The sequence below is a fragment of the Serratia marcescens genome, from assembly GCF_006715005.1.
Classification (GTDB): Bacteria; Pseudomonadota; Gammaproteobacteria; order Enterobacterales; family Enterobacteriaceae; genus Serratia; species Serratia montpellierensis.
This window is the reverse complement of sequence record NZ_VFMJ01000001.1, coordinates 4,203,468-4,318,810: the sequence shown is the minus strand read 5'-3', so window position 1 is coordinate 4,318,810 and position 115,343 is coordinate 4,203,468. Positions and strand designations below refer to the sequence as shown.

Annotated in this window: 94 protein-coding genes, 1 tRNA gene, 3 rRNA genes and 1 riboswitch (2 of these 99 cut by a window edge); of the genes, 81 read left to right on the top strand and 17 right to left on the bottom strand. The window is 58.3% G+C overall.

Going from position 1 to position 115,343, the window contains the following annotated elements; translation table 11 throughout:
• The 5 genes from rpoB to FHU12_RS20960 form a co-directional block, all read left to right on the top strand.
• Positions 1-1,783: the 3' portion of a DNA-directed RNA polymerase subunit beta gene (rpoB, locus tag FHU12_RS20980; protein WP_025304938.1), read on the top strand. The gene continues 2,246 nt to the left of window position 1, outside the view; the window shows 1,783 of its 4,029 coding nt (coding positions 2,247-4,029); its start codon lies beyond the left edge, outside the window; it ends in the stop codon at positions 1,781-1,783.
• Positions 1,784-1,901: 118 nt separating this feature from the next.
• Positions 1,902-6,125: a DNA-directed RNA polymerase subunit beta' gene (gene rpoC, locus FHU12_RS20975; protein WP_025304939.1), complete on the top strand. Its 4,224-nt coding sequence runs from the start codon at positions 1,902-1,904 to the stop codon at positions 6,123-6,125.
• Between the two features lie 168 nt (positions 6,126-6,293).
• A complete protein-coding gene (locus tag FHU12_RS20970; protein ID WP_141971606.1) occupies positions 6,294-6,740 on the top strand; it encodes a GNAT family N-acetyltransferase in 447 nt (148 codons plus the stop codon).
• Positions 6,740-7,204, top strand: coding sequence for a putative pterin-binding protein (locus tag FHU12_RS20965; protein WP_141971604.1), 465 nt, complete (start codon positions 6,740-6,742; stop codon positions 7,202-7,204). The genes FHU12_RS20970 and FHU12_RS20965 overlap by 1 nt, the downstream gene beginning before the upstream one ends.
• Position 7,205: 1 nt before the next feature.
• Positions 7,206-8,480, top strand: coding sequence for a sensor histidine kinase (locus FHU12_RS20960; protein WP_141971602.1), 1,275 nt, complete (start codon positions 7,206-7,208; stop codon positions 8,478-8,480).
• Here the strand turns inward: FHU12_RS20960 and FHU12_RS20955 are convergent.
• From FHU12_RS20955 to FHU12_RS20920, 8 genes are all read right to left on the bottom strand, one after another.
• Positions 8,466-9,245, bottom strand: coding sequence for a helix-turn-helix domain-containing protein (locus FHU12_RS20955; RefSeq protein WP_141971600.1), 780 nt, complete (start codon positions 9,243-9,245; stop codon positions 8,466-8,468). The genes FHU12_RS20960 and FHU12_RS20955 overlap by 15 nt on opposite strands.
• 742 nt (positions 9,246-9,987) lie before the next feature.
• Positions 9,988-11,121: a 2-iminoacetate synthase ThiH gene (gene thiH, locus FHU12_RS20950; protein ID WP_049202135.1), complete on the bottom strand. Its 1,134-nt coding sequence runs from the start codon at positions 11,119-11,121 to the stop codon at positions 9,988-9,990.
• Entirely contained in the window at positions 11,121-11,900 is a 780-nt protein-coding gene (locus FHU12_RS20945) for a thiazole synthase (protein WP_141971599.1), read from the bottom strand. Before FHU12_RS20945 ends, thiH begins: the two co-directional genes overlap by 1 nt.
• Before the next feature lies 1 nt (position 11,901).
• Positions 11,902-12,102: a sulfur carrier protein ThiS gene (gene thiS, locus FHU12_RS20940; protein ID WP_141971597.1), complete on the bottom strand. Its 201-nt coding sequence runs from the start codon at positions 12,100-12,102 to the stop codon at positions 11,902-11,904.
• Positions 12,099-12,848, bottom strand: coding sequence for a HesA/MoeB/ThiF family protein (locus FHU12_RS20935; protein WP_141971596.1), 750 nt, complete (start codon positions 12,846-12,848; stop codon positions 12,099-12,101). Before FHU12_RS20935 ends, thiS begins: the two co-directional genes overlap by 4 nt.
• Entirely contained in the window at positions 12,841-13,491 is a 651-nt protein-coding gene (thiE, locus tag FHU12_RS20930) for a thiamine phosphate synthase (RefSeq protein ID WP_141971594.1), read from the bottom strand. The genes FHU12_RS20935 and thiE overlap by 8 nt, the downstream gene beginning before the upstream one ends.
• A complete protein-coding gene (thiC, locus tag FHU12_RS20925) occupies positions 13,484-15,433 on the bottom strand; it encodes a phosphomethylpyrimidine synthase ThiC (protein ID WP_141971592.1) in 1,950 nt (649 codons plus the stop codon). The genes thiE and thiC overlap by 8 nt, the downstream gene beginning before the upstream one ends.
• A gap of 114 nt (positions 15,434-15,547) precedes the next feature.
• Positions 15,548-15,672, bottom strand: a riboswitch (TPP riboswitch).
• Positions 15,673-15,711: 39 nt separating this feature from the next.
• Positions 15,712-16,215 (bottom strand): Rsd/AlgQ family anti-sigma factor, encoded by a 504-nt coding sequence (locus tag FHU12_RS20920; RefSeq protein ID WP_048232444.1) that lies wholly within the window; start codon positions 16,213-16,215, stop codon positions 15,712-15,714.
• A 101-nt stretch (positions 16,216-16,316) separates the two neighbouring features.
• Between FHU12_RS20920 and nudC the strand changes: the two genes are divergently transcribed.
• The 6 genes from nudC to FHU12_RS20890 all read left to right on the top strand — a co-directional run bounded on the left by nudC (position 16,317) and on the right by FHU12_RS20890 (position 20,692).
• Positions 16,317-17,084, top strand: a complete 768-nt coding sequence (gene nudC / locus FHU12_RS20915; protein ID WP_025304948.1) for an NAD(+) diphosphatase — start codon at positions 16,317-16,319, stop codon at positions 17,082-17,084.
• 38 nt (positions 17,085-17,122) lie between these two features.
• Positions 17,123-18,187 (top strand): uroporphyrinogen decarboxylase, encoded by a 1,065-nt coding sequence (gene hemE / locus FHU12_RS20910; RefSeq protein ID WP_033636735.1) that lies wholly within the window; start codon positions 17,123-17,125, stop codon positions 18,185-18,187.
• Between the two features lie 9 nt (positions 18,188-18,196).
• Positions 18,197-18,859 carry a deoxyribonuclease V gene (gene nfi / locus FHU12_RS20905; protein WP_141971590.1) on the top strand — a complete coding sequence of 221 codons (663 nt, stop codon included), beginning with the start codon at positions 18,197-18,199 and terminating at the stop codon, positions 18,857-18,859.
• Positions 18,860-18,931: 72 nt separating this feature from the next.
• A complete protein-coding gene (locus FHU12_RS20900; RefSeq protein ID WP_025160203.1) occupies positions 18,932-19,522 on the top strand; it encodes a YjaG family protein in 591 nt (196 codons plus the stop codon).
• A 189-nt stretch (positions 19,523-19,711) separates the two neighbouring features.
• Positions 19,712-19,984, top strand: a complete 273-nt coding sequence (gene hupA, locus FHU12_RS20895; protein ID WP_004929874.1) for a nucleoid-associated protein HU-alpha — start codon at positions 19,712-19,714, stop codon at positions 19,982-19,984.
• Positions 19,985-20,020: 36 nt separating this feature from the next.
• On the top strand, positions 20,021-20,692 hold the full coding sequence (locus FHU12_RS20890) for a DUF1481 domain-containing protein (RefSeq protein ID WP_141971588.1): 672 nt from the start codon (positions 20,021-20,023) through the stop codon (positions 20,690-20,692).
• A 49-nt stretch (positions 20,693-20,741) separates the two neighbouring features.
• On the opposite strand, the gene purD is transcribed toward FHU12_RS20890, so the two are convergent.
• Complete coding sequence (purD, locus tag FHU12_RS20885; RefSeq protein WP_141971586.1) at positions 20,742-22,025, bottom strand: phosphoribosylamine--glycine ligase; 1,284 nt, start codon at positions 22,023-22,025, stop codon at positions 20,742-20,744.
• A 47-nt stretch (positions 22,026-22,072) separates the two neighbouring features.
• Positions 22,073-23,662 carry a bifunctional phosphoribosylaminoimidazolecarboxamide formyltransferase/IMP cyclohydrolase gene (gene purH / locus FHU12_RS20880; protein WP_141971584.1) on the bottom strand — a complete coding sequence of 530 codons (1,590 nt, stop codon included), beginning with the start codon at positions 23,660-23,662 and terminating at the stop codon, positions 22,073-22,075.
• A 637-nt stretch (positions 23,663-24,299) separates the two neighbouring features.
• On the opposite strand from purH, the gene FHU12_RS20875 reads away from it, so the two are divergent.
• From FHU12_RS20875 to rrf, 4 genes are all read left to right on the top strand, one after another.
• A 16S ribosomal RNA gene (locus FHU12_RS20875) occupies positions 24,300-25,841 on the top strand.
• Positions 25,842-26,047: 206 nt separating this feature from the next.
• A tRNA-Glu gene (locus tag FHU12_RS20870) sits at positions 26,048-26,123 on the top strand.
• Between the two features lie 234 nt (positions 26,124-26,357).
• A 23S ribosomal RNA gene (locus tag FHU12_RS20865) occupies positions 26,358-29,265 on the top strand.
• Between the two features lie 99 nt (positions 29,266-29,364).
• A 5S ribosomal RNA gene (gene rrf, locus FHU12_RS20860) occupies positions 29,365-29,480 on the top strand.
• The 16S, 23S and 5S rRNA genes sit together here with 1 tRNA gene alongside, the layout of an rRNA operon.
• 178 nt (positions 29,481-29,658) lie before the next feature.
• Here rrf and actP read toward each other — a convergent pair.
• The 3 genes from actP to acs all read right to left on the bottom strand — a co-directional run bounded on the left by actP (position 29,659) and on the right by acs (position 33,669).
• On the bottom strand, positions 29,659-31,311 hold the full coding sequence (gene actP, locus FHU12_RS20855) for a cation/acetate symporter ActP (RefSeq protein WP_060433926.1): 1,653 nt from the start codon (positions 31,309-31,311) through the stop codon (positions 29,659-29,661).
• Positions 31,308-31,619, bottom strand: a complete 312-nt coding sequence (locus FHU12_RS20850; RefSeq protein ID WP_004930047.1) for a DUF485 domain-containing protein — start codon at positions 31,617-31,619, stop codon at positions 31,308-31,310. The genes actP and FHU12_RS20850 overlap by 4 nt, the downstream gene beginning before the upstream one ends.
• A 91-nt stretch (positions 31,620-31,710) precedes the next feature.
• Complete coding sequence (acs, locus tag FHU12_RS20845) at positions 31,711-33,669, bottom strand: acetate--CoA ligase (RefSeq protein ID WP_141971582.1); 1,959 nt, start codon at positions 33,667-33,669, stop codon at positions 31,711-31,713.
• 902 nt (positions 33,670-34,571) lie between these two features.
• Between acs and gltP the strand changes: the two genes are divergently transcribed.
• Positions 34,572-35,888 (top strand): glutamate/aspartate:proton symporter GltP, encoded by a 1,317-nt coding sequence (gene gltP, locus FHU12_RS20840; RefSeq protein ID WP_063988404.1) that lies wholly within the window; start codon positions 34,572-34,574, stop codon positions 35,886-35,888.
• A gap of 274 nt (positions 35,889-36,162) precedes the next feature.
• Entirely contained in the window at positions 36,163-37,506 is a 1,344-nt protein-coding gene (locus tag FHU12_RS20835; RefSeq protein WP_141971580.1) for a condensation domain-containing protein, read from the top strand.
• Between the two features lie 42 nt (positions 37,507-37,548).
• On the opposite strand, the gene FHU12_RS20830 is transcribed toward FHU12_RS20835, so the two are convergent.
• Positions 37,549-40,644 (bottom strand): amino acid adenylation domain-containing protein, encoded by a 3,096-nt coding sequence (locus tag FHU12_RS20830; protein ID WP_141971578.1) that lies wholly within the window; start codon positions 40,642-40,644, stop codon positions 37,549-37,551.
• 64 nt (positions 40,645-40,708) lie between these two features.
• A complete protein-coding gene (locus FHU12_RS20825) occupies positions 40,709-42,319 on the bottom strand; it encodes a condensation domain-containing protein (protein WP_141971576.1) in 1,611 nt (536 codons plus the stop codon).
• A gap of 535 nt (positions 42,320-42,854) precedes the next feature.
• Between FHU12_RS20825 and FHU12_RS20820 the strand changes: the two genes are divergently transcribed.
• The 3 genes from FHU12_RS20820 to FHU12_RS20810 all read left to right on the top strand — a co-directional run bounded on the left by FHU12_RS20820 (position 42,855) and on the right by FHU12_RS20810 (position 49,215).
• A complete protein-coding gene (locus tag FHU12_RS20820) occupies positions 42,855-44,948 on the top strand; it encodes a TonB-dependent receptor (RefSeq protein ID WP_141971574.1) in 2,094 nt (697 codons plus the stop codon).
• Between the two features lie 77 nt (positions 44,949-45,025).
• On the top strand, positions 45,026-47,935 hold the full coding sequence (locus FHU12_RS20815; protein ID WP_141971572.1) for a condensation domain-containing protein: 2,910 nt from the start codon (positions 45,026-45,028) through the stop codon (positions 47,933-47,935).
• Between the two features lie 47 nt (positions 47,936-47,982).
• A complete protein-coding gene (locus FHU12_RS20810) occupies positions 47,983-49,215 on the top strand; it encodes a YncE family protein (protein WP_025304962.1) in 1,233 nt (410 codons plus the stop codon).
• Positions 49,216-49,273: 58 nt separating this feature from the next.
• On the opposite strand, the gene FHU12_RS20805 is transcribed toward FHU12_RS20810, so the two are convergent.
• Positions 49,274-51,556, bottom strand: a complete 2,283-nt coding sequence (locus tag FHU12_RS20805) for a TonB-dependent siderophore receptor (RefSeq protein ID WP_141971570.1) — start codon at positions 51,554-51,556, stop codon at positions 49,274-49,276.
• 284 nt (positions 51,557-51,840) lie between these two features.
• On the opposite strand from FHU12_RS20805, the gene fes reads away from it, so the two are divergent.
• The 11 genes from fes to FHU12_RS20750 all read left to right on the top strand — a co-directional run bounded on the left by fes (position 51,841) and on the right by FHU12_RS20750 (position 66,131).
• A complete protein-coding gene (fes, locus tag FHU12_RS20800; protein ID WP_141971567.1) occupies positions 51,841-53,220 on the top strand; it encodes an enterochelin esterase in 1,380 nt (459 codons plus the stop codon).
• A complete protein-coding gene (locus tag FHU12_RS20795) occupies positions 53,195-53,401 on the top strand; it encodes an MbtH family protein (protein ID WP_048325765.1) in 207 nt (68 codons plus the stop codon). The genes fes and FHU12_RS20795 overlap by 26 nt, the downstream gene beginning before the upstream one ends.
• Before the next feature lie 32 nt (positions 53,402-53,433).
• On the top strand, positions 53,434-57,378 hold the full coding sequence (locus FHU12_RS20790) for an enterobactin synthase subunit F (protein ID WP_141971565.1): 3,945 nt from the start codon (positions 53,434-53,436) through the stop codon (positions 57,376-57,378).
• 176 nt (positions 57,379-57,554) lie between these two features.
• Positions 57,555-58,811 (top strand): enterobactin transporter EntS, encoded by a 1,257-nt coding sequence (gene entS, locus FHU12_RS20785; protein WP_033649954.1) that lies wholly within the window; start codon positions 57,555-57,557, stop codon positions 58,809-58,811.
• Between the two features lie 212 nt (positions 58,812-59,023).
• Positions 59,024-60,229, top strand: a complete 1,206-nt coding sequence (locus tag FHU12_RS20780) for an isochorismate synthase (protein WP_141971563.1) — start codon at positions 59,024-59,026, stop codon at positions 60,227-60,229.
• A 7-nt stretch (positions 60,230-60,236) separates the two neighbouring features.
• The gene (locus FHU12_RS20775) at positions 60,237-61,865 is read left to right on the top strand and encodes a (2,3-dihydroxybenzoyl)adenylate synthase (RefSeq protein WP_141971561.1); all 1,629 of its coding nucleotides are present in this window, start codon (positions 60,237-60,239) and stop codon (positions 61,863-61,865) included.
• Positions 61,866-61,868: 3 nt separating this feature from the next.
• On the top strand, positions 61,869-62,729 hold the full coding sequence (locus FHU12_RS20770) for an isochorismatase (RefSeq protein ID WP_004930014.1): 861 nt from the start codon (positions 61,869-61,871) through the stop codon (positions 62,727-62,729).
• A gap of 61 nt (positions 62,730-62,790) precedes the next feature.
• A complete protein-coding gene (gene yncE, locus FHU12_RS20765; RefSeq protein ID WP_060433936.1) occupies positions 62,791-63,855 on the top strand; it encodes a 7-bladed beta-propeller protein YncE in 1,065 nt (354 codons plus the stop codon).
• Positions 63,856-63,976: 121 nt separating this feature from the next.
• Complete coding sequence (locus tag FHU12_RS20760) at positions 63,977-64,597, top strand: DUF2238 domain-containing protein (RefSeq protein ID WP_141971559.1); 621 nt, start codon at positions 63,977-63,979, stop codon at positions 64,595-64,597.
• A 327-nt stretch (positions 64,598-64,924) separates the two neighbouring features.
• Positions 64,925-65,659, top strand: a complete 735-nt coding sequence (locus FHU12_RS20755; protein ID WP_260440753.1) for a winged helix-turn-helix domain-containing protein — start codon at positions 64,925-64,927, stop codon at positions 65,657-65,659.
• Complete coding sequence (locus FHU12_RS20750) at positions 65,640-66,131, top strand: FidL-like protein (RefSeq protein ID WP_141971556.1); 492 nt, start codon at positions 65,640-65,642, stop codon at positions 66,129-66,131. The genes FHU12_RS20755 and FHU12_RS20750 overlap by 20 nt, the downstream gene beginning before the upstream one ends.
• Before the next feature lie 83 nt (positions 66,132-66,214).
• On the opposite strand, the gene FHU12_RS20745 is transcribed toward FHU12_RS20750, so the two are convergent.
• Positions 66,215-66,958: a winged helix-turn-helix domain-containing protein gene (locus FHU12_RS20745; RefSeq protein ID WP_141971554.1), complete on the bottom strand. Its 744-nt coding sequence runs from the start codon at positions 66,956-66,958 to the stop codon at positions 66,215-66,217.
• Positions 66,959-67,382: 424 nt separating this feature from the next.
• Between FHU12_RS20745 and FHU12_RS20740 the strand changes: the two genes are divergently transcribed.
• From FHU12_RS20740 to FHU12_RS27470, 50 genes are all read left to right on the top strand, one after another.
• Positions 67,383-67,943, top strand: coding sequence for a fimbrial protein (locus FHU12_RS20740; RefSeq protein WP_141971552.1), 561 nt, complete (start codon positions 67,383-67,385; stop codon positions 67,941-67,943).
• A gap of 85 nt (positions 67,944-68,028) precedes the next feature.
• On the top strand, positions 68,029-68,574 hold the full coding sequence (locus tag FHU12_RS20735) for a fimbrial protein (RefSeq protein WP_141971550.1): 546 nt from the start codon (positions 68,029-68,031) through the stop codon (positions 68,572-68,574).
• 29 nt (positions 68,575-68,603) lie between these two features.
• Complete coding sequence (locus FHU12_RS20730) at positions 68,604-71,159, top strand: outer membrane usher protein (RefSeq protein WP_141971548.1); 2,556 nt, start codon at positions 68,604-68,606, stop codon at positions 71,157-71,159.
• A 30-nt stretch (positions 71,160-71,189) separates the two neighbouring features.
• Positions 71,190-71,939 carry a fimbria/pilus periplasmic chaperone gene (locus tag FHU12_RS20725; RefSeq protein WP_141971546.1) on the top strand — a complete coding sequence of 250 codons (750 nt, stop codon included), beginning with the start codon at positions 71,190-71,192 and terminating at the stop codon, positions 71,937-71,939.
• A 47-nt stretch (positions 71,940-71,986) separates the two neighbouring features.
• Complete coding sequence (locus FHU12_RS20720) at positions 71,987-72,601, top strand: fimbrial protein (protein WP_141971544.1); 615 nt, start codon at positions 71,987-71,989, stop codon at positions 72,599-72,601.
• Positions 72,594-73,184 carry a fimbrial protein gene (locus FHU12_RS20715; protein ID WP_141971542.1) on the top strand — a complete coding sequence of 197 codons (591 nt, stop codon included), beginning with the start codon at positions 72,594-72,596 and terminating at the stop codon, positions 73,182-73,184. The genes FHU12_RS20720 and FHU12_RS20715 overlap by 8 nt, the downstream gene beginning before the upstream one ends.
• 10 nt (positions 73,185-73,194) lie before the next feature.
• Positions 73,195-73,707, top strand: coding sequence for a fimbrial protein (locus FHU12_RS20710; protein WP_185742335.1), 513 nt, complete (start codon positions 73,195-73,197; stop codon positions 73,705-73,707).
• 169 nt (positions 73,708-73,876) lie between these two features.
• The gene (locus FHU12_RS20705; protein ID WP_141971538.1) at positions 73,877-74,689 is read left to right on the top strand and encodes an MrpH family fimbial adhesin; all 813 of its coding nucleotides are present in this window, start codon (positions 73,877-73,879) and stop codon (positions 74,687-74,689) included.
• Between the two features lie 250 nt (positions 74,690-74,939).
• A complete protein-coding gene (locus FHU12_RS20700) occupies positions 74,940-75,356 on the top strand; it encodes a hypothetical protein (protein WP_260440752.1) in 417 nt (138 codons plus the stop codon).
• Positions 75,263-75,475: a helix-turn-helix domain-containing protein gene (locus tag FHU12_RS27475; RefSeq protein ID WP_311770113.1), complete on the top strand. Its 213-nt coding sequence runs from the start codon at positions 75,263-75,265 to the stop codon at positions 75,473-75,475. Before FHU12_RS20700 ends, FHU12_RS27475 begins: the two co-directional genes overlap by 94 nt.
• A gap of 137 nt (positions 75,476-75,612) precedes the next feature.
• Positions 75,613-75,897, top strand: a complete 285-nt coding sequence (locus FHU12_RS20695; protein WP_141971536.1) for a hypothetical protein — start codon at positions 75,613-75,615, stop codon at positions 75,895-75,897.
• A gap of 1,074 nt (positions 75,898-76,971) precedes the next feature.
• On the top strand, positions 76,972-77,889 hold the full coding sequence (locus FHU12_RS20685; protein ID WP_141971534.1) for a ParA family protein: 918 nt from the start codon (positions 76,972-76,974) through the stop codon (positions 77,887-77,889).
• Complete coding sequence (locus FHU12_RS20680) at positions 77,886-78,551, top strand: hypothetical protein (RefSeq protein WP_141971532.1); 666 nt, start codon at positions 77,886-77,888, stop codon at positions 78,549-78,551. Before FHU12_RS20685 ends, FHU12_RS20680 begins: the two co-directional genes overlap by 4 nt.
• Positions 78,544-79,893 (top strand): SPI-7-type island replicative DNA helicase, encoded by a 1,350-nt coding sequence (gene dnaB-PI / locus FHU12_RS20675; RefSeq protein ID WP_141971530.1) that lies wholly within the window; start codon positions 78,544-78,546, stop codon positions 79,891-79,893. The genes FHU12_RS20680 and dnaB-PI overlap by 8 nt, the downstream gene beginning before the upstream one ends.
• A 2-nt stretch (positions 79,894-79,895) precedes the next feature.
• On the top strand, positions 79,896-81,632 hold the full coding sequence (locus tag FHU12_RS20670) for a ParB family protein (RefSeq protein WP_141971528.1): 1,737 nt from the start codon (positions 79,896-79,898) through the stop codon (positions 81,630-81,632).
• Positions 81,632-82,354, top strand: a complete 723-nt coding sequence (locus FHU12_RS20665; protein WP_141971526.1) for a DUF2786 domain-containing protein — start codon at positions 81,632-81,634, stop codon at positions 82,352-82,354. Before FHU12_RS20670 ends, FHU12_RS20665 begins: the two co-directional genes overlap by 1 nt.
• Positions 82,355-82,558: 204 nt before the next feature.
• Positions 82,559-83,188 (top strand): DUF2857 domain-containing protein, encoded by a 630-nt coding sequence (locus FHU12_RS20660; RefSeq protein ID WP_141971524.1) that lies wholly within the window; start codon positions 82,559-82,561, stop codon positions 83,186-83,188.
• Positions 83,185-83,448 carry a ParE family toxin-like protein gene (locus FHU12_RS20655; RefSeq protein ID WP_043143926.1) on the top strand — a complete coding sequence of 88 codons (264 nt, stop codon included), beginning with the start codon at positions 83,185-83,187 and terminating at the stop codon, positions 83,446-83,448. The genes FHU12_RS20660 and FHU12_RS20655 overlap by 4 nt, the downstream gene beginning before the upstream one ends.
• A 113-nt stretch (positions 83,449-83,561) precedes the next feature.
• Entirely contained in the window at positions 83,562-84,836 is a 1,275-nt protein-coding gene (locus FHU12_RS20650) for an STY4528 family pathogenicity island replication protein (protein ID WP_141971522.1), read from the top strand.
• A gap of 7 nt (positions 84,837-84,843) precedes the next feature.
• Positions 84,844-85,038, top strand: coding sequence for a hypothetical protein (locus FHU12_RS20645; protein ID WP_141971520.1), 195 nt, complete (start codon positions 84,844-84,846; stop codon positions 85,036-85,038).
• A 19-nt stretch (positions 85,039-85,057) separates the two neighbouring features.
• Positions 85,058-85,801 (top strand): PFL_4669 family integrating conjugative element protein, encoded by a 744-nt coding sequence (locus tag FHU12_RS20640; RefSeq protein ID WP_141971518.1) that lies wholly within the window; start codon positions 85,058-85,060, stop codon positions 85,799-85,801.
• Positions 85,798-86,370, top strand: coding sequence for a hypothetical protein (locus FHU12_RS20635; protein ID WP_141971516.1), 573 nt, complete (start codon positions 85,798-85,800; stop codon positions 86,368-86,370). Before FHU12_RS20640 ends, FHU12_RS20635 begins: the two co-directional genes overlap by 4 nt.
• Positions 86,371-86,383: 13 nt before the next feature.
• Positions 86,384-88,423 (top strand): DNA topoisomerase III, encoded by a 2,040-nt coding sequence (locus FHU12_RS20630; RefSeq protein ID WP_141971514.1) that lies wholly within the window; start codon positions 86,384-86,386, stop codon positions 88,421-88,423.
• A gap of 674 nt (positions 88,424-89,097) precedes the next feature.
• Positions 89,098-89,565, top strand: a complete 468-nt coding sequence (locus FHU12_RS20625) for an STY4534 family ICE replication protein (protein WP_141971512.1) — start codon at positions 89,098-89,100, stop codon at positions 89,563-89,565.
• Positions 89,566-89,637: 72 nt separating this feature from the next.
• Positions 89,638-90,123, top strand: coding sequence for a single-stranded DNA-binding protein (locus FHU12_RS20620; protein WP_141971510.1), 486 nt, complete (start codon positions 89,638-89,640; stop codon positions 90,121-90,123).
• A 78-nt stretch (positions 90,124-90,201) separates the two neighbouring features.
• The gene (locus tag FHU12_RS20615) at positions 90,202-90,642 is read left to right on the top strand and encodes a DUF29 domain-containing protein (protein WP_141971508.1); all 441 of its coding nucleotides are present in this window, start codon (positions 90,202-90,204) and stop codon (positions 90,640-90,642) included.
• A gap of 145 nt (positions 90,643-90,787) precedes the next feature.
• On the top strand, positions 90,788-91,432 hold the full coding sequence (pilL2, locus tag FHU12_RS20610; protein WP_141971506.1) for a PFGI-1 class ICE element type IV pilus protein PilL2: 645 nt from the start codon (positions 90,788-90,790) through the stop codon (positions 91,430-91,432).
• Positions 91,429-92,172, top strand: coding sequence for a hypothetical protein (locus FHU12_RS20605; RefSeq protein ID WP_141971504.1), 744 nt, complete (start codon positions 91,429-91,431; stop codon positions 92,170-92,172). Before pilL2 ends, FHU12_RS20605 begins: the two co-directional genes overlap by 4 nt.
• Positions 92,173-92,182: 10 nt before the next feature.
• Positions 92,183-92,893 carry a TIGR03759 family integrating conjugative element protein gene (locus FHU12_RS20600; RefSeq protein WP_141972622.1) on the top strand — a complete coding sequence of 237 codons (711 nt, stop codon included), beginning with the start codon at positions 92,183-92,185 and terminating at the stop codon, positions 92,891-92,893.
• A complete protein-coding gene (locus FHU12_RS20595) occupies positions 92,872-93,564 on the top strand; it encodes a transglycosylase SLT domain-containing protein (RefSeq protein WP_099818058.1) in 693 nt (230 codons plus the stop codon). The genes FHU12_RS20600 and FHU12_RS20595 overlap by 22 nt, the downstream gene beginning before the upstream one ends.
• Positions 93,565-93,566: 2 nt before the next feature.
• On the top strand, positions 93,567-94,091 hold the full coding sequence (locus tag FHU12_RS20590) for an integrating conjugative element protein (protein WP_141971502.1): 525 nt from the start codon (positions 93,567-93,569) through the stop codon (positions 94,089-94,091).
• A complete protein-coding gene (locus FHU12_RS20585; protein WP_141971500.1) occupies positions 94,088-94,714 on the top strand; it encodes a restriction endonuclease in 627 nt (208 codons plus the stop codon). The genes FHU12_RS20590 and FHU12_RS20585 overlap by 4 nt, the downstream gene beginning before the upstream one ends.
• The gene (traD, locus tag FHU12_RS20580; protein WP_141971498.1) at positions 94,707-96,800 is read left to right on the top strand and encodes a type IV conjugative transfer system coupling protein TraD; all 2,094 of its coding nucleotides are present in this window, start codon (positions 94,707-94,709) and stop codon (positions 96,798-96,800) included. The genes FHU12_RS20585 and traD overlap by 8 nt, the downstream gene beginning before the upstream one ends.
• Positions 96,801-97,559 (top strand): TIGR03747 family integrating conjugative element membrane protein, encoded by a 759-nt coding sequence (locus tag FHU12_RS20575; RefSeq protein WP_141971496.1) that lies wholly within the window; start codon positions 96,801-96,803, stop codon positions 97,557-97,559.
• Between the two features lie 481 nt (positions 97,560-98,040).
• Positions 98,041-98,394 carry a hypothetical protein gene (locus tag FHU12_RS20570; protein WP_141971494.1) on the top strand — a complete coding sequence of 118 codons (354 nt, stop codon included), beginning with the start codon at positions 98,041-98,043 and terminating at the stop codon, positions 98,392-98,394.
• A 108-nt stretch (positions 98,395-98,502) separates the two neighbouring features.
• On the top strand, positions 98,503-98,835 hold the full coding sequence (locus tag FHU12_RS20565) for a hypothetical protein (protein ID WP_141971492.1): 333 nt from the start codon (positions 98,503-98,505) through the stop codon (positions 98,833-98,835).
• A gap of 345 nt (positions 98,836-99,180) precedes the next feature.
• Positions 99,181-99,510 carry an integrative conjugative element protein, RAQPRD family gene (locus tag FHU12_RS20560; protein ID WP_141971490.1) on the top strand — a complete coding sequence of 110 codons (330 nt, stop codon included), beginning with the start codon at positions 99,181-99,183 and terminating at the stop codon, positions 99,508-99,510.
• Positions 99,510-99,752, top strand: a complete 243-nt coding sequence (locus FHU12_RS20555) for a TIGR03758 family integrating conjugative element protein (protein ID WP_141971488.1) — start codon at positions 99,510-99,512, stop codon at positions 99,750-99,752. The genes FHU12_RS20560 and FHU12_RS20555 overlap by 1 nt, the downstream gene beginning before the upstream one ends.
• A gap of 63 nt (positions 99,753-99,815) precedes the next feature.
• Entirely contained in the window at positions 99,816-100,181 is a 366-nt protein-coding gene (locus FHU12_RS20550; protein WP_141971486.1) for a TIGR03745 family integrating conjugative element membrane protein, read from the top strand.
• 11 nt (positions 100,182-100,192) lie between these two features.
• Positions 100,193-100,558 (top strand): TIGR03750 family conjugal transfer protein, encoded by a 366-nt coding sequence (locus tag FHU12_RS20545; RefSeq protein ID WP_086580534.1) that lies wholly within the window; start codon positions 100,193-100,195, stop codon positions 100,556-100,558.
• Positions 100,555-101,226, top strand: a complete 672-nt coding sequence (locus tag FHU12_RS20540) for a PFL_4703 family integrating conjugative element protein (protein ID WP_141971484.1) — start codon at positions 100,555-100,557, stop codon at positions 101,224-101,226. The genes FHU12_RS20545 and FHU12_RS20540 overlap by 4 nt, the downstream gene beginning before the upstream one ends.
• On the top strand, positions 101,223-102,128 hold the full coding sequence (locus tag FHU12_RS20535) for a TIGR03749 family integrating conjugative element protein (protein ID WP_141971482.1): 906 nt from the start codon (positions 101,223-101,225) through the stop codon (positions 102,126-102,128). Before FHU12_RS20540 ends, FHU12_RS20535 begins: the two co-directional genes overlap by 4 nt.
• The gene (locus tag FHU12_RS20530) at positions 102,121-103,617 is read left to right on the top strand and encodes a TIGR03752 family integrating conjugative element protein (protein WP_141971480.1); all 1,497 of its coding nucleotides are present in this window, start codon (positions 102,121-102,123) and stop codon (positions 103,615-103,617) included. The genes FHU12_RS20535 and FHU12_RS20530 overlap by 8 nt, the downstream gene beginning before the upstream one ends.
• Before the next feature lie 149 nt (positions 103,618-103,766).
• A complete protein-coding gene (locus FHU12_RS20525; protein ID WP_089181312.1) occupies positions 103,767-104,192 on the top strand; it encodes a TIGR03751 family conjugal transfer lipoprotein in 426 nt (141 codons plus the stop codon).
• On the top strand, positions 104,192-107,047 hold the full coding sequence (locus FHU12_RS20520; RefSeq protein WP_141971479.1) for a conjugative transfer ATPase: 2,856 nt from the start codon (positions 104,192-104,194) through the stop codon (positions 107,045-107,047). The genes FHU12_RS20525 and FHU12_RS20520 overlap by 1 nt, the downstream gene beginning before the upstream one ends.
• Positions 107,044-107,448: an acetyltransferase gene (locus FHU12_RS20515; RefSeq protein ID WP_141971477.1), complete on the top strand. Its 405-nt coding sequence runs from the start codon at positions 107,044-107,046 to the stop codon at positions 107,446-107,448. The genes FHU12_RS20520 and FHU12_RS20515 overlap by 4 nt, the downstream gene beginning before the upstream one ends.
• A 102-nt stretch (positions 107,449-107,550) precedes the next feature.
• Positions 107,551-107,853, top strand: coding sequence for a hypothetical protein (locus FHU12_RS20510; protein ID WP_141971476.1), 303 nt, complete (start codon positions 107,551-107,553; stop codon positions 107,851-107,853).
• Between the two features lie 9 nt (positions 107,854-107,862).
• The gene (locus FHU12_RS20505) at positions 107,863-108,231 is read left to right on the top strand and encodes a hypothetical protein (RefSeq protein WP_141971474.1); all 369 of its coding nucleotides are present in this window, start codon (positions 107,863-107,865) and stop codon (positions 108,229-108,231) included.
• 251 nt (positions 108,232-108,482) lie between these two features.
• The gene (locus tag FHU12_RS20500; RefSeq protein ID WP_141971473.1) at positions 108,483-110,213 is read left to right on the top strand and encodes a ShlB/FhaC/HecB family hemolysin secretion/activation protein; all 1,731 of its coding nucleotides are present in this window, start codon (positions 108,483-108,485) and stop codon (positions 110,211-110,213) included.
• A 101-nt stretch (positions 110,214-110,314) separates the two neighbouring features.
• Positions 110,315-115,343 carry the beginning of a hemagglutinin repeat-containing protein gene (locus FHU12_RS27470; protein WP_141971471.1) on the top strand. It continues 6,056 nt past the right edge of the window, so the window shows 5,029 of its 11,085 coding nt (coding positions 1-5,029); it begins with the start codon at positions 110,315-110,317; its stop codon lies off the right edge, out of view.

The following is a 115,343-nucleotide window of genomic DNA, read 5'->3' as shown; positions in this document are numbered from 1 at the left end:
TATTTACAACCTGACCAAGTACACCCGTTCTAACCAGAACACCTGCATCAACCAGATGCCGTGTGTGAGTCTGGGTGAGCCAATCGAGCGCGGCGACGTGCTGGCGGATGGCCCATCGACAGACCTGGGCGAACTGGCACTGGGCCAGAACATGCGCGTAGCGTTCATGCCTTGGAACGGCTACAACTTCGAAGACTCCATCTTGGTCTCCGAGCGCGTGGTGCAGGAAGATCGCTTCACCACCATCCACATCCAGGAACTGGCGTGCGTGTCTCGCGATACCAAGCTGGGGCCTGAAGAGATCACCGCCGACATCCCTAACGTGGGTGAAGCTGCGCTCTCCAAGCTGGATGAATCCGGTATCGTGTATATCGGTGCTGAAGTGACCGGCGGTGACATCCTGGTCGGTAAGGTAACGCCTAAAGGCGAAACCCAGCTGACGCCGGAAGAGAAACTGCTGCGTGCGATCTTCGGTGAGAAAGCGTCTGACGTTAAAGACTCTTCTCTGCGTGTGCCGAACGGCGTTTCCGGTACGGTTATCGACGTGCAGGTCTTCACCCGCGATGGCGTGGAAAAAGACAAGCGCGCGTTGGAAATCGAAGAGATGCAGCTGAAGCAGGCGAAGAAAGACCTGACGGAAGAACTGCAGATCCTGGAAGCCGGCCTGTTTGCACGTATCCACGCGGTGCTGGTTGCCGGTGGCATCGAAGCCGACAAGCTGAGCAAGCTGCCGCGCGATCGCTGGCTGGAACTGGGCCTGACCGACGAAGAGAAGCAAAACCAGCTGGAACAGCTGGCCGAGCAGTACGACGAACTGAAATCCGACTTCGAGAAGAAGCTGGAAGCCAAGCGTCGTAAGATCACTCAGGGCGACGATCTGGCGCCGGGCGTGCTGAAAATCGTCAAGGTTTATCTGGCCGTTAAACGTCAGATCCAACCGGGTGACAAGATGGCGGGCCGCCACGGTAACAAGGGTGTTATCTCCAAGATCAACCCGATCGAAGATATGCCTTACGATGAAAACGGCACGCCGGTAGACATCGTACTGAACCCGCTGGGCGTACCATCACGTATGAACATCGGTCAGATCCTGGAAACCCACCTGGGTATGGCTGCGAAAGGCATCGGTGAGAAAATCAACCAGATGCTGAAGCAGCAGCAGGAAGTGGCCAAGCTGCGTGAGTTCATCCAGAAGGCCTACGATCTGGGCGACGACGTTTGCCAGAAAGTTGACCTGAACACCTTCAGCGACGACGAAGTGCTGCGTCTGGCAGAGAACCTGAAAAAAGGTATGCCGATCGCAACGCCGGTGTTTGACGGTGCGAAAGAGACTGAAATCAAGAAGCTGCTGGAAATGGGTGGTATCCCGACCTCCGGTCAGATCACGCTGTTCGATGGCCGTACCGGTGAGCAATTCGAGCGCCAGGTTACTGTCGGCTATATGTACATGCTGAAACTGAACCACTTGGTTGACGATAAAATGCACGCCCGTTCAACCGGCTCTTACAGCTTGGTTACTCAGCAACCTCTGGGTGGTAAAGCGCAGTTCGGTGGTCAACGCTTCGGTGAGATGGAAGTGTGGGCACTGGAAGCATACGGCGCGGCTTATACCCTGCAGGAAATGCTCACCGTTAAGTCGGATGACGTTAACGGCCGTACCAAGATGTACAAAAACATCGTGGATGGCGACCACCGGATGGAGCCAGGCATGCCGGAATCCTTCAACGTATTGTTGAAAGAAATCCGCTCGCTCGGCATCAACATCGAACTGGAAGACGAGTAATCGTCATTCCGGCTCAGGCTCCCCGCCTAAGGGAGCCTGAGGGTGGTTGTTCAGGTCACACGGGTACCTACTGCGGTTGTGGGTACCCAACAGGTTTAACTCCGACAGGAGCCAATCCGTGAAAGACTTATTGAAGTTTCTGAAAGCGCAAACTAAGACCGAAGAGTTTGATGCGATCAAGATTGCTCTGGCCTCGCCAGACATGATCCGTTCGTGGTCGTTCGGTGAAGTTAAGAAGCCGGAAACCATTAACTACCGTACGTTCAAACCAGAACGTGACGGCCTTTTCTGCGCCCGTATCTTCGGGCCGGTAAAAGATTACGAGTGCCTGTGCGGTAAGTACAAGCGCTTGAAACACCGCGGCGTGATCTGTGAGAAGTGCGGCGTTGAAGTGACCCAGACCAAAGTGCGTCGTGAGCGCATGGGCCACATCGAGCTGGCTTCGCCGACCGCGCACATCTGGTTCCTGAAATCGCTGCCATCCCGCATCGGTTTGCTGCTGGATATGCCGCTGCGTGATATCGAACGCGTACTGTACTTCGAATCCTATGTGGTGGTCGAAGGCGGTATGACCAACCTCGAGCGTCGTCAGATCCTGACCGAAGAGCAGTATCTGGACGCGCTGGAAGAGTTCGGTGACGAATTCGACGCCAAGATGGGTGCGGAAGCTATTCAGGCCCTGTTGAAAAACATGGATCTGGAAGCCGAGTGCGAGCAGCTGCGTGAAGAGCTGAACGAAACCAACTCCGAAACCAAGCGCAAGAAGCTGACCAAGCGTATCAAGCTGCTGGAAGCGTTCGTACAGTCTGGTAACAAGCCAGAGTGGATGATCCTGACCGTGCTGCCGGTACTGCCGCCGGATCTGCGCCCGCTGGTTCCGCTGGATGGCGGTCGTTTCGCGACCTCGGATCTGAACGATCTGTATCGCCGCGTGATCAACCGTAACAACCGTCTGAAACGCCTGCTGGATCTGGCTGCGCCTGACATCATCGTGCGCAACGAAAAGCGTATGCTGCAAGAAGCGGTAGACGCCCTGCTGGATAACGGCCGTCGCGGTCGTGCCATCACCGGTTCCAACAAACGTCCTCTGAAATCTTTGGCCGACATGATCAAAGGTAAGCAGGGTCGTTTCCGTCAGAACCTGCTCGGTAAACGCGTTGACTACTCCGGCCGTTCCGTCATCACCGTAGGTCCATACCTGCGTCTGCATCAGTGCGGTCTGCCTAAAAAGATGGCGCTGGAGCTGTTCAAACCGTTCATCTACGGCAAGTTGGAGCTGCGTGGCCTGGCCACCACCATCAAAGCCGCCAAGAAAATGGTTGAGCGTGAAGAAGCCGTTGTTTGGGATATCCTGGACGAAGTGATCCGCGAACACCCGGTACTGCTGAACCGTGCACCAACCCTGCACCGTTTGGGTATCCAGGCGTTTGAACCGGTTCTGATCGAAGGTAAAGCGATCCAGCTGCACCCGCTGGTTTGTGCGGCCTATAACGCCGACTTCGATGGTGACCAGATGGCTGTTCACGTGCCGCTGACGCTGGAAGCCCAGCTGGAAGCGCGTGCGCTGATGATGTCTACCAACAACATCCTGTCCCCAGCGAACGGCGAGCCAATCATCGTTCCTTCTCAGGACGTTGTACTGGGTCTGTACTACATGACCCGCGACTGTGTTAACGCCAAGGGCGAAGGCATGGTGCTGAACGGTTCCAAAGAAGCTGAGCGTGTTTACCGCGCCGGCCTGGCGTCTCTGCATGCGCGCGTTAAAGTGCGTATCACCGAAGACGTCAAAAACGCCGAAGGCGAATGGACTTCTCAGACCAGCATCATCGACACCACCATCGGCCGCGCCATCCTGTGGATGATCGTACCGAAAGGTCTGCCGTACTCGATCGTTAACCAGCCTTTGGGCAAGAAAGCGATCTCCAAGATGCTGAACACCTGTTACCGCATCCTGGGCCTGAAGCCGACCGTTATCTTTGCTGACCAGATCATGTACACCGGTTTTGCTTACGCAGCCCGTTCAGGCGCTTCCGTAGGTATCGACGACATGGTTATCCCGGCCAAGAAAGCGGAGATCATCGAAGAAGCGGAAACCGAAGTTGCCGAGATCCAGGAGCAGTTCCAGTCTGGTCTGGTTACCGCCGGCGAACGCTACAACAAAGTGATCGATATCTGGGCTGCAGCGAACGAACGCGTTGCGAAAGCGATGATGGAAAACCTGTCGGTAGAAGACGTGGTTAACCGTGACGGCGAAGTGGAACAGCAAGTTTCCTTCAACAGCATCTTTATGATGGCCGACTCCGGTGCGCGTGGTTCCGCCGCTCAGATTCGTCAGCTGGCCGGTATGCGTGGCCTGATGGCGAAGCCGGACGGCTCCATCATCGAAACGCCAATCACCGCGAACTTCCGTGAAGGTCTGAACGTACTCCAGTACTTCATCTCCACCCACGGTGCTCGTAAAGGTCTGGCGGATACCGCACTGAAAACCGCGAACTCCGGTTATCTGACCCGTCGTCTGGTTGACGTGGCGCAGGATCTGGTTGTGACCGAAGACGACTGTGGCACCCACGACGGCATCCTGATGACTCCGGTTATCGAAGGTGGCGACGTGAAAGAGCCGCTGCGTGAACGCGTTCTGGGCCGTGTGACGGCAGAAGACGTCCTCAAGCCGGGTACGGCGGACATTCTGGTGCCACGCAACACCCTGCTGAACGAGAAGGCGTGTGACCTGTTGGAAGAGAATTCTGTCGACAGCGTTAAAGTCCGTTCCGTGGTGAGCTGTGAAACCGACTTTGGTGTGTGTGCAAACTGCTACGGTCGCGACCTGGCACGTGGCCACATCATCAACAAAGGTGAAGCCATCGGCGTTATCGCGGCACAGTCCATCGGTGAGCCGGGTACACAGCTGACGATGCGTACGTTCCACATCGGTGGTGCGGCATCTCGTGCGGCTGCTGAATCCAGCATCCAGGTGAAAAACAAGGGTAGCCTCAAGCTGAGCAACGTGAAGTTCGTTATGAACGCCGCGGGCAAGCTGGTGATCACCTCGCGTAACACCGAACTGAAACTGATCGACGAATTCGGCCGTACCAAAGAAAGCTACAAGGTGCCTTACGGCGCCGTGATGGGCAAAGGCGACGGTGAAGAAGTTAACGGCGGCGAAACCGTTGCTAACTGGGATCCGCACACCATGCCGGTCATCAGTGAAGTCAGCGGCTTCATTCGCTTCGCGGATATGGTTGACGGCCAGACCATTACTCGCCAGACCGACGAACTGACCGGTTTGTCTTCTCTGGTCGTACTGGACAGCGCAGAGCGTACCGGTAGCGGTAAAGACCTGCGTCCGGCACTGAAAATCGTTGACGCTCAGGGCGAAGACGTATTGATCCCAGGTACTGATATGCCTGCTCAATACTTCCTGCCGGGCAAAGCGATCGTTCAGCTGGAAGACGGCATTCAGATCGGTGCGGGTGATACCCTGGCGCGTATTCCTCAGGAATCCGGCGGTACCAAGGATATTACCGGTGGTCTGCCGCGCGTTGCCGACCTGTTCGAAGCACGTCGTCCGAAAGAGCCGGCAATCCTGGCTGAAATCAGCGGGATTATCTCGTTCGGTAAAGAGACCAAGGGCAAACGTCGCCTGGTGATCTCTCCGCTGGACGGCAGCGACGCTTACGAAGAGATGATTCCGAAATGGCGTCAGCTCAACGTGTTCGAAGGCGAAGTGGTGGAACGTGGTGACGTCGTTTCCGACGGCCCAGAGTCTCCGCACGACATTCTGCGTCTGCGTGGCGTGCATGCGGTTACCCGCTACATCACCAACGAAGTGCAGGAAGTTTACCGTCTGCAAGGCGTTAAGATTAACGATAAGCACATCGAAGTTATCGTTCGTCAGATGCTGCGTAAAGGCACCATCGTTAGCGCTGGTGGCTCCGAATTCCTGGAAGGCGAGCAGGCTGAAGTGTCTCGCGTCAAGATTGCCAACCGTCAGCTGGAAGCTGAAGGTAAAATCGCGGCAACCTTCTCGCGCGATCTGCTGGGTATCACCAAGGCTTCCTTGGCGACCGAGTCCTTCATCTCCGCTGCATCGTTCCAGGAAACGACGCGCGTTCTGACCGAAGCTGCCGTAGCCGGCAAGCGTGATGAACTGCGTGGCCTGAAAGAGAACGTTATCGTGGGCCGTCTGATCCCAGCCGGTACCGGTTACGCTTATCATCAGGATCGTATGCGTCGCCGTGCTCAGGGTGAAGCGCCGGTTGTTCCGCAAGTCAGCGCGGAAGAAGCGACGGCTAACCTGGCCGAGCTGCTCAACGCAGGCCTGGGCGGCAGCGACGACGAGTAATCGTCATCAGCGCCGCGGGCTCGGTACGCCGGGCCCATCGCCAGATAAACCGCCCCTTCGGGGGCGGTTTTTTTTCGCCTCGTGCCGGGTTAAGACAAACTTTGCTACTATGTTTACAGCAGAAATTGACCGGTGCTTTTTATCTGACAACCAAGGACAGTGCAAAACATGGACAGCCTCATTACCTTCGAAAAACTGACGGCGCAACACCTGCCTTACCTGTATGAGATCCGCTTTTCCGTTGAAGAAAACCTGTTGCACCCGCATCAGATCCAGTATCTGCAGCGCAAACAGGCGCTGGAGGACATCAACCAGGGGGGCGGCTGGATCTGCAAGTATGGCGACGACTATGCCGGCGTTGGCTTCGGGTTATTCATCCCTGAACCGCTGATCGGCGGCCTGTTCGTGAAGCCGGAATACCAGTCGAAGGGGATCGGCTCCGCCTTACTGGCACGGGTCACTCACTGGATGTTTGAGCACGGCGCCGAAGCGATCCACTTAACCACCGATCCCGGCTCCAAAGCCGAAGGATTTTATCAACATCACGGCTGGGCCGTGGTCGGGCAGGATGAGTTCGGCCAGGCCGAACTGGTGAAACGCAAAGAGGGTGAATAATGACAGTCAAAGGATTGATGACGTTACTGCTGCTTTCGCTGTTCAGCGCACCGCTGTATGCGGCCGTTGACTATTTTTACCTGAAACCGCTCGACGGTGAGAAGATCAAAATCACCCGGCAGATGCTGGAGGCGATGCCGCCGCATACGATTAGAACCTCGACCAATTTCACCCCGGAAGATACGTTCACCGGCGTTGAGTTTGCGGAGCTGGTGAAAACCTATCATCTGAAAGGCCAGTCGGTGCGCGCTTTCGCCTGGGACGATTACTCTTACTCGATGCCGATTGACGAGATGATTAAATACCGTGTGATCGTCGCCTATCAGCGCGGTGGCAAGCCGATCGACGTTGGGGAGCTGGGGCCGTTCGCCATTATTTATCCGCGCGATGGCTACGCCGAGCTGAATAACCTGGATGTGAATGCGAAAACTGTCTGGCAAGTTAAACGGTTGGAGCTGAAATAAGATGAGCAAAAAACTGATCGGTACTCTTATCGCGTTGGTTGCCATCTTCTCTTTATTAATTTTGTTGATTGCCATTAACTTCGGCGGCGTAAAAGAGCGCTACAAACAAATCGAGCCGAATCTGGACAACTACTCGGTGGCCGAGATCCTTTTTCTGGCGTTTGAAAGGACCAAAACCGCGCTGCTGCTCAGTGAAAACAACGACTACGACGCCTTCCTGATCAAAAAGAAAATCTTCTACTCGAAGATTCAGATCCTGGAAAGTCGTTCGACCTTCAGCGACTCTTTTTATTACGACGACGAGTTCATCAAGAATGTTGCGCTGCTGAAGCAGCAGTACCGCACGTTGGACGGTCTCTCCGCCGGCTTACTGGTGGGGCAGAAAAACAAGGCGGACATTCTCTCTTATATGGATGATATCGAGGGTACGCTGGTTGATATTCAGGAAATTATTTATCGGATACAGATTAAAAACTTTACCGAAGTGAAAGGCATCATCCAGGACAACTCGAGTAAAGCCGAGATGTTCGCCATCTTTTCGCTGATTTTAGTGTTCCTGATGATGTTTCTGGTGCTGAGAAATGCCGTCTCGCTGAAAGAGATCATCAAGAACAAGAACATCTTTATCTCTTCCATCTACCACGAGATCGCCGGCTCGACCCAGGCCATCGTCATTGCTGCGGATATCATGGAGCACGAGCTGGCGCAGGAAGAGTTGAAAAAAGAAGCCCGCCTGATCTCCTATCACGGTAATAAGATCGCCGAACAAACGCGCGAAGTGATGGATTATTCACGGCTTGAGATGGGCGAAGTTAAAATCAACATTTCCACCTTCCGGCTGAATGAGGTGGTGGACGATGCCGTAACCGGCATCGGCGCCGGGCGCGGCAATCGCCTCGTGATTCACCGTTCGTCTTATGCCGGCCTGATCGGTTCCGATAAATACAAGCTCTACCGAATATTGGCCAACCTGCTCAGCAACGCGGACAAATTTACCCACCGGGGCGTGGTTGCCCTCAATGTGAAGGTATGCCACGGCAACCTGTATTTGCGGGTAAAAGACACCGGCATCGGGTTTAACGTCGATAACCTGGATCGGTTATATAAGGCGTTCAACCAGGGGGTGGAAAGGGAGACTCGGCAGGGATTGGGGCTGGGGCTGACCATTATCAAAAATTACGTCACGACGATGAAAGGCACCATCAAAGCCAAATCCGTCGAAGGGGTTGGCTCGTCGTTTTTGATCCGTGTCCCGGTCAAACTAATTAAAGAATAGGTTCGACAGCAGCAGCGAGGAGATAATCAGCGGCTTGGTCGGTTTTTCCACCAGGTGCACGTCATAGTGCAGGATCATATCGCCGATGTTTTTCTCGTAGTGATTCAGTTGGCCGGTCAGAATAATGATGCGGGCGTGGGGATCGAGAGCGTCTTTAATTTTCTTCACGACGCGTTCGGAGGTCTCGCCGAAGTCCAACAACCAGTCCAGGATAAACGCCTCAAAGGACTGCTGTTCCAGCGCGGCCAGCATGGCGTCCGCCGTCTGAAAGGTCTCAGTTTCGATGCCGTATCGGCTGGCAATCTTTTTCAACAGTTCGAGAATATCGCCGTCATTATCCAGGATCGCGATGCGTGGGGCCGGTAGAAAGTCTATCTTGTTGACTTTGTACAGCGGAGCATCGGCGGCATGTTCCCGATTGGTGTTGATGATGAAAAGATCGTCTTTTTTGTAGGCGTAGGTTTCGTCGTTGTCCGCTTGCGTGACCGGGCACTCGTCGACCTCAATGTTGCAGCGCTTGTGAATGCTGTTCATGATAAAGACGCTGTTATGCGTCCTTTGGCCGGCAAAAGGCTCGTTGAAATACTGGAAAACCTTTTTGACTTCATCGAGGGTGATGCCTCTCTTGCCATCCAGTTTCTGTTTGGCGCTGTTGTACTGAAGGTTCAGTATGTTGGCCATCGTGGAGGCATGCTTTCTGTCGCCAACTCCTTTCAGAGTGAGCAACGCGCTGATTGCATCGATGTAATTTGGCGTTTTCTTCATGACAACCTTGGCTTTTTTTGATGTTGACCGCGAGCGTTGAAAAACCTGCGCGAGAACCCGTGCTGGATTATAGATGATGCCCCGGAGGTTGCGGCGATATCAGTTTGATTTTCCTTGGCAAACTCAGAACACACTCGATACTAAATAAAAAAACACTCAAAAGACATTCACATTTAACCGTTTATGTGGTTAATTAGCGCACATACTGTGTGATTCGCGTCCTGGGGGGGTGCCAGTCTCACAAAATAAACCGCCTGCTCTTGTCCGTAAGCAGGGAGCAGGCGGCAAAAAGATCCGCGGCCAACACCAGGGCCATTGGCAGCACCGGGGATGACCATTCGAAACTCTCTTCGTCGCTGTACCTTCTTTTTTTCCTCTTTCCCCACTTTTCTGCCACAACAGCGTCTATGAATATCACCCCCGAGTCTGCGCTGAACGCCGCTATGCTCTCATTCTGCCTATCACCTTCGCTGACAAGGCAACCTGTCCGTACGCCCTTACAGGCCGCTATACGCCATATGCGCGTTGCCGCGGACGAGGGCCCGGTGTCGCGCAGGAGCATCTCCGGCGCGATCGGGGATGGGATAAGGCGGGGCCATCGAGAGGGAGACGGCCCCGGCCGGCGCCGGGTTTGGCGGTCGGCTAGGTCACTATAGCCGGCGGGCCTGTCGGCGCCAGCGCCACCGTTCGGCATTGCGCGGCCGTTCCAGCGTTTTCTTCGCACGGCGGTAAACGTTGCCGCTTATTGCGCGCTGCGTCCCAGATAATCGTCCCAGTCTTTCCACACTGGCTGCAGCCCGGCATTGCTGATGGCCTCGGCGACCTGCTGCGGCGTGCGGCCGTCGTGCGGCTCGAACTGTTCCAACTCCGGCGGTACGTCGTCGGCATAGCCGCCGGGCTGCGTCTTGGATCCGGCGCTGACGCTGTTGATCGCCACCGGGATCATATGATCGCGGAAGTACGGCGACTCACGCGTAGACAGCGACAGCTCAACGTCCGGCGCGAACAGCCGGAAGGCGCAGATCAGCTGCACCAACTGAGGCTCGCTCATGATCGACGCCGGTTCAATGCCGCCGGCGCAGGGGCGCAGACGCGGAAACGAGATCGAGTAGCGGCTCTGCCAGTAGGTTTGCTGCAGGTAGAACAGATGTTCCGCCAGCAGGTAACAGTCGGTGCGCCAGCTGTTGGACAGGCCGATCAACGCGCCGAGGCCGATCTTGTCGATCCCGGCGCGCCCCAGGCGATCCGGCGTGGCCAGACGCCAATGGAAATCCTGCTTCTGGCCGCGCAGATGGTGCTGCAGATAGGTAGCCGGGTGGTAGGTTTCCTGATAGACCAGCACGCCGTCCAGGCCCAGCGCTTTCAGTTCGGCGTACTCGTCCTGCGCCAGCGGCTGCACTTCCATCATCAGCGAACTGAAGTGCCGGCGGATCGCCGGAATGTGCTGACGGAAATAGTCCATGCCGACCTTGGTCTGATGTTCGCCGGTGACCAGCAACAGATGTTCGAACCCCAGAGCCTTGATGGCTTCGCACTCGCGTGCGATCTCCGCCGCATCGAGCGTTTTGCGCTTGATGCGGTTACTCATAGAAAAGCCGCAGTAGGTGCAGTCGTTGGCGCACAGGTTAGAGAGGTACAGCGGCACATAGAAGCTGACGACGTTGCCGAACCGCTGACGGGTCAGCTGCTGCGCGCGCTGCGCCAGCGGTTCCAGATACGGCGCGGCGGCGGGGGAGATCAGCGCCATAAAGTCGTCACGCGTCAGCTTGTCGGCGTTCAACGCGCGCTCCACGTCGCGTGCGGTTTTGCCGTTGATGCGCAGCGTAATGTCGTCCCAGTCCAGCTGTTGCCAGCGGCTACTGAAATCGTCGGCCATCACTGTGCCTCCTCTGGCTGGCTGAGGAAGGCGGTCAGCGGGCTGGATGCGGCTGCATTGCGCTGACTGGCGCCCAATCCGGCGCTGCGCGCCAGCTCGCCGGCTTCCAGCGCCTGGCGGAACGCCTGCGCCATTTGCACCGGATCGCGCGCCACGGCGATGGCGGTATTCACCAGCACCGCGTCGGCGCCCAGCTCCATCGCTTCCAGCGCGTGGCTTGGCGCGCCGATGCCGGCGTCGACCACCACCGGCACCTTGGCCTGCTCGATGATGATCTCGAGGAAGTCACGGGTGCGCAGACCGCGGTTGGAGCCGATAGGCGCGCCGAGCGGCATCACCGCCGCACAGCCCACCTCTTCCAGCCGTTTGCACAGCACCGGATCGGCACCGCAGTAGGGCAGTACCACAAAACCGTCTTTCACCAGCGTTTCCGCCGCCTTCAGCGTTTCTATCGGATCCGGCAGCAGGTATTTCACATCGGGATGGATCTCCAGCTTCACCCAGTGGGTGCCGAGCGCTTCACGCGCCAGCCGGGCGGCGAACACCGCCTCGGCGGCCGTTTTGGCGCCGGAGGTGTTGGGCAACAGCCGGGCGCCCAACTGTTGCAGCGGTGCCAAAATGGCGTCGTTGCCGCCGCGCAGATCGACGCGCTTCATGGCCATGGTCACCAGCTGTGAGCCGGAGGCCGCCAGCGCCTCCAGCATCAACGCCGGGGTGGCGAACTTGCCGGTGCCGGTGAACAGACGCGAGGTAAAAGTGGTATCGGCGATTTTCAGCATGTCAGCCTCCGGCGATCGCTTGAAACAGCAGGATGTCATCGCCGTCCTGCACCTGATGGTCGGCCCAGTCGGCGCGCGGGATGATGATTTGGTTGATCGCCAGCGCGGTGCCCGGCTGGTGGCGCTCCAGCTGGGTTAGCAGGGCGGCGACGCTAAGCGGCTGCGCCAGCTCCAGCGGTTGATCGTTTAAACGGATTTTCATGCCGTGCCTCCGCATACCGGGCAGGCACGGGCCTGGCTCAGTTGCAGCGTGCTCCAGCTTTGCTGCTTGCCGTCGAACAGCCGCAGCTTACCGCTAAGGGAGGAAGGCATGCCGGCCAGCATTTTGATGGCTTCCAGCGCTTGCAGGGTGCCGATCACGCCGACCACCGGGCCGAGCACCCCGGCGGTGCGGCAGTTGCGCTGCGGCTCTTCCTGATCCGGGTACAGGCAGGCGTAGCAGCCGTGCGCATAGGGCGGCTCGAGCACCAGCAGCTGGCCGCTGAAACCGACCGCGCTGCCGCTGATCAGCGGCTTGGCGGCGGCGATGCAGGCGGCATTGACCTCATGGCGGGTCGCCATATTGTCGCAGCAGTCCAGCACCAGATCGGCGCGGGCGACCGCGTCGCGCAGCGCTTGCCCCTGCAGCCGCTGCGCCAGCGGGATGGATTCCACCAACGGGTTCAGCGCCTGCAGGTGGCGTTGCGCCAGCGCCGCCTTACCGCTGGCGGTATCGGCGCTACGGTAGAGGATTTGCCGCTGCAGGTTGGTGACGTGCAGCTGGTCGTCGTCGGCCAGCAGCAGCGTGCCGACGCCGGCGGCGGCCAGATACAGTGAAGCCGGGGAGCCGAGCCCGCCTAAACCGACGATCAGCACCGTGGCGCGCTTGAGCCTCTCCTGGCCTTCCGGGCCGACGTCCTCCAGCAGCAGCTGGCGGCTGTAGCGCAGGAATTCCTGATCGTTAAGCATCGCTCGGCTCCTCGCCTTCGATCAGCCGCAGCAGCTCGGCCGTCGCCGCGCGCCAATCCGGCGCTTGGGTGATGGCGCTGACCACCGCCACGCTGCCGACGCCGCACGCCAGCACCGCCGGTACGCGATCGATACTGATCCCGCCGATCGCCACCGTCGGGTAATCCGCCAAATCGGCGATGTGGCGTTTCAACTCCGTCAGCCCCTGCGGCGCAGAAGGCATGTCTTTGGTCTGGGTGGGGAAGATGTGCCCCAGCGCGATGTAGGACGGTTTCACCGCCAGCGCGCGCGCCAGCTCGGCGTCGTCATGGGTGGACACGCCCAGCCGCAGCCCGGCGCGGTGAATGGCCGCCAGATCGGTGGTATCGAGATCTTCCTGGCCCAGATGCACGCCGTAGGCGCCGTGCTTGATCGCCAGCCGCCAGTAGTCGTTGATGAACAGCCGTGCCTGATAGCGCTGGCCCAGCGCGATGGCGGCAGCGATATCCTCTTCGACCTGCTCGTCAGGCAGATCCTTGATGCGCAGCTGGATCGTGGTGACGCCGGCCTCCAGCAGGCGAGCGATCCATTCCACGCTGTCGACGACCGGGTAAAGCCCCAGCTTGTGGGGCGTAGCCGGGAAGGGGGTCGTGATATCAGTCATTGCTTGTCTCCTCTTGCAGGGTGCCGGCGCCGGCGCTGTGATACAGCTCGCTGCCGCGGGCGCGGAACTCGGCGGACATTTTCTCCATGCCGGTCAGCTGCACTTCTATCGGTTTGGCGGCCTCCTGGGCGGCGGCGTAGTCGCGCACCTCCTGCGAAATCTTCATCGAGCAGAATTTCGGCCCGCACATCGAGCAGAAGTGGGCGACCTTGCCGGATTCCTGCGGCAGGGTTTCGTCGTGATAGGCGCGCGCGGTGGCCGGATCGAGCGCCAGATTGAACTGATCTTCCCAGCGGAATTCGAAACGTGCCTTGGACATGGCGTTATCGCGGATCTGCGCGCCCGGATGGCCCTTGGCCAGATCGGCGGCGTGAGCGGCGATCTTGTAGGTGATCAGGCCCTGCTTGACGTCCTCTTTGTTCGGCAGGCCGAGGTGCTCTTTCGGCGTGACGTAACACAGCATGGCGCAGCCGAACCAGCCGATCATTGCCGCGCCGATGCCGGAGGTGAAATGGTCATAGCCCGGTGCGATATCGGTGGTCAGCGGGCCGAGAGTGTAGAACGGCGCTTCGTGGCAGTGTTCCAGCTCTTCGGTCATGTTGCGGCGGATCATCTGCATCGGCACGTGGCCCGGGCCTTCGATCATCACCTGCACGTCGTATTCCCAGGCAATTTTGGTCAGCTCGCCCAGCGTATGCAGTTCGGCGAACTGGGCTTCGTCGTTGGCGTCCTGAATCGAGCCGGGGCGCAGGCCGTCGCCGAGCGACAGCGAAACGTCGTAGGCGGCGCAGATCTCGCAGATTTCACGGAAATGCTGATAGAGGAAGTTTTCCTGATGGTGCGACAGACACCATTTGGCCATGATCGAGCCACCGCGTGACACGATGCCGGTCAGGCGTTTGGCGGTCATCGGCACGTAGCGCAGCAGCACGCCGGCGTGGATGGTGAAGTAGTCGACCCCTTGCTCCGCCTGTTCCAGCAGCGTATCGCGGAACATCTCCCAGGTGAGGTTTTCCGCCACGCCGTTGACCTTCTCCAGCGCCTGGTAGATCGGCACGGTGCCGATGGGCACCGGGCTGTTGCGCAGGATCCACTCGCGGGTTTCGTGAATATAGCGGCCGGTGGATAGATCCATCACGGTGTCCGCGCCCCAGCGGGTGGACCACACCAGCTTCTCCACCTCTTCTTCGATCGACGACGTGACCGCCGAGTTGCCGATATTGGCGTTCACCTTCACCAGGAAATTGCGGCCGATGATCATCGGCTCCGCCTCCGGATGGTTGATGTTGGCGGGAATGATGGCGCGGCCGGCGGCCACTTCCTGACGCACGAACTCCGGCGTGATGTTGTCCGGCAGGTTGGCGCCCCAGCCCTGGCCCGGATGCTGGTGGCGCAGCACCTCGCCGCGAATGCGTTCGCGCCCCATATTTTCACGGATGGCGATGAACTCCATCTCTGGGGTGACGATACCGGCGCGGGCGTAGTGCAGCTGGGTCACGCGCTGGCCCGGCAGCGCTTTGCGCGGCAGCGGCAGATGCTCGAAGCGCAGGTGATCCAGCCCCTCGTCCGCCAGCCGCTGTTGGGTGAAGCCGGAGCTGGCGCCGCTTAGGGTGGTGGTATCGCCGCGCGCGTCGATCCAGCCTGCGCGCAGCTTGGCCAGGCCGGCGTGCACGTCGAGCTTGGCCTGCGGATCGCCGTAGGGGCCGGCGGTGTCATACACCGGGATCGCCTCGTTGGGTTCATACTGTGGGTGGTCTTTGCTGCCGCCGAGCAGGGTCGGGCTGAGCTGAATTTCGCGCATCGGCACCTGGATATCGCTGCGCGAGCCCTGGAGATAGATGCGACGTGAGTTCGGGAAAGCCATGCCTTGCAGGGTGTCGATAAACTGCTGAGCGGCTTCGCGTTGCGCTTTACGGGCGCGCGGTGGATTAACATTAGACATAGCAAGTTCCTACCAGTGTGTTGGATTGGGAAAGTTGCTTGTCTGGAGCTCGGAGGGAGTAATGATGGTGGCCGATAAGGCAGGGCACCCGCAAGGGGAAGGCCGTGCCTGTGGCGATAGATTACTCTTGTTCCCTTCGCGGGTATTAACCCGATCAGGTTCCGCGGATCCCGAATTAACGGTCTCAGCCTGGCTGATTCGATGAACAAATCAGGCGCTAGGCACTCCGACAAGATGCCCCCCAGTATAGGAGGGATAAGAAAAAAAACTATAAAATTTTAACGCGCCGGATCCAGCGCCTGGTCCGGCAGCGGTTGCTGTGCGGCTTCCGCTTCCAACTGGATCAGCTTATCTTCCAGCGCAAAGCGCGCCGCCAGCGTTTCGCCGATATCCGACAAGGCCTGGTGGAATTCCAGACAAACCTCCTGATCGATATCCACTTCGGTATAGCGATCGTGGAACGCCATGATCTGTTCGGTATTGGCCCACAGCTTGGGGTAGATGTTCACCGCCAGCGACATTTTCGGACTGGCTGCGCCTTCCACTTGTTTGATAATTCTGTCATAGATATGAAAATGCCCTGCGGAGAGGTAATCCACCAGGTTGTGGCAAAAGTTCTCCAGCGCTTTTTCATTCAGCGGCGTATGCTTTTCTTTATTCGGTTTGAGGCCTACCAGCGTGCAGTAGGCGACCAGCAACTGCTTGCGGGCTTGAAGCCATTGATCAACTAATTCATTACTACCGCCAACGCGCTGAGTCAGCCTTTCCAAACGGTTGAGCATGTTTGACTCCGTGTAAGTAACAAAAGTAACCGGTAAGTTATTAAAATGTAACAAAGCCGATTTGTAGAGTGCCAGTGAAGCTGAGGTTGTGCAACAACGATATGGAACTTGCATTAACGGGCAATGAAAACGGCTGGTGGATCGTCAGCCATGAAAGCAAACTTTGGTTACCGAACGGTGAATTGCCGTCGGGGACGGCCGCCGCCCTCGGGCTACAGGGCCACATGGCGCGCACCATCGGTGAATGGGAGGGGGCGCCGGTTTGGCTGGTGCGCCAGGCGATGCCGCGGGAGATGGGATCGGTGCGTCAGCTGTTGGATCAGGATCGCGGTCTGTTCCAGCTTGCCGGGCGCGGCGTTCAGTTGGCGGATTTCTACCGCTCTCATCGCTACTGTGGTTATTGCGGCCATGAAATGCACCTCAGCCGCTCCGAAAGCGCCTGCCTGTGCGGCCACTGCAAAGAACGGTATTACCCGCAGATTGCGCCCTGCGTGATCGTCGCCATTCGGCGCGACGATCAGATCCTGCTGGCGCAACACGTGCGCCATCGCGGTGGCATTCACACGGTGCTGGCCGGCTTCGTCGAAGTAGGCGAAACGCTGGAACAGGCGGTAGCGCGTGAAGTGATGGAAGAGAGCAATATCGAAATCAAGAACCTGCGTTACGTCACCTCACAACCCTGGCCGTTCCCGCACTCGCTGATGATGGCCTTTATGGCCGATTACCATCAGGGTGACCTTCGTCACGACCCCAAGGAGCTGCTCAACGCCGGCTGGTACCGCTATGACCAACTGCCGCTGTTGCCGCCGCCCGGCACCGTGGCGCGCCGGTTGATTGAGGACACCGTGGCGCTGTGCCGGGCAGAATAATGTACAATGGCCGGCAGATTATTAAGGGAGCCCCATAAATGACTGAGTTGAAGAACGATCGCTACCTGCGCGCGCTGTTGCGCCAGCCGGTGGATGTCACCCCCGTATGGATGATGCGCCAAGCCGGTCGTTATTTACCGGAGTACAAGGCGACCCGTGCCCAGGCCGGTGATTTCATGTCGCTGTGCAAGAACGCGGAGCTGGCCTGCGAGGTCACGCTGCAACCGCTGCGCCGCTATGCGCTGGACGCCGCCATCCTGTTCTCCGACATTCTCACCATTCCCGACGCCATGGGGCTCGGCCTGTACTTTGAAGCCGGCGAAGGCCCGCGTTTCAGCTCCCCCGTCACCTGCCGCGCCGACGTCGACAAGCTGCCGGTGTTCGATCCGGAAGTGGAGTTGGGCTATGTGATGAATGCGGTGCGCACCATTCGCCGCGAGCTGAAGGGCGAAGTGCCGCTGATCGGCTTCTCCGGCAGCCCATGGACGCTGGCGACTTATATGGTCGAAGGCGGCAGCAGCAAGGCCTTCACCAAGCTGAAGAAGATGATGTATGCCGAACCGGCCACGCTGCACCTGTTGCTGGACAAGCTGGCGGACAGCGTGATCCTGTACCTCAACGCCCAAATCAAGGCCGGCGCGCAGTCGGTGATGGTGTTCGACACCTGGGGCGGCGTGCTGACCGGGCGCGATTACCGCGAGTTCTCTTTGCACTACATGCACAAGATCGTCGATGGTCTGCTGCGTGAAAACGACGGCCGCCGCGTGCCGGTGACGCTGTTCACCAAAGGCGGCGGGCAGTGGCTGGAGGCGATGGCCGCCACCGGCTGCGATGCGCTGGGGCTGGATTGGACCACCGACATCGCCGACGCGCGTCGGCGCGTGGGCGACAAAGTGGCGCTGCAGGGCAATATGGATCCGTCGATGCTGTATGCCTCCCCGGCGCGCATCGCGGAAGAAGTGGAGACCATTCTGGCCGGTTTCGGCCACGGCAACGGCCATGTGTTCAACCTGGGCCACGGCATCCACCAGGATGTGCCGCCGGAGCACGCCGGCGCCTTCGTCGAGGCGGTACACGCGCACTCGGCGAAATACCACCGTTAAGGATCCGATGTGACCGATATGGCGGCCCTGCGCGCCGAACAGCTGCGGCGCGCGGCTGAAATCATTCGCTACGACGATCTGCCGGCCGAACCGCCGGCCTTCATCGCCGGCGCCGACGTGGGCTTCGAGCAAGAGGGGGCGGTGACGCGCGCCGCCATCGCCATCCTGCGCTATCCGTCGCTGGAGCTGGTGGAGTATCAGGTGGCACGCATCGCCACCGTCATGCCCTACATCCCGGGCTTCCTGTCGTTTCGCGAATACCCGGCGCTGTTGGCCGCCTGGGGGCAGCTGCAGCAGAAACCGGGGCTGATCTTCGTCGATGGGCATGGCATTTCGCATCCGCGGCGTCTCGGCGTCGCCAGCCATTTCGGTCTGCTGGTCGATGTGCCGACCATCGGCGTGGCCAAGAAGCGCCTGTGCGGCAAATTTGCGCCGCTGGACGCCGCCGTCGGCGCGCTGGCGCCGTTGGAAGATAAAGGTGAACAGCTGGGCTGGGTGTGGCGCAGCAAGGCGCGTTGCAACCCGCTGTTCATCTCTACCGGGCATCGCGTGGGCGCCGACAGCGCGCTGGCGTGGGTGCAGCGCTGTATGGCGGGCTACCGTTTGCCGGAGCCGACCCGCTGGGCCGACGCCATCGCATCGCGTCGTCCGGCGTTTCAGCGGTGGTTGTAGCAGCATCCGGAGGTGTCGCCATGAGCGATTTCGGGTACACTGCGCCGCAGATAACGCGTAAGAGAGTAAAGCATGCTACGTAACCCGATTCATTTACGTCTGGAACGGCTCGAGGCCTGGCAACATTTGACCTTTATGGCCAGTTTGTGCGAGCGTATGTACCCGAATTACCAGATGTTCTGCAAACAGACCGAGTTCGGCGATCCGGCGGTTTATCGCCGCATTCTGGATTTGGTGTGGGAAACGCTGGTGGTGAAGGATGCCAAGGTCAACTTCGACAGCCAGCTCGAGAAGTTGGAAGAGGCGATTCCGTCGGCGGAAGATTACGATCTTTACGGCGTTTACCCGGCAATTGATGCCTGTATCGCATTAGGGGAACTGATCCATTCGCGGCTCGGCGGGGAGACGCTGGAGCACGCCATCGCCATCAGCGAAACATCGATTCGCACCGTGGCGATGTTGGAAATGACCCAAGCCGGTAAGGAAATGACCGACGAAGAGTTGGAAAGTTTGCCTGCGGTAGAGGAAGAATGGGACATTCAATGGGAAATTTTCCGCCTGTTGGATGCCTGTGAAGAGCGCGATATAGACCTGATCAAGGGGCTGCGATCCGACCTGCGAGAGGCGGGTGTCAGCAACATCGGGATAAATTTAGCGCAATAAGGCAACAAAACGTGATTTAACGCCTGATTTGTCATGCCTTAAGGCTTCACATCCGCACCCTGTCTGGTCTACATTTGGGGGGCGTAAAAAAAGTGGCTATCGGTGCGTGTATGCAGGAGAGTGCTGTCAATCGGCATATCCGTCGCACTCGATGCTTTGCAAACGATAAACACACTGTAAGGATAACTTATGAACAAGACTCAACTGATTGATGTAATCGCGGACAAGGCTGACCTTTCCAAAGCACAAGCTAAACTGGCTCTGGAATCTACCCTGGCTGCTATTACTGAGTCTCTGAAAGAAGGTGATGCAGTACAATTGGTTGGCTTCGGTACTTTCAAAGTAAACCATCGTAGCGAGCGCACTGGCCGCAACCCGCAGACTGGCAAAGAAATCAAAATCGCAGCAGCCAACGTGCCTGCGTTCGTTTCTGGCAAAGCACTGAAAGACGCTGTTAAATAAGACCGCGCCTCGGTGAAAAGATTAAACAGAGGGGCGATGGCGCCCCTTTTGTTTACTCGTCGGGCGCTCATGGTCGTTGGCATCGCCGTCGGCCTGAGCGCTTGCAGTTCCCATTCCGATATTCCCAGCTTTACCGCCAGCGGCTTCGTGGCCGATCAGGGCGTGATACGCCTGTGGCGTAAAGACGATGAGCAACATCGTCCGCAGGTGTTGGTCAGCGTCTACAGCCCTTACCGCGGTCCGGGTACCATCACCACGTTGTACACCTATCAGGGCGACGTGCTGCGCCAAATCAAACGTAACGACGCCGACGGCGATCGCGACTCTATTCAACTGCGCTTTGCCGACGACGGCACGGTGAGCTTTATGCAGCGCCAGCTGGCGACACGCCGCGAACCGCTGACTCGCGATGAAATCGCCCTGTACCAATATCAGGCGCGGCGGATCCTCGAAGTGAGCAATGCGCTGCGCGCCGGCAAGGTGAAATTGCTGCAGGGGCGTTGGATGCAGGGCGAGGTGCAAACCTGCGACGGCCAACGCATGAAACCGGGGCTGGATGCCGCCTCCATCGTCTGGATCGAGAAGCGTGCCCGCAGCAGCAGCCGGCCGGTGAGCGTCGCCTGGCTGGAAGCGCCCGAAGGCAGCGAACTGCTGCTGGTGGCGAACGACGACTTCTGCAGCTGGGAACCGAAAGAAGACCAGCTATAAAAAAGGCCCCGCGCAGCGGAGCCTCTCGTCATGACCTTATACGGTCAAATCACTTGCCGCGCGCAATCGCGCGATAACCGATATCTTTGCGGCAGAAGCTGCCCGGCCACTCAATGCCTTCGGCCAGCTGGTAGGCACGTTGCTGCGCCTGCGCCACGGTGTCGCCCAGCGCGGTTACGCACAGCACGCGGCCGCCGCTGGTGACGACGTCATTGTCCTGCAGGCGTGTGCCGGCATGGAAGACCTTACCGTCGGCGCTTTCCTGCTGCGGTAACCCCTGGATAACCTCGCCGTTGCGATAGTCGCCCGGATAACCGCCGGCCGCCAGCACCACGCCGAGCGCAGGGCGTTCGTCCCAGTCAGAGCTTTTCTCGTTCAGGCGGCCTTCGGCACCCGCCAGGCACAGTTCCACCAGATCGGAGCGCAGACGCAGCATGATCGGCTGAGTTTCCGGATCGCCAAAACGGCAGTTGAATTCGATCACCTTCGGCTGGCCGTCGGCGGAGATCATCAGGCCGGCATACAGGAAGCCGACGTAGGTATTGCCTTCCGCTGCCATGCCGCGCACCGTCGGCCAGATCACCTGGTCCATGGCGCGCCGGTGGATCTCGTCGGTCACGACCGGTGCCGGGGAGTAGGCCCCCATACCACCGGTGTTCGGGCCGGTGTCGCCGTCGCCTACGCGCTTGTGGTCCTGGCTGGTAGCCATCGGCACCACGTTCTCGCCATCGACCATCACGATGAAGCTGGCTTCTTCGCCGTCGAGGAACTCTTCCACCACGATGCGATGACCGGCGTCACCGAAGGCGTTGCCGGCCAGCATGTCACGCACGGCTTCTTCCGCTTCCTGCAGCGTCATCGCGACGATCACGCCTTTACCGGCCGCGAGGCCATCGGCCTTGATGACGATCGGTGCGCCTTTGCGGCGCACATAGGCCAGCGCCGGCTCCACCTCGGTGAAGTTTTCATATTCGGCGGTTGGGATGCGGTGGCGCGCCAGGAAATCCTTGGTGAAGGCTTTGGAGCCTTCGAGCTGCGCGGCGGCCTGTGACGGGCCGAAGATTTTCAGACCGGCGGCCTGGAAGGCGTCGACTACGCCGATCACCAGCGGCGCTTCCGGCCCGACGATGGTCAGACCGATGTCATGGCTCTGGGCGAAAGCGACCAGGGCAGGGATGTCGGTGGCGGCGATCGCCACGTTTTCCAGATTGGCTTCCAGCGCGGTGCCGGCATTGCCCGGCGCAACGTAGACTTTGTCCGCCAGCGGAGACTGGGCGGCTTTCCAGGCCAGCGCGTGCTCGCGCCCGCCGTTGCCGATAATCAAAATGTTCATCAGGGGCTCCACGAATGGCGTGCGCCGGAGCGCACGCGGCAAAGGAATTAATGGCGGAAGTGACGCATGTCGGTGAAGATCATCGCGATGCCGTGTTCGTTGGCGGCGGCGATCACTTCGTCGTCGCGGATCGAGCCGCCCGGCTGGATCACGCAGGTGATGCCGACTGCCGCTGCGGCATCGATGCCGTCGCGGAACGGGAAGAAGGCGTCGGAGGCCATGGCGGATCCTTTCACCTCCAGCCCTTCGTCGCTCGCTTTGATACCGGCGATCTTGGCGGAGTAAACGCGGCTCATCTGGCCGGCGCCTATGCCGATGGTCATATTGTCACGTGCATAAACGATGGCGTTGGATTTCACGAACTTGGCCACTTTCCAGCAGAACAGTGCGTCACGCAGTTCCTGCTCGGTCGGCTGGCGCTCGGATACCACGCGCAGATCGCCGGCGGTCACCATACCCAGATCGCGATCCTGCACCAGCAGCCCGCCGTTGACGCGCTTGAAGTCCAGCCCCGCCACGCGTTGCTGCCACTGGCCGCAGGCCAGCACGCGCACGTTCTGTTTGGCGGCCAGCAGGGAGCGCGCTTCCTGGGTGACGTTTGGCGCGATGATCACTTCCACGAACTGGCGGCTGATGATCGCCTGCGCGGTGGCGGCGTCCAGCTCGCGGTTAAAGGCGATGATGCCGCCGAAGGCGGAGGTCGGGTCGGTTTGGTAAGCGCGCTCGTAGGCGGTCAGAATGTCGTCGCCGATCGCCACGCCGCAAGGGTTGGCGTGCTTGACGATCACGCAGGCCGGTTCGGCGAACTCTTTCACGCATTCCAGCGCGGCGTCGGTATCGGCGATGTTGTTATAAGACAGCGCTTTGCCCTGCAGCTGCTCGGCGGTTGCGACGGACGCTTCCTTTACCTCTTCTTCTATATAGAAGGCGGCCTGCTGGTGGCTGTTCTCACCGTAGCGCATATCCTGCTTCTTGATGTAGTTGAGGTTCAGGGTACGCGGGAAGCGGCCGGAAGGCTGTTCGGTCTCGCCGTGGTACGCCGGCACCAGCGCGCCGAAGTAGTTGGCGATCATGCTGTCGTAGGCGGCGGTGTGTTCGAAGGCTTTGATGGCGAGATCGAAGCGGGTGGCATAGCGCAGCGAGCCGTCGTTGTTGTCCATCTCGGTAATGATGGCGGCGTAGTCGCTGCTCTTCACCACGATGGCGACGTCTTTATGGTTCTTGGCGGCGGAGCGCACCATGGTTGGGCCGCCGATATCGATATTCTCGACCGCGTCTTCCAGCGAGCAATCCGGGCGCGCTACGGTTTGGGCGAACGGGTACAGATTGACGACCACCATGTCGATCGGCTGGATGTCATGCTGATTCATGACCGCGTCGTCCTGGCCGCGGCGGCCGAGAATGCCGCCGTGGACTTTCGGGTGCAGGGTCTTTACTCGTCCGTCCATCATCTCTGGGAAGCCGGTGTAGTCGGAAACTTCGGTAACGGGCAGACCGGCGTCTGCCAGCAGGCGGGCGGTACCGCCGGTGGAGAGCAGTTCAACTCCGCGCTGGGAAAGCGCTTCGGCGAATTCAACGATACCGGCTTTGTCAGACACGCTGAGCAGGGCCCGGCGGATTGGACGAGGTTGTTGCATGGTTTTATCCCTTGGCTTTGAGTCGCAATTAAAGAGCGTTACGTGAATGTCCACCTCGTTCTCTCTATAAGGAAGGGTTTTTTGCCTTATAAAGGGAGGGTCAGGCACATATTCAGGTAGCGCCCCCATAAAAAGGGGGATCGTTTCGTCGCGGGGAATTGTAGCGAAAACGTTTGCGTGGCGCTCGTAAATTTTCCGTGCAAATCACATCTGTGGATAACACTGTGCGCAAGTGGGTATAAGGCGGGGTTTTGCTGTGGAATGCAGCGAACGATCGTTTTTGCTGAAAATACCTGTTGCGGCCTGCGAGGAACTCCCTATAATGCGCCTCCATCGACACGGAACATGTGAACAACTTCACAGAGTATCCGGGGGTCGCAGAGAAAAAATCCTGAAAATTAGGGTTGACTCTGAAAGAGGAAAGCGTAATATACGCCACCTCGAGTTAGCAAGCGAAAGCGCCTAACTCACTGCTCTTTAACAATTTATCAGACAATCTGTGTGGGCACTCCACAAGACGATATCCAGCATCTTCGGATGCAAAAAAATATCAAGTCTTGAAGAGTGACTAACTGAAGTAAAATTCATGCAGTAAATCTTTGAGCATCGCTTCTCGAGTGGAAGCAAATCAAGCTTTTAATTGAAGAGTTTGATCATGGCTCAGATTGAACGCTGGCGGCAGGCTTAACACATGCAAGTCGAGCGGTAGCACAGGAGAGCTTGCTCTCTGGGTGACGAGCGGCGGACGGGTGAGTAATGTCTGGGAAACTGCCTGATGGAGGGGGATAACTACTGGAAACGGTAGCTAATACCGCATAACGTCGCAAGACCAAAGAGGGGGACCTTCGGGCCTCTTGCCATCAGATGTGCCCAGATGGGATTAGCTAGTAGGTGGGGTAATGGCTCACCTAGGCGACGATCCCTAGCTGGTCTGAGAGGATGACCAGCCACACTGGAACTGAGACACGGTCCAGACTCCTACGGGAGGCAGCAGTGGGGAATATTGCACAATGGGCGCAAGCCTGATGCAGCCATGCCGCGTGTGTGAAGAAGGCCTTCGGGTTGTAAAGCACTTTCAGCGAGGAGGAAGGTGGTGAACTTAATACGTTCATCAATTGACGTTACTCGCAGAAGAAGCACCGGCTAACTCCGTGCCAGCAGCCGCGGTAATACGGAGGGTGCAAGCGTTAATCGGAATTACTGGGCGTAAAGCGCACGCAGGCGGTTTGTTAAGTCAGATGTGAAATCCCCGGGCTCAACCTGGGAACTGCATTTGAAACTGGCAAGCTAGAGTCTCGTAGAGGGGGGTAGAATTCCAGGTGTAGCGGTGAAATGCGTAGAGATCTGGAGGAATACCGGTGGCGAAGGCGGCCCCCTGGACGAAGACTGACGCTCAGGTGCGAAAGCGTGGGGAGCAAACAGGATTAGATACCCTGGTAGTCCACGCTGTAAACGATGTCGATTTGGAGGTTGTGCCCTTGAGGCGTGGCTTCCGGAGCTAACGCGTTAAATCGACCGCCTGGGGAGTACGGCCGCAAGGTTAAAACTCAAATGAATTGACGGGGGCCCGCACAAGCGGTGGAGCATGTGGTTTAATTCGATGCAACGCGAAGAACCTTACCTACTCTTGACATCCAGAGAACTTTCCAGAGATGGATTGGTGCCTTCGGGAACTCTGAGACAGGTGCTGCATGGCTGTCGTCAGCTCGTGTTGTGAAATGTTGGGTTAAGTCCCGCAACGAGCGCAACCCTTATCCTTTGTTGCCAGCGGTTCGGCCGGGAACTCAAAGGAGACTGCCAGTGATAAACTGGAGGAAGGTGGGGATGACGTCAAGTCATCATGGCCCTTACGAGTAGGGCTACACACGTGCTACAATGGCATATACAAAGAGAAGCGACCTCGCGAGAGCAAGCGGACCTCATAAAGTATGTCGTAGTCCGGATTGGAGTCTGCAACTCGACTCCATGAAGTCGGAATCGCTAGTAATCGTAGATCAGAATGCTACGGTGAATACGTTCCCGGGCCTTGTACACACCGCCCGTCACACCATGGGAGTGGGTTGCAAAAGAAGTAGGTAGCTTAACCTTCGGGAGGGCGCTTACCACTTTGTGATTCATGACTGGGGTGAAGTCGTAACAAGGTAACCGTAGGGGAACCTGCGGTTGGATCACCTCCTTACCTAAAGATATTAGTTCGAGTGGCGTGCTCACACAGATTGTCTGATGAAAAAGTAATGAGCAAACAAAACCTTGTGGTATAGGTAAGTGCCGGGAGATTTGTGACTGTCCAGTGCAGTGACAAACGACAATGGCGCTCGATTTTTCACGAAAAATCTCACCTTTACCCGAAATTATCGAATCGGTGATTCGATAAGCAAATTTCGGGTCCCCATCGTCTAGAGGCCTAGGACACTGCCCTTTCACGGCTGTAACAGGGGTTCGAATCCCCTTGGGGACGCCATTCCGATAATGAGTGAAAGACATTATCACCGGTCACGACAGACCGAAAAAATCTTAAAGATGACTTGCGAGTCATGTTTAAGATATTGCTCTTTAACAATCTGGAACAAGCTGAAAATTGAAACATGACGGCTGAAATTTATCCCTCCGTAGAAGTACTGGGATAAAGAGTAACCTGTCATAGAGTCTCTCAAATGTTTGCAGCACGAACGATGGAAACATCTTCGGGTTGTGAGGTTAAGTGACTAAGCGTACACGGTGGATGCCTAGGCAGTCAGAGGCGATGAAGGGCGTGCTAATCTGCGAAAAGCGTCGGTAAGGTGATATGAACCGTTACAACCGGCGATACCCGAATGGGGAAACCCAGTGTGTTTCGACACACTATCATGTCATGAATACATAGTGGCATGAGGCGAACCGGGGGAACTGAAACATCTAAGTACCCCGAGGAAAAGAAATCAACCGAGATTCCCCCAGTAGCGGCGAGCGAACGGGGAGGAGCCCAGAACCTGAATCGGCTTGTGTGTTAGTGGAAGCGTCTGGAAAGTCGCGCAGTAAAGGGTGATAGCCCCGTACACTAAAATACACAGGTCGTGAGTTCGATGAGTAGGGCGGGACACGTGACATCCTGTCTGAATATGGGGGGACCATCCTCCAAGGCTAAATACTCCTGACTGACCGATAGTGAACCAGTACCGTGAGGGAAAGGCGAAAAGAACCCCGGCGAGGGGAGTGAAATAGAACCTGAAACCGTGTACGTACAAGCAGTGGGAGCACCTTCGTGGTGTGACTGCGTACCTTTTGTATAATGGGTCAGCGACTTATATTTTGTAGCAAGGTTAACCGTATAGGGGAGCCGTAGGGAAACCGAGTCTTAACTGGGCGAATAGTTGCAAGGTATAGACCCGAAACCCGGTGATCTAGCCATGGGCAGGTTGAAGGTTGGGTAACACTAACTGGAGGACCGAACCGACTAATGTTGAAAAATTAGCGGATGACTTGTGGCTGGGGGTGAAAGGCCAATCAAACCGGGAGATAGCTGGTTCTCCCCGAAAGCTATTTAGGTAGCGCCTCGTGAACTCATCTTCGGGGGTAGAGCACTGTTTCGGCTAGGGGGCCATCCCGGCTTACCAAACCGATGCAAACTCCGAATACCGAAGAATGTTATCACGGGAGACACACGGCGGGTGCTAACGTCCGTCGTGAAGAGGGAAACAACCCAGACCGCCAGCTAAGGTCCCAAAGTCATGGTTAAGTGGGAAACGATGTGGGAAGGCATAGACAGCCAGGATGTTGGCTTAGAAGCAGCCATCATTTAAAGAAAGCGTAATAGCTCACTGGTCGAGTCGGCCTGCGCGGAAGATGTAACGGGGCTAAACCATGCACCGAAGCTGCGGCAGCGACGCTTAGGCGTTGTTGGGTAGGGGAGCGTTCTGTAAGCCGTTGAAGGTGGCCTGTGAGGGTTGCTGGAGGTATCAGAAGTGCGAATGCTGACATAAGTAACGATAAAGCGGGTGAAAAGCCCGCTCGCCGGAAGACCAAGGGTTCCTGTCCAACGTTAATCGGGGCAGGGTGAGTCGACCCCTAAGGCGAGGCTGAAAAGCGTAGTCGATGGGAAACAGGTTAATATTCCTGTACTTGGTGTTACTGCGAAGGGGGGACGGAGAAGGCTAGGCTAGCCGGGCGACGGTTGTCCCGGTTTAAGCGTGTAGGGGGTGTGACCTGGTAAATCCGGTTACATACTAACCCTGAGGCGTGATGACGATGCACTACGGTGCAGAAGTAGTTGATGCCCTGCTTCCAGGAAAAGCCTCTAAGCTCTAGGTAACATTAAATCGTACCCCAAACCGACACAGGTGGTCAGGTAGAGAATACCAAGGCGCTTGAGAGAACTCGGGTGAAGGAACTAGGCAAAATGGTGCCGTAACTTCGGGAGAAGGCACGCTGGCATGTAGGTGAAGTCCTTCGCGGATGGAGCTGAAGCCAGTCGAAGATACCAGCTGGCTGCAACTGTTTAATAAAAACACAGCACTGTGCAAACACGAAAGTGGACGTATACGGTGTGACGCCTGCCCGGTGCTGGAAGGTTAATTGATGGGGTCAGCCGCAAGGCGAAGCTCTTGATCGAAGCCCCAGTAAACGGCGGCCGTAACTATAACGGTCCTAAGGTAGCGAAATTCCTTGTCGGGTAAGTTCCGACCTGCACGAATGGCGTAATGATGGCCAGGCTGTCTCCACCCGAGACTCAGTGAAATTGAACTCGCTGTGAAGATGCAGTGTACCCGCGGCAAGACGGAAAGACCCCGTGAACCTTTACTATAGCTTGACACTGAACATTGAGCCTTGATGTGTAGGATAGGTGGGAGGCTTTGAAGCGTGGACGCCAGTCTGCGTGGAGCCATCCTTGAAATACCACCCTTTAATGTTTGATGTTCTAACTCGGCCCCATAATCTGGGGTGAGGACAGTGTCTGGTGGGTAGTTTGACTGGGGCGGTCTCCTCCCAAAGAGTAACGGAGGAGCACGAAGGTTAGCTAATCACGGTCGGACATCGTGAGGTTAGTGCAAAGGCATAAGCTAGCTTGACTGCGAGAGTGACGGCTCGAGCAGGTACGAAAGTAGGTCTTAGTGATCCGGTGGTTCTGAATGGAAGGGCCATCGCTCAACGGATAAAAGGTACTCCGGGGATAACAGGCTGATACCGCCCAAGAGTTCATATCGACGGCGGTGTTTGGCACCTCGATGTCGGCTCATCACATCCTGGGGCTGAAGTAGGTCCCAAGGGTATGGCTGTTCGCCATTTAAAGTGGTACGCGAGCTGGGTTTAGAACGTCGTGAGACAGTTCGGTCCCTATCTGCCGTGGGCGTTGGAAGATTGAGAGGGGTTGCTCCTAGTACGAGAGGACCGGAGTGAACGCACCACTGGTGTTCGGGTTGTCATGCCAATGGCATTGCCCGGTAGCTAAGTGCGGAAAAGATAAGCGCTGAAAGCATCTAAGCGCGAAACTTGCCTCAAGATGAGTCTTCCCTGGGCCTTTAAGGCCCCTGAAGGAACGTTTAAGACTAAGACGTTGATAGGCTGGGTGTGTAAGTGCAGCGATGCATTGAGCTAACCAGTACTAATGATCCGTGAGGCTTAACCTTACAACACCGAAGGTGTTTTTAGAGAGATTTTCAGCGAAGTTCCGAGATTGGTTCTGATGGCGGCACGAGAGTGGCGCGGTTGGAATGAAACAGAATTTGCCTGGCGGCAATAGCGCGGTGGTCCCACCTGACCCCATGCCGAACTCAGAAGTGAAACGCCGTAGCGCCGATGGTAGTGTGGGGTCTCCCCATGCGAGAGTAGGACACTGCCAGGCATCAAATAAAGCCGAAAGCCCTGAACTGACGTTCAGGGCTTTTTGCTGTGCGTAAAACGCAAAAAAGCGCAGCTAGGCTGCGCTGCTTTTCCCTGCTTCTCTCCGATAAACAGCCAGAGAAAAGGCCCCGAAGGGCCTTTGATTAGGGTGTGTTTGCTTTTTTTCACTTATTATTCGGTTAATGCGAGCTGCCCTGAGAGATGCCCAGCCCGGTTTGCGAACGGACAAACTGGGCCCGGAAGCGTTCCCGCTCCTGCTGCCCGGCCAGCGAGCTGTCGGTGATCGAGAACAACCAGGTGCCGACAAAGGCCACGATCATTGAGAACAGCGCTGGATATTCATACGGGTAAATCGGTTTTTCATGGCCGAGGATCTGTACCCAGATCGTTGGGCCGAGGATCATCAGAATCACCGCCGTTAACAGACCCAGCCAGCCGCCAATCATCGCGCCGCGGGTCGTCAAACGCGACCAGTACATCGACAGGATGATGATAGGGAAGTTACAGCTGGCGGCGATAGAGAACGCCAACCCGACCATAAAGGCGATATTCTGCTTCTCGAACAAAATCCCCAGAGCAATAGCGACCAGGCCCAATACCACGACGGTGATCTTGGAGACCTTCAGCTCGTCGCGCTCGGTCGCCTTGCCGTTTTTCATCACGCTGGCGTACAGATCGTGGGAAACCGCCGAGGCACCGGCCAGCGTCAGGCCTGCAACGACCGCCAGAATGGTGGCGAAGGCCACCGCCGAGATAAAGCCGAGGAAGAAGTTGCCGCCAACGGCATTGGCCAGATGCACCGCCGCCATATTGGTGCCGCCCAGTAGCGCGCCGGTGGCGTCTTTGAACGCCGGATTGGCGCTGACCAACAAGATGGCGCCGAAGCCGATGATAAAGGTCAGAATATAGAAGTAACCGATAAAACCGGTGGCGTAGAACACGCTCTTGCGTGCTTCTTTGGCGTCACTGACGGTAAAGAAGCGCATCAGGATGTGCGGCAGACCGGCGGTGCCGAACATCAGCGCCAGGCCGAGCGACAACGCGGAAATCGGATCGGAGACCAGACCACCGGGGCTCATGATGGCGATGCCTTTCGGGTGCACCTTCACCGCTTCGGCGAACAGGGTATTGAAGTCGAAGTTGACCGACTTCATCACCATCAGCGCCATAAAGCTGGCCCCTGCCAGCAGCAGCACTGCTTTGATGATCTGCACCCAGGTGGTGGCCAGCATGCCGCCGAACAGCACGTACAGCACCATCAGGATGCCGACCAGGATCACCGCCACATGGTAGTTGAGTCCGAACAGCAGCTGGATTAGCTTGCCGGCACCGACCATCTGCGCGATCAAATACAGCGCCACCACCACCAACGAGCCGCAGGCCGACAGGGTACGAATCGGTTTCTGCTGCAGACGGTAAGAGGCGACATCGGCAAAGGTATAACGGCCGAGGTTGCGCAAGCGCTCCGCGATCAGGAACAGAATGATCGGCCAGCCAATGAGGAAGCCGATAGAGTAGATCAGGCCGTCATAGCCCGAGGTGTAGACCAGGGCGGAGATACCGAGGAACGAGGCCGCAGACATGAAGTCACCGGCGATCGCCAGCCCGTTTTGCAGGCCGGTGATGCGCCCGCCCGCGGTGTAGTAGTCCTGACGGGAACGGGTGCGTTTGGAAGCCCAGTAGGTGATGTACAGGGTGGCGCCGACAAACAGGATAAACATCACGATCGCCTGGATGTTCAGCGGCTGACGCTGCACTTCGCCACCAATGGCGTCGGCCCAGGCCAGGCCTGGCAGCAACAGCAGCGCGGCGGCGGACAATAAGCGCTTCATTGTTTCACCTCACGCAGAATTTCTGCGGTGAGACGATCGAACTCGCCGTTGGCGCGAAACACGTAGATCCCGGTCAAGACGAAAGAGATCACGATCAGCCCGACGCCGACCGGGATCCCGCGGGTGATGGTTGATCCTGCGGCGATCGGCGTGCCAAGCCATTGCGGATCGAAGGCGATCAATAGAATAAAGCCGACGTACAGCGCCAGCGTAATCAGTGAAAGCAGCCAGGCGAACCGGCCGCGTTTTCTCACCAGCTCTTTAAAGCGCGGGTTTTCTTCAATCCCTTGATAAATGGTGTCATTCATCAGAGTGTCTCCAGTCGGTATTGAGAGAGTACGCCGCGCCAGGGCCGCTCAACGGCACGTTATCCGAATGAGCGACCTGAAGCGGCGTAAATTATGACGGCACTTTCATTGATTGTTTTTCTTCCAACAGCTTGTCGACTACGGCCGGATCCGCCAGCGTGGAGGTATCCCCCAGGTTGCTGGTGTCGCCGGCGGCAATTTTGCGCAGGATACGCCGCATGATCTTGCCGGAGCGCGTTTTGGGCAGCGAATCTGTCCAGTGCAGCACGTCCGGCGTGGCGATCGGCCCTATCTCTTTGCGCACCCAGTTGCGCACTTCGGTATAGAGCTCCGGCGTCGGTTCTTCGCCGTGGTTCAGCGTGATGTAGGCGTAGATCGCCTGGCCTTTGATGTTGTGAGGAATGCCGACCACCGCCGCTTCGGCGATTTTCGGGTGCGATACCAGCGCAGACTCGATCTCGGCGGTGCCCAGACGGTGGCCGGAGACGTTCAGCACGTCATCGACGCGGCCGGTGATCCAGTAGTAACCGTCTTCGTCGCGGCGGGCGCCGTCACCGCTGAAGTACATGCCTTTGAAGGTCGAGAAGTAGGTTTGCTCGAAGCGGTCATGATCGCCGAACAGGGTACGCGCCTGCCCCGGCCAGGAGTCGACGATCACCAGGTTGCCTTCGCAGGCGCCTTCCTGTGGCGTGCCGACGTTATCGACCAATGCCGGCTGTACGCCGAAGAAAGGTCGCGTGGCGGAACCGGCTTTCAGCTCGGTGGCGCCCGGCAGCGGGGTAATCATGAAGCCGCCGGTTTCGGTTTGCCACCAGGTATCGACGATCGGGCACTTCGCGTTGCCTATCTTGTTGTAATACCACTCCCAGGCTTCTGGGTTGATCGGCTCGCCGACCGAGCCCATGATGCGCAGCGAATCGCGTCGGGTGCCCTCGATCGCCTTGTCGCCTTCGGCCATCAGAGCGCGAATGGCGGTCGGTGCGGTGTACAGAATGTTGACCTGGTGCTTGTCGATCACCTGCGACAGGCGATTGACGCCCGGATAGTTAGGCACGCCTTCGAACATCAGCGTGGTGGCGCCGCAGGCCAGCGGGCCGTACAGCAGATAGCTGTGGCCGGTGACCCAGCCCACGTCGGCGGTGCACCAATAAATATCGCCGTCGTGGTAGTCGAACACATACTTAAAGGTCATCGCGGCGTAGACCAGGTAGCCGCCGGTGGTGTGCAGCACGCCTTTCGGCTTGCCGGTCGAACCGGAGGTATACAGGATAAACAGCGGATCTTCGGCGTTCACTTCTGCCGGCGGGCAGTCGGCGGAGACGCCCTGGGTCAGCTCATGCCACCACAGATCGCGCCCTTCCTGCCAGTAGCCCGGTTTCCCGGTGCGTTGGAACACCACCACGTTAGCCACGCTGACTACGCCGGGATTTTTCAGCGCATCATCGACGTTCTTTTTCAGCGGCACGGCGCGGCCGGCGCGCAGGCCTTCATCGGCGGTAATCACCAGCTTGGCGTTGGAGTCGATAATGCGTCCGGCGACCGCTTCCGGTGAGAAGCCGCCGAAGATCACCGAATGTACGGCGCCGATACGCGCGCAGGCCAGCATTGCGACCGCCGCTTCCGGCACCATTGGCATATAGATAGCCACCACGTCGCCTTTTTTCACGCCGAGCTTTTTCAGCACGTTGGCGAACTGGCAGACGTCATGGTGCAGCTGTTTGTAAGTCACGTTCTTGGATTGGGTCGGGTCATCGCCTTCCCAGATAATGGCGGTCTGGTCGCCGCGCTCAGCCAGATGGCGGTCCAAACAGTTGGCAGACAGGTTCAGCGTGCCGTCTTCAAACCAACGAATGCTGACGTGGCCGGGATCGAACGACGTGTTTTTAACTTTGGTATAGGGTTTGATCCAGTCCAGGATTTTGCCATGCTCACCCCAGAAAGCCTCTGGGTCTTGAACCGACTGTTGATAATACTGTTGGTATTGTGCCGGATTAATCAGGGCGTGCTCTGCAATTGCAGAAGGAATAGCGTGTTTATGCAGTTGGCTCATAGCTTTTCTCCTTGAAGTTGTTAATAATATGTCAACTGAAGGTTAAGTATAGTTTGCTACGATTCTTTGTTTCTTTTTTGCGCGGCAGATCACGCAACAAAGATATTGATTTGTAATAGTTCTGTCGCATTTGCAGGGCGTATCTATCTCTTTGGCGTTTAAATCATCATAAACCCGCTTTTTTAGCCAAAAACACTTATCTAAAGAACAAAAAAGAATAAACAAAGGTGAAGTTATTTGCCTCGTGCCAAATAAATCGGTGGAAAGGCCTGCGTTATTTCGCGCTATAAATCTTTTTGGATTATTTTTCGCTATTAATATTCGAAGTTGGTATTAACGCGATATAACGATGGACGGCATATCGTGAAATAACGTTTTATTAACCTTTAATTCCTGATGAAAGGTCGGGAGATACCCGAGGGTATTCAGCCTGCGATATCGTTCACTTTTTAATCGAAATATAAAGTAGCTCTGCATTTATAGAGGGGTATGTCACTCGGCTAATTCTCATTTATTTGACTTTTGAGTAACAAAATATAAACATTTGATGCGGACTAAATATGCAGAATGGGCGAAAAATAACGCATTTCAATTGCGTTCAAAAAAACATCGTCGACGCGGTTATGTACTTCATTGTATGAAAAATTATGTTTTTAATAACAACCAATTATGCCGTTTGAAATAGTTACGCGAATTTTTTGTGATTCGATTCAGCGCTCAACCCTGACAAATCAAGGCTTGCAGAGCATGCCACCCGGATGATACAGATTTATACTGCGTCGCACCCAGGGCAGGTGAACGCTTCCACTGAATTAACATAAGCCTGTAATAAATGATTAAGTATTCTTTTCTCCGTGTTGCGACTTTGTGCGGCGAAAAGAGTCTTTGAGGACTTTTTGGGTATGAAAAGTGTAAAAATTAGCCTGGCTTGGCAAATCCTGATCGCGTTGGTACTGGGTATTATTGTTGGCGCGGTATTGCACAACCAGACAGAATCTCGTGAGTGGCTGGTCAGCAATATTCTCAGCCCGGCGGGTGATATATTTATTCGTCTGATCAAGATGATTGTGGTGCCGATTGTTATTTCCACGCTGATCGTCGGTATTGCCGGCGTAGGCGATGCGAAAAAGCTGGGCCGCATCGGATTGAAAACCATTATTTACTTCGAAGTGATCACCACCATCGCCATCGTGGTGGGGTTGACGCTGGCCAACGTATTCCAACCCGGCCACGGCATCGACATGTCGACGCTGACCACGGTGGACATTTCGCAGTATGAGAAAACCACCGAACAGGTGCAAAGCGGTTCGCACAGTCTGGTGGCGACCATTCTGTCGCTGATCCCATCGAACGTCTTCTCGTCGATGGCCAAGGGCGACATGCTGCCGATTATCTTCTTCTCGGTGCTGTTCGGTCTGGGGTTGTCGTCGTTGCCGAAAGAGACCAAAGAGCCGTTGCTGAAGGTGTTCAAGGCGGTGTCCGAGAGCATGTTCAAAGTCACCCATATGATCATGCGCTATGCGCCGATCGGGGTGTTTGGTCTGATTTCGGTTACGGTAGCCAACTTCGGTTTCGCTTCGCTGCTGCCGCTGGCCAAGCTGGTGGTGCTGGTATACTTCGCCATCGCGTTCTTCGCCCTGGTGGTGCTGGGGGCGGTCGCCCGGCTGTGCAACCTGCGCATCTGGACGCTGATCCGCATCCTGAAAGACGAACTGATCCTGGCTTATTCCACCGCCAGCTCGGAAACGGTGCTGCCGCGCATCATCGAAAAGATGGAGGCTTACGGCGCGCCCAAGTCGATCACCAGCTTCGTGGTGCCGACCGGCTACTCCTTTAACCTGGATGGCTCGACGCTGTACCAGAGCATCGCCGCTATCTTTATCGCCCAGCTGTACGGCATCGAGCTGTCGTTGGGGCAGGAGATCGTGCTGGTGCTGACGCTGATGGTGACCTCGAAAGGGATCGCCGGCGTGCCGGGGGTCTCGTTCGTGGTGCTGCTGGCTACGTTGGGCAGCGTCGGCATCCCGCTGGAAGGCCTGGCGTTCATCGCCGGCGTGGACCGTATCCTGGATATGGCGCGTACCGCGCTGAACGTGGTGGGCAACGCGCTGGCGGTACTGGTGATCGCCAAGTGGGAGCACCAGTTCGATCGCAAGAAGGCGCTGGCTTACGAAACGGAGTTCCTGGCACAGAAGGTGAAGCCGGCCAACCAGGCTTAATCACCGAGTATTGCCGCCTTTAAAAACGCCCCGGCCAATTGTGCCGGGGCGTTTTGTTTTTATGCCCCTGCAACCCGCCGCTTTCTTTTCTCTGCCCTACAGTGCGACTTGCATCCCCGCTTAACAAAATCTAAAGTATTACCAAATTAATAGAAATGATAATAGATGTTATTATCATTTTCATTTGATGATGTATGGAGACACGCAAAAGCCGTTGAACGGTGGGGTTACGCCCGTTCGGCGTCTTTATTCGGGCTTATCAAAGGTAGGTAACATGTCGGACACCGCTTTGGCCTCTGAATGGTTGCCGCTGGCGCCAGCGCAGCTTGATTTCTGGGAAGAACACACCTTGCACCCCGGGCAGACCTTATCCACCGTCGCACACTGCACCGAACTGTGCGGCGCGGTAGAGGAAGAAGCGCTCTGTCAGGCGATCGCCGTCACCCTCGCCGAAACGCAGGCGTTTGCCCTGCGCTTTGGTGAGCGGCACGGCGACTCTCCTCCGCCGTTACGGCACGATCCACAGCGCATACCGTCATTGCAACGTATCGATCTGCAAACGCACGGCGACCCTTGGCAGGCGGCGCAGGGCCTGATGCGCGAGGATATTGCGCAGCACCGGGCGCTGCACAGCGAGCCGCTAGCCGCCGCGTGGTTGCTGAAACTGGGGCCGGAGCGCTACCTCTGGTACGTGCGGGCGCACCATATTCTGGTCGACGGTTTCGGCATGGCGCTGATCGAACACCGTTGCGCCGCGTTGTATGCACACTATCGGGGTGAAGGCAGCGCGGGTATTCCCCTGGGCGCCTTCGACGTCTTTCAACAGGCTGAGCTGGCCTACGCTGATTCTGAGCGATGCGAGCGCGATCGGCGCTTTTGGCAGACCTATCTGCCGCCGTCGCAGGCGCTGCCGACGGTACGCAAGGGCGGTGAGGCCTATGGCGTGCGGCGTCTGAGCGTCCACCACCGGCTGCCGGCGGCGGTATCGCAACGACTGGCGCAGCTGGCGGAGCGCAGCGGCATCAATTGGCCCGATTTGCTGGTGGCGCTGTCGGCGGCCTGGCTGTTTCAGGTGATGCCGCGCTGTACCTGGCAGGGCGATACGCTGCCGATGTGGATGCCGGCGATGAATCGCCGCGGGCAGGCCGCCACCAACGTGCCTTCGCTGGCGGTGAATACGTTGCCGCTGCTGGTGTCACCGCAGCAAGCGGAGACGCTGGGGGGCTTTCTCACCACGCTGACGCAGCAGCTGCGTGAGCTGCGCAGCCACGCCGGCTACCGTCTGCGCCAATTGGCCGCCGATCGCGGTGTGGATCCGGGCTCGCGCTTCTTTATTTCCCCCTTCATCAACGTGCAACCCTTCGATGCGCCTCGTTTTACTGGCTGTCGCGGTACCCGCCGCGTATTGGCCGGCGGTTCGGGCGACGGTTTTAACCTGACTTATCGCGGCCGCACCGACGCCCGCGATCTGCAGGTGGATATCGATATTTATCTGGAACAGTTCCCGGCGGAGGATGTGCTGGACTATGGCGAGGCGCTGCAAGAATTCCTGTTGCGTGCGCTGCAGCGGGAAGCGTGGGAACAGCCGCTGGCGGCCCTGACGGCGTTGCCCGCCTGAGAAAGCGCGGGCGGGGGATGTCCCCGCCCGAGTGGTATGGCTTCAGCTGGCCAGCAACGCCGCCACTTCGCGTGCGTTCTTGCACGGCAGGAGCGAACTGCTCACCAGCCGGGTGCCGAAAGCGTCATTGAGGCGTGCCGCCACCTGTTTGATATGCGGCAGTTTCAGTCCCATGGCGATAAACGCCGTCTCTTCTCCCCATTCCGGGCGCGGCGTTACGCCAATCGCCTGCCAGTAAATGGTCAGGATCTCTGCGCTGCGCGCCAACGGTGCGTTCGGCGGCGGGGCCGCACAGGCGTTCAGCGCCGGCGCGGTTTGCTGGTGGCTCAGGTCGGCGCGGATGCGATGGCGATCGGTTTTACCGTTGGCGGACAGCGGCAGCGCCTCGGCATGGATAAAGCGCGTGGGAATATGGGTACAGGGCAGATAGCCGGTGGAGAAGGCGCGGATCTCGGACAGCGGCAGCGGTTTGCCGTCGCGGGTCAGATACAGGGCGCCGAGCGCTGCCTCGTTGTTCTCTCCGCTGGGATAATCCACCACCACCATATCCAGGATCGCCGGATGGCGGCGCAGCACGTCTTCGATTTCCGGCAGCGAGACGCGCACGCCGCGGATCTTCACATAGCCGTTCACCCGAGTGGCGAACATGATGTTGCCGTCCGCCCGGTAGTAACCCTGATCCCCGGTGCGAAAAGCGCGCAGCGGTTGCCCGTCCGGTCCTTCGAGGGTGACGAAATCATGCTGCTTCACCTCCCCCTGTTCCAGATAGCCCAACGCCAGGTTAATCCCGGCGGTATGAATGCGGCCGACCACGCCGGCCGGGCAGTGGCTGCCGTCGTCATGGCAGATGAAGTAGCGGTTGGCCGGCAGCGGGCGGCCGTAAGGCACGGTGCCGCTCTCCTGTGGGGCGATCGGGTGCCAGATGCTCCAGATAGTGGTTTCGGTCGGCCCGCCGAGTGAGAACAGCGTGAGATCCGGGCGCAGGGTACGCAGGGTTTGCACCGTCGCCGGCTTGATATAGTCGCCGCCTTGCGCCACCAGGCGCAGCGAGCGCAGGCTGTCGGCCGTTTTGCAGGTGAGCAGCATCTCCAGAATGGCGGGCACCGAACACCACAGGGTGACCCGATGTTTTTCCACCAGTTGGTTCCAACTGATGGCATCCTTTTCCTGATGCGGCGCCGGCAGCACCAGCGTGGCGCCGGCGCACAGCGAGCCGAACAGATCGAACATCGACATGTCATGGTGTGGCGGCGTGACGGAAATGAAGACGTCGTCGGCGGTGACTGCCCAGCGTTGTTGAGTGTGGTGGATAACGTTGGCGGTGGCGCGGTTGTTAAGCACCACGCATTTGGGCTTGCCGGTGGTACCGGAGGTATACAGGTAGTAGCTCGCGGCCTGGCTGGCGCTGCGTTCAACCAGCGTCCGTTCATCCGGCAGCGCGGGCGCGCGATCCGCCTGCGCCAGCAGGGTCGCCGGCGTCACGCCGTTCGGCGTCTCCAGATCGCCGCCGTGCACCACCAGCGTCGGCCGGCAATTCTCCAGCAGGTAGGCGGTGCGTTCAGGCGGCGAGTTGATATCGACAGGTACCCAGATCACGCCCTGCAGGGCGCAGGCGAGGCTGAAGATGATCAGTTCCGGGCTGCGCGGCAGGTACAGCGCCACCACGTTGCCCGGCTGCACGCCGCGGCTCTGCAGGTTGACGATCGCCGTGGCGATCCGCTGGCCCAGCTCACGATAGGTCAGCGTCTGTTCGCCGCAGATCAGCGCATTGCCGCCGTCTTGCGCGCCGAACAGCCGCTCGGCCAGCTGCGCCAGATAAGGATAAGGCGCGTAATTCGCTTCGCTGTCGTTGTGGCGGTAATGCGCCAGATCGATGAAGTCGCGCGGCGCGATTGCCAGGTCGGCCCGTTGGCAACTGTGCAGGATGCGTCGCTGCAACGCAGCCAGCATCGCTTCTACCTGTTCACCCTGCAGCGCCTGCTCGGCGTAGTCCACGCACAGCTGCAGGTTTTTTTCGCTGTCCAGCGTCAGGCGGATATCGATGGCGACCTGCGGCGTTTGGGTCAGGCCGTCGTGGAAGCGCACCGGCGCCTCGGCCGGCAGCGTCTCCCAGCCCAGGCAGTTGGTCAGGATCACCGGCAGCGCCGGGCCGCCCTGGCTTTGGCCGAGCAATTGCCGCGCCAGATCGACGCCGGAAAATGCCAGGTGATCGAGCGCGCCGAGCACGTCGTCCTGCAAGGCTTGTGCGCGCTGGATAAAGTCTTCGCCGTAGCGCGAATAGCGCACCGCCACGAAGCTGGAGGCGTTGCCCAGGGCGCCGTCGGCGGCGGGGAACGCCACCGGTACCCCGACGCACAGCTCGCCGTCGGTGGTCCAGTGGGCCAGCGTATCGAGGATCAGCGCCGAGAGCAGGCTGTTGCGCAGCAGCGCATGCGGCGATCCCAGGCGGCCGAGCTGTTTTATCGTATCGCGCGGCAGCGTCAGGGTGGCGCGGCGATAGCGTGATGAGGTGAGATTGGCGAGCGGGGCGCGCCACGGCAACGCCGACGGGGTGGTGACATCCTGCAGCTTTTCGCGCCAGTAGGCGGCATCGGTCTGGCGCTGCGCCGCTGATGCGGCGGGGGGCGGCAGCGTGGCGGTGGTCGGCGTCAGAGGGCGATCGTCGAACAGGCGCGCGATCACTGTGGAGATCCCCTGGCCGTCGAGGATCAAGGCATCGAAGCTGGTAAAGATCAGCGTATCGTACGGCGATCCCGTCGGATCCTGCCGTTCGGCTAGTTGGATCACGGCGATGCGCCACAGCGGCTGGCTCGGATCGTGGCGCTGGTGGGAGTAACGCGCGCGCAGCTGTTCGACCTGGCGCTGCGCCGCTTCGCCATCAAGGGCGCGCAGATCGTGGCGATCCAGATGCAGCGTGGTTTCCGGGCGTACGTGCTGCGTGCCGCGTGGCACATCGATGCAGGTGCGCAGTGCCGGGTAGTGTTGAACCAGCTCGGTCAGGCGCGCTTCAAGGCGCGGTACATCCAGCTGCCGGGCGCGGTATTCGCGAAAGTCGTGCATCGCCACGCCGCCCAGCGGCCATCGATCGCTGCGGCCCAGAAGATAGGCCTGCTGCAGTGCGGTTAATGGTGTCTCCATGGTACTTCCCTATAGTCGCTAACCGATTAAAACGAGCCGGGCGCCGCGCGCCCGGAAACCGATCTCAGTGCTGCGGCGCCAACGCGGCGAGCAGCGTTTTCGCATTCCGTCCAGCCTCGGGCGAGCGTTGGCAGATCAATGCCGCCAGCGCCGCAGGGGAGGAGTGCGCCGCCAGATCCTGTGCCGTCAGCGCCGCCGCCAGATACTTGTTGAGCACCGTCAGCAGCGCGTTCACCCCGGCATCCGGCAGGGCCAAGCGGTGGATATCGTCGTGGTCGTGCAAGCCTGCCTCGGGGGCCACCCGCGTCAGCAGCCGGTGCAGCACCTGGCGCACCGGCGCCTGCTGCGCCAGCGCGTCGGGCGTACATTGCGCCAACAGCTGCGACAGCGGGCGATCGAACGCCTCCGTTTGCCGTGCGGCCAGGTGCAGTAGCGCCCGGTAACAGGCCAGCAGGCGCGGCAGCACCTGCTCGGGGAACGCGTCCTGCCGTACGTCCCAGTTGATCAGAATGCCGTCGTCGACGTGGGCGACCTGCGCATCCAGCGCAACCTGCGGTCCTTGAGAGATGACCCAGCCGAGACGGCCGAAGGTGTCGGTGACCCGTTCGGAAAACAGCGTCTTGCCGCGGATGCCGAAACCGGCGGTAAACACCACCGGCGAAGGCTGCAGGCTGCCGTGCAGGCGCGACAGATCGCGCATTACGCTCACGCCGGGGTAATCCGCATGCTCGATAAGCTCCGCCAGCTGCGCCATCAGGCGTCGGCAGAAAGCGCTTAGATTTTCCGTCGGGTTCAGCTCCACGCCGAGCAGCACCAGGTTAGAGAAATCGCCGATGAGGCGATGCGCGTCCTCCCGTTCGCTCTCGCGGTGGAACAGCGGCACGTTGAGCCGGAAGCGCGTCATATTCCAACCCTGGCCGACGGCCAGGGCGAACAGCGCGAGAAACAGCGTAGAGAGGGAGGTGTGGTGCCGTTTGGCGACGCTTTCCAACGCGCGGCTTTCTTCCGCATTCAGCTGTACGGCCAGGCGATCGCTGCGGCAGCGGTCCGGCGTGCGCAGCAGGCGCGGCGCCGGCGGCACCTGCGCCAGGCGTTCACGCCACCAACGCTGGCCGCGTTCGCGCCGTTGGCGTAGCCCGTCGTCGGCGTCGCGTCGTTCGAGGTGTTCGAAGTAGGCCGGTGGCGCGTCATCGGAGGGGGGCGGCGGACACCGGTGATAAAACGCCGTCAGATCCTCCATCAACAGGCGAAAGCTCATGGCATCGCCGGCGATCATGTCGAGATCGACATGCAGGCGGCTGCGCCCTTCCGGCAACAGGCTCAGGCTGATATCGCAGGGCACGCCCTGTTCCAGCGGCAGCAGCTGGGTGCTTTTTGCCTGGCGTTTGGCGGCAAGTGCGGCTGCCAGCGTTGCTTCATCGGCGTGCTGCCAATCGTCGAGATGCAAGGCGTGCCGAGGGCCGGGAGGCGCGATCGTCTGCCGGCCATCATCGGTAATGCGCAGGCGTAACAGCGGATGGTGCAGGTACAGCGCCTCGACGGCCTGGCGCAGCCGGGCGAGATCCAGCTCGCCGCCGTCGAATTCCGCATACAGGTGGGCGGCCATGCCGCCGAGGGGAGGAGCGGACTGTCGGCCTACCCAATAGGCGGCCTGCATCGTGGTCAAAGCTTTCATCGGGTATCCATTTTGATTCAGCCAACGAGATTGCAAGAATATATCCAAATGTTAATAGGAATGAAAATTATTATTATTTGATCCATTTGACGCGAGGGTGCTATCTATAAGGGGTTTTAGCGAGAACGGACGGGCATGCCGTTGGGTGTGAATAATTTATCTATATTATTCTTAGCATTGTAATGATTGCTTGTTATTGCAGCGCCTGTTTTACCTGCGAAAGTATAAGGTTTTCTGGCGGCTATCGCGGCCTGCTTCACACCTTTATTGATAATGATTTGCATTAGAAAATGCAAAATATTATCATTCTTAACATTATTTTACGTTTTTATACAAGCTGCCGGCCGCTCCGCCGGCGGCTTGGCTGTGGACGGGGCCGCGCCCGTTTGGCCGCGAAAGACATGGGTTTGCCGCAGGGATAAGCAACAGAAAGGTCGGGAAGGCCGTAGCGTCATGGTCTGTGTGAGTGTCGATGTAGGTTGTGTAAAAAAAAATCAAATTTTGTGCACCTCTGGGATGAAAGGAGAAGACATCTATGGGCAAGCATTTTGCGGCTCAACGGCATGAAAGCGTAGGAAACGGGGAAAAAGCGGGGTTGAAAGCCATTGGGGCGTTTTCCTCCGTATTTTTAGGGGTTTGTTCACTGGCGATCGGTAACGTCAACGCGGCGGAAACCAAGAGCAACGAAACCTACCAGGACGCGGAAACGCTGCTGGTCACCGGTGAGAAGATCAAACGTTCCATTTTCGACACCGGCTCCAGCGTGCAGGTGTTCGACAGCAACCGCATCGCCTCGATGCCTGACGCAGTGCAGATCCCCGATCTGCTGCGCATGACCCCCAACGTGGTGGATCTGGGCATCGGCAACGAACTGCCGACCGTGCGCGGCATCGACGGTTCCGGCCCGAACGTCGGCGCCAATGCCTTCCTCAGCGGCACCCGCCCGCGCCTCAATCTGTCGTTGGACGGCCGCTCGCTGACCTATAACGAACAGGCGTTCGGCCCGCAGTCGCTGTGGGATCTGGATCGCGTCGAAGTGTTCCTCGGCCCGCAAAGCTACATCCAGGGGCGCAACGCCATCGCCGGCGCCATCGTCATGGCCAGTAAAGATCCGACCTTCGAGTGGGAAAGCGCCTTCAAGGGTGGGGCCGGTAACCAGCACTCTTCACAGCTGGCCGCCATGGCGTCCGGCCCGCTGGTGGAGGATCAGCTGGCGTTCCGCGTCAGCGTCGATCGCCAGCGGCGCCGCAGCGAAGCCGATCTGCCGGCCTATGCGCCGGTGGGCGATCCGCGCGAAGTGGAAGCCACCACCGCCCGTGCCAAGCTGTTGTTCAATCCGGCCGGCCTGCGCGATCTGACCACCAAGCTGACCTTTAACCACTTCGGCAGCACCGCGCCACAGAACGAAAGCCTCAACCCGCAGCCGCATCCGACCAACCCGCGTCACGATCCGCGCCGCGCCGTGTTCAAAAGCAACATGAACAGCAGCATCTGGGATCTGGCCTGGGAGGCCTCCGATGCGCTGACGTTTGAAAACCGCGTTATCTATACCGATTTCAACATCAACCGTCCGACCGCTTACAACATCCAATACGCCGAGATCGACGGCCAGGAAGTTCACGTAGAGCCGGTGGTGCGTTTCGGCGGTGCGGACAGCCGTCTGCATGGGCTGGCGGGGCTGCGTTACTTCCACGGTACGCAGGATGAGTTCGTCAACATCTTCGGCGGATCGACCTTCAAAGATAAAACCGATACCCATTCGGCGTTCGCCGAGCTGACCTATGCGCTGACGCCGCAGGTGGACGTGACCGCCGCCAGCCGCCTGGAACGCGAACACCGTCGCCGCGACGGCGGCAGCCAGGCGGTGCGTATCGACTTCGATGAAACTTACACCGTGTTTTTGCCGAAGCTGGACGTGGCCTGGAAACCGACGGATACCCAAACCTACGGCGCCAAGATCGCCCGCGGCTATAACGCCGGCGGCGGCGGCATCACGATCGGTACGCCGGTGGTCAGCTATACCTACGGTTCCGAGTATGTCTGGAACTATGAGCTGTACACCCGCCATCACCTGAAAGACGCCAACGTGGTGCTGACGGGTAACATCTTCTACAACGATTACAAAGACATGCAGCTGCCGTACTCGTTGGGTGAGAACTCCAGCGTGATCCGTAACGCCGACAAGGTGGAAACCTACGGTGCGGAAATCGGCGCCACCTGGCAGCCGCGTTGGGACTTCGAACTGTTCGGCAACCTCGGCCTGCTGAAAACCGACATCAAGAAGTTCTCGGGCAGCGGCGTGGAAGGGCATGAGCTGGCGCGCGCACCGGCTTACACCGCCAACATGGGTGCCAAATATCAGTTCCTGAAAGGATGGGAGCTGAGCAGCAACGTGGCGTTTACCGACTCCTACTATTCGCAATACGACAACGACTCGCGCGGGCGCATCGGCTCCTATTGGACGGCCAACGCTCAGCTGGCTTACACCTTCGACTACGGTCGCGCCACGCTGTATGCGAAAAACCTGTTTGATTCAGACCGCCGTGAGATGGTCAGAAGCAACGACATCTACACGGCGACTCTCCAGCGAGGCCGTCTGGTCGGCGCGGCGGTTGAGCTGAATTTCTAACGCTATCGCGATGACGGGGGACGAATGTCCCCCGTTTTATGCGCTATCCCGGCACGGCCGGGCAAGGAGATAACGCAGTGATCGGTGATTTTGACAGCATTCTGAGCGATGAAGAGGCCCAGCGGCTGGAGAACGCTTTTCAGGCGCTGGGCGCGGCGTCGGCGAACGGCGAGCGGCCGGTAAGCGAAGCCGAAGAGCGGGCATGGTTTACCCATCTGCAGCAGGGTGACGCACGCGGGCAGCGGGCGCTGGCCTGGCGCCTGACGGGGGGCGTGGATGTCGCCCAACTGACGGCGGCGCTGCAGGCGTTGGTGCGGGAGACGCCGGGCGTGGACGTGCATTACGTTTTTGATGACGAAAACGGTCTGGTGAAACGGCCCGCCGGCTCGGCGCCGCTGCCGGTGAGCCTCCGTCAGGTGGCGGGCGAACCACACGCCATTTGTTGCCTGCTGCAGGCGCAGGCGGCGCCGTTTGAACTGGAAAGCGAAGCGCCGCTGCGCTGCCTGCTGTTGCTCACGCCGGGCGATGACGTGATTTTGGGCGTGGTATTGCATGACATCCTGGCGGAAACGCTGCCGTGGCGCCACCTGCCGGCGATGCTGTCCGCCCGTTATAACGGGGATGCGATGCCTCTGCCATTCGCGGCGGAGCCGGTCGAGCTGCCGGAAATCCCGGAGCCGCAGCTGCCCTGGGCGCGCCAGGCGGTCTCGCTGCAGGATTACCGCAGCCCGGCGCAGCGTGCTGAAGCCTTGCCGCCGGTGGGCGCGCGCGTGGTCACGCGCATTGCGCGCGCGCTGTTGCCCGCCAACGACACGCCGCGGGCCTTGCTGGCGGCGGTGGCGGCGCGGTTTGCCGAGTTCGTCGCCGCGCAGGCCGGTGGCCAAACGGTGCAGCTGTGCGTGCCGGCCGCAGAAACGGCGGAGTGCGTCGGTCTGGAGCTGGGCCTGACGGCGGCGCCGCTGATGCGCCTGACCGTGCAGCATGGCGAGGGCGACATCGGGCAGCGGCTGCTGGCGCAGGCCGTGGCTGAACAGCTGGATCCGCAACGGGCGCAGCTGCTGGTGGCCTGGCGCGACGATCTGGCCGCAGAGTGGCGGCTGGAAGGCGTTCACGCCGAACGCCTGTTGCTGCCGCCGCTGCATACGCCGTTTGAACTGGCGCTGCTGTTGGGCTTGCCGGAGGCAGAAACGCTGACGCTGGAGCTGGTCACCGACCCGCGCCTGTCTCCGCACGCGGCGCCTTTCCTGCTGGAGCAGTTCAGCGCGTTCCTGGCCGGGCAGCGAATTGCCGTCGCCTTGCCGGTGGCTGAGGCCGTTTCCCCGGCGATGGCCGCGCCGGTGGCGAACGGCGACGCCGACGAAAGCGTTGCGCCGCTGATTTTGCAGGAGTTCCGTGAGGCGCTGGTAGCGCCGGAAATGACCCTCGATGAAGACTTCTTCGATCGCGGCGGCCATTCGCTGGTCGCTACCCGGGTGATTGGCCGCTTGCTGAGCCTGCATCAGATCGAAATCAACATTAACGATCTGTTCAGCCATCCGACGGCGCGCGGGCTGGCGGGCTACGCCAAACGCCTGAACGTCGCGCAGCCGAATGCCTCGGTAGCCATCGCCGACGATCATGATCGGGCGCAGGCGCCGCTGTCGCTGGCGCAGGAATCGCTGTGGAAGGTGTATGAAGCCTTCGGCCATGACGAGATTTTCAACCTGCCGTTCTCTCTGCGCTTCTTCGATGCGGTGGACGAAACGGCGCTGCACCAGGCGTTTATCGACGTCATGACTCGCCATACCGTGCTGCGTTCACGCTTTGTCGAGCAGCAGGGGGAGGTGGTGCAGGTGGTGGTGCCGGCCGCAGAACTGCCGGATTATCAGTGGTTCCGCTTCTCTCACGAGACGCCAGCGGGTAATGCCGCGGCCCTGTTGGCCGACGCCGGCCAGCACCGGTTCGATCTGGCCGCCGAGCTGCCGCTGCGCGCCACGCTGCTGCGCGATGCGGACAACGGCCAACAGCTGCTGTCGCTGCTGTTCCACCATGTGGTGCTGGATGAATGGTCGCTCAACCTGATGATGGATGAGCTGGGCGTCGCCTATCGCCATCGCGTCGTCGGCCAGGCGCCGCAGTGGAGCGGGCAGCCGCCGCAGTTCCACACCTTCGCCCGGCAGCAGCGGGCCTCCGGGGTGCAGCAGCAACATCTGGACTACTGGCTCGATGCGCTGCGCGGCGCGCCGGTCGGCCAGCCGATCTTCCGGCAAGAAGCGTCCACCCATCCGGCGGTGCCGGCACCGGCGGACGTCAACGGCGGCTGGCTGGAGTTCGAGGTCGATCCTGCCGTGGCGGAAGGCTTGTATCAGCTTGCCCGCCGCAACAACGCGTCGCTGTTTAACGTGGTGTATGCCGGGATTACCTCGGCGCTGCGTCTGCTGGGCGGCCCGGCGGATCTGCTGGTGGGCACCTCAACCTCCGGCCGTAACGACGCCGAGTTCTTCGATACCGTCGGCTATTTCACCACCGTGGTGGTGCACCGCGTGCGCTTTGACGAAGGGCTGACGGTGGCCGGGTTGGTCAGCCAGGTGAAAAACACCATCAATGGCTCGCTGCCGTACACCGACATTCCGATCGATCTGGTGGAAGAAGGGCTGTTCGGCGTGGACGCCGACCGCAAGAATCACATGTTCGAAGTGTTCATCCAGATCCACAGCCGCATCAAGCTGAACGGCGAGTTCCGGCTGCAGGACGGCAGTGCGATCGCCTACCGTCAGGTGGAGCCGGAGAAAGCCGAATCGCTGCTCGGCCTGCAGTTTGAGGTGATGGAAGACGATCTGGCCGGGAAGAAATCCCTGCGGGTGATGATGACCTACCGTCAGGACCACTACAGCCGGGAGCAGGCCAATCTGATCGCCGATGGCGTTCAGCACGTCTTTACCCAGTTTGCGCAGCACATCGCTGGCGATATCGCTCTGGCGGCGCTGCCGCCCGGGCCGCAGGCATGACGTTGTTTCACTCTAACCGAAAGCATGATTTTCAAGGAGATAAAAGGATGTCTGGAACCCTAGCAACCCCGCGCGCGCTACTGTCGCTGCTGGTGGCGGCCTCTCTGGTGGTCGCCGGCGCCGCGCAGGCGGACGATGTCGGCATCAAACCGCAGGACATCAAGCGCGAGGCGCTGTCGTCGACGGTGGTGGAGATGGCCTACAGCACCTCGCAACAGGCGCTGTTCGTCAGCGCGCCGGACTGGAAAGAAGAGGCGCGCTCCCGCGTGCTGCGGCTGGATCCCAACACCCTGGCGATCAAGGCAGAGATCCCGCTGCAGGTGAAAGGCTTCGGCGTGGCGCTGAACGACGCGGGCAATCGCCTGTACCTGACGCAGGCTTTCAACGGCGAAGTTGGGGTGGTGGACACCACCACCAACCACGCGCTGGGCAGCATCAAGCTGCTGGACAAAGCGGTGCTGGAGCAGGCTTACAAGCAGGCGGGCATCAGCGGCAAGCGCCTGGACTTCCTGTTGGCGGAGCTGAAGAAATTCAAAATCACCGAGGACTACCTGTACCGCCTCCGCGAGCTCAAGTATGACGCGCAAAGCGGCCGCCTGTTCCTGCCGGGCCTGGGCTTCGGCGTCGACAGCGTGCTGTACGTGGTCGATACCAAAGCCGGCAAGCTGGAGAAAGTGATCCCGGGCTTCGGCTACAACGCGGTGGGTATCACGCTGGATGAGAAGGGCCGCCGGGTGTTCGTCTCCAACATGCAGGGGCAGGTGATCACCTTGAACGCCGACACGCTGGCGATCACCGCCACGCACGAAGTGCAGGCCGATCAGCTGCTGAACCTGGTGTATGACCCGGCGAGCAATCGCCTGCTGGGCGTCGATCAGGGTATCGATCGCGACGACTACCGCAACCATCATCTGGGGCACGACTACGTGAAGCGCAGCAGCGGCCACCGGGTGTTTGCGCTGGATGCGGACAGCGGCAAAGTGCTGGCCAGCGAGCTGACGGATGAGGTGCCGATCGGCCTGCTGCTCGACGAACGCAGCCAGCGGCTGTATGTCGCCAACCGCAAAGGCGTGCGCGTGGATCACGGCGCCGGGACGCTGACGGTGTTCGACGCCAAAACGCTTAAACGCCTGCAAACCGTAGACCTGCCGCCGCACCCTAACAGCCTGGCGTTGGATCCGAAAGGTGACGCGCTGTTTGTGACGGTGAAAAACGACGGCGCTTCCACCAAGGCCGGCAAGCCGGAAAGCGTGGTGCGCATTCAGCTGCACACCAGGTAACGAGAGAGCGAAAGTAAAAAGGGGCGCCGCGGCGCCCCTTTTTCGTTGGGTCATGTCATCAGAAGTGGGTGTTGATGCTCATGTAGTAGGTACGGCCCGGTTCGTTGTAGGTGGCCGCGCCCGCACCGGCGATGTTGATCGCGCCGGTAATCGGGTCGCCCACGTTCTGCGCGTTACCGGCGCGGAACTGGCGTTTGTCGAACAGGTTGTCGATGCCGGCGGTGACGCTGACGTTTTTGGTCAGGTCATAGGTCGCGCTGGCGCCGACGACGGCATAAGGGCTGACCTCGCGGGTTTCGCCGCCGGTGGCCGGTTTACCCTGGTAGTTGTACTTCTTCGGCTTCTGACGGCCGTACCAGGTCAGGGTGGACTGCATCGACAGATCCTGCGTAGCCTGCCAGCTGAGGGTCGAGTTGACGGTGAACTTCGGGATCACCGACAGGTAATCGCCGGTGGTCTTGTTCTTGTTCTCGATCATGTAAGTGGCGTTGTTGCTCCAGGTGACGGTCTCGCTGACCGGCACGTTCAGCGAGCCTTCCAGCCCCTGCACCACCGCCTTCGGTACGTTCTCCCACTGATAGACCGCCGTGCCGGTGCTGCTGGTGGCGATGCGCGAGTTACCCGCTTCAATCTTGTTGTGGTAATCGTTGCGGAAGTAGGTGACGCCGGCCAGCCAGCCTTCGTTATGGAACTCCAGCCCGATCTCTTTGTTGACGCTGGTTTCCGCCTTCAGATCGTCGTTACCGAGCAGGTAGCAGCCGTTTCTGACATCGCTGCCCGCACACCCTTGACCTTTGCTGTACAGCAGGTAGTTGCCGTTGGTCTGGTACAGGGTCGGCGCCTTGTAAGAACGGGCGATGCCCATTTTCAGCGTGAAGTAGTCGCCCAGTTCCTGCGACAGGTTCAGCGCCGGGCTCCAGTTGTTGCCGGATTCTGAATGCAGATCGTAACGCAGACCCGGCGTCAGCATGGTGGTGTCGGTCAGCTCGATGTTGTCTTCGGCGAACAGCGAGAAGATATGCGCGGAAGCGTAAGGGCTGCGCGTGCCGTTGCCCATGCCGGGAATAGTGCCGCCCATCAGCGTTTGGCTGGTGGACGTGCCGTCTTTCATCCGCTGTTGGGTCCACTCGGTACCCAGCGTGGCGGTCTGTGAAACGCCCAGCTCAAACGGCACGCTGACTTCGCTGTGCGCCAGGAAGTCGTCCAGCTTGGTGGTGCCGAAACCGGTATTTTTGGTGTCGAAGATACCTTCGGTGCCGCCGGCCAGGCCTTCGTTCAGGCGGGTATTGCGGGTGCGCTCGAACTGCACGTAGTTGTTGGTGCTCACGCCGTTGTCCCAGGCGCCGCGGTGGGTCAGGCCGAAGGTTTCACGGTAGATGCGGTTGGTCTCTTTGCCGTAGTTGCTCTGCACCAGGGCATTGGTGTTGGTGTTCTGGGTATCGCCGGAATACAGGTTGCCCTGGCGGCCATAGGCATACTCGAACTCCAACGACTGCAGATGGGCGAAATCCCAGTGCAGCAAGGCGTCGATGTTTTTATCGACCACCCCTTCGCGCCCGGCGGGCAGGCTGTTGGCGTAGGCGCCTACGCGTTCGGACTTGTGTGATTCGTTAATGTCCCAGGCGTCGGCCTGCGTTTTGCTGTAGCCGCCGAACAGGCGGAAGCTCAGGGAATCGCTCAGCGGGCCGGACAGGCTGAAGTCGGTGCGCTTGGTGGCGCCTTCCTGCTTGTGCTGCGGCACGTTGAAGTAGCCGTTCAGCGAGCCGTGCAGCGCATCGCCGGCCTTCTTGGTGATGATGTTGACCACGCCGCCCGCGGCGCCGTTGCCGTAGCGCGCGGCGGCAGGGCCGCGCAGCACTTCGATGCGCTCGATCATTTCCGGCGGCACCCAGGCGGTATCGCCGCGCGAGTCGCGCTCGCCGCGCCAGCCCTGGCGCACCGAGTTGCGGCTGGAGGCCGGTTTGCCGTCGATCAGAATCAGGGTGTTTTCCGGGCCCATGCCGCGGATATCGATCTGGCGATTGTTGCCGCGCTGGCCGCTGGTGGAGTTGCCGGTCAGGTTAACCCCGGGCATGGTGCGGATCAGTTCGCTGATGTCGCGCGCCGGCGGGCGTTTTTTGATCTCTTCGGCGGTGATGGTGGACACCCCCGGCGCCTGCAGGTTCTGCCGGGCGGCGGTCACGACGATGGTGTCTTCGCCGCGCGGCTTTTTATCCGCTGTGCCGCTGTTTTCTTCCGTGGTGGGGGTGTCGGTCTGCTGCGCGGCGTTGGCGAACGCGGACGCGCCCAATCCCAAGCCGATAAGAGTGGCTAAAGAATAACGTGATAGCTTGCTTTTCATCTGAGTGTCCTACCTTGCTGCCATCCCTCGCCGAACGGGGGGAAGGGCGGTTGTAGTTTTTGTGTAGTCGGAAATAGAAAATCGGCTGCGGCAAGGGATGCCATTGATGTATCCCCGATCCCTGTCCGTTGCGCGCAATACCAGCACGATCTCCAAGCCTTACACACTATTGCAAATGCAAATTATTATCAATAGTATTTGGCGTACAGTGCGTTCGGGCGGTGGCCGGCGATAGGGAAAAGTCGACGTTCCCGGTGCCGCCAACTACAAAATGGGTAGGCGTTGTGAATACAGAACTACAGTCAGAAAGCAGCAGATTATTGGCCAGCAGCAATGCGGGCAGTCCAGGGTGGTGGTTGACGGTGGCACGACGCGGTACGCCATGGGTAGAACCGGCGGGTAACGGCCGGTGGCGAACCACCTTTTTCTGGCGCGATCCTCAGGGATGCGAATTGACCTCCGCTTACCGTCGCGTGTGGATCAACATTAACTGCCTGACCGACCATCACCAGCCGAATCCGCCGCAAAGCCTGCAGCGTTTGGCCGGTACCGACGTGTGGTACTGGCAGACCGAGCTGAGCGGCGCCTGGCGCGGCAGCTACTGCTTTATCCCCTGCTTTGACGAGCGGCCGCCGGCGTTCAGCGGCGACGATGCGCACGCCAACATGCACAACCTGCGCCACTGGTGGCACCAGGTGTTCGCCAGCGCCACCCCCGATCTGCTCAACCCGTACCGCTCCTGGCAAAGCGCCAGCGGCCACAGCGTATCCGGCCTGCACATGCCGGATGCACCGCCGCAGCCGGTATGGCGCTCGTTCGACGAGTACGAGATCGCCAGCGGGCGCTGTACGCCACCGCTGCCGGCGCGTTTGCAGCGCCATACCTGGCAAAGCGAGCGCCTGGGCAATAGCCGCGACGTCTGGATCTACACCACCGGTGACAGCAAGCCGGCCGAGCGTCCGTTGGCTATTCTGCTCGACGGCCAGTTCTGGGCGAAGCAGATGCCGGTTTGGGAGCCGCTGATGCAGCTGACCCGTGAAGGGGCATTGCCGGAAGCGGTGTATGTGCTGATCGACATCATCGATCTGCCGCACCGGTCGCGCGAACTGACCTGCAAGGACGACTTCTGGCTGGCGGTGCAGGAAGAACTGATGCCACAGCTGGCCGACTGGGCGCCGCACAGCGACAAACCGGCTGACACGGTGGTGGCGGGGCAAAGCTTTGGCGGCCTGGCCTCCCTGTATGCCGGGCTGCGCTGGCCGCAGCGCTTCGGCGCGGTGATCACCCAGTCCGGTTCCTACTGGTGGCCGCGGCGCGACATGCTGCAGCTGCCGAGCATTCCCGACGACGCCTGCTGGTTGCTGCAACAGGTAGAACGGCACGGCTTGGGCAATCACGGCGCGCTGAAGGTATTTATGGAAGCCGGTTCGCAGGAAAAACTGGTGCATCGGGTCAGCGGTGAAATGGCGGCACGCCTGAGCGACGCCGGCCATCGGGTGCACTACCGGGTGGTGGAAGGCGGGCACGACGCGCTGTGTTGGCGCAGCGGCCTGACCGATGGGCTGCAGGCGGTCTGGGCTTCCGCTTTCGCCACTGCTTATCCGGCATCGGCGACGGCAACGGCACGAGGAACACATGGTGGAAAGCCTGAATCCGTTCGATGATCAACAGCAGCGCAGCCTGGTGCTGCGCAACGTACAACAACAATACAGTTTGTGGCCGGATTTCCGCGCCATTCCGTCCGAATGGACGATCGTCTTCGGCCCGGCGGCGCGCACCGCGTGCGCCGAATGGCTGGAGCAGCATTGGCAAGACATTCTGCCGGTCGCAGCACGCGAGGCGTGACCGGCGCCAGGTAATCACGGGAGCAATAAGCAGTGTCACACACCCCTAACTCTCTCAGCGGCCCGGCGCTTGCGGGCGAATGGCCGCTGGTCGCGGCGCAACCCGGCATCTGGGTCGCCGATCAAATCTCCCCGCATCGCAATGCCTACGCGGTCGCACATGCCATCGAACTCAACGGCCCTGTCGCCGTGGAGCCTCTGCTGCGGGCCATCATCCAGGGCCTGGGCGAGGTGGACATGCTACGCCTGCGTTTTGCGGAACGCGACGGCGTGCCGGTGCAATGGCTGGACGATGCGCTGGCGGTGCACGAGCCGGAACTTGTCGATCTGACGACGTCGCCGGATCCCGACGCCGCCGCGCGCGCGCTGATGGACATCGATCTGGCAAGCGATCTGCGCGCCGGCAGCGGCGCACCGCTGTATCGCCATGTGGTGATGCGTTTGGCGGATGATCGCTGGTTCTGGTATCAGCGCTATCACCATTTGCTGGTGGACGGTTTCAGCTTCACCGCCATCGCTCGCCGCGTGGCGGCGATTTACTCCCATCTTTGCCGCGGCGACGCGCTGGAACCGACGCCTTTCACGGCGTTCAGCGACGTGGTGGCGGAATACCAGGCTTACCGGCAGGCGCCGGCCTGGCAACGCGACGCCGATTTCTGGGGCGAAAAAGCGCGGCAACTGCCGCCGCCGGCCACGCTCTGCCCGCAGCCGCTGGCCGGGCAAACGCCCACGCCGCGTATCCATCGATTGGAACAGCGCTGCGATCCGCAGGCCTTCGCCGAATTGGTGCAGCGTGGCGCGCAGCAGAAGCTGAACGCCGCCGATATGGCGGTGGCGCTGGTGGCGCTGTGGGTATCGCGCCTGAGCGGCCAACCGAGCTTCAGCGCCGGTTTTATCTTCATGCGCCGCACCGGATCGGCCGCCTTGTGCGCCGCCGGCCCGGTGATCAACGTGTTGCCGATGGAGATGCACCTCGAGCCGCAGGCCACGTTGTATGAGGCCGCCACCCGCATCAGTCGCGAGCTGAAAACGGTGCGTCGCCATCAGCGCTACGACGCCGAACAGGTGCAGCGCGATCTGGGGCGCATCGGCGACGGCGAACCGCTGTACGGCACGGTCTTCAACTTCAAAATGTTCGATTACCAGCTGGATTTCGCCGGTATCGAAGGCATTACCCACGATCTGGCCTCCGGGCCGGTGCGCGATCTGGAGATTGCGCTGTTTATTGACGAACACCATCAGCTGAAGGTTGAACTGCTGGCCAACGCCGAGCGTTACAGCCGCCAGGAATTGCAGGCGCACCTGCAACGATTGCCGCTGCTGCTGGCGCAGTTCGCCGCGCAGGCAACGTTGCCGATCGGCGAAGCCGATATGCTGACTGCAGACGATCACGCGCTGCTGGCGCGGGTCAACGACACGGCGCACCCGGTGCCGGCGACCACGCTGAGCCAGTTGCTGGCGCAGCAGGCGCAAACCACGCCGGACGCACCGGCGCTGGCGGATGCGCATTTCAATTTCACCTACCGCGAAACGCGCGAGCAGGTTACGGCGCTGGCGCGCGAGCTGGTGGCGCAGGGCGTGCGGCCGGGCGACATCGTGGCGGTGGCGCTGCCGCGTTCGGTGTTTCTGTCGCTGGCGTTGATGGCGATCGTGGAAGCGGGCGCCGCCTATCTGCCGCTGGACACCGGTTATCCGGACGAGCGGCTGGCGATGATGCTGGAAGACGCCGCGCCCCGGCTGGTCATCACCAACCCGGCGCAGCAGGCGCGTTTCGCCGACAAGGGCGAAATTTTGCTGTATGACGCGCCGCTGGCGGCCGATCACGCCGCCGGGGTGGCGATCGCGGGCCCGACGCCGGACCATGCGGCCTATATCATCTTTACCTCCGGCTCCACCGGGCGCCCGAAAGGCGTGCTGGTCGGCCATCAGGCGATCGTCAACCGCCTACTGTGGATGCAACACCAGTATCCGCTGGGGGCGAACGACGCGGTGCTGCAGAAAACGCCGTGCAGTTTCGACGTCTCGGTGTGGGAATTCTTCTGGCCGCTAATGGTCGGCGCCCGGCTGGTGATGGCGCCGCCGGAGGCGCACCGCGATCCGCAGCAGCTGCAACAGCTGATCGCACAACACCGCATTACCACGCTGCACTTCGTGCCGTCGATGCTGGCGGCCTTCGTGGCCGCCCTGGACGACGACGCGGCGGTGGCGAACTGCGCTGCGCTGCGCCAGGTGTTCTGCAGCGGCGAAGCGCTGCCGGCGGAGCTGTGCCGCCTGTGGCAAAGCCGCACGGCGGTGCCGTTGCACAACCTCTACGGCCCGACCGAAGCGGCGGTGGACGTGACCTGGCATCCGGCTTACGGCGACACACTGGCGAAAGTGACCGGCGCCAACGTGCCGATCGGTCTGCCGGTATGGAACACCGGGCTGCGTATTCTTGACGCGCGCCTGCGGCCGGTGCCGCCGGGCGTGGCGGGCGATCTGTATCTGACCGGCGTGCAGCTGGCGCACGGCTACCTTGGCCGGCCGGATCTGACCGCCAGCCGCTTTGTCGCCGATCCGTTCGGCGAGGGCGGGCGCATGTACCGCACCGGCGACGTGGCGCGCTGGCTGCCGGACGGCACGGTGGAATATTTGGGCCGCAGTGATGACCAGCTGAAGATCCGCGGGCAGCGTATCGAGCTGAGCGAAATCGACCACGCCTTGCTGTCGCTGCCGGGCGTGCGCCAGGCGGTGACGCACGCGCTGGTGCTGCAGGGCACGCCGGTGGATGCCGGCGGCGATGCGCGCCAACTGGTGGGTTATCTGGTGATGCAGCCCGGCGCGAACTGGGATGCGGAAGCCCTGCGTGCGGCGCTGGCCGACCGTCTGCCACCGCACATGGTGCCGGTGGCGCTGGTGGAAATGAGTGATTTGCCGCTGAGCGCCAACGGCAAGCTGGATCGCAAGGCCTTGCCGCAGCCGCAGGGCGGTGAGCGCAAGGCAGGACGGCCGCCGCAGGCCGGGCTGGAAAGCGAGATCGCGGCGGTGTTCGCCCGTTTGCTGCAGCGCGAGCAGGTGTTCGCCGATGACGACTTCTTCGCGCTCGGTGGCCATTCGCTGCTGGCGATGCGGCTGGCGGCGGAGCTGCGCCGCGATCTGGGCAAGGCGGTGTCCGTCGGCCAGGTGATGGTGGCGTCGCGCGTCGAGCAACTGGCTGTCTTGCTGGCGGAAGAACGCACGCAGGAAGAGGCCGATCGTAGCGGCTTCGACAGCGTATTGCCGCTGCGCGTCACCGAGGGGCCGACGCTGTTCTGTCTGCACCCGGCGTCCGGTTTCTCCTGGCAGTTCAGCGTATTGCCACGCTATCTCGATCAGCACTGGTCGCTGGTCGGTATCCAGTCGCCGCGGCCGGACGGCCCGCTGGCGCTGAGCGAAGATATGGATCAGGTGGTGGATGCCCACCTGCAGACGGTGTTGCAGGTCCAGCCGCACGGGCCGTACCACTTCATCGGCTACTCGCTGGGCGGCACGCTGGCCCAGGGCATCGCCGCCCGGCTGCAGGCGCGCGGCGAGCAGGTGGCGTTCCTCGGCCTGCTGGATACCTATCCGCCGGAGACCCAAAACTGGGACGTGATGCTGGACGACAACGTGTTGAAGGAAGTGCAGCGCGAGCGCGAGCAGTTCCTGGCGGTGTCGCAGGATACGCTCGATCCGGCGCTGGGCGAGACGCGCACGGCGATGTTCGACAACATCGAAGCTAACTACGCCGATTCGGTGCGGTTGCTGTCGCACACGCGTACCGCCCGTTTCCATGGCCAGGCGACGCTGTTCGTCGCCAAACGTACGCTGCAGGAAGGGATGGACGTGCAGCAGACCTGGTCGCAGTACGTCGATGCGCTGCAGGCGCACGAGCTGGACTGCGCGCATGTCGATATCGTTTCGCCGGCGTCGTTCAAAGTGCTGGGGCCGCTGCTGAACCGGATCTTGCGCACGCTGTAATCGCGCTCGTCATCTCGCCGCCAGGCTCGGGGATTACCCCGCGTGTGGCGGCGTTTCTTGCGGTTGCTCACAATTGAATATCAATGATTTTTATTATCATTATTGATTTCGTCATCTGTGCTAGCATAGCGCTCCGCAACTGCAGAATCCCCGTTTAAAGATGTGGTGAACAACCGATGAGTAGCAAACCCTCCATCCTGCTTGATTTCAGCCTGTTGAAAACCAACCGGGCTTTCCGCGCGGTGTTCTGCGCGCGCTTTATCTCCATTGTAGCGCTGGGGTTGATGGCGATCGCCATCCCGGTGCAAATCCAGGCGCTGACCGGTTCCACCCTGCAGGTCGGGCTGGCGGTGACGCTGGCCGGCGGCGGCATGTTCGCCGGGCTGCTGATGGGGGGCGTATTGGCCGATCGCTATGAGCGGCGCCGGCTGATCCTGTTCGCGCGCTCCACCTGCGGCATCGGCTTCGTCGGCCTGTGTCTCAATGCCCTGTTGCCATCGCCTTCGCTGGCGGCCATTTATCTGTTGGCGGTGTGGGACGGTTTCTTCGGTGCGGTGGGGGTGACGGCGCTGCTGGCGGCCACGCCGGCGCTGGTGGGCCGCGAAAACATCGTGCAGGCGGGCGCCATCAGCATGCTGACGGTGCGCTTCGGCTCGATTCTTTCCCCGGCGATTGGCGGCCTGGTGATCGCCCACATGGGCATTGCCTGGAACTACGGCCTGGCGGCGTTCGGCACCCTGCTGACGCTGTTGCCGCTGCTGAGCCTGCCGCAGCTAATGCCGCCACCGCAGCCGCGTGAACACCCGCTGCGCGCGCTGGCGGGCGGCTTCGCCTTCCTGTTCCAGAACAAGGTGATCGGCATGGTGGCGCTGATCGGCGCGCTGCTGACCATGGCCAGCGCGGTGCGCGTGCTGTACCCGGCGATGGCGGAAAGCTGGCACATCGACGCTGCCCACCTCGGTTATATGTACGCCGCCGTGCCGCTCGGCGCGGCCATCGGCGCGTTCACCAGCGGGCGCGTGGCGCACGTGGCGCGCCCCGGCTGGGTGATGCTGCTGACGGCGATCGCGGCGTTCGCCGCCATTGGCCTGTTCGGCCTGATGCCGTGGTACAGCCTGGCGTTGCTGTGCCTGGTGGCGTTCGGCTACCTGAGCGCGCTGAACTCGCTGCTGCAATACGGCCTGATCCAGAGCCTGACGCCGGACAATTTCCTCGGCCGCATCAACGGCCTGTGGACGGCGCAAAACGTGGTGGGCGATGCGCTGGGCGCGTTGCTGTTGGGGGCGATGGGCGCCTTCATGCTGCCGGCGATGAGCGCCAGCGGTTTCGGCTTCGGCGCCGCGCTGCTCGGCATCCTGTTGCTGTTCGCCATGACCGGTTTGCGCCAGGTGACGTTGCACAAACCGGAGCCGCAGCCCGCCACAGAAAAGTAGTCGAACGCGTTAAGACAACGCTGTGGGATCAAATAGCAATGCTTATCATCGGCATGCGTAAAACCCACAGCGTTTATGTCATGATTTCGAAATGAAAGAAGTGCTTACGTTTATTGACATAGCAAATATCGGCGAGTAATTTAGCGCGGAATTAACTCAAATGATAATCATTATTATATTGGTTATCACTTCAAATCCTTGAGGGCGAAGCGATGGATACTGCCGTGAACGACATCAATCGAAAGGAAATGCAGGAGTGCGAAGAACACCGGTTCGCCGCTGATTTTTCTCCGGCGTCGGGCTTCTTCTTTACCTCTCCTTTCCGCAGCTTGACCACTACCGGTTGTTTCAGCCGCATTCGCCTGCCGGCCGCAGACGGCGCCGACCTGAACGGCGAGTTCCAGCGCAGCGTGCGGCAGGCGTTTGTCGAGGCCCGTCAGGCCGGTATCAAAAAACCGCTGCTGTGCGGTGCCATCCCGTTCGATACCCGGCAGCCTTCGGCGCTGTTTATTCCGCAGCAGAGCCGCTGGTTCGATCGCGCCGCCTTTATGGCCGGCGTTCGGCCGCCGGCGAACGGCCCTGAACTGGCCGGCGTGACGGAGCTGCCGCCGCAGCAGCCGTTTATGAAGATGGTCAGCGACGCCGTCGACGCGATGAAGGCCGGTGAGCTGGATAAAGTGGTCTTGTCGCGCCTGCTGGAGATCGAAACGCGCCAGCCGGTGGATCGCCATGCGCTGATGGCGCGCGTGATTGCCCAGAACCCGCATGGTTTCCATTTCCATGTGCCGCTGGAGCAGGGTGCGCTGTTGGGCGCCAGCCCAGAGCTGCTGCTGCGCCAGGACAACGGCCGTTTCTATTCTAACCCGCTGGCCGGTTCCGCCCGGCGCGAGGCCGACCCGCAGCGCGATCGCGAAGTGGGGGAGCGGCTGATGGCCTCGGCGAAAGATCGCCACGAGCATCGCATCGTCACCGAAAGCATGCGTGACGTGCTGGCCGGCCGCTGCCGCTACCTGAACGTGCCGCAAACCCCTGAACTGCTGACCACCACGACGCTGTGGCATCTCTCCACGCCGATCGACGGCGAGGCGGCGTCTCCAGACGAAAATGCCCTGTCGCTGGCCTGCCTGCTGCACCCGACGCCGGCGCTGTGCGGCATGCCGACGGCCGAGGCGCACGCCCTGATCGGCAAGCTGGAGCCGTTCGATCGCGGCCTGTTCGGCGGCATCGTCGGCTGGTGCGACGACGAAGGCAACGGCGAGTGGGTTGTGACTATCCGCTGCGGCACCGTTGACGGCAACCGGGTACGGCTGTTCGCCGGCGCCGGCATCGTGGAAGACTCTTCACCCGAATCTGAATGGCATGAAACAGGCACCAAACTCAGCACCATTCTGCGTGCCTTTGGTATGAATCAAGGATAACGACAAGATGAGCATTGCCTTTACCCCCTGGCCGGCGGAGTTCGCCAGCCGCTATCGCGAGCGCGGCTACTGGACTGACAAGCCGCTGACCGAGATCCTCGACCGCCAGGCCAACAACGACGCCCCGGCGATTATCGATGCCCAGGGCAGCCTGACCTACCGCGAGCTGCAGCAGCGCTCCGATCGCCTGGCGGCCGCTCTGCTGCGCCGCGGCGTGAAATCCGGCGATACCGCGTTGGTCCAACTGGGCAACGTGGCGGAGTTCTATATCGTGTTCTTCGCGCTGCTGAAGATTGGCGTGGCGCCGGTCAACGCGCTGTTCAGCCATCAGCGCAGCGAACTGAATGCCTATGCCGAGCAGATCAAGCCGGCGCTGCTGATCGCCGACCGCCAGCACGCGCTGTTTGCCGACGACCAATTCCTGAACGCCTTCCGCGATGCGCATCCTTCGCTGCGTGTCGTGGCGCTGCGCAGCCAGCCCGAGGGTGAGCTGGCGCTGGCCGCCTGGCTGGACGAAGCCAGCGAGGGTTTCGTCGCGCAGCCTTCTGCGGCCGATCAGGTGGCGTTCTTCCAGCTTTCCGGCGGCAGCACCGGTACGCCGAAGCTGATCCCGCGTACCCACAATGACTACTACTACAGCATTCGCCGCAGCGTGGAGATCTGCCGTTTCGACGCGCAGACCCGCTATCTGTGCGCGCTGCCGGTGGCGCACAACTACCCGATGAGCTCGCCGGGCGTGTTGGGCGTGTTTTATGGCGCGGGGCTGGTGGTGTTCGCCGCCGATCCGGACGCCGGGCAGTGCTTCCGCCTGATCGAACAGCACCAAATCAACGTGACGGCGCTGGTGCCGCCGGCGGTCACGCTGTGGCTGCAGGCGATCGAAGAGTGGGGCGGCAATGCCCAGCTCGCCAGCCTGAAACTGCTGCAGGTGGGCGGCGCCAAGCTGGGCGAAACGCTGGCGGCGCGTATTCAGAACGAAATCGGCTGCCAACTGCAGCAGGTGTTCGGCATGGCGGAAGGGCTGGTGAACTACACCCGGCTGGACGACGACGAGCGCCACATCCTGACGACGCAAGGGCGGCCGATGTCGCCGGATGACGAAGTGTGGGTGGCGGACGACGACGGCAATTCATTGCCGGCGGGCGAGGTCGGCCGGTTGATGACGCGCGGGCCTTATACCTTCCGCGGTTACTACCAGAGCCCGGCGCACAACGCCGATGCCTTCGACGCCGACGGTTTCTACTGCTCCGGCGATCTGATCAGCATCAGCGAAGACGGCTACATCACCGTGCAGGGGCGGCAGAAAGACCAGATCAACCGCGGCGGGGAGAAGATCGCCGCCGAGGAAATCGAGAACCTGCTGCTGCGTCATCCGGACGTGATCAACGCCGCGCTGGTGTCGATGCCGGACGCGCTGATGGGGGAGAAGAGCTGCGCTTATATCATCGCCAACGCGCCGCTGAAGCCGGTGGTGCTGCGCCGCCACCTGCGCGAACAGGGCGTGGCGGACTTCAAACTGCCGGATCGTTTTATTCAGGTGGACAGCCTGCCGCTGACTCCGGTCGGCAAAGTGGACAAAAAACGGCTGCGTCAGCAGCTCGACGAGCAACTACAGACTCAGGCTCAGGGAGATTAATCGATGGCCATTCCAAAACTTAATGACTACGCGCTGCCGACGGCGGACGAACTGCCGCAAAATAAAGTCACCTGGCAGGTAGAACCGCAGCGCGCCGCGCTGCTGATCCACGATATGCAGCAGTATTTCCTCAATTTCTGGGGCGAAGACAGCGCGCTGATCAAACAGGTGGTGGAGAACATCGCCAACCTGCGCCGCTACTGCAAACAGCAGGGCATTCCGGTGTTCTATACCGCGCAGCCGAACCAGCAGAGCGATGAAGACCGCGCGCTGTTGAACGACATGTGGGGGCCGGGCCTGAACAAACACCCCGAGCAGCAGGCGGTGACCGCCGCGCTGGCGCCGGACGAAGACGACACGGTGCTGGTGAAATGGCGCTACAGCGCCTTCCACCGCTCGCCGCTGCAGGAGATCCTGCAGGAGTCCGGCCGCGATCAGCTGATCATCTGCGGCGTGTATGCGCACATCGGCTGCCTGACCACCGCCATCGACGCCTTCATGCGCAACATCCAGCCGTTCATGGTGGCCGACGGCCTGGCGGACTTCTCGCGCGACGAACACCTGATGGCGCTGCGCTATACCGCCGGCCGCTGCGGCCGGGTGGTGACCACCGCGTCTCTGCTGCCGGCGGCCGGCATCGCCAGCATCGACGCGCTGCGTCAGCAGATCCTGCCGCTGCTGGACGAAGACAGCGAAGACATGGGCAACGATGAGAACCTGATCGATTACGGTCTGGATTCGGTGCGCATCATGGAGCTGGCGACCCGCTGGCGCAAGATCCGCGGCGACATCGACTTTATCGCGCTGGCGCGCAACCCGACCATCGACAGCTGGTGGGCGCTGCTTTCCGAAGAGAAAGCCTGATTTTAATAACGATGAGAGGGCGGCCGCTCGGCTGCCCCGTTGGCTCTATAAGGAGATTTCGATGAATGCTTTGATCACCAAGGGAAAACGTGCGGCATTTCCGCTGATGCTGCTGTCCACACTGCTGTTCTCCAACTCGTTGCTGGCGCAGACCGCGCCGGAAGTGCTGCGCAAACCGGTCGGCAAGGGCGCCTATGAAATGGCCTACAGCCCGAGCGAGAACGCGCTCTACCTGGCGACGTCGCAGAGCCGCAAGCTGGACAAGGGTGGCATCGTTTACCGCCTGGACCCGACCACGCTGGACGTGACCCAGATTATTCATAACGACATCAAGCCGTTTGGCGCTGCCGTTAATGCTAAAACCGGCACGCTGTTCTTCGGTAACACGGTCAATAACTCGGTGACCGCCATCGACGCCAAGACCGGCGACGTGAAAGGCCGCCTGGTGCTGGACGCGCGCCAGCGTTCCGAGACCGTCAAGCCGCTGGCGCCGCGCGAACTGGTGGCGGATGCCGACAGCGATACGCTGTACATCACCGGGCTGGGTGAATCCAGCGTGGTGTGGGTGGTGGACGGCAAGGATCTGACCCTGCGTGCCACCGTGACGGATACCGGTAAGTATGGCACCGGCCTGGCGCTGGATGCCGCCGCCAAACGCCTGTACGTCACTAACGCCGACGGCGAACTGGTGACCATCGATACCCAGAGCAACAAGGTGCTGTCGCGCAAGAAGCTGGATGAGTCCAAAGAGCACTTCTTCCTGAACATCAGCCTGGATACCGCTACCCATCGCGCGTTCATCACCGATTCCAAGCAGCCGCAGGTGCTGGTGGTGGATACCCGCAGCGGCAACATCCTGAGCAAGATCGACGTGCCGGAATCGCTGGCGGTGCTGTTCAACCCGGCGCGCAATGAAGTTTACGTGACCCATCGCCAGGCGGGTGAAGTGAGCGTGATCGACGCCAAGAGCTACAAGGTGCTGAACACCATCAAGACGCCGACCCACCCGAACAGCCTGGCGCTGTCGCCGGACGGCCAGACGCTGTACGTCAGCGTCAAGCAGGCTTCCAGCCGCGAGAAAGAAGCGACCGCGCCGGACGACGTGATCCGCGTTGCGCTGAAATAATCCCTCTCAGGGTAAGCACCCCTCGAACAGGCGAAGCGGCGACGCTCCGCCTGTTTTTTTTCGCCGTGCGATCTGCGGTATAAAGAGGGCATTGATCCGTTAACCCGAAGGAACGTTGGTTATGCCCGTCTCACGCACGCCGTTGTTGTTGTCCGTTATTACCCTGTTGCTGCTGGCCGCGCTGATCCACAGCGGCATCAGCCCTTACGATCGCGCGACCTGGCTGATGGAGGTGGCGCCGGTATTGATCGTTTTGCCGCTGCTGTGGCTGACCCATCGCCGTTATCCGCTGACGCCGCTGCTCTACACGCTGATTTTCTTCCATGCGCTGATCCTGATTTTCGGCGGCATGTACAGCTACGCTCGCGTGCCGCTGGGCTTTGAGGTGCAGCAGTGGCTGGATCTTGGCCGCAACCCGTACGACAAACTGGGGCATTTCTTCCAGGGATTGGTGCCGGCGCTGGCGGCGCGCGAGATCCTGCTGCGCGGCGGTTATGTGCAGGGCCGCAAGATGTTGGGCTTCGTGGTGTGCTGTATCGCGCTGGCCATCAGCGCGGTGTACGAACTGATCGAGTGGTGGGCGGCGCTGGCGCTGGGCCAGGGCGCCGATGAGTTTCTCGGCACCCAGGGCGACCCGTGGGACACGCAGTCCGATATGTTCTGCGCCTTGCTCGGCGCGATAGCCGGCCAGTGGCTATTCGGTGGCTGGCAGGATCGGCAACTGCGGCGTTTAAAAGAGTAAGCCCTGCGGCGGTTGAGTCGGGTAAAAGTGACAGTTTCTCGTGCTGCCTGGTATTTGCCGGGCGGCATTTTTAATGTCCACATTATAAAAAATCGACAATCATCAGTTAAATATTTGTCACCCTGTGATACAGCACAATGTTATTTCCTATATTTATGTTTATTTAGCTTTTTATGTGTTTTTCTAGGAATTTTCTTAACTCATGCCGTGTGCTACTATTCTCATGTTTAATAAGGGCTAATTATTATTAATTAGTTTTTTGAGCGGGGAATAATGAGATACATAATTAATAATAATATTAAATATCATGAAGATAGATCAGAGTTGGTGGATCTAAACGCTGAGCTACCCCCTCAAACGCTCACCGCCACGCTGAACCGCCTGCTGTCCACGTTGGTCAGAAACAATAATCTGGTGGTCTCCCGCGATACCCTGCTGACGCAGGTATGGGAAGCGCACGGCCAGGTGGCCTCCGGTAATAACCTCAATAACACCATTTCCATCCTGCGCAAGATGTTCGCCGCCTTGGGCGAGGACGACATTATCGTCACGCTGCCGCGCCAGGGATTCATGTTTACCGCCGCTTCGTTGAAGACGACAGACAGCCTGGCGGAGAGTTTGCCGGAGATGCCGATCCCGGCGGCTGCAGAAAGCGCCTTGCCGACCAGGCCGCGGCGAACGCAGCGATTTAAGCGCTTCGGGTTGGCCGCTTTGCTGCTGTTGGCGGTGGGCAGCGGCATATGGGCCTGGCAGGACATCGGCTATGCGCCGCTCAGCGCGGTAAGCGTTGGCAATATCGGCAGCTGTGAAGTGAAGTTTATCGCTTCTTATCATAAGACCGGTTCCGGTAAGGCGGATTTGACGCACTTACAAACGTTGCTGGATAAAAGAAACCATATTCACTGTAGTGAGCCGGCGACGCTGCTTTATTACGACAGCCAGTCGGTGGTGCCCGGCAGCGCAGAACGCGTGCGATCTTCTTACTTCTTTTATTGTCCGCAGGCGGCGATGGCGGCGGGCAAAGCGCAATGCGAGAACTACTATGAAAGTCTGGAAAAATAACTGGATATGGCATTACCGTTACGCGCTGTTAGCCTTTGCGGCACTGGCCTGCTGTTGCGTCGCCGCTTATGTGCTGTTTGCTATGCCGCAGGTGCCGGAATGCCGGGCGTCGATGCGGGTGCATAATCAGGATAAAGATACGGCGATGGAGCGTGTGCTGCTGGTAAGCATAGTGCCTGAGGGGGCGCGGCAGCTCACTATGTTGATGAGCGGCAGTTTTTTTGATGGTGATACACGTTATGTGGTCGATCGCTCCGTGGAAATGAGTTACCAGCGTCGCGGCAGCAACTACACCATGTGGGTAACGAAAAATACCCGCAAGCCGCAGGACTCTATCGTTCGCGAGGATATGAATCGCCGGTTGCCTATCGCCGGGCAGCAGTTGCATATGCGCATCGAGCGTATCGATCCGCATCACTATCTGTTTACTGATAACCATTCGCCGCTTTTTGTCTGCGTGACTGGTGCATAACGGTCCCCCCCAGAATTACCGGGGGGCCGATGTTGTCTCTGACCCTGGGTGTCAAGAGCGAAAAGATTAAGGTTGATTGCCGGCTAGATAGTTATCTTTATGCAAGGGCTGTTGCCGGAGCGTGGGCAGTAGGTGACCTGCTGCTCGTCCTGGTTAGTGCTCTCATTAAGAATGTTAGCGTAATAATAGACGTCTGCCCGCGTACGGCAATTGAAGCCCGCCTGTTGTATCACCTGCTTGATGTTCTCCAAGCTGCCTCCACCTAAAGTCATGCTGTACACCTGGCAGCTTTGGTAATTCCCAAGTGGATAAACGCTGATGCGCGTGCTGTTTTGGTACAACACAATGATGGCAAAAGGCACCAGACAGGCAGCGGCAATCATTATTAAGCGTTGTAATGCCCGTCGGATACCGGGGGGAGAATTCCCGGGGGGCGGCGTAGAAGCAATTTCCACCTCCCGTTGTTGTTCCTTTCTATATATCTCATCCTTATTTTCATTCGCTTCATGAATACTTTTGGCGGTGAATTTAAACCCCTGGCGGGGATAAGTGACGATAATCTCCTCGGCGCCAAACTGCGCCAGTGATTTACGTAACCCGGAAACGTAATTGTTTAAATTATTGTTGGAGGCTTTCAGCCCATGATCGACCCAAACATCATTAAGTAACCTCTCTCGCAACAACAGCTTGTTATTATTCTTGATGAACAACGAAAGCAGTCTGCTGGTTGGCTTCAGTAAAGCTATTTTATTGCTGGCATTATCGACATGCATCAATGTGCCTTCCTCCTCATTATAGAGGATGCTCTCATTTATAATGAAAATCATTTTATTTACCCGTCAACTTTCCTGTCGAGAGATTATTCTGAGACCTCTTTTTATTTTTTTCAATCCCTTGGGCTGCAGGGCAATAGGATTTTTCTCTTTATTCGTATAATTGAAATGAAATGTTTATCTGCTTACAAGTTTTTTAATATAAATATTGATAATTAAATTCTATTTATCGGAATTTTAATCTATTTGATTATTATGTTATCGATAATTATCCCGTGTTTTTTGTATTTTGCGATATAACGTTTCAAGTTGAGAGCGCTAAGTGTAAATTTGTTTCCACTGATACGGGGCGCGGAAACGCAGCGTATTAGCCACGGAGACAATGCGCAGGAATCTCAGGAATAAAGCTGCCGCATTGCATGCGTGACTTAAGGATTTAATTCTTCCCACTACTTACTAAGGAATGTAAGGAATCTCTATGAAACTGAACAAAATTATGATTGCAGCGGTATTGGCCTTCGGTGCTTCTTCTATGATGGCCCAGGCTGCGAATCAGGGTAGCGGTACCGTCACTTTCACCGGTGAAATCATCGATGCGCCATGCTCTATCGCTCCGGGCGATATCGATCAAACTATTAAAATGGGGCAGATCTCCAACCTGAGCCTGAAGGACGGCCGTGAGTCTCAATTAAAACAGCCGGTTACCATTAAGCTGCAAGACTGCACCAGCGCCACACAGAAGACAGTGCAGACCACCTTCACCGGTCAGCCTGGCGGCGCGGCTGGCACGGATAATAAAATGATCGGGTTTGGCAGCGGCAGCACTGCTAAAGGGGCGAGTATCGTTATGACCGATGACGAAAACGGTAATGCCGTGATTGAGTTGGGCAAGGCGACCGCAGGTCAGGGTATTAAAGCAGGCCAGGAAACAGCTGACCTGAAATTCACCGCCTTCCTGAAAGGTAATGGTGGCGCTTTGGATACTATCGTTCCGGGTGCATTCACTAGCGTGGTTAACTTCGCGCTGAACTATCAATAAGCGCTTTATCTGAATAATGCCAGCATGCGGGGTAGCCCGCATGCTTTTCCCCAGAATGGATTCCTGTTTGCAAGGGATAATCTCTATGGCCCTTATTGGCAAAAATGTAGTGGCGCCTTCCCTATTGGTCGCGATTTTTACGGCCCAGGCGATGCCGGCAACGGCTTCGGTTATTGGCTGGGGAAGAGTCAATATGGAAGGCGCTATTGTCAACGCGGCCTGCGCCCTTGAGTCGGCCAGCCGTGATCAAACCATCGACATGAAAACTTTGCCGGTGGAACAAATTTCCCGCGATGGGCACGGGCTAACCCGCCCCTTTACGCTGAAATTAGTGAACTGTGGGTTGTCGGGTGATAATTCCGCTAATTCTGGACGCCAGCATTTCCGCATGATATTTGACGGTAATGCAGAAGGAAAAAACTTCGGCGTCATCGGCGACGCCCGCGGTATTGCATTGCGCATTGTCGATAGCATCGGTGCGGATATTTACCCTGGGGTGCCGATGTCAATAGAAAATACCCTAACAAAAGATTATCGATTGAATTATTCAATGCAGCTGGTGGCTAACAGCCAGGTATTGCGCGCAGGGGATTACCGCTCCGCCATTCGTTTTAAATTGGATTACTACTGATTATAAATAAGTTAAAGGTTGGCGGGATCATGGATGCGAGAAAATTTAAATCGGGGGCACTCCCGTTAAGTTTATTAGGGATATGTATTTCTCTGGCTCTCTGCGGCTTGGCCTTTCAGGGGCGGGCGGATGATGCAATTCAGTTCAACACCGACATCCTGGATATCAACGATCGTAAAAATATCGATCTCGGCCGCTTTTCCAAAGGCGCCTACATTATGCCTGGCAAGTACAGCATGACGGTATTGGTGAACAAACAGTCATTGGATGAGCAGCCGGTGGCTTTTTATCCGCCGGAAAACGATCCCGATGGCAGTGCGGCCTGCGTCTCGCCGCAGCTGGTTGAAAAACTGGGCCTTAAAACCGAGTTTCTCAAGCAGCTGCGCTGGTGGCATAACGAGCAGTGCCTGGATCTGACCAGCCTCAAGGGCATTGAGGCCAGGGGCGATCTGGCGGTGTCGGCGCTGTATCTGAACATTCCCCAGGCCTATTTAGAGTACTCCACACCGGATTGGGATCCGCCGGCGCGCTGGGATAACGGCATTCCCGGCCTGCTGCTGGACTACAACCTGAACGGCCAGGTGCAGAAGAACCGCAACGGCAGCGGCCAGACGCAGCGCCTGGGCGGCAATGGTGCGGTGGGTGCCAACCTGGGCGCCTGGCGACTGCGGGCCGACTGGCAGACCAGCCTCAATCACCAGACCGGCTCAGGGGAATCGAGCCAGAGAACGTTTGACTGGAGCCGCTATTACGCTTTTCGCGCGTTGCCGCAGTGGGGCGCGCGCCTGGCGCTGGGTGAGGATTCGCTGCAGAGCAACCTGTTCGACAGCTTCCGCTTTACCGGCTTCAGCCTGGTGTCGGACGACAACATGCTGCCGCCTAACCTGCGCGGCTATGCGCCGGAGGTGACCGGCATCGCCAAAACCAACGCCAAAGTCACCATCAGCCAGCAGGGCCGCGTGCTGTATGAGGCGCAGGTTGCCGCCGGGCCGTTCCGCATCCAGGATCTGAGCGATTCGGTAATGGGCAAGCTGGACGTCAAGGTTGAAGAACAAGACGGCAGCGTGCAGCAGTTTCAGGTGGACACCGCCAACATTCCTTACCTGACGCGCCCCGGCATGGTGCGCTTCAAGTTTGCCGGCGGCCGGCCGTCGAACTGGGAGCACCATGTGCAAGGGCCAACCTTCGCCGCTGGTGAATTCTCCTGGGGGATCAGCAATGGTTGGTCGCTGTACGGCGGGGCCATCGCCGGTGGCGATTATAACGCGCTGTCGCTGGGGCTGGGGCGCGATCTGTTGGTGCTCGGCGCGCTGTCGTTTGATACCACGTATTCGCGGGCCAGATTGCCGATCGACGACGGCACCAAAAAAGGCGGCTCGTACCGCTTGAGCTATTCGAAAAGCTTTGATGAATACGACAGCCAAATCACCTTCGCCGGTTATCGCTTCTCGGAAGAAAATTTTATGACCATGAGCGAATACCTGGACGCGCGCTATCACGGCCTGCGGAACGGCAAAAGTCGGGAAATGTACACCATTACGTTCAACAAGCAGTTCCGCGATCTGGGGATCAGTACCTATCTCAACTACGACCACCAGACTTACTGGGATAAGCCGACCGACGAACGCTACAGCCTGGCGCTGTCGCGCTATTTCAACCTGGGAGCGTGGAAAAATCTGAGCGCCTCACTCTCGGCCTATCGCAATAAGTCCAGAGGGACCAACGACGACGGTATGTATCTGAGCCTGACGGTGCCGTGGGGAGGGGATGCCAACCTCAGCTACAGCAGCTCGTGGAACCGTAACAATAACAACCAGCGGGTGGGTTACTACCAACGGCTGGATGAACACAACAACTACCAGTTGACCGCCGGCACCTCGCGCAGCGGTGAATCCGCCAGCGCGTTTTACAGCCACGACGGCGACGCGGCGCGTATCGATACCAACGTGAGTTATCAGAGCGGCCAGTATTCCTCGTTAGGCATGAGTCTGCAAGGGGGCGCCACGCTGACCGCCCAGGGGGCGGCGCTGCACCGCAGTGGGAACTTTGGTGGCACCCGTCTGCTGTTGGACACCGATGGCGTGGCCGGGGTACCGGTACGCGGCTATGGCGCCACGAGCCGTACCAACATGTTTGGCAAAGCGGTGGTGACGGACGTCGGCAACTTTTACCGCAGCCGGGCGAGCATCGATCTGACCAACTTATCGGACGAGGCTGAAGCGACGCAGTCGGTGGTGCAGGCGACGCTCACCGAAGGGGCGATTGGCTACCGGCGCTTCAACGTGATTTCCGGCCAGAAAGCCATGGCGGTGATCCGCCTGGCGGACGGCAGCACACCGCCGTTTGGCGCCGAGGTGTTCAACCGCCGCAGGCAGCAAACCGGGATTGTGAATGACGGCGGCAGCGTTTACCTCAGCGGTATCCGCGCCGGTGAACAAATGACGGTGCATTGGGAAGGGAAGGCGCAATGTGAAATCGATCTGCCGGCGTTGCGCACGGATGTTGCTCTGAGCGATCTGCTGCTGCCGTGCCGGCGCGTGGCCGCAGGCAGTGAAGGCCAGGCAGATGCCCCGGAAAATCCGTAAATGCAATTTTTGACCAAATGGAAGCTTATTATGCGAAACAACACTGTAAAAACGCTGTCGGTAGCCGGCCTGCTGACCACCACCTTGCTGAGCGGCCAGGCGCAGGCTGCCATCGCGCTGGATCGCACCCGCGTGATTTTAAACGGCGGCGATAGCTCGGTCAGCATGAACATCACCAATAAAAACACGCAGCTGCCTTATCTGGCCCAGGGCTGGCTGGAGAATGAGCAGGGTGAAAAAATCAACAGCCCGCTGATCGTGTTGCCGCCGGTGCAGCGGGTGGAGCCGGGCGCGCAAAGCCAGGTCAAGGTGCAGGCGCTGCCGGCCGCCAAGGCGCTGCCGCAGGATCGCGAGAGCCTGTTCTACTTCAATCTGCGCGAGATCCCGCCGAAGAGCACCAAGGCCAACACGCTGCAGATCGCGCTGCAGACCCGCATCAAGCTGTTTTACCGCCCGGCGGCGATCGTGCCGAACAAAAACGCCGCGTTCAACCCATGGCAAGAACAGCTGACGCTGACCCGCCAGGGCGCGGGCTTTAAAGCCAATAACCCGACCCCGTATTACATCACGCTGGTCGATGCCCGCAGCAGCAAGAGCGGTAAAACCGCCGCCGGTTTTGAACCGCTGATGGTGCCGCCGAAAGGTAGCGTCATGTTAGGCGCCACTGGCCTGGGCAATGCACCGGTGCTGACTTATATCAATGACTACGGCGGCCGCCCGGATCTGACCTTCAAATGTGGCGCTGGCGATTGTCAGGCGATGCCTGAGAAGCAAGGATAATCGGCGCCGGCAGCGGCGCTCCATCAGTTGAAGCGGCAGGGAAACTCATGCAAAGAATCGATAACGGCTGCAATAGCCAGGGAAGAGACGCTTTAACGCGACGGGCAGGCCAGGCGGCGTTATTGGCGCTGGTTTTGCTGACGAGCCAGGGGAGCCGGGCAGAGCCTGGTAACCACGGCATGTTGTTTGTGCATGGCGCGCTGACCGAAGGCGCCTGCCTGCTGGAGATGTCTTCGGCCTACCAGGATATCTGGCTGGGTGAAACCACTACGAGCAGCCTGGCAGTGCCCGGCAACCGCACGCAGCCAGTGGCCTTCCAACTGCGGTTGCGCGACTGCACGCGCATGGGGGCAGCCATCAGAGACACTCGCCTCGGTTACCGGCTGTGGGATGCCTACCAGCCGGCAGTAACGGTGAGCTTCACCGCCCCGGCCGATGCGGATAACCCGCAGCTGGTGCAGGTGCAGGGCGCCGAAGGCCTGGGGCTGCGGCTGTTGGATGCGGATAACCGCGATGTGCGGCTGGGCAGCCGCAGCCGGCCGCAGCTGTTGGCGCTGGGCGATAACGGGCTGCAGTTTTATGTGATGGCGGAGCGTACGCGTGCGCCGCTGTTGGCGGGTGCCTACCGCGCGGCGATCGATTTCCGGCTGAACTATGACTGAGGTGGACGGTATGGGCGATACAGGGCGACGCACGCTGGCCATCGGCGGCGAATATCTCCTTCTGGGCTGCGCGCTGGCGGCCAGCACCGCTGCCGCTTCGGCGCTCACCCTGCTGGCGGTGCTGAGTTTTGGCCAGCTGGCGCAGGCTGCGACGGTGAATGTCACGGTGAAAGGCGAAGTGCTCGCGAAACCAAAGTGTGAAATCAACGGCGGCAATGACATCGATGTGCCCTTCGGCGAACTGAATATCGCAGACATTGACGGCGTTAACTACGGCAAGAAAAAGATCCCCTATAGCGTGAGCTGCAGCGGCGATACCTCCGGCTCGAACGGAAATATGAAAGTGTCATTGCAGGGCGAGAACTCAAATTTTGGCGTCGGTTTGCTGCGTACCCGCGAGAAGGACGATTTGGCGATCAAGCTGCTGTTCGAAAATGGCCAGCAGCTAAAGCTGAACGAGTGGCATAACTTTTTTTATCCCAATTATCCACTGCTCTATGCCGTACCGGTCAAACGCGGCGGCGCCAGGTTGAGTGGCGGGGATTTTTCCAGTTCCGCCACATTATTAGTCGAGGTTCAATAAGGAGATGAAGATGAAATATATTCCAGGGCTGGTCGCCTTGGCCTGCATGGGGTTGCTGGCCAGCGGCGCGGCGCAGGCGATAAATGTGAACTTTACCGGGAAGCTGGTGGCGGCACCCGACTGCGTCCTCAACACGGGTAAAGATATCAGCGTTGATTTTGCGGAAGTGGTGAGCACCAAGGTTGATGGTAAAACCTACAAGAAAATGCCGATCCCCTACACCGTCAGCTGCAGCGGCGGTTCACCAGGCAGCGGCCAGCTTAAGGTGATGCTGGGCTATACGACCGTCCCATGGGGGGATTACAGCTCGATCCAGGCCCAACCCCTCCAGCAATTTGCTAATTTCGGGTTGCGTATCATCGAAGGGGACGCGGATAAAACCTATGTGCCTAACACCAAGGTGGTGGTTGCCGATCAGAATAATCCGCCTAAGTTTTACGCCGTGCCGATCGGCAGAGAGAACGCGGGTTTACCTGAGGGAAATTTCACCGCGTCGGCGACCATGACCGCCATATATGAGTAAAGCGTTAGACCGGCACCGAAGCTGCACTGCTCCGGTGCCGGGCTGCGGCAGCAATAAAGCCGCCGCGTTATAAACGCGGTGGAAAGAGGCACACCGACGGCACTTAACCGGCGGAATATTTTCGCCATTGGCGAGGTCGGATAATTCATTTTGCCGGCAGGGTAACCAGATGAAAAAGATTTTTTTAGTGCTAATCATATTTTTCGGCGGCATAAATGCGGCCAGCTCCGCTAATTTTGAGGCTATTCCTCGTATAGAGCCTACAAGTGGGTCCTATGCTTTTCTCTCTTTTACGTTTCTCCGTATTTTACCGGAGTCGCAGGAACCCAACCCATGTTATGGGCAAAGAGAATGCAAGTTATCTGTGGTAATGACCTTATCGAACTCCCCACGTGTCTCTGTGGCGTTGGCTGAGACCAACAGCAGTTGCAACACGGCGGATTGCAAGACCAGCACGAAAACGGCCAAAACCATGGGGGAGCTTGCGCCGTTAGTCAGGTATTTAGGGCGCAATGGAACGAACTCGACGAGAGATATAAACCAGCTTGGCACCTGGCCTCTTCGACTCTGCTTCGGTGTGGCAATTAACGGTAAATGGAGTGGCCCTTTCGGCTGTTCCCCAGAGATACCCAGGACGAACAGCTGCGATATTCTTGACACGAATGCCATCGTTGACTTTGGCTCATTCAGCAGCGACGTTACGGCCCGGCAGGCCACGGGAAGCATTAAGGTAAATTGTGCCAGCGAGGCTTACTTACGCGTTAAGTTTAATTCCAATGTCACCAACATGTCGTTAAGCCAGGACGGGCGGATGACCGCCAGCCTGAAGTTTAGAGACCTGATCACCGGCGTGGGCGAGGATTATGTCAAAGTGCCTGGCGGCAATAGAGAAATCTTTATCGACGGTGATCTCAGGAATAATAATACGTCGCATGCCGGCCCGTTTTCTGTGCCTGTGGTAGCGATAGTAGAAATCATATAACAGTGACTAAACGGCCAGCCCCCATTTTTAATGGGAGCGGGCGTTATGAATGTGTTACCCCGTTAGGAATGCGATTTTCAGCGAGACGTTTCATTAGGCGCTGTTATTCTTGGTCCTTCCGCTGAAAGTATTTTAAGCGGAAGGCTGCGTAAAATGAATAACGGTGGGGGCAAAATTTACCGGGCTGTTTATCAGGAATGGTTTCTCGTTTGGCAAATAAGGGGAAATAGGCCTACAGGAGGCTCAGACAATGAAACCAATCAATATTGTGATTGATGACGAAAACCGCTATTTTGCCGCCGGCTTGCGGTTAAGCATTGCGAGATATGCGCAGCAGTATAATAAAGTCGCGCATTTCCTGCCGCCAGGAAGTGATGAGTGGCCTGACATCGTGTTGACCTCGCAGATCCGGCGCACCCGATGCTGGGCTACCTATTCAAAGGCACACGTCGTCACCATTAAAGAAAGGCAGACCCTTGTAGCCAGGCGTACAAGCCGGGTGTTGTACCGCACTGACGATCAGCAATACCTGTTTACGCTGCTGACCGATGCCCTGGCCAATCCCGGCCCGGTATGCCATTTTTCCGGTCAGGCGCTGACCCCCGTGAGCGGCAGGTTATTGGCTATATGCGGCGTGGGTTGGATCAATCGCAAACCGCCAGAATAATGGGGGTGAGCGTTAAAACGGTGCACAGCCATAAACGTTCGGTAATGGGTAAGCTGATGTTAAACCGCAGCCATGATTTTATGTATTGGTTACTATCGCCAGAGGCAGAGTATTCCTAACCGTGATGGGGGATAATTTTAATTATTCCCATCTGTTATCTTTAGAGCGCTAAAGGATAGTGGATTATGATTAAAATTTATCAGGGGAATATTAATTCTTGTTTTATTCATTTATTAAATAACAAAAAGGGAAAGTTATGAAAAAGACGACAGCTTTGCTTCTCGGCGCCTGCATCATGATGGCGTCTTATGCTCATGCCGGTTTTAATGGCAATCAGAGCGTGCAGGGTAATAATGGCAACGCCAGCGGCGCCGGCAATAGCGATTTTGGCCAATGCATCAATGGTCAGGGGAAAAAGGGTGGGCAATGTGCGGGCAACACCAACACAGGCGCCAAGCCTAAAGAAAAAGATAAAGGCGAAGTAATGAATGCGATCTGTGAATCGCCGTTTATGAAAAAATACTCGCCGCTATGCCAGTAATATTTATTTTTAAATGACAAGCAGGGTTATCCTCCCTGCTTTTTTTGTGGCTATTGATTAAATATCCTGTTGTTCCGACTCAAAATATAAGTTCGGTGAATTATTATCGTTGGCAGTGATGGTAGCTGTACGTAATTTACGTTGGGTATTATCTACACCAAGGGAAAGGTTAAGTGGATTTGTTTTATTTCGCGATATTCTTGTTCTGTTTAAGCATCTATTCATTCTACAAACATGCGCAGCGGATGAAGAAAAGGCAGTTATCTATTCAAGAACTCGGCCATTCTTCCCGTCGGTTGGCATCATGGCGTCATCATTGACGCTGCTTCGGCATTGTATGGCGTAGCGTTTTTACCAGAGAGTAGTGCCCGCCTCAACGAAATTGGGTATTGCTCGCCTGGCATCGCCATTTTCACGCTTAATGCCAAGAATACGGTAATCCGGTTACCCTGGAGCCAACGTCTCTGAGAGGACACCTTAAGCAGACAAGGAAGCATTCGTCATGTATCGCTGGCCCGCAGGGTGAGGCCTTTGGCCGAATAATCGAACGCAGTTCGATGGAGAGTCCAGTCCCTGAAAAGCAAAAACCCAGCCATAGGCTGGGTTCTCTAAATAGTGGTGCCCGGACTCGGACAACCGGCGCTGGCGCCGCGTTGAACAGCGCTTTAGCGCTGGCCCGCAGGGTGAGGCCCTTGGCCGAATAATCGAACGCAGTTCGATGGAGAGTCCACTCCCTGAAAAGCAAAAAAACCGCCATAGGCGGGTTCTTCTGAATAGGGCGACCGGACTCGGACAACCGGCGCTGGCGCCGCGTTGAACAGCGCTTTAGCGCTGGCCCGTAGGGTGAGGCCCTTGGCCGAATAATCGAACGCAGTTCGATGGAGAGTCCAGTCACTGAAAAGCAAAAACCCAGCCATAGGCTGGGTTCTCTAAATAGTGGTGCCCGGACTCGGAATCGAACCAAGGACACGGGGATTTTCAATCCTCTCTTCGCTAGCAAGTTGAATTATCGCAGTGTGAAATTAGTTTCTGCATCGAATTTGTACTCATCGAATACTTTATTCGAGTGTACACATGGAAAATATCGTCACAAAAGCCGCTACTGTTTCTAACAGTACTAAGCCTCAAGTTGTGCCTATGGTTTCAACCAAAGGCGGAGAGGGTAAATCTACTCAAAGCGCCAACCTTGCCGGCTTCCTTGCCGATGCAGGTAAAAAAACTCTCCTCATCGATGGTGACCACTCCCAACCCACCGCAAGCAGCATTTTCTCCCTGGAATACGAGGCACCCAGCGGTTTGTATGAACTGTTGATGAAGACTGTCGATCTCAACCAACCCGAAGAAATCATCTCCCGTTCTGTTATCCCTAATCTCGATGTCATCGTTTCCAACGATCCCCACGACCGTTTATCTTCTGCCATGTTGCATGCCCCTGATGGTCGTATGCGGCTGAAGAATGTTCTGCAGCACCCTTTGTTCAACGAGTACGACGTCATCATCATTGACTCCAAAGGCGCGGCGTCTGTGATGCTCGAACTGATTCTGGTTGCCAGTACGGAGTTCGCTGTCGGTGTTATCAAGCCTATATTGCCGGATACGCGTGAGTTTCTGCGTGGCACATTGGGGTTGATGGAGGGATTATTGCCGCTGACCAGCTACGGTATTGCGTTACCGCGTATCCGTATTCTGACGAACTGCATGGAGTACACGAATCTGGATTGGCAGACCCTGAATAGTCTGCGCGGCATTATCGCAAACGGGCAGTATCTGCGTGCAGATACCTTCGACGTCTCCCTTCTCGACACCATCATCCCCAAGCTGGAAATCTACAAAATGGGGCATGCTTCCGGACAACCTGTTCATCGTCTCGAAAGAACCACCACCCGTACATCAACACTCGCTGCTGCTGACACTATGTATGAGCTGGCCTGCGAGTTGTTCCCTCACTGGGTTGCCGACTTCGACGTTCTACGTCAGGAGGCAAATCAATGAATATTGAACAGCTAGTGACCTTTCTTAATGAACAGCGCGAGTTAGCCGCACCTGCATCCTGGCAGGTTCTTGAACTCTATAGCGATGGTGTCACTGTCGTGGATGTCAACGGCTTCGAGCATGTGGAAATCCCTAATGTCGCGATTGTCCCAGACTGGGAAAAACTTGGGCTTGAGCACTGGTCGGATAACGGTGGGAGCCGTGATGTGAGTCTTGAGGAGCAACGGGCTAATGGTTATCTGGCCGCTGTAGCACCACAGTTACTGGCTTACATCAATGTGCTTAACCGTAATTTGGAAACCATGGAGAATGTACTGCGCCGCATGCTGAAAATGCATGCGTTGATGATGGCAAAAACCAATCATGCTGCCAGCTTCTATGATGCCGAATGTCTTCACGAAATGGCCGAGGCTCCGTATGAGGCCGCCGCGGTGCTTGAGCACATCTGTGGCGCCGATGCCGAGAATACTCATCTAAAAGAGGCAACTTGCGTAGGGTGCGGTTGTACAGATGGCCATGCTTGTCTGGATAAAAACAGCAAACCATGCAGTTGGCTCAAGGTCAATCGTGAAACTGGGCTGGGTGTCTGTTCTTGCTGCCCGACTTTTCTTGGGCACCCGTTAACAACTGACGGTGAAGGATCGGAGGTGCGTCATGGTTGATATGCATATTCCTTATTCTTTGGATGCCGAGCAGGCCGTTCTCGGTGGCTTGATGTTGGATAACGAGCGTTGGGATGACATTCTGCCATTAGTTGGAGATCGTGATTTTTATCTGGCGGTACATCGCCGAATCTTCCAGGCGATGGCTCGTCTGATGGTTGTTCAGCAGCCGATTGATCTGATTACTCTCCATGAGTCACTGGAACAAAATGGTGAGCTCGAGCAGGTCGGCGGTTTTGCCTATCTGGCGGAGTTGTCTAAAAACACACCGAGCGCAGCCAATATTGTCGCCTATGCCGGGATTGTCGCTGAACGCAGTCGACTGCGTAGCCTGTTGCAGCTCGGACGTGAATTGAGCGCTGATGCTGCTCATCCCCGCGCAGACTCTGTGGCCCTGACCGAAAGGGCAGAACAGCAATTGTTCCAGCTCTCTGAGCAAACCCATTCACAGCAAAATGTCAGCCTGACCGATGGGCTGAATGCTGTCGTGACCTATCTGGAGACGGTGAATGGCGGTAATGGTATCACAGGCACCCCGACCGGCTTCTCAGAGCTTGATGTGATGACGTGTGGTTTGCAGCCGGGGGATTTGGTTTTATTTGCCGCACGGCCGTCGATGGGTAAAACCGCCTTTGCGTTGAGCGCTTACACCGGTGCACTTCGAGGCACGGAGAAACCGGCATTCTTCTTTAGCCTGGAAATGCCGCGCGAGCAGTTGCTCCAACGCCTGATTGCTGTTGACGGGCGGGTTGAACTTTCAAGGCTGCGCAGCGGCCTGTTGGATGATGAGGATTGGGCGCGCATTTCCAAAGCGATGGAGCGGTTGTTGCCATTGGAAAACCGCCTGATTATTGACGATGAATCGTATTTGACCCCTGCACTGCTACGCTCCAAAGCACGGCGCTATACCCGGTTGTATGGTAATCCGGGGTTAATCATGATCGATTACCTGCAGCTGATGCGTTGCCCTGGCCAGGAAAACCGCACCCAGGAAATTTCAGAAATTTCCCGCAGTCTGAAAGCGCTGGCCAAAGAACTTGATTGTCCCGTTGTGGCGTTGTCTCAGCTGAACCGTCAGTTGGAAAGCCGTGCTGACAAACGCCCCTTTAATGGTGACCTGCGAGACTCTGGTGCGCTGGAGCAGGATGCCGATGTGATCGCCTTCATCTACCGGGATGAGGTCTATTACGCTGACTCTGATGATGCCGGCACGGCAGAAATTATCATTGGTAAGCAGCGTCAGGGGGCAACGGGCACCGTTCGCGTCAAGTTTGAAGGGCAATTCACCGCGTTCAGTGACTTCCACGATGGTCAGTATGACCAATACTCGGGGAGGGCGTAACTATGGCGCGTACTAAAACCAAGATCCTCGATCTGAACAGTGCTTTGCTCCAGCAGGGCAAGACTGCAGCAGGCACACAACCTTTAGCCCCTGTGCTGGCGGAAACCCCTGTCAGTGAAATGCCGTTGGTATTGACCCTGGATGAAGTGAACCCGAATCCGGATAACCCACGAACCTCGCGTAATCCGAGATATGAGGAAATTAAGTCATCAATTCTAGCTCGAGGTCTCGATACGGTACCGAAGGTGACTCGTGATCCGGAACGTCCAGAGCTGGGGTATTTTTTCAGTGATGGAGGCAATACGCGTTATGCCATTCCTTCCGAGCTCTGGCAGGAAACGGGAGAAGAACGGTTTTATCGCTTCTCTTGTGTATTCAAGCCCTGGCCAGGACGATTATCCTGCGTGATTGGTCATCTTGCCGAGAATGAGGTACGTGGTGATCTGAGCTTCATTGAAAAAGCGTTTGGCATTCGACAGGCCCGGGCTTTATATGAAGCGGAGTTGGGGAAAGCCGTCTCACTGCGTGAACTCTCGACACTTCTTACCGCACAAGGTTACCCCGTCCATAATTCCAGTATCAGTAGGATGGAGGATACGGTGCAGTACCTGTATCCCTATATGCCTCATTTATTGGAGACAGGCCTGGGGCGTCCACAAATTCTGCAGTTGCTGGCTATGCGATCCCATGCAGAAACCACCTGGCAGAAGCACTGTATTACCCAAGAACCAAAGCAGCCATTTGATACCGTTTTCGGTGATGTATGCAGCCATTTTGATTCGCCCGAGGACTATTCGCTGGATATGTTCCGTGATGAGTTGATTGGTGCGCTCATCAACGCGTTGCCACACCCGTTGCTCAATTATGACCGCTGGCTATTGGAGCTCGATCCCAAAGAGCAAAACCGGCGCAAGCACCTCGGTGAGCCTGAGCCGGCATTAACGCCTGAGCTGTCAGGCGAAAGCAATACTGTCGAACTGGCGCCAGCACTGCAGCAGGGAAATATCGGCGGACCGACGGTACCTGAAGTACAGGGAGAAAGATCTTCTTTAGTGCTGGACAGCGCGTTGCATGAATCAACGGGAAATGCCGATGATGAATCACAGAACGCTCAGGAAGAGGAAACGCCTGCAACTCAAACTGAACGCCGTGTTGAAACTCAGCCTGACTTGTATGGTGCGCCTCCGATGTTGTCGGGGGACGTTGAAACGGTTTTAGACGATGAGAATACCACCGTCCCCCTGCCGGACCCTCATGAGACGACAGCCCCTCACAGCAATACCGTGACACAGCCAAAGCAAGGTGTACCCCCTGTTGCAGAGGTGCCTTTTGCCGAGGTAGGACTTGAGCCGGTCTTCTCTATTTGGGCTATTTCCGCCCTGCAGGATGATATCGAGCACCTGCAGGTGATCACCTTCCGATTGGCATTCGAACTGGCCGAAGTGGCGGGCTGCGAGGCTGAAATCAAAGTCGATAAAGCCGACTTGCAGGCTGCCGGCTATGCATTGACTGCCGAACGTCCCTCTCGCTTTACCGCATTACTCCTGACCCTTGCCGGCAACAACCCGGACGGTGCCTCATCCAGCTCGCTCAATGAAGCCCTTATCGGGTCGGAAAATGCGGCTGACTGGCCTTTGCTTGACGATATTCATGCCGTGAAATTAATGCGCCTTATTCGCGTCTTACGCCGTCTGCGTGAACTGCAGCGTGACTTATCTGCAACAGAGGAGACAGCCTGATGAGCCATTCACAACGACAGGCGCGCCTGGTGAAACTGGTGCGCAAACTGCTTGAGCTGGCTCGCAGCAACAGCAATGCGCGTGAGGCTGGACTGGCGTTAGCCCGGGCGCAAAAACTGATGGAAAAATATGGCATCAGCGAGCTGGAAGCCAGCCTGTCATCTATCCAGACGGCACCGAGCCAGGGAGCACCTTCCGAAGCGAAACAAAAACTGCCTGAATGGATGTCCGGGCTGGCGTGGGCGATTGCCCGCGCCTTTGGATGCCGTTTGTATTTTTCCTGGCGGGATACCGCGTCGGGCCCGCGCCGCAACGTGACGTTCTACGGTTTTAGTGAGCGGCCGACCGTTGCGGCTTATGCGTTCGATGTGCTGAGCCGGCAGTTGAAAGATGCGACTGCAGACTACCTGAAAACCCAGAATAAGCGCCTGAACATGAGCACGCGGCGTGCCCGAGCTGAGCAGTTTCGTGCCGGCTGGGTTGCCGGCGTCCGGAGAGTCATCACGACGTTTACCGTTACTGAACAGGAATGCGAGCTGATGGGAACCTGGCTCGAAAGCCAAAAGATGGGGGAGTTGCAAACGCGCGCCCCGAAAACCTGCCGCGGTGATGATATTGCCCGATTACGTGGATTCGAAGCAGGCCAGAACGCCCGTTTACACCAGGGTGTTCAGGGGGCTGTGACCACTGGCATTGGTTATCAGGGAGGACGCAATTCATGAACCTTTATCTATTCCTTATCACAATGCTGTCCTTCATTTTTTGGTTCCTGTTTATGCGCGACGTTCCTGATCCCAGAACGTGGTTTAAGGACAAGGGCAAAAACTTCATTTCAGCGTTGCCATTCCTGTTCGTTTCCATGGTGTTGCTGGCATGCTTGTTTGCTTTTTTTTCGAGATATTTTTCAGAAATCGGGGGGCTTCACTATGAGTAATAGCTTGTCTCAGGCGACGAACAGCCTGCTCACTCAGCTCGTGATGGAACTTAAATCAGGCTATATCCGCCGCTGTGAATCTCTGGGGCTGACCACGGAGGAGATGCAACTGCTGCACGGTTTGACCATTGAAGATCTGCATTACCTGATGAACAGCTCGGTATCGGTGCTGACCTTCCAAATCCATCACGAGAATTTCTCATTGATGTTGCAACATGCGCGCCGTGAGCAGCAACGTATGCAGCGGATTGATCGTGCACTGGCGTTGGGGGGCTCTATCGAAATGATGCAGCACTATTTTGGCCTTTCCACCGTTGAAGTTGCCGCCCGCCGGCGCATGACCGGTATCAGTATTCGCCAGGGGCGCTGTGCAGCGCTCAGCGACGACGAGAACGCGGCATTGTGGCGCCAGTGGCAAAAATCCGACGTCGATGACGCCTCCAGTGCCGATGGACTGGACGTCATGATGCTGGCCGCCGAACAGATGGATGTTTCTCTGACGGCTGTCTGGCACGCCGTCCGCAGCTTCGATGCCCCTCAGACTGCGACGGCCAGAAAAGCCATTCAGGCTGTGCGTACGCCACGCGCTACGCCGGGAGGAAATACAAGGAGGCTGGCATGAAGCCTGTGATGTTAATGCCGGGTTTGCAGGTCCCCCGTTCGGCGCCGCCATCCTGCCAGAGAAAGGCGAAGGAGCAGGTCAGGCGTTTCCGCCGCGGGGAACGTAACTACAAGCACCTTCATGTCAAAGGCAAGCACGCCCCCGGGCGTGCCTGGATGAAGATTGATATCGGTACCAGCTGGCGACTGCTCAGCCGAAACAGTGGTGATGACTGGGAACTGTTGACCCATGAACGCTACAACAACGAACTGTGGAAGTGATGACATTCACCCTGTACCTGGTATCGGGTACAGGCCTGAGTGCCGTTAGGCCAACAACCGTTTGATGCCTTCGCCCTGTGGGCGGGGGCAGCGTAAAAGGATGCGTAAAATCGATGAGCATAAACAAAACACCTGATGACAGCCTGATCACCTTTACGCTCGAACAAATGGATGCCCGCCTGGCGGAGCGAATAGGCGCGGAAAAGCACGCGGGGAATCCCGATGTCACGAATCTGCGCAGCGGTCTCCTGTACATGGGCAATGTGCATGACTCCATCCCCCGCCGGTTGCTCCTGGACACCCGTCTGTCACCGCTGGATAAAACTGCGTGGATTATGATCCGCCTGTACGCGCAACAGAATCAGGGCGCAGTGTTCCCGACCTATGACGAGCTGCAGCTGCAGCTTGCCTCGCCCTTCAATGGTAAGGCGTCTCGCGAGACCGTCAGCCGCGTGCTGCTGATGTTACGGCTGACCGGCTGGCTCAGTTTGTGCCGGCGTGTGCGTGACGGCCAAGGGCGGGTGAGGGGGAATATCTATGCCCAACACGATGAACCACTCTCGGCCCGTGATGCGGAGACATTGGATCCGACCTGGCTGGATACGGTCGCCATGGGCTGTGCGCATAAAAACCGCACCGTCAGCCAGACGGCCTGGTCGGTACTGTCGGATATTCAGCATGATCCGACAATGCGTCATCAGCATTCCCAGATGGCGGCGATTGCTGAACGGCTGGAGTCGCCACAAACCCCGCAACAGATGGCCGTCAGAGTGTCTCAACGACAGGAAAATATCCCCAGTTCGGACGCCGAACTCAGTAAAAAATCCCCGGATTCGGATACCGAACTAAGTCAAATTAAACCCGGTTCGGATACCGAACCCAGTGTAAAACAGGGAGGCAAAACACCGAGTTCGCTTTCCGAACTCATGGTTAAATCAGTAACTTACGGTGCATCAACGAAACCGAACTGTAACGTACGTTCTTTCACACAGAGTGTGAATAAAACAACGTACGTACCTGAGTTGCCGGCCGAACTGCAGAACATCATAGCGACGGATGATCAGCGGCAGATTGGTGCCCAGCTTAAGGCATTGCCTGCAGAGGTTTCCCGTCAGGTGCTGGAGAGTCTTGAGCAGGCAATGGCCAAAGGCAACCTGAATAATCCCACTGGCTGGCTACTGGCGGTCATCAAGCGCGCCAGAAACGGTGAATTGTATGCGAGTGCCAAATCCCCTGAACCTGCCAGGCCTGTACCGCGACGCCAAATACCTTGCTCTGCGTCGCCAGCAAAACCAACAGGTCCAGTCCGTCAACACCTGGCGTCGCGGGACCATGTAAGCGGTGTTGTGGCCAAATTGCGTCAGCAAATGATGCGGGCAAAAAAATGAGTCGTGAGTGCAGATAATCAAGTTGTTTAAAAATACACCAGCGCTGCCACTGGCAGCACTGGTTAAAAAGCATGCACCGTTGCCACTGGCAGCAATGGATAGAAGTGAACGGGATAGCCTTTTGAGTTTTTGTTCGTCATGCAAAAAGAGTTTTGGATTGTTGCCAGGACAAGCTGGCGCAACTATTTCAAGCCACACATAAGTTAAACAGGATGCTTAAAATGGTTGATTCATCAAGCAATAAAGAAAACAAACCCTCTTCAACTCGCGCAGGAGCGCTCAAATCGACGTTAACCGTCCAGTTGCATACACAATATGCAATATTGTTATGGGAGGGACGGCAGCGTGAGAAAGAGTCAAATAAACCACCAATAGTCAGCATGCCTCAGGTCATCGCCCGAGCAGGGAAAATTAATGCTGATTCAAACGCTGACAACCCTTATGCCGATGGCGCGATGTTGTCGTTGGAGCAGGTTATTGAACGTGGCACCGCGCGATTGCAGAGCGCAGTCGCAGAACTTGATAACGTCTTATCCAGCTTGCCGGGTCAGGTCTCGATGTCAGAAGTCTCATCAGTATCACCGCTGAATATCGGTGTATTTAGTCGTACTCCGCTCGGGTATCGTTGTGTCTGGTTACTCGTTGGATTTGATCAACTGGCTATGAAAGCATTTCAGGCATGGCACTATGGGTTGATCTCCCGTCAAAAGCGGGATGACTTGCTGAGCCAGGGGGGGCATTGGGTACGGCAGGTTTATGGGGTTGTGCAGCAGTACCGATCTGTAGCTGTAACGCGTGATGATATTCGCCTTCAAACTCCGGTTGGTATGGAGGCGGTCAAGCGTCTGGGGGAACCTGACGCAGACATTATGTCTGGCACATCGCGTTCCGCTTTTTCGCCCCCACTCAATAAAACTTCTGTGCCAACATTGTCCACTTCTTCAAAAAAAGTAGCTAAATCATGATGATGAATCGACAGGTAAAGTCTTTTTTGATGCTAGGTGTTCTTTGCGCCGCGTTGTTGTTAACGGGGTGTGCAGGCACTGAGTTGGGCGAGTGGAACCAGAAAATCAGTGACGCTGCACATTCGCTGGCAAGCGGTGGTAGCGGTAGTTCCAGTGAGGGTAGCATGCCATGGATGACCCGAGCCGGTATTTCCGGGCCCCGGCAGGACGTGCATCATACTTATAGCCTCGCGGTGGACGTTGATACCGCAGCGGCGCGCCTGAAAAGTCATTATCAGTTCATCTCCTCCGAGGAACTTGAAAGTCTGCGCCAGCGTGATCAGCACGGTGACTGGAGCGCGAGCTCCATTGATGAAGCACGCCCGGTCTGGTCAGCAAATCGGGGCAGTTATTACAAGATGGGGCAGGAATGGAAAGGCAATGATCGCCTTGAGCTCGAAGTGGTCAAGTCCGGCGCCGGCAGCCGTCTGAAAGTGACATACAGCTCACCGGATGCGTCACACCTGACCGAGGCTTACCTTGGGAGACTGATGACGCAGCTGCAGCAGGTTGCCAAAGGTCAGGGCTGAGGGAGGTTAACTGATGCAGCTCTACCTGTGTGAGAAACCCAGCCAGGGTAAAGATATCGGCGCCATTCTCGGGGCGACCCAGCGTAAGCAGGGCTATCTTGCGGGTACTGGCGTCATCGTCACTTGGGCCATCGGGCACCTGCTGGAGCAGGCTCAGCCGGAGACCTACGGTGAACAGTTCGGTAACCCCTGGCGGGAGTCTGTACTGCCTATCGTGCCTGCTCAGTGGAAAATGACGGTAAAAAAAGACACTGCCGATCAGTTTGCGGTCATCCGTGGGTTGCTCAAGCAGGTTGATTCTGTGGTGATTGCGACCGATGCGGATCGAGAGGGGGAAGTTATCGCACGGGAATTACTGGAGCACTGCCACTTTACCGGCCCGGTCCAGCGGCTCTGGTTGTCAGCGCTGGACGAGGCCAGTATCCGGCATGCTCTGGCAAACAAACTCCCTGGCGAGAAGACCGCTCCTCTTTATGAAGCCGGCCTGGCACGCGCCCGGGCTGACTGGATGACGGGGATGAACCTGACCCGACTTTATACTCTAAAGGCGCGGGAACAGGGATACGGCGAGGTGTTATCGATCGGGCGGGTGCAGACTCCCACGCTGGCGCTGGTCGTGAACCGTGACCGCGAAATCGCCAACTTTATTTCCAAGCCGTACTGGCAAGTCAGGGCGAACCTGCAAAAGGATGGCATTACTTTTCCTGCGAACTGGGTGCCGGCCGCTAACTACTGTGATGACGAGAAGCGTTGTATTCAGCAGAATGTGGCGCAGGCCGTCGTGCAACTGTGTCAGCAAACAGGTCATGCCGTTGTGCTTGAGGTAGGGACCGAGCGCAAGAAAGAGTCCGCGCCGCTGGCCTTTGACCTGGGAACGCTGCAGCAGGTTTGCTCACGCAAGTGGGGGATGAGCGCCAACCAGGTGCTGAGTATCGCGCAGTCGCTGTATGAAACGCACAAAGCGACTACATATCCCCGGACGGATTGCGGCTATCTGCCGACATCGATGCGGGAAGAGGTTGCCGATGTGCTGGGTGCGGTTACCCGCACGGATCCAACGCAGAGCGAAAGTGTGGCCAGGCTCGACAGGGCCTTTGTTTCCCGCATCTGGAACGACAAAAAAATCACGGCGCACCATGGGATTATCCCGACCAAGCAGCCGTTCGATTTGAGCAAGCTGTCTGCCGATGAGCTGAAGGTCTATCAGCTGATCCGTCAGCATTACCTGGCACAGTTCCTGCCGTTACATGAAGTGGATGTGACTGAGGCTACCTTTAATATCGGCGGACAACTGTTCCGCACCCGTGGCAAGGTCGAGGCGGTGGTAGGCTGGAAAGCACTGTTCCAGCATGACGTGAGCGAGGCGAAAGATGAGTCGGCAGACACGGATGATGTCCGGCTGCCGGCGCTGGTAAAAGGTGAATCCGTCGCGGTTGCCGGCGCGGAGCTTAAAACGCTGCAGACGAAGCCCCCGGGGCATTTTACTGACGGGACACTGATCGCCGCCATGAAAAATGCTGCGGCGTTCGTCAGTGACCCGCAACTGAAGAAGGTGCTGAAAGAGAACGCGGGACTGGGTACTGAAGCGACACGTGCCGGTATCCTGGAAACGCTGTTTAAACGCGGCTACCTGGAGAAGAAGGGAAAAATCCTGCTCTCCACGCCGATTGCTGGCGAACTAATAGATGCGTTACCGACGGCGCTGACCAACCCCGGGATGACGGCGCTGTGGGAGCAGGCGCTGGACGAGATTGCCCAGGGCCAGATGACACTTGAGACGTTCATGAGCCGCCAGGCACAGTGGACGGGCCATCTGGTGGCGAAAGGGAAGACGCAGGCGGTGAAGTTCACTGCGCCTCCTTCACCGCCGTGCCCGACATGCGGAGGGACGATGCGCCGGCGTGCAGGCAAGAAAGGCGGTGGCGCCTTCTGGGGCTGCAGTAATTACCCCACTTGCCAGGGTATCATCAACATTGATGCAAAAGGTGGTCGTAAGGCAAAGCGCTATAAAGCAAAATCACCGGCTAAAAATAAAACAACCGGTGCGGAGTAAGAGATTGCCTGATGTTAATGTTAGGAAGATTTGCTAAGGTTATCTGGCTTTCTTGCAGAATGCATAGGTACCCCGTAACTGCGGTGGTGGGAAAATTCTTCCATGGTTTTTTCTGCTTCAGTTCGGTCAGCGGCCTCCACACTCAGGTTGGCTGTCAAGACGCATGCAACTCCGTGAAAAACGCGTCGGGAGACTAGGTTCCTCCCCGGAGTTTGACAGAATTTACTGAAGGTTCAGGTACCGGCCGTGCGGCGTTGATTTTCGGATCAACGCCGTTTTTATTTTATGGTTCTCAAAACGGAATATTTCGGTTGACACTCTCGATGCTTGCATTAAAAATGAACAGGCTTACTTGTTGTCTTCGGACAACCAGCCAATGCTTCAGCACTCTGTGAGAAGCGCCTTCGGGTGAGTGCCAGCCAAAGTTTCAGCGGTCTGTGAGAAACGCCCTCGGGTGACTGCCAATAGCCTCGTAGCCTGAAAGAGGAAGCCCACGTGGCGGTAACACCGTTTAGCCTTTGAGAACGGGGATCACTTAGCGGTGATGAAGGTCCATTTCACAATCAAGACAGTCTGCACTGACGTACGACTTTGCAGACTCCCGACGGGAAACACTTTCCCGTCGGGAAGGTGTATTTCTCCGTCACCGAATCTTTACTCCTGGAGAAAACATCATGTCTACTCAATCTCAGCAAGCATCTACTAAAACTGAATACTTCAACCTGACTATCAAAGGCATGGGGTACCTCAGCAACATTCGTCAAGTCAATGGGCCGAATGGCACCTTTATCAGCTGTGTCGTCAATGGACTCTCCGGTCCTACCGATAACGCCAGTTACACGCGTTTCGATGTAACGGTCGCCGGTAAAGAAGCCAGCAGCCTGATCAACCGCTGTCAAAAATCGGTTGATGAAGACAAAAAGGTCCTGATTGGTTTTGTGCTCAGCAATCCCAAAACGGACATCTTCACGCTCAACAGTGGCGAACATGCCGGTGAACAGCGCGTCAGCCTCAAAGCCCGCCTTATCAAGGTCGATTGGATCAACATTGGTCAGGAAAAGGTATATCAGGCTGAGAAATCCGACTCTACGCCGCCTCAGCAAGGTTCCGCACAGCAACAATACGCGGAAAACTCTTTCTGATAACGCCCTCTACGCCTCGATTTTTCGGGGCGTTTTTCCCTTTCTAACTTTATTCCCTATGAGGATTTGATTATGGCGTCTCGCGGCGTTAACAAAGTCATATTGATTGGTCATCTTGGCCAGGATCCGGAAGTCCGTTACATGCCAAATGGTGGCGCGGTTGCCACCCTGTCGCTCGCGACCTCCGAGACCTGGCGTGATAAACAATCCGGCGAACAGAAAGAAAAAACCGAATGGCATCGTATCGTGCTGTTCGGCAAGCTCGCTGAAATTGCCGGCGAATACTTGCGTAAAGGTTCGCAGGTCTATATTGAGGGGGCTTTACGCACGCGTAAATGGGCAGATCAGAGTGGCCAAGATCGCTACACTACCGAGGTAGTCGTTAACGTGGGCGGCACGATGCAGATGCTGGGTGATCGTAGTCAGACCGATAACTCGGGGCCCTCAGCGTCTGGTAGTTGGGGGCAACCTCAGCACCCGACCCACAGTGGCACACCCACTCAGGCGTCTGCCGGCAATGAACCGCCGATGGACTTTGATGATGACATCCCATTTTGACCTGGATGGCATTCATTGACATACTGCACATAGCGTCTGCTGTGTGCAGTTTTTCTATCTACTATACCGGAGGCTCCCATGGGAACTCGTTACGATACCGACGTGGTCGCTTGGGCGAATGAACAGGCGGCGTTACTGCGTGCCGGTAAACTTAGCCAACTGGATATTGAAAACATTGCCGAGGAGATTGAGGACGTGGGCAAGAGTGAAAAGCGCGAACTGGCCAGCCGGATGGCGGTTTTACTGGCTCACCTTCTGAAGTGGCAATTTCAACCTACTCACCGTGGTACAAGTTGGGAACTGACGATCAAGGGGCAACGCGGTTTGATTGAGCGCCGTTTAAAGAAAACCCCCAGTCTGAAAGTTGCTATGGTCGATCGGGAGTGGCTGGAAGATACCTGGTTTGATGCTTTGGCTATAGCATCAAAAGAAACGGGGATCGGTCTGGATAAATTACCCGCTTCTTGCAATTGGACTACAGAGCAGATCCTGAACCAGGATTATTACCCAGAACCCTAATTTGGGTTCGTTAGCATGATTCGATAACGCTGACCTTCTGGTTGGCGTTTTTTTTGATTAGCAATAAAGAGTTGTTAATTGAGCCTCCTGGACGGTAACCGCACAGTGACACCTGCCAATTGTCACTGAACAGGAAATCTTCCGGATGAAAAAAACAATACTCGTCTCTTCCCTGGCAGCACTCATGCTGACCGGGTGCGTTACTCAGCGGCCACTGCAGCAGCGCGATGTTTCCCCTGTCACGCATTCGGTTACCGTCACTCGCAACGTTCAACCGGTCAGCCCGGATGCTTACGGGCAGGTGCCGGAGGTCGTGCGCTATGACCGTTATTTACTGGTCAGCACCGACCCGGCGGCCGTTCAGCGAGATCCGCTCTCGCAAATCATCGATATCCGTATTCCGGCATCAGTAAAACCGACGGTGGCTGACGCGTTGCGTTATGCGCTGCGCCAGTCGGGCTATTCCCTGTGCGCGACCGGCCCTGCAAACGGCGTGCTGTACCGCCAGGCGCTGCCGGCGGTGCAGTACCAACTGGGGCCGATGCGTTTGCGTACCGCGCTGCAGGTACTGGCAGGCCCCGCGTGGCAGCTTGAGGTAGACGACGTGCAACGTGTTGTCTGCCACAGCCTGCGTGACGGGTATCAGTTGCCGGCGACACAGCTGCCGCCAGTGACGGTGGCGCCGGCCAGGGCGGTTTCAGCACCGGTTTCAGCGCATCCTGCTGCGACGGTCATTGTCCCTCAGCCCGTTAACGCGGTACCGACAACCGGAGGGTGGCTGAAAAAATGACTGAGCATAATGACGAAATGATGCCGATGACACCGGCAAAAAAAGGGTTGCTGCGAAGCAAGACCTTCTGGGGGGCAACGGCCGGCGTCGTTGTTGTCCTTGTTGCAGGCCTTGTCGGCTCAGGGACTATCAGGCATGTCGACCAGCGTATTGCCCTGATTGAGCAGGCACAGAAAGCATTGGCGCCGCAGGATGGCATGAGCTCTATGGCCGCTGAGCTGCAGGCGCATGCTAAACAGCTTAAGAGCCTGGCTGAGCGTCAGGACTTGCTCATACGGCAGGTTGGGACGCTGACGTTAACCACCGGGCTACCGGAGAAACTTGAGCAGCAACTGCAGGCTCAACAGGTTGAGTTAAATGCGCTGAAAGGCAGCATTGAGTCCGTGAAAAAGTCAGTAACTGAAAAGCTTGTACCGACTGTAGCCCCCTCAACGGACGTCCCCGCTGCACCTTCAGCGACCGCCAAAATCACCCCAAAGCACAAGCCCACGCCAATTAAACCCTCCCCGCGTAATGCGGTACCTCGTGTGGCGCGCAAAGCGCCATTCGTGCTGACCGGGGTGGAGCAGCGCGGGACGTCGGCCTTTGCGGCTGTGGCGCCGCTGGGGTTCAGCGATTTGTCGCAGGTGCGGTTAATCGGGGAAGGGGAGTCGGTCGCCGGCTGGATCCTGGTCAGTGCCGGTTACGGGCAGGCGACGTTTCGTGTGAACGGCCGCCTGCAGACCGTCAGCGCCCAGTGAGGAGAAAATGATGAAACTGAAATACAGCGTAATTTCCCTGATGCTGCTGAGCCCGTTATCACAGGCGGCGCAGCAGACGACGATTGAGAACAGCCAGTCTACTCTGAGTGAGATTCAGCAGAGCCAGGCGAACAAGACGGCGCAGCAGGGCAGGCAGTGGGGCCTCAGTGGGGAAGAGTACCAGCGTTATCAGCAGTTGATGGATGGCCCTCGCGGGACGCAGTCTCCGGGGCTTGATCCGCTAACTGCCCTTGGCATCGAAGCACAGAGCGATGCCGAGCGTAAAAAGTACGCGCAGCTGTGGGTAAAGCAGGAGTTCGCCCGCACCGAGAAAGAACTCAGGTTCCAGCGTGAGGTGGATGCTGCCTGGCAGCGCCTTGGTGTGTTGCCGGTGAACATGGGGAATGCGGCCGGTATCGCACATGACACCGGCGGGCGATTGGCGCTGTTCGTGAAAGCGAAGGACTGCGGGCAGTGCGATGCACGCCTGGCGGCGGTGCTGGCAGATAACCGGCCGGTCGACATTTACCTGGTTGACAGCAAGGGTAATGACAGTCTGCTGCGCGAGTGGGCTCGGGCGCATCACATTCCCGTCGACAAGGTGCGCGCACGTCAAATTACGCTCAATCATGATGGTGGCCGCTGGATGAAATTCGGCAACGGCCTGATGCCGGTGGTGCTGCAACAAGGGGAAAACGGATGGACACTCGCCGCGTTCTGACCCGGGGGCTGTTGCCCCTGCTTGCCCTCCTCACCGTTGTGAGCGGTGGCGTCGTTCATGCTGCTACCCAACAGGTGCCTTCCGGTTATCGGGAGGTGGCGCTGCGTCACGGGGTTCCTCCCGAGTCCCTGTATTCGGTGGCGCTGGCCGAGACATCGATGGCGCCGAAAAGCATCATCTCGGTGACTCGCGGGGCCGGCCCGGCCCCGGATGTGGAACGCCCCTGGCCCTGGACCATTAACGTGGCCGGCAAAGGGTATCGTTACGCCAGCCGCCTGCAGGCCTGGGAAGCACTGCAGCGCTTTTTGAAAACACATCCTCGCAAGCGCATCGATGTCGGGATTGCCCAGGTTAATCTGGGTTGGAACGGCCATCACTTCACGTCGACCTGGGAGGCGTTTGACCCTTACACCAACCTAAACGCGGCAGCGGCCATCCTGCGGGAATGCTATGACCGCAATCCCGGAAGCTGGCTGGTTGCCGCCGGGTGTTATCACCACCCCGCCGGCGGCGCACCGGCAGCCCGGTATAAATCCATCGTGAGTGGCAAGCTGGCACGCCTGAACGGCAGGGGGGCTGCTCCGGTTCGGGTGACCAGTACAACCCCCACGGCTACGGTGTTACCGGTACAAACGGCGGCGCTGACCTGGATTGAACCACGGAACCCATAATCATGAAAAAAATGAATTTTCTGCTGTTCGGCCTGAGTCTGGTGACCACCACGGCATTGGCCAACCTGAATGTCATCGCTGATATCGGTGGCGATGACGCATCACCCTACTTTGAGGGGATTAATCGGCAGGGTGACGCGGAAGCGCCGCCGGCCATGCCGCAAGCCCCTGCCTCTGCTGATGAAGTTGAAGTGACCGTATTGCCGGTGACGACACCGGAGCTGACGCCGGGTGTGGTAGCGGCGCGCCCGCTGCAACTGCCTGGGATTGGTTCGTTGTTTATTGTGGGGGATGACGATGCCAGTCGTCTCTGGCTGCAGGCGAATGCGGAACAACTCAAATCCCGGCATGCTGCGGGCCTCGTCGTTAACGTCAGCAACCTGCCTGCACTGCAGGCACTGCGTGAGCTGGCGCCGGGGGTACCGATGGCGCCGGCCTCCGGCAGTGAGTTGGCGCGCCGGCTGCAGCTGGCGAATTACCCGGTACTCATCCCTGATACCGGTTTGTCCCAGCAGGTCACACCATGATATCGGCGCAACACTTCGCCGCAGCATTAATGGTAAACCCTGTGCTGACGGTTGTGCTGGTTGTGTTGTTTGTTGCTGTCATGATGGGGCTGAACTGCCGTGGCCGGGAGACAGCCAGCCGTCGGCGCCACCGCCGATATCAGGCGACGGCCACGCGGGTAATGGCGCGCTTACCGCTGCTGGGCGGTGATGGCCGGCGTCTGGCCTATCTGCGCAAAATCAACCCCTATGTATTTGAAGAGCTGTTGCTCCTGGCGTTTGAACGTCAGGGGTATGCCGTTATCCGCAATACCTCCTACAGCGGCGACGGTGGCCTGGACGGTCAGGTCATTATCGAAGGCAAGACCTATTTCATCCAGGCCAAACGTTACGGACGGGCGATCTCACCGTCCCATATCACGCGTTTTGGTGCGTTGCTACGACAGCACCATTGTGACGGTTTTTTCATTCATACCGGCCGTACCGGTCAACTGAGCCGGGTGTTGTTGCAGAACCATCCCCACGTCCACCTGGTCAGTGGCCGAAAGCTGCTTGCGTTGCTAGCCGGCAATACAGAGTGGCTGCTTTTTTTAACTGTGAATTCGGTCACCAACCTGAATGATAAGGAAGGTCGTCATGAATAATCGTCATGTCATGGAAGCGCTGCTGCGCCCGGCGGTAGAATTGAATACCGCGATCGTTGCCGGTGCTGCGGCTGCGATTTGTTTTGTTGCTCCCTGGTCGGTCGCCCTGGCGCCGTCGGTGAGTTATGTTACTGCCGGCGGGTTTGTGGTGCTGTCCGCAGTACGAGCACGGCAGGGCCTGCGGGTGGTCCGTTATCGCCGTAATCTGCGTCGGTTACCGCGCTATGTCATGGAAAGTCGACAGATCCCGGTGAGCCGGCAGCGGCTGTTCCTGGGGAAGGGATTTCGTTGGCAGCAAAAGCACACCCAGCGCCTGATGGATACCCGTCGTCCGGAAGTGGAAAAATACGTCCAGCCTCAGCAGTTGTACCAGATGGCGCGCCGACTGGAGCTTAAAACCGAATATACCCTACCGTGGTTGTCCCAGTTGCTGCGCAAAGACTCCCCGCTTAATCCGGTCAGGCCGCTGCCACCGGTTGGGGGGAACCCGGCGATCCATGGTATTGAACCCGATGAGCTCGATGTCTCGATGGCACTGGGTGAACGCGTAGGGCATAGCCTGGTGTTGGGCACTACCCGTGTCGGTAAGACCCGCCTGGCGGAACTGCTGATCACCCAGGATATTCGCCGCGGTGATATCACCATTGTGTTTGATCCGAAAGGGGATGCTGACCTGCTGCGGCGTGTTTGGGCTGAAGCCCACCGTGCCGGCCGTGGGGATGAGCTGTTCATCTTCCACCTGGGCTGGCCGGATATCTCGGCACGCTATAACGCCGTCGGGCGCTTTGAGCGTGTGTCCGAAGTGGCCGGGCGTATTTCTGGGCAACTGAGCGGAGAGGGCAACAGTGCGGCGTTCCGTGAGTTTGCCTGGCGATTCGTCAATATTGTGGCGCGTGCCCTGGTCGCCTTGGGGCAACGTCCGGACTATCAGTTGATCACCCGTTACGTGAACAACATCAGCGAGCTGTATGAGACCTACGCGAAGAAAGTGATTGAGGCGCGTATGCCGGCGCTGCAGCAACAAATCGACAACAGCCTGCAGGTACTGACGGAGGACGATGTACCGCGGAATATGCAGGGCCAGCCGAACGCGATAAAAATCATGGCGGTGGAAATGGCGCTGAGTTCCGAGGCCGGCAAGCAGCTGTATGACCCCATTCTCGATGGCCTGCGGTCAGCCGTCCGTTATGACCGTACCTACTTCGATAAAATTGTGGCGTCCCTGTTGCCGCTGCTGGAAAAACTTACCACCGGCAAGACCGCCGAGCTTCTGGCGCCGAACTATATGGATATGAGCGACCCGAGGCCCATTTTTGACTGGGAGCAGGTTATCCGCAAGCGCGGTATTGTCTACGTGGGGCTGGATGCCTTGTCGGACGGAGTGGTCGCCTCTGCTGTCGGCAACAGCATGTTTGCCGACCTGGTGTCGGTTGCCGGTCATATCTATAAACACGGTATGCACGGCGGGTTGCCGCCCCGGGCAGACGGTAAACTACCAATCAACCTGCACTGTGACGAGTTCAACGAACTCATGGGGGACGAATTTATCCCGCTTATCAACAAAGGCGGTGGCGCCGGTATGCAGGTGACGGCCTACACGCAAACCGAGTCGGATATCGAGGCGCGCATCGGCAGTACCGCCAAGGCGGCTCAGGTGACGGGGAACTTCAATACTCTGATTATGCTGCGCGTGCGTGAGAACCGGACCGCGCAGTTACTTACCACACAGTTGCCGGAAGTGGATATCTACACCAAAACCCTGGTATCAGGGCATGCCGATACGGCCGATGTGGAGAAGGGACAGGATTTTACCTCCAATACCCAGGACCGCGTCGGTACTGTGAAAGCCCCTCTGCTTGCCCCGGCGGATGTGATTAACCTCCCGAAAGGGCAGGCGTTCGCGCTGCTGGAAGGTGGTCAACTGTGGAAAATTCGGATGCCGCTGCCCAACGGTGACAGGGATGATGCTTTGATGCCGGCCAACCTGCAGAAGATTGCCGAGGAGATGCAGCGAAACTACCGTACCAGCGAGTCCTGGTGGTCTGCCAGCACGGTATTACCGGATGTTGCCATCAAAGGGGGCTGAATGTCGCAAGCGGTGAATAATCAACCTCAGCAGCCCGTACAACCCCGTAAGCATGGGCTGTTTTACAACGTGTTGTGGGGCTGGCCCTGGATGCTGATCGGGATGTTCCTGGCTTCGCTTTTGGTGAGTCTGGTGATCGAATATGTCGGGATGGCCTTCTTCTGGCCAGAGCTTGGCGCATCGCACAGTGAAGCGGTGATGAACACCGAGTTGGGGTACCTGTCCTCTGAGTTTACACGCAGCCTGCTACTGTCTGAACCGTCAGTGACCGTCACCCGTTGGATTATGATGGCGTATCAATGGACCTTCGTGGACAGTGGCTTTTTGGACTGGATTAAGCAGGCATATGACACGCAGGTACACAGCCAAAATGCCGTGGCCAGGGAGCTGAACAGCTGGAGCGGTTGGCTGGCAGCCACGCTTAAAGAGTACCTGATGGCAACGGTGTACGTCACCGTGATCACCCTGGTACGTGTGACCATTCTGGTGCTGTCCATCCCGCTGTTTATCCTGGTGGTCCTGGTTGCGCTGACCGAGGGGTTGGGGCGGCGTGATATTCGGCGCTACGGTGCCGGCTATGAGTCGAGCTTTGTGTACCACCACGCCAAGCGGATGGTGAAACCGGCGGTGTATATCCCCTGCATGCTGTACTTGTCCTGGCCAACAGCGGTATCCCCCAATCTGCTGTTGTTGCCGGCCGCTATCCTGCTCGGCATTGCGGTGACAGTGACGACAGCGTCGTTTAAGAAATATTTGTAGGTGCGACGTGAAAGTTTATTTCACATTAAAACAAGGGGTTAAAACGTATGAAATAGACTATAAACTTCGCCAGTTATTGTCAAACACTCGAAGTCTGAGTGGAGATTGACCTGTTGTACGACCAACAGTAGCCCACGAGGAAAGGCATGGCGGGTACCCGATGAACGAAAAACTCGAGCTGGACGGCGGCGTACAAAACTGGCTTTTGTGCGTTGCCGTCAGCAGACAAGCCTTATAATGACCGTCATTGGCGCGTCAGTGAATGGTGTGGCGCAGAGGGGAAGTATCCTGGAGTGTATCTGTGACAAAATTAGTGACTTTTTGCTGATAGGCTAGCAGTGAATCGCTGTTGGTGTTACTTACTGCACTTGATGCCATTTGAATCAATGGTAAAATGACAATTTATTGTAAAATAAGATAATTATAAATATTATAGCTCATGGCTATATGTTACCCACTATTGCCCTGGAGTAGGCGATTTATGCAACAAAAGAATGGTCAGGCAGAGATTAATATAGGGAATCTAGTCATTAGAATTCCTGTTCATGAAGAGCTGGTGTCCCAGCTGTTGAAGTCAGAAAATAGTCTTAAGTTGGATTCTCTGGAAATGACACGATTCCTAAAGGGATATTTGTCAACCAGAACACGTGAAGTAAGCCTAAGAGTTAAAGATATTGAGTTGGATTTTACTGTGCTGGCCTGGCTTTCAGATACCCTAGAATTTGAAACTAATTCTTTCATACCTGAACAGGAGTATAGCGATGATTTCGGGCAAATCATCAGGAAAATGATCCCTTCGGATATCAGACCTCCAACGGAAAAACAGCTATCCTAAGCAAAGCGTATTGCTGTTACCTTAGGGAAAGAATTATCTGATGGGCAGATATCATCCGTTAGTAAATGTAGTGATTTCATTGATAAGCACCTTCCGGAATTTTATGAAATGAGATCGAGTCTGAATTCGTTGTATGCAATGTCAAGGAAAGCAGCGCGAGGCTATGTATCTCTTTGTCTTGCTTCTGGTGATGGAGGGCTCTCTGACGAATTGCTTGATATTATGGGTGTATCAAGAAAAACTACTGTTGAAAAATATTTGGAACAATTCTGGTCATATCTAGATGAATATCAGAAGATGGAACCTCAAAATCAGAAAATTTCAATTGATGCAGTAAATGAATTTGTACAGGAAAACTACGATAAAATGCCAATACCTGAGCTCGATGGAAAAGCTATTGAGCGATTACTGCTTGATATTCAAACAAAAGTCGGTGTTTGAGCAACATCATACGTAAGGTTGGACACGGATCTCCTGTGATTTTTTTCTGCTATCCCGATGTGTGTTGATCAACTGTCCAAACATGCAGGGGATGAGCTTACCTTAAGTGTGAGGATGTTATCAATATTGCATGTTTTATAATACGCATAGCCAGTCAGCTATTCGTTATATTCATATGAAAGCAATCAATGATTGGTGAAGCAGCCAAGTTCTTGCATAGGGCTTGGCTGCCCTCATTCCCGTTTTTTTGAAAATTATCAGAATCCTTTAAAGAGTTATCCGCTGACCCCCCGCCCCATCTATCGCACCCTGAGAGCACCCTAAACCATTAAGGAGTGCTTGTGTATGCCTATCCCCGCAGTTCGTAGTCTCGGCGCCGGTTGTGTGCTGGGGCTGACTTTGCTGACTTCATTACCTGCCTCTGCTGCTGAAAAAGATGAGCTGGCTTCTGCCCAGCGCATGCTGATTCAGGTGCAGGCAGCGCTTGAACGTGCGCGTGTTGCCGCCGTTCAGGCGGACCCGTCGGAGCGCGGTCGTTTCTTCTTCGACTATGCCCGCGCTACCGCCGATCTCAAAACCATCAATGCCGGCATTTACCGCTATCTGGAACCCTCGCGCGCCCAACCGCGTGATGGTAGTGCGGTGGCCGGCAATTATCGTCGGGAGCGCCCCTGATGGCCATGAATGCGGTGCAGGAACAGGCCTTCAAGGCGGCCAGCGGCGGCGTTGAAGTCAATATCCTGTCGCTAATTTGCATCGGCGGGTTGCTCGCGGTGCTGTTTGTCTGGGCGGCCTGGGCTTTGGTTGATGTTTACCAGGGCTGGAGCAACGAAAAAGTACGCAATGGGGCGCTGGTTCACTTCGTCATCAAAACCGTGCTGTTGCTGGTTGTTTCAATCTGGATGTTTGCCAGCTGACCTGTGAGAGGCGCTGGTCCGTATTTCACGATGTTATTTTCACACACCCATAAGGAATGTTTTATGAATGCTGCAGTTCGTCTTTTCCGTCAACTTTGCGCGCGTGCCGCGGTAGCCACTTCCCTGGCGTATGTCGTCAGCCAGCCGGTGCAGGCGGCTCTGCCGTCGGTTGAACCTCCGTCCTCCGGTGGTGGCGGTGGTCTGATGGATACCATCAAAGGCTATTTCCAGGACGGGATCGTTATTATCGGTCTGGTCGCCGCTGCGGTGGCCTTCCTGATTGTCGCCAACGCTGCGATCCATACCTTTGCCGAGGTCCGTGATCAGAAGGCGACCTGGGCCAAGTTCGGCGCCATCGTGCTGGTTGGTGTGGTGCTGCTGCTCACCGTTATTTGGCTGGTTGGCAAGTCCGCCGAGATCCTGTTCTAAGGTGGCCCGCCATGCAGACTATCCGATTCTTACCTGACCGTCTTAACGCAGAGCCTGTCGTCTTCCGGGGGTTCACCACCCCGGAGATGGGACTGGCGGCGTTGGCGGGCGTAGGGCTGGGTCTGCTCGTGTCGTTGCCGTTTCTTCCCCTTGCCGGTTGGGTCGTGATACCCACCGGCATGCTGGTGACGCCGCTTCTCGTCATCTGGTTTGGGGGCAGCCGGTTGACGCGTCTGAAGCGCGGTAAACCGGAGAATTATATCTGGCAGCGCCTCGAGGCGCGTAAACGTCGCATGGGGTGGGGTGATCCCACCCTGATTATTGACAAACAGGGCTGGTCGTTGCGTCGCAGCCGCGTTGTTAAGAGGTCCACATGAGCCGTTTCAGACATGCGGTTAAAAACCGCGATCAGCATATCCTCACGTTGCGTGTTGCCTGTGGCGTGCTGGTCGTTTTCCTTCTGGTAGCCAGCATCGGCTGGATGCGGGCGCCAGACAATTTGACCATCCATAACCCGCCAGACCTGCGCAGCGGCTCTACCCGCGCCTGGTGGGAGGTACCACCGTCCACGGTCTACAGCTTCGGCTTTTATATCTTCCAGCAACTCAATGCCTGGCCAAAGAACGGTGATGCCGATTACCCGGCCAAAATTGCCGCGCTGTCTCCTTATCTGACCGACTCCTGCGCACGTTTCCTGAAGGCGGACGCCAAAAAGCGTAGCGAAAGCGGTGAGCTTGCCGGCAGAACGCGCGTGGTATTCGAAATCCCTGAGCATGGCTACAACGGCCGCTATAACCAGAGCCCGGTGACGGTCAAAGGCCGTGATAACTGGGTGGTGAGCCTTGATCTGGTGGCGGACGAGTCCTTTGCCGGCGAACCGGTGAAACGCGCACTGACACGTTACCCGCTGAAAGTGGTGCGCGCAGAAGGGGATCCGGAACGTAATGAGTTTGGTCTGGCACTGGATTGTTACGACAGCATGCCACAGCGTCTTGCTGCGGCGCCGGTGGAACCCGCGCCTGAGAAAAAAGGAGTATTCCAATGATGAAAGCACGTGTTCTGGCGCTTTCCCTGAGTGTACTTCCCCTGGCGGCGGCGTTTATCGTGCCGGTTACGCAGGCGGAAGAGCTGATGAAATGGGAGCGTATCCCCTTGCAAATCCCGTTGGCCGTCGGCAAGGAGCGGGTGTTGTTTGCCGATAAAAATGTCCGCGTCGGATTCCCGCCGGCGCTGAACGGCAAGCTGCGGGTACAAAGCAGTGGCGGTGCGGTCTACCTGAAAGCGGATGCGGCTTTCCCGCCTACGCGTCTGCAGCTGCAGGACGTGGAAAACGGGGAGGTTATTCTCCTTGATGTGACGGCATCGGACAAAGGCTCGGCTGAACCGGTGCGTATTGTCTACAGCGGTGACGTGACCTCAGTCAGCAGCAGTGACGCGTCAGCTGCTTCAGGGGGAAACAACGCGGCGCCCGGGGCGGATAACGGCACCCAGGCGAAGCGTAAAAAAGTCAAATACAACGCGCCGCTGCCGGTTGTCCTGACGCGTTACGCAGCACAAAGCCTGTACGGCCCGGTGCGTACGGTTGAAGCGGTGCCCGGCATTCATCCGGTCAACCCGCACCTGCCGAAACGTATCACCACACTGTACCCGTCAGAGCCGGTGACCATCACGCCGCTGGGCGGCTGGGGTATTGGCAGCCGCAACGTGGTAGCGCTGAAGGTGCAAAACACCGCCAGCCGCAAAATCACGCTCGATCCCCGGGTACTGCAGGGGCAGTTTGTGACGGCGACGTTCCAGCACCGCTATCTCGGCCCGGTGGGGACCCCGGAAGACACCACAACGCTGTATCTGGTCACGTCCGGTCGCCCGGACGGGGCGTTTGTCGCGGAGCCATCAGCGGTTCGCAAAGCCGTAAAAGCGGCGAAGAAGGGGGCAAACCATGGCTGAGGTGAAATCTAACATGTTGCCGAAAGTGATTGTGTTCGGCGTGCTGGCCACTGCGATCCTCGTCGGACTTAAGGCCTGCAGCGGCGGTAAAACACAGGAGGAGACTCAGCAGGCGCATAACGTGCTGGCCAGCATGTCGCCGGAAGAGCTGCGGGCGCTGGGTGTGGAGGGGGATACCCCGGAGGACACGTTGCGTACCCTGGTGGGCACCCTACGGACTACCCGAACCCAGCAGGCCGAGCTGCAGAAAAACATTGATAAAGTGCTGAAAGAAAACGAAGAACTTCGCAAGCGCAATGCCAATGTGTCCGGTCAGGTCAATGAGGCTGTGGGCGGCTTCCAAAAACAAGCGCAGCAGCGCCAGCAGCAGCTTCAGCAGGAGCAACAAACGCTGATGGGAAAAATCCAGACGCTGACCGAGCAGTTGAGTGCAAACAAGGACAAGGCAAAAAGCGACAGTGATATTCCGCTGGGGCTGGGACTGGATGGCATGGGCGCCGGGGACGGTGGTGCCGCTCCTGGTCAGGATGGCTTGATGTGGGTCGGACCGAAAGACATGAAAGAACCCGACCCACGTAATCCGAACAGCGTCAAAGACGGCCCGCAGTTCCCGACGTCGTTCCTGTCGGACAATGCGATCACACGCCAAAAAGCTGCCTATGAGCAGCAGGTTAAAGGACATACCAATGAAAAAGGGGAGGAGAACGCCGAGCCGGTGTTTACCCTGCCTGAGAATTCCACCCTGGTGGGCAGCCGCGCCATGACGGCGCTGCTGGGGCGCGTGCCGATCAACGGCACGGTGACTGACCCTTACCCGTTCAAGCTGATGATTGGCAAAGACAACCTGACGGCGAACGGCATCGAGTTGCCGGACGTCGAGGGTGCGATTGTCTCGGGGACCGCCAGCGGGGACTGGACGTTGTCGTGCGTGCGCGGCCAGGTCAACAGCATCACCTTCGTGTTTGCGGACGGGACGGTCCGCACCCTGCCAAAACCGAACACCAACATGAATGCCAACGGCAGTAACAATACTGCCGGCAGCAATGCGAAGGATGTCAGCACCACCGCCGGCATTGGCTGGATCTCCGATGACAACGGCATCCCGTGCATCAGTGGAGAGCGTAAGTCCAATGCCTCGACTTACCTGCCGACGATCGCCGCTTTGTCGGCGGCCAGTGCCGCCGGGGAAGGGATCAGTCAGGGGCAATACACCACGCAAAACAATGTGAATGGCATCACCTCGACCATGACCGGTAATGCCGGCCAGGCAGTGCTGGGCAAAGCGTTGTCCGGTGGGATGAAAGAGACTGCCGACTGGGTGCGTGAGCGCTACGGCATGATGTTCGACGCCGTGTACGTTCCGCCGGGCCAGAAGCTGGCCGTGCACATTACTCGCCAGCTGGCGATCGACTTTGAGACCAAAGGGCGAAAGGTGCGTTACGACTTCAGCCTGCCTGGCGAAGACGGCAACACCGGCGGGCTGGATTAACGCGTCATTCAGAGGAGAAAAGGCATGCTGTGGCGTCAATGCGAAAGGATGAATCGCCCACAGGGTTGGGCGCTGGTTTTGCTGTCCTGCAGCGCGTTTGGGCTGGGTGTGCTGCTCCTGCTGTGTTTGCTTATAAGAGAATGATAATCATGCGGAAAAATCTGTTTAATCGAGTTATGGCCGTCGCGGTGATGGTCGGCGCTATCGCACTGACCGGCTGTTCAACGTCGAAAGAGGAAATGCTGCCACCGGGGGACAGCTCGATGCTGGAATTGTGGCAGGGGGAAGATGGCGGCGGAACGGCGCGTAATGCGGTGGCGGCGCGCGACAGCCTGCGCCGGCCGCTCACCGAGAGCGAAAGCCAGGCAACAGCCGCGAGCGATCGCAGCTACAGCCGCACGCAGGAAAGCGAAATCAGCCAGCAGTTCCCGCGCCTGCCGAATCCCGATCTTGTGATGTACGTGTTCCCGCACCTGGCGGATGGCAACGCGCCGGTGCCGGGGTACAGCACTGTGTTTCCTTTCTACAGCCAGGTGCAGTATGCGATGCCGGGTGAACGGACGGAGGCTTACTGATGCGGTTTTCCCTGTTTGATAAAAAGCGCCTGGCGCGAAAAAAGCCGGCGGCTGTTGCCCAGGACGCACTGAACGTGACCGAGGACGGTGTGCCGCTGTCTGTCGACGGCCGTGAGCCATTACGGCGCCAGGGCAAGATGACGGTAAAGGATGAGCAGCAGGTGTACCACGCCAATCCGTCCATCGTTGATTACCTGCCCTGGGCGGAGTTTCTCGACCGTGAGCAGTGTATCTTGCTCGATGACGGCGTATCCGTCGGGGCAGCTTTTGACATCACGCCGGTGGCGACCGAAGGACGGACGGACGATCGCCTGGAGCAGATGCGCGATACTGTAGAGGATGCCCTGCAGGACTCGTTTGACGAACATGATGAAAACCCCTGGATCGTGCAGTTCTTCTGCCAGGACGAGAACAATGTCGAGGCGTATATCGACAGGCTGCGACAGTATGTCAAACCCCACGCGCAGGGCAGTGCGTTTACTGAAGACTGGCTGAAAGAGACCGAGCGCCATCTGCGCGGGATTGCGCGTCCGGAAGGCCTGTTCAAAGATACGCTGATAACAGACCAGCCATGGCGTGGGCAACAGCGACGGACCCGCATGGTGGTCTATCGCTGGATGGGTAAGAGCAATCATGATCCGATGCCACCGATTGCCATGCTCAATCAGACCTGTGAGCGCGTGACCGGGGCCCTGGCCGGTGCCGGCGTTGCCTGCGTGCGCCAGAACGGTGCGCAGGTCCATGACTGGTTGCTGCGTCATTTTAACCCCAGCCCGGAGTGGGTGGATAAAGAGACGCTGTACCGCGATGCCGCCTATTTTGACAGCCGTGACACGCCGGAAGGCGCGATGCCGGTGCAGAATGATTTTGCCGAAACCCTGCTGTTCACCCCGCCCGTATCCGATCCTGATCACGGCGTATGGTGGTTCGATAACCAGGCGCATTGCGCCATTCCGGTCGAGAAACTGCGCCGTCCGCCGGAACCGGGCACAATCACAGGTGAAATGAAACGCGGCGAAAAGAAAATCAATGCGCTGATGGATCTGTTCCCGGAAGGGACGATGGTGTGCATGACGATTGTGGTGCAGCCGCAGGACACGCTGGAGAATGACTTCAATCGACTGGCCAAAAATGCCGTCGGTGAAAATACTGAATCTGGCCGCGTGCGCCAGGACGTGGCGCAGGTGAAAGAGTACCTGGGCAATCGTCACAAACTGTACCGTGCCGGTATCACTTTCCTGCTGCGTGCCGGCGATCTGACCACGCTCAATCACAAACGTGTCGAGCTCACCAACGTGTTGCTTGGCGCCGGCCTGCAGCCGGTTCGTCCGGAATTTGATGTGGCGCCGCTCAATACCTACCTGCGGGCGTTGCCGATGTGTTTTAACCCGGAGACGGACAAGAAACACTGGTACACCCGCCTGACCTGGGTACAGCATCTGGCCGGCCTGTTACCGGTGACCGGCCGCGAAACCGGGACCGGTCACCCCGGCATGAGCTTCTTCAACCGCGGTGGGGATACGCTGACGTTTGATCCGCTCAACAAGCACGACCGGAGTCAGAATGCGCACATGCTGTATTTTGGTCCGACCGGCGCGGGGAAATCGGCGACGTTGTGCGCGACCCTGTCGCAGCTGATGGCACTACACCGGCCGCGACTGTTTATTGCCGAAGCGGGGAACTCGTTCGGACTGCTGGCCGATTATTTCGAAAGCCTGGGGCTCAGTGTCAACAAGGTGAGTATCAAACCGGGCAGTGGCGTCTCGCTGCCGCCGTTCTCCTACGCGCATAAACTCGTCGACGATGCGTTAACCTCGCTGGCCCTGGATGAAAATGACCTGCCGGACATCGATGCCGATGACGACGAGGATGAAGATAAGCGCGATTACCTGGGAGAAATGGAAATCTCGGCGCGCATGATGATCACCGGCGGCGATGCGAAAGAAGAACATGAACTGAAACGCGCCGACCGCGCGATGATCCGTGAGGCGTTGCTGATGGCAGCGCGGCAGACCTATGACGAAGGACGGCAGATGTTGCCGGCAGACCTGCAGAAGGCATTGTACGCCATATCCAAAGACGAAGGGAGTGATATCCGTAACGTCCAGCGCCGGGCCAAAGCGGCCGAAATGGCGGAGTCGCTCGGGATGTTTACCCAGGCAGGCAGTTTTGAAGCAGAGCTGTTTAACCGTGAGGGCAGCCTGTGGCCAGAGGCGGATGTGACCCTGATTGACCTGGGGCACCTGGCACGCGAAGGCTATGAGGCGCAGATGGCGCTGACGATGGTGAGCCTGACCAATACCATCAACAACATTGCCGAACGAGACCAGTACTCGGAGCGGGATATCGTGTTCGCGGTGGATGAGGCACACATTGTGACGGTGAACCCGCTGCTGGCACCGTATATGACCAAAATCGTCAAGATGTGGCGTAAGCTCGGTGCCTGGCTGTGGCTGGCCACGCAGAACCTGAAAGACTTTCCGGATATTGCCGAGAAAATGCTGAACATGGCGGAGTGGTGGGTTTGTCTGACGATGCCGCCGGAGGAGGTCAACGACATTGCCCGCTTCAAGGCGCTGACTGAAGAGCAAAAGGCGGTGCTGCTGTCGGCCAGCAAGCTGTCTGGTTGCTATACCGAAGGTGTGGTGCTGTCGAAAAAACTCGAGGCGCTGTTCCGTGCGGTACCGCCGAGCCTGTATCTGGCGCTGGGGATGACCGAGAAAGAAGAGAAGGCCGAACGCCGCGCGCTGATGCAGGAATTTGGCTGCAGTGAGCTCGAGGCGGCGCGCAGGGTAGCGCAAAAGCTTGATCGCCTGCGCGGCCTGGCGGCGAACGGGGAGGCACGGGCTGCATGATGGCGCTGAAATACCCGGAACCGGTTGTTCGACCACATGGCCTGGTCTGTCGTGAACCGTCGTTGTTTACCCTCCCTCCGCAGGGAGTGGCCACCTTAAGCGAAACGGATGCGCTGGCGCTTGAGACGTTCTGTGCTGCTATCCGCGATAGGCTGCTGGGACCGATCCAACTTACCGCCCACCCGCATCGTATTGGGAGTCGTACCAGTGTGGCACTGCATCTTGAGGGGCGCCTTGGGCGTTGCATCGATGTGTTGATCACCGTGGCCGGTAACACGCTATGGCCGCAGCCGGACGAATACAGCCACCCGCGCTGGTATATCACCGTGCCGGATGCGGCCGATGTGGTGTACCTGCTTCTTCACCTGAGCGAGCTGTGTGGGCGGTTTCGGATCAATTAGTTCTGGTCTACAATGAACCCGAAGGCTTTTATTTCTTTCACATTGTATGTCGCTTTCTACCGGCCTTTGGGCCGGTTTATTGTATATAGGGAAGGTAACATTATGGCGAGATATCGAATAGGGAACCGATTTTTATCACAGGAAGAATATGATGCAGAAATGGACTGGCGCTGGGTTTGTGGACTGTTTCTCATTGGTGCTATCGGTACGGGGATATTGGTCCACTCTTACTTTGTGAACCCAGAGTGGCATAAGTTGATTCGTTTCCTTGTTACCGTGATCCCCTCTATTGCCATTGGCTTTTTGCTGGTCAGATTGCGTTATTTTATTATGGTGCTTGTTGGGCTCCTGATCATTCTGTTTGTTGTCTCTCTGATTGTCAGTATTATTTCCTCCATGATTTAAGGCGGCTTTATGAATGAGAGCGTTCTTCGTGCTTTTAGCTATAACGGTGCACTGGATGCGGGAATGGATCCGGGTAGCTATGCATGGCAGTCCGTACCTGTCGGCGACTGGGCCGCTCGACTCGATTTCAAAGTCTGGTCGAATACCACGTCCTCGGGCCACCTTGTCTGTTACTTTACCTCCCTAGATGATGGCCAACGATACCGTCTCTCGGCATTTCGACCGAAAAATGGTTCTCGTCGCTATACCCCAAAAGATGGTGGTATTGACTTTTCTGAAGCCGGGTTGGATGGGCAAGTATTTTTGTTGAATGTGGGAAAAACGCGTAATGGTACTTCTGCATGGTTGGGGGCTGAGTTTTTGGAGCGTGATAATTAAAAATCAGGTATCGAATGAAGTTTAGATCCTGAATCTAAGCACCGTGACGCGAAGAGAATCAGCGTGTTTATACGCTGCAGGATGTAACACGTGGCACAGTTGACTGCACAGTAGGATTGTATGTGACCCAACTGACAACGCAGGCGATATCATTCCTCCCGAAAACACGACTTGCTTGCTTTTTGATCTCACAGGCGGATGGATAATGCGCCAAAAATTACATACCTTTACACTTTATGAAATGGATTTTCATGAAAAGGACTTTTCTTTCGAACGGATCCACATCGAAGGCGTTAAGCCACATTCTCGCTGGTGTTCTTTTCGCCAGCACTTTCTCGGGCATGGCCGCCACGCCCTCTGATACCCCGGAGCGAGCCGCTTCCGCTATTGATGCCCGCGAGCAGCAGCGCCAGCAGGAACGTGAGCGCGCCCTGCTTGAACAGAACACCCCACAGGCCGATGCGCGCCTTTCCCGCCCCGAGGCCGTGTTGCCGGATTACCCGGTCAATGAGTTCCCCTGCTTCACCATCAACCGGCTTACCCTGGTCGGGGAGTCGGCCGCTCGCTTTCAGTGGGCGCTGGACGCCGCTGCGGATGCCAAAGGTCGCTGTCTGGGCGGTCAGGGTATTGTGCTTGCCATCAATAAAGTGCAGAACGCCATACTGGCCAAAGGCTATGTCACTACACGCGTAATGGCACAGGAGCAGGACCTGACCACCGGCGTGTTGACGCTGACGTTGCAACCCGGGCGTATTGGTGACATTCGTTTTGAGGAGCCTGTCTCCTGGCGGGGGCGGCTGTGGAACGCTATTCCGGCCTCGCGCGGCGATATCCTCAACCTGCGTGATATCGAACAGGGGCTGGAGAACTTCAGACGGGTGCCCAGCGCCAATGCCGACATTAAAATCGTGCCTGGCGCCCAGGAGGCCACCAGTGACCTGCAGGTCAACTGGCACGAGGGGCGGCCGGTGCGGCTCAGCCTGGGGCTGGACGACAGTGGCTCCAAAAGTACCGGGCGTTATCTCGGTTCGGCCACTCTGGCACTCGATGCGCCGTTTGCGCAAAATGACCTGTTCTACGCCAACATCGGCAAGGATGTGTTTCAGCACGGGCCGTTCGGCAACCGCTCGCATACCCTGAACTACTTCTTCCCTGTGGGGTACTGGGCCTTCTCGGCCAATTACAACGACTACACCTATCACCAGAACATCCCCAACGTTCACGAGGTGCTGCGCTACAGCGGCAAGAGCGACAACCTTCAGTTGACCGTCTCCCGATTGCTCTACCGTGACCAGTCGCATAAGTTAACGCTCAACCTGCGCGGCTACCGCAAGCATTCCACCAATGCCGTGGATGACATCGAGATGCCCCTGCAAAAGCGGCGCACCGCCGGCTGGGAGATTGGGCTCAACCAACGCAGTTACCTCGGGCGCAATACGCTGGATGCGAATATCAGCTGGCGCCGCGGCACCGGCGCCCTCGGGGCGCTGCGTGCGCCGGAGGAAGTCAATCACGACGGTTCGGCGCGTACCGGTATGCTGCTCGGGGATGTGGGGTTCAACCTGCCTTTCACCTGGGGCGAGCAGCCCTGGCGGGTCTATACCAGCGTGCGGGGCCAGTGGAGCCCGAATGCGCTGACGCCACAAGAACGGATGGCCATTGCCGGTCGTTACACGGTGCGCGGGTTTGACGGCGAACAGATGCTGTCAGGCGAAAAAGGCCTGCTGTGGCGCAATGACATCGCCTGGAACGTGTTTTCTCGCGGGCACGAGCTGTACCTGGCTGCCGACTATGGTCGGGTGGACGGCCCGAATACGCGCGGTCTGCCTGGGCGGCAGTTGGCGGGCGGTGCGGTCGGTATGCGCGGCGCGCTGTGGGGACGATTCAGCTATGACCTGTTTGCCGGCGTGCCGCTGTACAAACCGGCGGGGTTCCACACCTCCGGGGCGACCGCAGGGTTTAGGGTCAACCTGGAAATCTGACCCTATGTTCACCGTGGCGGCGTTTGTCGCCCGACAACAAACTTCATTAATGACGGCCTGATGCAGCATGGTGTTGATACAGGGCCTGGATGGACTCTGCTATGAACAAACATTGCTATCGCCTTATCTTCAGCCGCACCCACGGGGAGCTGCGGGTTGTGTCCGAACTGGCCCGCAGCTGCTGCAGCGAACCGGGGCAGCGCATCGGTGCAGGGATAACGGGTGTAAGTCGTCTGTGGGTCACCGTGCGTCGGTCAGTGTGGCTGCTTGGGCTGTTGATGTTCGCCGGCCCCGTCATGGCAGACGGCATTGTCGCGGACGGCGGTGCCAATCCTTCCCTGCGGCCGGAGGTCATCAATACCCAGAACGGCTTGCCGCAGGTCAACATCACCGCCCCCAACCAGGCCGGGGTCTCACATAATCAGTATCAGCAGTTCGACGTCGACGCCAAAGGCGCCATCCTCAACAACTCGGCGGTGATGACCGCGACCCAGATGGCCGGGATGATCCAGGGTAACCCTAATCTCAATCCCAATTCCGCGCCGGCGCGCGTCATCCTCAACGAAGTCAACAGCAACAATCCCAGCCAGCTGCGCGGTTTTATGGAAGTGGCCGGCGGCAAGGCGCAGGTGATTGTGGCCAACCCCGCCGGCATTGTCTGCAACGGCTGCGGCACCATCAACGCCGGACGCATGACGCTGACCACCGGTAAACCGCAACTGAACGCCGATGGCAGTGTGGCGGGCTACCAGGTCGAGCGTGGCGTGGTGCGCATCGAGGGCGGTGGGCTCAACGGCGATACCCGTCATGATACCGAGTACGTCGACATTCTGGCGCGCGTGGTGGAGGTCAACGCCGGCGTCTGGGCTAAAGAAGGCGTGACGCTGGTGGCTGGCCGCAATCGCGTGATCGCGGACGGCAAAACCGCCGCGCCGCTTTCGGGCGACGGCAGCGCCAGGCCTGAGCTTGCCATCGATATGGGGCAGATGGGCGGCATGTACAGCGGCAGTATCCGCATGATTGGCACTGAAGCCGGCGTCGGCGTGCGTAACCAGGGCGGACAGGTCCAGGCGGGCAAAACGCTCACCGTGAGCAGCGAAGGCAAGCTCAGCTGGCGCTCTGGTGCGCCGGATGCGGCCACGCAGGCCGGCGGCGATATTCAGCTGGCGGCAAAAGGCGACATCGAGACGCACGGGAAAGTGTATAGCGGTGGCCAACTGGCCGTGCAGAGTCGCGAGGGAATGTTAACGCAATCCGGTACGTTGGCGGCGGCCGGGAATGTGCACCTGAACGCCGCGCGCGGCATCCAAAGCAGTGGCCACCTGCTGGCGGGCAGTAATGCCGACAGCACGCTGGTCCATGATGCCAATCTGCAGCTTGATAGCCAGGGCGAAATTCGCGCCAGTGGCAGTCTGCTCAGTAAAAAGAACGTCAACGCGACCGGGCGGCGGGTGGATATCAGCGGCGCGCAGGTCGGAGCCGGCCGTACCGCGCTGACGGCCCGCGAGGGCGGGGTGGCATTGCGCCAGTCCACCGTAGACAGCGGTGAGCTGGCCGTGAGCACGAAGGGAAATGTGGATGCGCAGCAGGCCCGGGTCAAGGCCGGGCGCTGGACGGTAGATGCCGACAACCTGTCCAACCAACAGGCGACCTGGTCACAGACCGGTGACGGTGAAAGCCGTTTCACCCTGGCAGGCGCACTGGATAACGGTGACGGCACCATCGAGACGCAGAGCCTTCTGCTTTCGGCCGGCCGGCTGGTCAATCAGCGTGGTCGCCTGGTGGCGCTGGGGGAAACGGCGCAGCACTGGCGAGTGGGTGGCCTGCTCGACAATGGCGGTGGCACGATGGGCAGCAACGGAGCTCTTCGCCTCGACGCCGGCAGCCTCGATAATCAGCGCGGCACGGTAAAAACCCAGGCGGGCTTCACGCTCCATGCTGATGGTGCGGTGAATAATGCCGGGGGCAACCTGCTGGCCGGGAACGGCCTGGCGCTTGAGGCAGGTAGCGATCTGAATAACCAGTCCGGCACCCTGAGTGGCGATGACGTGCGTCTGGCGGTACAACGGCTGGATAACGCGCAGGGGCAGATCATCGGTCAGGGCAATCTCGACCTGACGGCCAGCCGCCTGGATAACCAACGCGGCCTGATGGGTGCCGGCAAGGCGCTGGATATCCATACCGGCGACTGGGACAACCGTGGCGGCACGGCGCAAGGCGAAACGGCCGTCACGGCAACGGCAACGACCCTCAACAACGACGGTGGCAAGCTGCTGTCCGGCCAGGCATCAACCCTGACGACCTCGGGTAATGCCAGTAACCGTGGCGGCGAAATCAGCGCCGCGGTGCTGACGGTGAAGTCTGACCGTCTCGACAACACGCAGGGCAAGGTGATTGGCCGACAACGGCTTGAGCTGCATGCCCGTCAGGGGCTGGACAACACGCAGGGGCTGCTGGGCGCCGGTGAGATGCTGACGGTGAGCAGTGAGGGCGAGCTGAACAATCATCACGGTAGGGTGCAGGGAAATGGGCAAACCACGGTGTCAGCGCGAGACGTCCACAACGAGGCCGGCAAGCTGCTGGGTGGGCAAAGGCTCTCTCTCACTACGTCGGGCGTGCTTGGCAACCGCGAGGGGGAAATCAGCGGCGAGTCGCTCACGCTAACGGCGCAGCGCCTCGATAACGCTCAGGGCAAGGTGGTCGCCAGGCAGGATGCGAACCTGACGGCGAAGCAAGGGTTGAGCAACGCCGCCGGCTGGCTTGAAGGCGGCAGCACACTCGCCGTCAACACCGATGGCGATTGGGACAACCAGGGTGGCACCGCACAAGGTGGCCAGCAGGTCACCGCCAGCGCGCAGTCGCTCGACAATACCGGCGGGCGGCTGCAGTCCGGCGGAGGCCTGACGCTGGATGCTACAGGCAATATCCTCAATCGCACCGGCAAACTGACCGCGCAGCAAGCCCTTGCCGTTAAAGGCGGTGCAGCCAGCCTGTTCGATAATGATGGCGGCTCCCTGCAGAGCGGTGGCGACCTGTCTCTGCAGGGAGGCCAGTTGACCAACCGCGCTGCAGGGGTGGTGCTCGGCGGGCAGGCGCTTTCCCTGAACCTGACCGGCGGCTGGGACAATCAGGGCGGCACCTTGACCGGCAATGGCCGCACGCAGGTGCGCGCCGCCAGTCTGCTCAATGCTCAGGGCGCCATCAACGCGCTGGGCAGCCTGGACATGCAGTTCACCGACAAGCTGGATAACGGCCAGGGGCGGATTTTTAGTCAGTCGTCTCAAATGCTGCAGGCGCAGGATATCGTCAACGCGCAGGGTTGGATGGGCAGCCAGGGGAGCTGGCGGGCCAGAAGCGGCGGTTTTGACAATACGAAGGGCAGCGTACAGAGCCAGCAGGAAGCACAGCTTACGGCTGACTGGTTGGATAACGCCCGGGGCGTGATGCAATCGGCGCAAAACCTGGCTCTGCGCATCAAACAGGATATCGATAATCGCAACGGCAAGGTCTCGGCGCAGGGGCAGCTTGCTGTTGCAGGCGCCAAAGATGGCGAACATGCCGGCGCCATCAATAACGCCGGTGGTCAGTGGCTGGCGGGCCAGGCGCTGACTATTGCCGCCCGTAGCCTTGATAACGCACAGGCGGGGCAACTCTACAGCCAGAAGCAGCTGCGGCTCAATCTGAACGGTGGGCTGGACAACCGCGGCGGGAAAATACAGGGCGGTGGTGCGCTGGCGCTTGACGCACAAACGCTGAATAATGCCGGCGGGACGATAGACGGCCAGCAACACGTAGCGCTGTGTATTCTTGGCTTGCTGGAGAATACCGACGGTGCCGTGCGCAGTAATGGCGACCAGAAGGTGTCGGCCGCCGGTATCAATAATACACGCGGCGTATTCAGCAGCCGCGGCGGCATCGCGGTGGCATCAAAGCAGCTGGACAACGCCGGAGGTACGCTCATCAGTCAGGGGGCGGGCATCTACCGACTCGACCGGCTTAACAATCAGCACGGCAAGGTGCACAGCGGCGACTCGCTCACCCTTGAGGGGGCGCAGGTCAACAACCGGGGTGGGCAATTAGTGTCAACCCAGGGGCTGGCGCTCAAGGCCGGGACGCTCGATAACAGCGGTCAGGGCACGCTCAGCAGCCAGGCGGCTCTCAATCTACAGGCCGACCGTCTGAACAATCGTGATGGTGGGTTGATACTGGGCACCACACGCGCCGATATCACCTCTCATGATATCGACAATACCGCAGGCCGCCTGCCGAGTAGCGGCCAGATGACCCTCGCGGGGGTAACGCAGCTGGACAACCGCCAGGGGCGTATCCTGGCCAACGGCAACCTCAATATCAATACTGACCGGTCACAGACCGACTCGCCGCTGGCGCTGCTCAACCAGGGCGGGCGCGTGGAGAGCGCCGGGCAACTCACCGTGCATGCGCGTACCTTGGATAATCAGAACGGTACCCTGCTGGGGCTGCAGGCGCTGACGCTGTCCGCGCAGCAGGACTACACCCATCAGGCCGGCGAAACGATCAGCAGTAACGGCACGGTGACGTTCTCCCTGAGCGGCGCCTTTACCAACCTGGCGGATTGGTTGCTGCCAGGCAATCTGGCGCTCACTGCGGCCAGCATCACCAATCCGGCGACGCTGGTGGGCAAAACGCTGCTGCTGACGACCGGAGCCTTGCAAAACACCGGGCGCCTTGAGGCGGACAGCATGACGCTGAACGTCGATTCCCTGGACAACACCGCGGCGCTGATGGGCGACGACATCACCGTGAACGGGCGCATTATCGACAACCACGGTGCGCCTGCGGTGATGGCGGCGACCCACAGCCTGACGGTGCAGGCCGGTGAGCGACTGACCAATCGGGAGGGCGCGCTGATTTACAGCGCCGACCGCCTGCAGTTGCACAGCGATGACCTGATTGAAAATCGGGCCAGCTTTATCGAAGCTGACGGTGACGCCACCGTCGAGGCCCGTCGCCTGAACAACCTGCGCGAAGGGCTGGTGATTGAGCGTGACGCGGAGAAGAGCGACTACAAATGGCACCGCTACAACTACTACTGGCGCTCCTACGGTTCAAAGGTCAACCCTGACAAAAGCACCCTGGCGCCGACTACCC

Excerpts from the sequence above, each read along its gene's own strand:
- FHU12_RS20970 (WP_141971606.1), top strand. The coding sequence starts at position 6,294 with ATGGACAGCCTCATTACCTTCGAAAAACTGACGGCGCAACACCTGCCT.
- FHU12_RS20965 (WP_141971604.1), top strand. The coding sequence starts at position 6,740 with ATGACAGTCAAAGGATTGATGACGTTACTGCTGCTTTCGCTGTTCAGC.
- FHU12_RS20960 (WP_141971602.1), top strand. The coding sequence starts at position 7,206 with ATGAGCAAAAAACTGATCGGTACTCTTATCGCGTTGGTTGCCATCTTC.
- FHU12_RS20955 (WP_141971600.1), bottom strand. The coding sequence starts at position 9,245 with ATGAAGAAAACGCCAAATTACATCGATGCAATCAGCGCGTTGCTCACT.
- thiH (WP_049202135.1), bottom strand. The coding sequence starts at position 11,121 with ATGGCCGACGATTTCAGTAGCCGCTGGCAACAGCTGGACTGGGACGAC.
- FHU12_RS20945 (WP_141971599.1), bottom strand. The coding sequence starts at position 11,900 with ATGCTGAAAATCGCCGATACCACTTTTACCTCGCGTCTGTTCACCGGC.
- thiS (WP_141971597.1), bottom strand. The coding sequence starts at position 12,102 with ATGAAAATCCGTTTAAACGATCAACCGCTGGAGCTGGCGCAGCCGCTT.
- FHU12_RS20935 (WP_141971596.1), bottom strand. The coding sequence starts at position 12,848 with ATGCTTAACGATCAGGAATTCCTGCGCTACAGCCGCCAGCTGCTGCTG.
- thiE (WP_141971594.1), bottom strand. The coding sequence starts at position 13,491 with ATGACTGATATCACGACCCCCTTCCCGGCTACGCCCCACAAGCTGGGG.
- thiC (WP_141971592.1), bottom strand. The coding sequence starts at position 15,433 with ATGTCTAATGTTAATCCACCGCGCGCCCGTAAAGCGCAACGCGAAGCC.
- FHU12_RS20920 (WP_048232444.1), bottom strand. The coding sequence starts at position 16,215 with ATGCTCAACCGTTTGGAAAGGCTGACTCAGCGCGTTGGCGGTAGTAAT.
- nudC (WP_025304948.1), top strand. The coding sequence starts at position 16,317 with ATGGAACTTGCATTAACGGGCAATGAAAACGGCTGGTGGATCGTCAGC.
- hemE (WP_033636735.1), top strand. The coding sequence starts at position 17,123 with ATGACTGAGTTGAAGAACGATCGCTACCTGCGCGCGCTGTTGCGCCAG.
- FHU12_RS20900 (WP_025160203.1), top strand. The coding sequence starts at position 18,932 with ATGCTACGTAACCCGATTCATTTACGTCTGGAACGGCTCGAGGCCTGG.
- hupA (WP_004929874.1), top strand. The coding sequence starts at position 19,712 with ATGAACAAGACTCAACTGATTGATGTAATCGCGGACAAGGCTGACCTT.
- FHU12_RS20890 (WP_141971588.1), top strand. The coding sequence starts at position 20,021 with ATGGCGCCCCTTTTGTTTACTCGTCGGGCGCTCATGGTCGTTGGCATC.
- purD (WP_141971586.1), bottom strand. The coding sequence starts at position 22,025 with ATGAACATTTTGATTATCGGCAACGGCGGGCGCGAGCACGCGCTGGCC.
- purH (WP_141971584.1), bottom strand. The coding sequence starts at position 23,662 with ATGCAACAACCTCGTCCAATCCGCCGGGCCCTGCTCAGCGTGTCTGAC.
- actP (WP_060433926.1), bottom strand. The coding sequence starts at position 31,311 with ATGAAGCGCTTATTGTCCGCCGCCGCGCTGCTGTTGCTGCCAGGCCTG.
- FHU12_RS20850 (WP_004930047.1), bottom strand. The coding sequence starts at position 31,619 with ATGAATGACACCATTTATCAAGGGATTGAAGAAAACCCGCGCTTTAAA.
- acs (WP_141971582.1), bottom strand. The coding sequence starts at position 33,669 with ATGAGCCAACTGCATAAACACGCTATTCCTTCTGCAATTGCAGAGCAC.
- gltP (WP_063988404.1), top strand. The coding sequence starts at position 34,572 with ATGAAAAGTGTAAAAATTAGCCTGGCTTGGCAAATCCTGATCGCGTTG.
- FHU12_RS20835 (WP_141971580.1), top strand. The coding sequence starts at position 36,163 with ATGTCGGACACCGCTTTGGCCTCTGAATGGTTGCCGCTGGCGCCAGCG.
- FHU12_RS20830 (WP_141971578.1), bottom strand. The coding sequence starts at position 40,644 with ATGGAGACACCATTAACCGCACTGCAGCAGGCCTATCTTCTGGGCCGC.
- FHU12_RS20825 (WP_141971576.1), bottom strand. The coding sequence starts at position 42,319 with ATGAAAGCTTTGACCACGATGCAGGCCGCCTATTGGGTAGGCCGACAG.
- FHU12_RS20820 (WP_141971574.1), top strand. The coding sequence starts at position 42,855 with ATGGGCAAGCATTTTGCGGCTCAACGGCATGAAAGCGTAGGAAACGGG.
- FHU12_RS20810 (WP_025304962.1), top strand. The coding sequence starts at position 47,983 with ATGTCTGGAACCCTAGCAACCCCGCGCGCGCTACTGTCGCTGCTGGTG.
- FHU12_RS20805 (WP_141971570.1), bottom strand. The coding sequence starts at position 51,556 with ATGAAAAGCAAGCTATCACGTTATTCTTTAGCCACTCTTATCGGCTTG.
- entS (WP_033649954.1), top strand. The coding sequence starts at position 57,555 with ATGAGTAGCAAACCCTCCATCCTGCTTGATTTCAGCCTGTTGAAAACC.
- FHU12_RS20780 (WP_141971563.1), top strand. The coding sequence starts at position 59,024 with ATGGATACTGCCGTGAACGACATCAATCGAAAGGAAATGCAGGAGTGC.
- FHU12_RS20775 (WP_141971561.1), top strand. The coding sequence starts at position 60,237 with ATGAGCATTGCCTTTACCCCCTGGCCGGCGGAGTTCGCCAGCCGCTAT.
- FHU12_RS20770 (WP_004930014.1), top strand. The coding sequence starts at position 61,869 with ATGGCCATTCCAAAACTTAATGACTACGCGCTGCCGACGGCGGACGAA.
- yncE (WP_060433936.1), top strand. The coding sequence starts at position 62,791 with ATGAATGCTTTGATCACCAAGGGAAAACGTGCGGCATTTCCGCTGATG.
- FHU12_RS20760 (WP_141971559.1), top strand. The coding sequence starts at position 63,977 with ATGCCCGTCTCACGCACGCCGTTGTTGTTGTCCGTTATTACCCTGTTG.
- FHU12_RS20750 (WP_141971556.1), top strand. The coding sequence starts at position 65,640 with ATGAAAGTCTGGAAAAATAACTGGATATGGCATTACCGTTACGCGCTG.
- FHU12_RS20745 (WP_141971554.1), bottom strand. The coding sequence starts at position 66,958 with ATGATTTTCATTATAAATGAGAGCATCCTCTATAATGAGGAGGAAGGC.
- FHU12_RS20740 (WP_141971552.1), top strand. The coding sequence starts at position 67,383 with ATGAAACTGAACAAAATTATGATTGCAGCGGTATTGGCCTTCGGTGCT.
- FHU12_RS20735 (WP_141971550.1), top strand. The coding sequence starts at position 68,029 with ATGGCCCTTATTGGCAAAAATGTAGTGGCGCCTTCCCTATTGGTCGCG.
- FHU12_RS20730 (WP_141971548.1), top strand. The coding sequence starts at position 68,604 with ATGGATGCGAGAAAATTTAAATCGGGGGCACTCCCGTTAAGTTTATTA.
- FHU12_RS20725 (WP_141971546.1), top strand. The coding sequence starts at position 71,190 with ATGCGAAACAACACTGTAAAAACGCTGTCGGTAGCCGGCCTGCTGACC.
- FHU12_RS20720 (WP_141971544.1), top strand. The coding sequence starts at position 71,987 with ATGCAAAGAATCGATAACGGCTGCAATAGCCAGGGAAGAGACGCTTTA.
- FHU12_RS20715 (WP_141971542.1), top strand. The coding sequence starts at position 72,594 with ATGACTGAGGTGGACGGTATGGGCGATACAGGGCGACGCACGCTGGCC.
- FHU12_RS20710 (WP_185742335.1), top strand. The coding sequence starts at position 73,195 with ATGAAATATATTCCAGGGCTGGTCGCCTTGGCCTGCATGGGGTTGCTG.
- FHU12_RS20705 (WP_141971538.1), top strand. The coding sequence starts at position 73,877 with ATGAAAAAGATTTTTTTAGTGCTAATCATATTTTTCGGCGGCATAAAT.
- FHU12_RS20700 (WP_260440752.1), top strand. The coding sequence starts at position 74,940 with ATGAAACCAATCAATATTGTGATTGATGACGAAAACCGCTATTTTGCC.
- FHU12_RS27475 (WP_311770113.1), top strand. The coding sequence starts at position 75,263 with ATGCCATTTTTCCGGTCAGGCGCTGACCCCCGTGAGCGGCAGGTTATT.
- FHU12_RS20695 (WP_141971536.1), top strand. The coding sequence starts at position 75,613 with ATGAAAAAGACGACAGCTTTGCTTCTCGGCGCCTGCATCATGATGGCG.
- FHU12_RS20685 (WP_141971534.1), top strand. The coding sequence starts at position 76,972 with ATGGAAAATATCGTCACAAAAGCCGCTACTGTTTCTAACAGTACTAAG.
- FHU12_RS20680 (WP_141971532.1), top strand. The coding sequence starts at position 77,886 with ATGAATATTGAACAGCTAGTGACCTTTCTTAATGAACAGCGCGAGTTA.
- dnaB-PI (WP_141971530.1), top strand. The coding sequence starts at position 78,544 with ATGGTTGATATGCATATTCCTTATTCTTTGGATGCCGAGCAGGCCGTT.
- FHU12_RS20670 (WP_141971528.1), top strand. The coding sequence starts at position 79,896 with ATGGCGCGTACTAAAACCAAGATCCTCGATCTGAACAGTGCTTTGCTC.
- FHU12_RS20665 (WP_141971526.1), top strand. The coding sequence starts at position 81,632 with ATGAGCCATTCACAACGACAGGCGCGCCTGGTGAAACTGGTGCGCAAA.
- FHU12_RS20660 (WP_141971524.1), top strand. The coding sequence starts at position 82,559 with ATGAGTAATAGCTTGTCTCAGGCGACGAACAGCCTGCTCACTCAGCTC.
- FHU12_RS20655 (WP_043143926.1), top strand. The coding sequence starts at position 83,185 with ATGAAGCCTGTGATGTTAATGCCGGGTTTGCAGGTCCCCCGTTCGGCG.
- FHU12_RS20650 (WP_141971522.1), top strand. The coding sequence starts at position 83,562 with ATGAGCATAAACAAAACACCTGATGACAGCCTGATCACCTTTACGCTC.
- FHU12_RS20640 (WP_141971518.1), top strand. The coding sequence starts at position 85,058 with ATGGTTGATTCATCAAGCAATAAAGAAAACAAACCCTCTTCAACTCGC.
- FHU12_RS20635 (WP_141971516.1), top strand. The coding sequence starts at position 85,798 with ATGATGATGAATCGACAGGTAAAGTCTTTTTTGATGCTAGGTGTTCTT.
- FHU12_RS20630 (WP_141971514.1), top strand. The coding sequence starts at position 86,384 with ATGCAGCTCTACCTGTGTGAGAAACCCAGCCAGGGTAAAGATATCGGC.
- FHU12_RS20625 (WP_141971512.1), top strand. The coding sequence starts at position 89,098 with ATGTCTACTCAATCTCAGCAAGCATCTACTAAAACTGAATACTTCAAC.
- FHU12_RS20620 (WP_141971510.1), top strand. The coding sequence starts at position 89,638 with ATGGCGTCTCGCGGCGTTAACAAAGTCATATTGATTGGTCATCTTGGC.
- FHU12_RS20615 (WP_141971508.1), top strand. The coding sequence starts at position 90,202 with ATGGGAACTCGTTACGATACCGACGTGGTCGCTTGGGCGAATGAACAG.
- pilL2 (WP_141971506.1), top strand. The coding sequence starts at position 90,788 with ATGAAAAAAACAATACTCGTCTCTTCCCTGGCAGCACTCATGCTGACC.
- FHU12_RS20605 (WP_141971504.1), top strand. The coding sequence starts at position 91,429 with ATGACTGAGCATAATGACGAAATGATGCCGATGACACCGGCAAAAAAA.
- FHU12_RS20600 (WP_141972622.1), top strand. The coding sequence starts at position 92,183 with ATGAAACTGAAATACAGCGTAATTTCCCTGATGCTGCTGAGCCCGTTA.
- FHU12_RS20595 (WP_099818058.1), top strand. The coding sequence starts at position 92,872 with ATGGACACTCGCCGCGTTCTGACCCGGGGGCTGTTGCCCCTGCTTGCC.
- FHU12_RS20590 (WP_141971502.1), top strand. The coding sequence starts at position 93,567 with ATGAAAAAAATGAATTTTCTGCTGTTCGGCCTGAGTCTGGTGACCACC.
- FHU12_RS20585 (WP_141971500.1), top strand. The coding sequence starts at position 94,088 with ATGATATCGGCGCAACACTTCGCCGCAGCATTAATGGTAAACCCTGTG.
- traD (WP_141971498.1), top strand. The coding sequence starts at position 94,707 with ATGAATAATCGTCATGTCATGGAAGCGCTGCTGCGCCCGGCGGTAGAA.
- FHU12_RS20575 (WP_141971496.1), top strand. The coding sequence starts at position 96,801 with ATGTCGCAAGCGGTGAATAATCAACCTCAGCAGCCCGTACAACCCCGT.
- FHU12_RS20570 (WP_141971494.1), top strand. The coding sequence starts at position 98,041 with ATGCAACAAAAGAATGGTCAGGCAGAGATTAATATAGGGAATCTAGTC.
- FHU12_RS20565 (WP_141971492.1), top strand. The coding sequence starts at position 98,503 with ATGAGATCGAGTCTGAATTCGTTGTATGCAATGTCAAGGAAAGCAGCG.
- FHU12_RS20560 (WP_141971490.1), top strand. The coding sequence starts at position 99,181 with ATGCCTATCCCCGCAGTTCGTAGTCTCGGCGCCGGTTGTGTGCTGGGG.
- FHU12_RS20555 (WP_141971488.1), top strand. The coding sequence starts at position 99,510 with ATGGCCATGAATGCGGTGCAGGAACAGGCCTTCAAGGCGGCCAGCGGC.
- FHU12_RS20550 (WP_141971486.1), top strand. The coding sequence starts at position 99,816 with ATGAATGCTGCAGTTCGTCTTTTCCGTCAACTTTGCGCGCGTGCCGCG.
- FHU12_RS20545 (WP_086580534.1), top strand. The coding sequence starts at position 100,193 with ATGCAGACTATCCGATTCTTACCTGACCGTCTTAACGCAGAGCCTGTC.
- FHU12_RS20540 (WP_141971484.1), top strand. The coding sequence starts at position 100,555 with ATGAGCCGTTTCAGACATGCGGTTAAAAACCGCGATCAGCATATCCTC.
- FHU12_RS20535 (WP_141971482.1), top strand. The coding sequence starts at position 101,223 with ATGATGAAAGCACGTGTTCTGGCGCTTTCCCTGAGTGTACTTCCCCTG.
- FHU12_RS20530 (WP_141971480.1), top strand. The coding sequence starts at position 102,121 with ATGGCTGAGGTGAAATCTAACATGTTGCCGAAAGTGATTGTGTTCGGC.
- FHU12_RS20525 (WP_089181312.1), top strand. The coding sequence starts at position 103,767 with ATGCGGAAAAATCTGTTTAATCGAGTTATGGCCGTCGCGGTGATGGTC.
- FHU12_RS20520 (WP_141971479.1), top strand. The coding sequence starts at position 104,192 with ATGCGGTTTTCCCTGTTTGATAAAAAGCGCCTGGCGCGAAAAAAGCCG.
- FHU12_RS20515 (WP_141971477.1), top strand. The coding sequence starts at position 107,044 with ATGATGGCGCTGAAATACCCGGAACCGGTTGTTCGACCACATGGCCTG.
- FHU12_RS20510 (WP_141971476.1), top strand. The coding sequence starts at position 107,551 with ATGGCGAGATATCGAATAGGGAACCGATTTTTATCACAGGAAGAATAT.
- FHU12_RS20505 (WP_141971474.1), top strand. The coding sequence starts at position 107,863 with ATGAATGAGAGCGTTCTTCGTGCTTTTAGCTATAACGGTGCACTGGAT.
- FHU12_RS20500 (WP_141971473.1), top strand. The coding sequence starts at position 108,483 with ATGAAAAGGACTTTTCTTTCGAACGGATCCACATCGAAGGCGTTAAGC.